Genomic DNA, 109667 nt, shown 5'->3' on the forward strand with positions numbered 1-109667 from the left:
ATACGCAAACCCGGCTGGCTGCCTTAAGTGCGGTCGATGGGCTCTTTCACGACGCGCAGGAGTATCTGGGGGAGATCAATGCGAAACTGTCGGAGATCGCGACCTCGCATCATCTGACAGGCGAATTCCTAAAACTCCTCCACGGCGACATTCTTCGCGCCAACGAATTGGAGCTGGCAAATACCGGCCTGACCGCGCAGCAAAGAGTGCTGTCCGAACAGCTCCACGAAGCGACCAGAAAGCAGCGCGAGCGCGACAGCGCTATCGAGGCCCTGCAGCAGCACGAGGCGAGCCTGGTCGAGGACAAGGAAGCACTTCGCGGCGCGCTGGCGGCGGCAAGGCTGGAACTCGTCGTGGCAGGCAATGCGAGCGCAAAACGCGAAGCCGAGTTCGGCGAGCTTGTCAAAACGCTCTCGGCCAGAGCGGTCGAGGCCAACAGACGCTCGCGCGAGAACGAGATGCTGCGGGAAAAACATGTCAGCCTGTCGATCGACCTCGACAAGGCGCTGAAACGGGAGGCCGAGGCCCGGCACAGGCTGGACGAACTCTCGACTGTCCATGCCAATGACGCCGCGCAGGTTTCGGAACTGCTGGCCGCACTTGGCAAGAGCGAGAAAGAGGAGATGCGGCTGCAGAAATCGCTCGATATGGCGCAGGCAAAGCTATCGGAAATAACGGAAGCGGCCCGCCTCAGGGACGGTGACAGGGAAGCCGAGCTTTCACGCAGTGTCGCGGAGATGACCGGCTTGCGTTCTGAAATCGAGGACCTTCGATCGCGGCTGGAGGCCGCCTCCAACCAGAACAGCGAAGCCGCCAGCGAGATCGCCAGGCTCAAGGCCCAAGCGAGCGACGCGGTGGCCGAAAAGCAAATTGTCGAGCAAAAATTGTCCGCTCTCACGAAGGAGAGCGAAAACGACAAGATGAACCTTTCCGCAATCAGCGCGAATTTTTCGCAGCTTTCCCTGCAGCAGGCTTCCGAACAGATACAGTTCGACGTCCAGAGGCAGGAATGCGAGGATCTGCGAGCCGAAGTCGCGTCGCTTCAAGCCCGGGTCAAGGAACTGTTACCCTATGAGCGGCTCCACAAGGTCACCAACGCCAGACCGCGTGAAGACGGCGTGGTCGAGATCACCGCCGCGGTGGCGGAGAAGGCCCGCGCCAGCAGGCGGCGCCTCCGCCTGCGCGCTGCATCCTAGCTCAGGCGCGGCTGTCTGAAGGTCGACTGGTGCGAAGCGAACATCCATCGATGGGAGCGATCGTTGGGGCTGGCCCCCCTGCGTCAGGCTGCAATAGTGGACGCCGGTGAGGCTGAGGGGGCTGAGCATGCGGCTATTCACAAACAGGAATCACCTCCGGTGGAGGATGTTGGCCTTCATCGCCCTCATTACGCTTTCGCCGAAAGCGGCGTCGGCCGACACCATTACACCCGACAGGATCGCCGCGGCCATTGCGAAGCTCGAATTGCTGGCCGAAGGCGTCGTCGCGGATGGTAGCGTACCTGGTCTCGCCATCGGTGTCGTGCATGGCGACGAGGTGATCTTCCTCAAGGGATTCGGACATCGCGAGGCCGGTAAGCCGGAGGCCGTCGACGCCGACACGGTCTTCCAGATCGCCTCGCTCTCCAAGCCGGTCTCCGCCACCGTCGTGGCGGCGCTGGTCAGCGACGGGATCGCTTCGTGGGATTCCAAGATCGCCGACCTCGATCCGGCTTTCCGGCTCGCCCAGCCCTATCCGACCAGCGAACTCACGGTCCGCGACCTGTTTGCGCACCGCAGCGGGCTTCCCGGCACCGCCGGCGACGACCTCGAGGACATCGGCTATGACCGCGCGGAGATCCTGCGCCGGCTGCGGTTCGTGTTGCCGTCATCGAGCTTTCGTGCCGGCTATTCCTACAGCAATTTCGGACTGACCGAGGGTGCCGTCGCGGCCGCGAAGCCGACGGGCAAATCATGGGAAGAGGTCGCCGAAGAGAAGCTCTACCGTCCGCTTGGAATGGCCTCGACCAGCTCCCGTCATTCGGACTTCATCAAGCACGCCAACCGCGCCGAGCTTCACGCCAAAATCGATGGCGCCTGGACCGCGAAAGTCCAGCGCTATCCGGATGCGCAGGCGCCAGCAGGCGGCGTCAGTTCCACCGCACGCGACCTCTCGCAATGGATGCGCCTTGTGCTCGGCAACGGGGTCTATGCCGGCAAGAGACTCATTGCCGCCGATGCGCTGGACCAGACACATATTCCCTTGACGGCTCGCGGCAAGAATCCCGTCTCCGGAGGCGAGGCCTTCTACGGCCTCGGCTGGAATATCGAATTCGGCCGGCACGGGCCGATCTGGGGTCACGCGGGCGCCTTCAGCGCCGGCGCACGCAGCCTGGTGATGCTCTTCCCCGAGGAGAAGCTTGGCATCGTCGTCGTCGCCAACGCCTTTCCGACAGGCGTGCCGGAGGGGCTGTCCGACAGCTTCGCCGATCTCGTTTTCGACGGAACGCTGGGGAAGGATAAGGTAAAGGCATGGAATAATATCTATGCGAGCATGTTCGGCCCGGTGATTGCGGCGGCCAAGGCCACCTATGCCGCGCCGCCCTCTCCAGCAAGTCCCGTCGAGCCGGCCAGGGCCTATGCAGGCCGTTACTTCAACGACTTCTTCGGCGAAGCTATTGTATCGGGCGAAGGAGACACTCTTGTCCTCAAGGTCGGGCCTGCCGGTGCGCGGTCCTATTCCCTGAAGCATTTCGACCGCGAGCTCTTCGTGACCTTCCCTGATGCCGAGATGCCGGACAGGCCCTCGGCCGTCAGCTTTGCGGTCGGCCCCGACGGCAAGGCGTCGGCCATGACCGTCGAATTTCTCGACGACAATCATCTCGGCACGCTGCGGCGCGTGGGAGATTAGAGCAATTCCAGGAAAGTGCGGAGCGGCTTTCCGTCCATAATTGCGTAAAAACAGATATTTGGAGCGGGTCAGCGACTATCAAAAGCTGAACCGCTTTAGGTCAAAATTCAATCAGCTGGCTGCCGCCAACAGCCGAGATGGTCAAAAAGCAGTCAAGCTTATTATGGTAGGAATCGCCGATAGCGGATTCGACAAATCATGCAAAGACCGACTAACGAGACCAGTCGGCTTTCGTCCCAAATTGGAGACCAGCAGGTGGCCTGGGTGCAGAATTGGGTCTGGCTAGTTAATTGGAACCCGCTGATCGATGAACTCGGTCACATGGCTGGCGAGGCCCTTGATGTCGGATTGCGTAGGATTCTCGAAGACGAGCTCAAAGAAACCGATACAGATGCATCTCCACAGCGATGGGCATCGTGCCATTTCGATGGTCCCCGACCGATTGCCGCTTTGTTCGGAATTGATCAAGGAACAGACATTTTACTCGTTCGGATCGAGGTGCCAGACAACCTTTCTGTACGCGCCGAGACAACACTTGATCTGATGAAGTCATACGCGTTTGTGGCGCCTGACTGATCGTCCGCAATGGGTCGAACCTGGTCGTTGAGTGTTTGGCTCGTTCTCAACTCAAAGACGCCGGGCCGTACTGAAGCAATTTGAAGCAATCGCCGCTGCCCGATGTCGCCTTCGTCAGGAAGGGTTTCGACCGGTCGAGCCATTCCTGGTGCGATCTGGCATCGGCTTCGATTTCATTGGCCGGTGCAAGCTTGACGAAGCCGCGCCCGTTGCTGAAAAGCCAGCACGCGCGGCCGAGAAACCGCCTGCTGCGCTGGCGCAGCAGATCGGCATCATAAAAGACGTCGAGCACCTCCCGCTTGATCTTCCGCTCCTTTTCGGGATTGGCGATCGCAACCTCGATCGGCTCGCCGCCGATCGCATCCTGCAGGTCCTTGTAATCCAGGGCGATCTGGGTAGTGGCATATTTGATGTCGCTCTCGTCCCGGACGATGTTGAACCATAGCATTGGGTTGAGCTCGTTGACGACGAACGATGCTTCGAAATCGCGTGACAGATTGAGAATATCGAACCCCTGAACATCGACGTCGCGCTCGACCAGAAGGATCTGCGAAACCTGCTTGGCGAGCGCCGTTCCGTGGGCGCTGACGGCGGCATTGTTTCCGCCGTGTTCCGGACTGACATAGGCGCCGCCATCATCCAGCAGCGCGTCGAATTCGCCGAGGGCCTCCACGACAGCGCTGCCGCGGGCAACACGCGCCGCCAGTTTGGCGAGAACCTGCTGGAGCTCCGTTTCGCGTTTGCGCTGGTCCTGATAATTCTGCTGAAAAAAGAAGATGAACAGGGACACGCCAATCCCGATCAGGATCACGCCCAGCTGCGAAAAGATATTGCGATAATATTCCAGCAGCTTTTCACGATGGCGTACGTCGTCACGCACACTGTGCGCCACGCGAAGATTGACGATCAGCGAAACGACCAGGAGCCCGGCACCGACCAGGATCAGGCCACCGATCAGCAGGTAGCCATGTCGTGAGTTGAAGTCCATTCCTTTGCCGCGCTCCCGAAACCCCAGACAGCGCAGACTAATACCATTCCGCCTCAACACCTACGATCATCCCCACCATTCGGCCACTGTTCTTACAGCCAGGACTATGCTCGCCATCCGCCTCGTTTCGTGGCGGTCTTCTCGCAGCCGGATTCAGGCCGCGTGCTTGGAACCAATGACGGGCGAGACTGTTCAGCTATGACTTTGATACGACGCCGACGTGCCCGGCCGGCTGGGCATGCGGCGATCTTGAGGAGTTCTCATCATGAAGATTTCGTCCAGATTTCGTTCAGTCGCAGTTGCCGTCATCGCTGCGGCGGCAGTTAGCTTTGCCAGCGTCGCGCATGCCGACAGCGGTACGATCCGCTTCGCCGTCTACAAGGCGGCCTTTTTCATCGGCGGCTCCGGAGGCGAGGGCACACTGACCTTCCATGGTCGCCGATATCCCATCTCGGTCGGCGGCATCTCGGGCGGCCTCGCCTTCGGCGCCTCCAAGACCTATTTCAAAGGTACCGTGCGCCACATACGCCGCGCCCGGGATGTGACGGGGGTGTACGGTGCAGCGGGCGGTGGCGGCGCGCTCGGCAAAGGAGCCCAGGTGATCGTCATGACCAATGACAAGGGTGCCCAACTCGAACTCACGGGCAGGCAGGTAGGCCTGCAAGTCAATGCCGATCTCAGCGGTATGAGCATCTCGCTGAAATAAGGACAGTCACTGCATTCGTTATTCCTTGGATGGGCCGGATTTGGCCGCTCCAAACCGCAGCCCATCCATCAGCAGCGACACCAATCGGCGCGAGCGGTCGCGCCAGTCCTTGGTGTCCGGGGCCGAATAGATGCCGCCCAGCGCATGCAGCACGTCGGAGGCATCGACATCGCCGCGGATCGAGCCGTCGGCGACCGCGGCATCGATCAGCCGCCGCAAGGCGAGCGTCACCCTGCCGGAAACGTCGGAGAACAGGGTTGAGTTGGTCGTGAGCAGGATGCGCAGGCTTGTCGACAGCCCGCGCTTGGTGGCGATGTAGTCGACGAAGCGCTGCATCCATTGTTCGAGCGCCATGTCGGGCGCATGATCGCGGGCGAGTTCGTCGGCCGCCTGGCACAGTCCTTCCACTTCGCGCCGATAAACCACCTCGACCAGGTGCTCGCGGGTTGGGAAATGCCGGTAGAGCGTGCCGATGCCGACGCCGGCCTGGCGCGCAATCTCCTCCAGCGAGGCATCGACGCCTTGCGCGGCAAAGGCTTTTGCCGCGACCTCGACCAGCGCATCGCGGTTGCGCTGCGCGTCGGCGCGCAGCGGTTTTGCAACGGCGGCTTCGGTTTTGTCTCCAGAAATGACGGGCGGCTCCGCGGCCAATTTTTTCTCCAGTGTTGATCCGAAGCATAACCGGACAGGCAGGCCCCGTTTCAAGAACGCAGACGCTTCCACCTTCGTTACGTCTCCGACAAATATAATCGCAAGTAAATATAATCACAGGATCGAGTCTGGGCCGGCGTTCTGGCAGGCGGAGGCATCTTGCCCTCCTCCGGTGCACGGCCGGTGGATGACGTCCGGTGGATGACGACGGAGGATATTTCCTCGCGGCCGGCACTCGTCATCTGTTCGGCCGATGCCGTGGGGCAAAAATGAGCCCACGTTGAGCACGATCCCCTCAGGATCATTGGACTGTCCTGCCCCTACAGACAGTTCAGAGAGCACCACCGGCTTGGGCCGGTGGTGCTTTTTTGTCTCCAGGCATGACGGCCGGCTGCCCTGCCAATTTCCTCCAATTTTGATCATTTTCGATCCTGGGCTTGAACAGGGCGGAGCAGGCCCTTAGGTAATAAGCGGAGGCGCCTCCGATTGTGGAGCGCCTTTCTCATGTAATCACGGGATCGGGTATGTCACGTCTTTCGACCTCGCAAGCCGCAGCCTTCCCGGAGCTCGCGCCAAGTCGAACCGACCCCCCTCTGCCCTGCCGGGCATCTCCCCCGCAAGGGGGGAGATTAGCTCACCTAGCCATAAGCTGATCTTGCCGCTCGCTGGCCGGGCACCAGATTATCCCCTCCCGCGTCAAGCAACTGGAGCCAGACGCCCCATGACAAGCAAAACCCGAACTCCAATCCAACTTCGAATCAACGGACATCGACATGAGCTGGAGGTCGAACCGCGCGTTACCCTGCTCGACGCCTTGCGCGACCATCTCGGCCTGACCGGCACCAAGAAGGGCTGCGACCAGGGCCAGTGCGGCGCCTGCACCGTTCATATCGACGGCCAACGCGTGCTGGCCTGCCTGACGCTTGCCACTCAGGCTGAAAGCAGGGACATCACCACCATCGAAGGGCTTGCCGGGGAGGATGGCACGCTGCATGCGGTGCAGGCCGCCTTCCTCGAACAGGATGCCTTCCAGTGCGGCTATTGCACGCCGGGCCAGATCATGTCGGCGGTCGCCTGCATTCGCGAAGGCCATGCCGGCTCGGATGAGGAGATCCGCGAATACATGGCCGGCAATCTCTGCCGCTGCGGCGCCTATCCGCATATCGTCGCCGCCGTGCGCCAGGCGGCCGTGGAGGCCGCGTCATGAGGGACTTTTCGTATCTCCGCGCCGGCTCCGTCGATGCAGCCCGTGAGGCAGCAGCACTTCCCGGCGCCATGCTTCTGGCCGGCGGCACGACGCTTGTCGATCTCGCGAAATGCGGCGTTGCCGAACCCGAGACCGTGGTCGACATCACCCATCTCAAGGGACTGGACACGATTGCCGTTGATGACCGGGGCGCCACGATCGGCGCGCTGGCCAGGATGAGCCGCGTCGCCGACCATGCCGATATCAAGAGTCGGTTCCCCGCAGTCTCGGAAGCATTGTGGCAGGCGGCGTCGGCTCAGCTGCGCAACATGGCGACGATCGGCGGCAATCTGATGCAGCGTACGCGCTGCCCCTATTTCCGCGATCCGGCGAATTTCCCCGCTTGCAACAAGCGCTCGCCCGGCAGCGGCTGCTCGGCGATCGGCGGCGTCACCCGCGGCCATGCCGTGCTCGGCACCAGCGAGGCCTGTATCGCCACCTATCCCGGCGACCTGGCGGTTGCACTCGTCGCCTTCGACGCGATCGTCCATCTCGGCGACCGTCAGGTCGCCGTCGATGATTTTTTCCTGTTGCCTGGCAGCACGCCCGAAAGGGAACATGCGATCGAGCCCGGCGAGATGATCACCGCGATCAGCATTCCCGTTTCGGCCGCCGCCCGCGGCTCGACCTATCTCAAGGTCCGCGACCGCCAGTCCTATGAATTCGCCGCGGCAAGTGCTGCGGTCGGCATTGAATTCGAGGCCGACGGAAGGACAATTCGCGATCTGCGCGTCGCGCTTGGCGGCGTTGCCACCAAGCCATGGCGCGCCCTTGCCGTCGAAGAGGCGCTGAAAGGCAAAGTGCTCGAGCCGGAGGTCGTCAGGCAAGCCAGCCTGCTCGCCGTCGAGGGCGCCGTCGACCATGGCGCCAACCACTACAAGATCGAACTGGCGCCACGCGTCGTCGCCCGCGCCATCCTCAAAATGGGAGAAACGGCATGACCGTTCACGAGTTGAGAACAAGACCCGGCGATGCCAAACGCGGCGACGCTTCGGACGGTGCCGTCCTCGCCGATCAGGTCGGCGGCCGGCTGTCGCGCGTCGACGGCCCGGCCAAGATCACCGGTGCCGCCAAATACGCCGTCGAGCAGCAGCTCGAGGGGCTTACCCATGCGGTGCTGGTCGAGAGCACCATTGCCGCCGGCCGGGTGCGTTCGATCGACACGACCGCGGCCAAGGCGTCGCCCGGCGTGCTGCTGGTGCTGACGCCCGACAACATCCTGCCGCTGAGAACCGCAACGGACTGGCTGGGCACGCCGCCGCCGGACGTCGCCTATTGCCCGCTGGCGCGCGACATCACCTTCAGCGGCCAGCATGTCGCGGCGGTGGTGGCAGAGAGTTTCGAGCAGGCGGTCGCCGCCGCGACGCTGGTCAAGATCGCCTATGACGAGGCGCCGGCGATCGTCGACCTCAGCGATCCAAAGGCCGGCGACGGCATCCCGGTCGATGCGATGACCAAGGAATGGGGCGAGGCGGAGACAGCGTTCGCCTCGGCTCCGGTCAGGATCTGCAACGCCTACAACACGCCGCGCGAATACCAGGCGCCGATGGAGCCGCATGGCCTGATCGCAAAGTGGCAGGGCGACCAGCTGACGGTCTGGGAGCCGAGCCAATGGCTCGACGGCATGGCGCGGACCTATGCCGAATGGTTCGGCGTGCCGTTCGAGAATGTACGACTGGTCTCGCCCTATATTGGCGGCGGCTTCGGCTCCAAGGCGTTTGCCTATGGCTACGGCGCTGTAGCGGCAGTCGCCGCGAAAATGCTGGGACGGCCGGTGAAGCTGGCGGTCACCAGGCCGCAGACCTTCACCGCCTATGGCGGACGGGCGGCGACGCGCCAGACCGTGGCGCTCGGCGCCAACGCTGAGGGTCAGATCCAGTCGATCGTGCATCGCGGCGTCAACGAGACCTCGGTCGACGGCATGTGGGTCGAGCCGCTCGGCTCGGTCACCTCGGTCATGTACGCGACGCCGAATTTCTCGTCGCGGCAGAACGTCGTGCGAGTCAACACGGTGGTGCCGGGGGCATTGCGCGCGCCGGGCGAGAACCCGAGCGCCTTCGGCATCGAAAGCGCCATCGACGAGCTCGCCTATGAGGTCGGTATCGACCCGCTGGAAATCCGTCTCAGGAACTATGCCGAGCAGGATCCGCATGCGAAGAAGCCGTGGTCGACACGGCAGCTGCGTGAGGCCTTCGCGGCCGGCGCCGCAGCCTTTGGCTGGTCGAAGCGGAACCCCCGGCCGCGTTCGATGCGCGACGGCAACCAGTTGATCGGCTGGGGTGTCGCGGCAGGCACGTACCCGGTGCGGCGCGCCTATGGCGAGGCGGTCGTGCGCATTCTCGCCGACGGCTCGGTCGAGGTCGAAAGCTCATCGATCGACATGGGGCAGGGCACCTACACGATCCTGGCGCAGACCGCCGCCGAGGTGGTGGGCGTGCCGGCGGAAAGCGTCGTCGTCAAGCTTGGCGATTCCCGCTATGCCCGTGCCGGCGTCACCGGCGGTTCGCGGCTGGCCGGGGTGATGACCGGCGCCGTCCACAAGGCGGCGAGTGCCGCGCTCGACCAACTGATCGGGCTCGCCATCAGCGATCCGGCTTCGCCGTTCCATGCGCTGCAGGCCAACACGCTCGTCGTCGCCAATGGCCGCATCGCTTCACCGCGCGGCAACGGCCCTGAAGTTTCCATCGCCGAACTGCTCAGCAGCGTCGGGCGCGAGCATATCGAGGCGAAGGGCGACACCATGCCGGCCAATTCGACGGTCGAGGACCGCTACAAGAACTACACCACCATAGCCATGGCGCTGCCGCACACCGAGGGCGACTATTCCCGCCACAGCTGGTGCGCGCATTTCATCGAAGTCCGCGTCGACGAGGACTTTGGCACGGTTCGCGTCTCCCGCGTGGTGTCGGCGCTGGATTCGGGCCGGCTCTACAATCCCAAGCTCGCCGAAAGCCAGTGGAAGGGCGGCATCATCATGGGCATCGGCCAGGCGCTGCTCGAGGAAGGCATCGTCGACCGCCGCCACGGCCGCATCGTCAACAACAACCTCGCCGACTATCTCATCGCCACCAATGCAGACATTCCCGACATCGAGGTGATCTCGGTCGGTATTCCCGATCCGCATTCCTCGGTGCTGGGCGGCAAGGGGGTCGGCGAGCTGGGCATCGTCGGCGTGGCGCCGGCGATCGCCAACGCGGTATTCCACGCCACCGGGAAACGGGTGCGGGATCTGCCGATCACGCTGGAGAAGCTGATTTAGGCGGAGGCGGTAGAACTGCCAATCCCCTCTCGTGGGGGAGATGCCCGGCAGGGCAGAGGGGGGCGTGAAGGATCGCCGGCGTTCAGTTCAACTTGATGAGCTGAGAACCTCACGTCGGTGCGCGAACTGCTATTGCCTGATAGGCTGGAGGGAGAGCGCCCCCCTCTGTCCTGCCGGACATCTCCCCCACGAGGGGGGAGATCGGCAGCTTCAACGCCGCTCCTTTTTCAGGCTCACCACGACAGACTGAACGCGAGCTTGCCGAAATGCCGGCCGCCGGCCGCCATGTGGGCGTAGGCCTCGGTCGCCTGGTGCTGGCCGTAGACCGTGTCGATGACCGGATCGATACGGGCGGCGCCGATTGCGCGCGCCGCGTCGCGCAGGTCGGATACTGAACCGGTGTTGTTGCCCACAACCTTGAGTGCCTTGATGATGATCGGCAGCAGGTTCGTGGTGGCCTCGGCGCCGGTGACGAAGCCGATGGCGAACACCGTGCCGCCGGGCGCCGCGGCATTGATAGAGCGGGCGAAGGTCGCCGCGCCGCCGGTTTCGACGATCAGGTCGGCGCCGAGCCCGTCGGTCAATTCGAGCACCTTGGCGTCCCAGTCCGTTGTTTCGCGGTAGTTGATGAGGTGATCGGCACCCAAAGCCTTGGCGCGGGCCAGCTTTTCGTCCGACGACGAGGTGATGATGACCGTGGCGCCGGCTGCCTTGGCCAGCTGCAGGGTCAGGATCGAGACACCGCCGGTACCGAGCAGGACGACGACCGACCCCGGCCCGGCATCGGCGGCGCGAAGCGCATTCCACGCGGTGGTGCCGGCGATCGGCAGCGTCGCTGCCGCTTCGAAGGACAGATGCGCCGGCATCGGCACGACGGCATTGGCCGGCAGCGCGACATATTCGGCGAGCGAGCCGGGCAGCGTCAGCCCGCGCATCTCTCTGGTCTCATAAGGCCGCGGACGGCCGCCGATCCAGCGCGGTTTTGCATGGGCGATGACGCGGTCGTTGATGGCGAGCCTCGACACGCCCTCGCCAATGCCGACGATCTCGCCGGCGCCGTCGACGACGGGAATGAGCGGAAAGCTCGGACCTGGATAGTTGCCGCTCGCTATCGCGACATCGACAAAATTGAGGCTTGCGGCGCGCAGGCGGATCAGCACTTCGCCGCGCTGCGGTTCAGGCGTGGGAACGGTGGCCGCGCGAAACGCGTCCAGTCTCGGGGCAGTCAGTTCGATCGCTTTCATGTCTCACTCCGGTTGATGGCCGATTGACGGGCCGGGATTGAGTGAAACTAGCTGCTGCGCTATTGGTATATAATCCTTGGCTTTTACATTTGAGCTCTGCGCCTGATGCAGCAATCGCACGAACCGGCAGCATTGGTCGAAATGGCCGCCTTCGCGGCAATCGCCGAAGCACGCTCCTTCACCAAGGCGGCTGCTCGCATCGGCCGCGACGCGACGATCCTGTCGCGGCGCCTTGCCTCGCTGGAAGAGCGGTTGGGCGTGCGCCTGCTGCACCGGACGACACGAAGCGTGTCGCTGACCGAGGCGGGTTCGGAATTTCTCGTCCGCGTCCGCACCATCCTGGCTGCGGTCGACGAGGCCGAGGCTGTCGCGTCGGCGCATGCCGGCGGCGGGCCGCGCGGCGTGCTGCGGCTGGCGCTGCCCGGCTCGTTCGGGCGCATGTGGATCGGCCCGCTGCTGCCCCAGTTTCTCGCCGAATTTCCCGACGTTCGTATCGAGGCCGAGTTCTCCAACCGCTTCGTCGATCTCGTCGCCGAGAATTTCGATGTCGCCGTCCGTCTCGGCGCACTGGAGGATTCGCGGCTGGTGGCGCGCAAGGTCGCGACACGGCGGCGGCTGCTGTGCGCCGCGCCGTCCTACCTCGCCCGCCTGGGCACGCCGACTGCGCCGGAGGCGCTGCTGGAACACAGCTGCCTGGGCTTCTCGGGTTTCCAGACCTTTCCGGCCTGGGAGATGACCGACAGTTCGGGCCGGCGCGTCAGTATCGAGGTCTCCGGGCCGCTGGTCACCGACGACGCCGAGGTGCTGGTCGAAGCCGCCGTGCAAGGCGTCGGACTGATGATGAGCACGGATTGGCTGGTCGGACGCGAACTCGCCGACGGCCGGCTGGTGCCAGTGCTGGAGGACTGGACACTCGCCGATGAAGGCGCGGTCTATGTCGTCATGCCTTCGGCCAAGGGGCAAGCCGCCAAGACACGTGCCTTCGCCGACTGGATCGGCAAACGCTTTGCGCCGGTCCCGCCGTGGCGGAGGTGAGGGTGCTGATCTCCCCCCTCGAGGGGGAGATGTCGCCGAAGGCGACAGAGGGGGTCGCGGCGCGTGGAGCGTCAGCGCCATCTCTCGTGGAGGAAGGCGTCGGCGATCTATGTGAGACGACCCCCTCTGGCCGCTTCGCGGCCATCTCCCCCTCGAGGGGGGAGATTACGCGCTCAGCCGCCTCCGCCTCCACCACCCTGCTTAATGAAATGACCGAGCAGATCCATCGGCACCGGAAACACGACCGTCGACGAGCGCTCACCGGCGATGTCATGGAGAGCCTCGAAATAGCGTAGCTGCATGGCCTGCGGTGCTTCGGCCAGCATCTTGCCGGCCTCGACGAGCTTTGCCGCCGCCTGCTGTTCGCCGTCGGCATTGATCACTTTCGCACGCCGCAGCCGTTCCGCCTCGGCCTGCTTGGCGATGGCGCGGACCATGTTCTCGTTGAGGTCGACATGCTTGATCTCGACATCGGAGACCTTGATGCCCCAGGCATCGGTGCGCTGGTCGAGAATCTCCTGGATATCGCTGTTGAGCTTGTCACGTTCGGCCAGCATTTCATCGAGCTCATGCTTGCCGAGCACCGAGCGCAACGTGGTCTGTGCCAGCTGGTTGGTGGCGGTCATGAAGTCTTCAACCTGGATCACCGCCCGCTCGGCGTCGACGATACGAAAATACAGCACCGCGTTGACCTTCACCGAGACGTTGTCGCGCGAGATCACGTCCTGCGGCGGGACGTCCTGGACCACCACTCGCAGGTCGACCTTCACCATCTGCTGCACGAAGGGGATGAGGATGATAAGGCCGGGGCCCTTGACCCCGGTGAAGCGGCCGAGCGTGAAGACCACGCCGCGCTCATATTCCCGCAGGATGCGAATGGCCGCGGATAGGAACATGACCACGACGAGCGCTGCTGCCAGATAGGCCACATAACCGATGATCATTGCCTTGCTCCATCGCTTCTCACATTGCGGCGCCGTATCGTCAGCACAAGATCCCTGACATCGGCCACCTCGACGCTGTCGCCCACTGCAAGCGGTTCGTCGGCTTTTGCCCGCCAGCGCTCGCCCCGGGCGAGCACGTGGCCCTCGCTGCCCTGCCAGTCGAGGACCTCCGCCGGCAGCCCCTGCATGGCCTGTGCGCCAACACGCGGAACGTTCTTGCGGGCCGCCCACAGATAGCTGCCGGTCAGCAGCGCCAGGCCGAGCGTCAGGACGGCGGCGGTGCCGATAACGGCCCACGACATCTCGAAGCCGGGCCCCTCGATCCTGAGCAGCATGGCTGCGCCCAGCAGAAACGCAGCCACGCCTCCCAGCCCAAGGACCACAGTCGGGTTCAAGGCTTCGACGACCAGGAAGATGATGCCAAGCAGCATCAAGGCAAGGCCGGCATAGCTGATCGGCAGGAGATTGAGCGCATAGAGGCCGAGCAGAAGGCAAATCGTGCCGATCACGCCGGGCGCGACCGCGCCCGGGCTCGTGAATTCGAAGACGAGGCCATAGACGCCGACCAGCATCAGGATGACGGCGATGTTTGGGTCCGTGATGACGGCGAGAAGCTGGATGAGCCAGCCTGGCTCGAGCGTTTCGACCGGCAGCCCTTTCGTCGCCAATGCCTCTTTCTTGCCGGCGATCTCGACGGTCCGGCCGTCGGCCAGTTGAAGCAGTTCGGTGGTGTCGCGGGCGACGAAATCGATGACATGCTGCTGCAGCGCCGCGCCGGCCGACAGGCTGGCCGCCTCGCGCACGGCCTTTTCTCCCCATTCGGCATTGCGCCCGCGCAATTCAGCCAGGCTGCGGATCAGGGCAACGGCATCGTTCGTCGCCTTGGCGATCATCGCATCGCCCGCGGGTGCGTTCTTCTTGTCCTTGTCCGCCTCGGGGCCATCGTTCTTGCCGCCGGGAAACGATGGCAGCGGCCCGCCCATCTCGATCGGCGTTGCCGCGCCCAGATTGGTGCCGGGCGCCATCGCCGCCAGATGGGTGGCGTAGAGGATGTAGGTTCCGGCGCTCGCTGCGTGCCCGCCGGCGGGTGCGACATAGCCGATGACGGGAACCGGCGAGGCGAGAATGCCGGCGATCATCTCGCGCATGCTGGTGACCAGCCCGCCGGGCGTGTCCATCTGCAGGATGAGAGCCTGGGCATTTCGGTCCGCGGCCACCGCCAGCGCTTCCTCGAGCTGCCTGGCACTCGCCGGACCGATGGCGCCGTCTATCTCGACGCGCAGCACAATTTTCTCCCGGCCGTCCGCCTCTCCGGTTGCGGAAGAGGGACAAACGGCCGCAACAGCCACGAAAGCCGCGGCAAGCAGGACCGCACGCGCGAGTTTCACGCTCAAAGCTCCACATCTAGGAATATGGGCTGGATTTTGCCGAAATCCATGACGCGGCGCGCGGCGGGTGACGCATCGCACGGTCCTGCTGAATGTCGGCCTGCTCAGCGGCGGCTACGGCACCGAGGAGCTCCGCCAATCGGGCGCGTTTCGCGTCTATGAAGATTCCGACGACATGCCGACGATGTCGGCGGCCGCACATGAAGGCGACCGGCGGGCTGTCGCCGTCATTCGATCACACCTATGTTTTGCGCATTGGAGCCATCTCTGGCGGGCTTCTATTGCGCGGCGTCCTCCTGGATTGTCTGTTCCTGGATTCGGGCGGGTGCCCCGAGACACTGATCGTAGCCGATGGTGCAATTATTCAGACATTCGTTGCGCCCCTGGATGGATTTGACGCTGTTGTAGTCGATCGGCACAGCCTGGCATTTCTTCTGGCACGCCTGGTCCTTCTCGGCGCAATTCGTGCCGTGGCCCTTAGGGTACTTCTTCGTGGTCGCTTCAGCGTTCAATGGCAAGACGGCCAGCAGCGCCAGCAGCGTCGGTATCAGTCGGAGCATACGCATGGATCCTCCCTTGCGCGTTAGACCTCTGCACTTGGAGGCAATGTTAGCGCGCCACTTCCGTTGGCCGCATCACCCGTGCGGGGGATGGATGGCAGCGGGGCCGCCGCTGCCCAGGCAATTTCCCCGTGATCGGTTCTGATCGTCATCGCTCCGGCCGGCAGCCGATCACAAAACGCGACGACGTTCAGGCAATCATATCGCGCGCTGGGCACGATCAGGCCGTCATAATCGAGGAAATGCGCGGCCTCGCCGATGTCTTGCGCCCTCGGATATTCGGCGTGCTTTTCCTGATACGAAAGCTGCCCGTAGCGCGCGGTGTCGAGGCCAAGGGTCTGCAAGGCTGCCAGGTCGAGCAGTCTGAGCGTCCGGTCCAAAGCAAGATCGATCTCGAAGAGATTGTATCTGACGCGCGAAGGGATCACTGGCTGCCCCCGCGTCAGGTGGAATCTCATCTCGCTCAAGGCACCTTCGCGCTCTTGCGAGGTGTAGAGCACGTCGAACGTCCCATCGTCCCAACGGCCGCCGGAGTTCGAGCACTGGATCGGGCTGCGGCCCTGGCGCACCACACGCCAAACCGTTCCGGAGTATTCGACCGGAACTATTGCCTCGATAGCGTCGATGAGCCGGCTATCGCGTCGTTTCCGCCCGGCGATCGCCAACTAGAGAAAGACCTCGTTCTCAAGCCGATCGATGACTTTGAGCACGTCGAGAGCACGGTCGTCGTGAATGAGATCGATTGCTCTTTCGCCGTTCAACTGCGGGTGGCGAGCGTAAAGCCAGGTGCGGATATCGCTTGGCTCGTAGAATTCCTGCAGTCGGCCGACGATATAGTGCAGGTCCGATAGAATGAGCTCGCTGCGCGGCTGAGGCTTGATGTCGCCGGCCTTCCACCTCGAAACCGTGGCCTTGGACACGTCGGTGATATTTGCAATATCGGTTCCCTTGAGACCGCCAAACGTGCCCAATTCGTCCAGGAACCTGGGAACCGCCCGCAACGCCGTGCTCATGCTTTTCTCTCCGGCTGCCGAGCCACTTCGCGCATGGGTGTCAGCCTGACACTTTGACTGCATCGGCGCATTTCGGTTTCACAAATGGAAAATATGAAACGGAGGTGCAAATGTCAATTGCCGCTTCGGTTCGAGGGGCCTCCAGTGCCTGGTCGCTCAGGCCTGAAGCAGCGCCAGCTCTTCCGCGCTCAGATGGCGTGCCTTGCCTTTGGCAAGGTCGCCGAGCCGCAGATATCCGATCGCGATCCGCACCAGGCGCAGCACCTCGATATCGTGGGCGCCGAGCAGCCGGCGGATATGGCGGTTGCGGCCCTCGTCGAGCACGATTTCCAGCCAGGCGGTGCTGGTGCCGCCGCGCAGCAGCTCGATCGAGCGGGCCGCCAGCAATTCGCCGTCGACGGTCGCCCCGGCGCGCAACCGCGCCAGCATGGCCATGGGCTCGATTTCGCCGAAGTCCATGACGCCTCGCGGCGATGAAGCAGTGCACATTCCTGCCGGCCGCGCATCCTTGCGCTTCCACTCGATCGAAAATCAATCGCCTGAATTGGTACAGCGCCCTAGGGTCGCCGGTAATGCCACGGGACAATTTGTTTTGTATAGTCCTTGATGCCACGTGGCTGACGATGGTTCGATGACTTGGGAGGGGAAGATCATGCGAAGCGGATTGGCGAAATTCGTCGTGGCGGGTTGCGTCGCCGCTCAGGTCGTCCTGCAAGCGGCGCAGCCGGCGTTTGCCGCGCCGTGCGGCTGGACGGCGAAACTGGAGGAAGAGGAGGGCGGCAAAGTGCTGATGGCGTCGGTCTGCGGCGGATCGAATGGCGGCGCCCAGCTGACGCTGGCCTGTTTCGGCAAGCCGACGCTGAGCTATGATTTGGGCGACAGCGGTCCGCAACTGGAACCCGGCATCGCTTCGTTCGCGTTCAAGGCCGGCGGCAAGGCGGTGACCAAGACGCTTCAACTCGAAGAAATGTACAACACCTTCACCGTGGAATTGAGCAGCACCGACCCGCTGTTGGCCCTGCTGCGCTCCAAGGGCGAGGTCACGGTCGCCTCGGGCAAATATGGCGAGAACAGCTTTCCGCTTGCCGGCTCATCCGCCGCCATCGGCAAGGTGCTGGCCCAGTGCGGCAAAGCCAAGGCTTCTTCCGACAATGACAACTGATGAACCCCTTACATTTCAATTTGAATCGCGCGAGACGTTGGTTGCGAAGATAGAGCGTGATCCCGCTAACCTCGATCCCTGGACAGGGCTTGTCGAACTGGAGGCCGAGGAAAGCAGCCTGGACACCGCGGTGTCGGTTCTCTTGCGGGCAATTGATGCTGTATCCGACAGGGAACAGCTTTGGCGATTTGTCGACAATTTTGTCTGGTTTTGCGGAGTTGCCGAAGGGCCGACTATGGCTTTGAGCGAAGCGAGCGTCCATGCCTTCTACGAGCGGTGGAAAATCGATACGCACCGTAGCGCGCAGACGAGCCTTTTCTTCGCTCAGCAGTTCAAGAAGCTCAATCTCCCTGACTTATGTGCCGAGAACGTTACGCGCGCAGAGGGCGAGGTGCACACCGGGCGGGACTATATCCTGCTTGCCTTGTTCCTGCGCGACAAAATGGAAACGCCGCAGCTGGCTTTGGCCGCCTTGCAACGGGGAATAGCCGCGCACCCGCGCAACGCGATCATCTGGGATTGCGTTGCCGACACACACCGCCTTGGGAACTCGGCGTGGGAGATCGCGGAATCCACCTATCAGTCATTCAAGCAATGCCGCCTCGATGCAACCACAGAAGATGCCTGCGTCGCCTGGGCATCGTTTGGGCTAATGCTCGATGAAATCGGCAACTATTTGTCGGCTGAAAAGGCCTATCGCCGGGCAATAGAAATCGATCCACGCTACCGCTGGGCGACAGGGAAGTTGTCGGGCCTGCTCCGTCGCCGGTTCGCCCGCTACCATGAAGCTGAGAAACTTGCGCTGCGGTGCGTTGAAATCGATCCGGAGCACGCATGGTCGTGGTTCAATCTCGGCTTTGTTTATCATCATCATCTGGCCCGTTTCGCCGACGCCAAAAAGGCGTATCAGCGCGCGATCAAACTCAAGCCGGACTATGTTAAGGTGTGGGAGAATCTGGCCGCTCTGATGGCGTTCGAAACAGACGCGCCCATAGAGGCTCAAAAGGCGTTCGACAAGGTGTTCGGACTCTCGGGTGTTTCAGCTTGGACCTATAATCAATACGGTATTTTTCTTCGCGAATTGACAGACCGGTACGACGAGTCAGAAAAGGCCTTGCTGCACGCAATTGAAATGGAGCCAGCAGACTGGTGCCATCGGTTGGCGTTGGCGGTTCTGTATGAGAAGCGCTTGCTGCGGTTCGAGGAGGCTCGCAAATTTCTGCTCGAAGCAAAGGAGTGTGGCGCTCCGATTGACAATATCGATTATCGCTTGGCCTTGATTGCACAACGCCGTCGCCCTCTGAAGGTAGTCAAGTAAAGGAACGGCCGTGAAACGTTTGGTGTGGTCGATTTTTGCCATCCTATTTTCGACATGGGCTCACGCCCATGTTCCACCAACAGGCTCGGCTTATGCGAAGGATTTGTTCGCCAAGTTGGATGAACTTTTGCAGCAGCGCCGGATTGAAGGCAAATTGCCAAATCTTGAAGATCCAACGGACCGGGATCTACTGCACAAGATTTGGGACGGCGGGGCTTTGATAGGTTCGCCGCCATACGATGAGGGCGACCTGGTAGCACTGTCTTTCGTAATGGACAGAAGTCGGTCGCTACTCGCGCTCTATAGCCAAAATAGCTCATTGCCTCTGCAGGATGAAGCTACGCAGACATTCGCGCTTTTGATTCGGGCTGCTGCCGCTTCGCAGATAGCTTTCAATGATTTCCTAGCGCACCAACCTAACGCTGCCGAAATGTTGCGCCCCAACGGAGCCAAAGCTCGAGGAGGCATAGAGAAAATGTTTCGTGGCGCCTCGATTTTTCTGGCTGACCCGGCTCTGAAGGAGGGAAACAAGATAGTTCTTGTTGAATCGCTGAGAGCAGATGGTCCCTATCTCGCGCAGAGCATCTCTCCAGACCATCGCCAGGCCCTGATCGATTTGTTTGTCCCGTTGGTTGGCCAGCTTCCCATGCCTGCCCAAGAATCGCTCAAGATTTTTATGCAGGAAATCAACGCCGCCGGCTGCGATCTGTGGTGTGCTGACGGAATGTAATACCGATAGACATTGATATCGGTCGAACCCGTGTGAGCGGTCGGTCAGGAATATCCGTCAGGAGTCGAAAGCGACTCTTGTCCGCCCGCGCTGCTTGCTGCGTCACGTGGGCTTCGACTGGCAGCTGCCTGACTATCGAGTCGCCGCCAGCCGGCTAGGCCTGAAGCATCGCCAGCTCTTCCGCGCTCAGATGGCGTGCCTTGCCTTTGGCAAGCTCCCCGAGCTGCAATTGGCCGATCGCCACCCGCACCAGGCGCAGCACCTCGACATCGTGGGCGGCGAGCAGCCGGCGGATATGGCGGTTGCGGCCCTCGTCGAGCACGATCTCCAGCCAGGCGGTGCTGGTGCCGCCGCGCAGCAATTCGATCGAGCGGGCCGTCAGCAATTCGCCGTCGACTGTCGCGCCGGCGCGCAACCGCGCCAGCATGGCCTCGTCGGGCAGCGCGCCGATCTGCACGTGATAGGTCTTGGCGACATGCGAGGCGGGATCGAGCAGGCGCTGCGCGAAGCGCGTGTCGTTAGTGATCAACAGCAGGCCTTCGCTGGCCTTGTCGAGGCGGCCGACCGGCGAGACGAAAGGCAGGTCGAGCCCTGCCAGGCAATCATAGACGGTGCCGCGGTCCTGCGGGTCGTCGCGAGTGGTGACCAGCCCGCGCGGCTTGTTGAGCATCAGATAGACCTTGCGCTCGGCGGCGACGCGGCGGCCGTCGACCTCGATGCGGTCGCGGCCGGGATCGACGCGCATCGAGCCGTTGCGCACGATCTTGCCGGCAACCCGCACGCGCCCCTCGGCAACCAGAAGCTCGGCCTGCTTGCGCGAGCACAGGCCAAGCTTCGACAGCGCGCGACAGAGGCTGACGCCGGGAGGCTGGGCCCCGGGGGCAGGGCGTTGCCGGGCAATGTTCGGTCGCGGCGACATGATGTTGCCTGTGGATTCTTGTATACGAGCATCCCACTATAGCCGGCCGCCGGCTATGTCCACGGAAGGGAACTGCATATCGTTTGCGTCGTGCGCAGCGGCTGCGAGGACTTGCATGAAAACAGCCATTCGCCTTTGCCTGCTGCTCGCCTTCCTGCCGACATCGCCGGCGCATGCCGGCTGGCAGGCGGTCGAGAAGGTCGAGACCTATGCCATCTCAGGGCAATCCGGGCCGGAGCTCTACGCCTCGATCGGCGGGCGCGGGCCGCTGCTCGGCGAACGCCGCGTCATCGCGCATACCAATTTCAAGCTGACCTGGGTGAGGGACTACCAGCCGCAAGGCGACGCCTGCGTGCTGGTGTCGGCGCAGCCGAAGCTGATCATCACCTACACCTTACCGAGGCCGGCCGCGCGGCTGCCGGGCGCAATCCAGAAGAACTGGGAGATTTTCGCAGCCGGCCTTGCCGCCCACGAGAAGGTGCACGGCGCCAGCATCGTCGACATGGTGCACAAGATCGAGGCGGCCACCATCGGCCTGACCGTCGCCGATGACCGTGGCTGCAGCAAGATCAGGATCGAAGTGACGAGACGGCTCGCCGGAATCTCGCAGGCACAACGGCAGGCGAGCCGCGATTTCGACCGGGTCGAATTCGGCCCGGGCGGCAAGTTGCGGCAGCTTGTGTTCACGCTGATGATCGGCGGATGATGCTGCAGGGCTGCGGGGGCGGCGCAGGGTACCACCTTTGCGGCCCTCACGCCTGCTCGGTCGGATAGAGCGTCAGGATGTTGACGTTGACCCGTGGCGGCTGGCTCACCGCATAAAGGATGGCGGCGGCGATGTCCTCGCTTTCCAGCTGCTCCATGTCGCCCAGCCTTTGCTCGACCGCCTGGCGCACATCGGCGCGCATATTCTGGGTGAACTCGGTCTTGACGGCGCCGGGCTCGATGCAGGTGACGCGGATGCCATCTTTGCCGATCTCGCGACGCAGCGATTCCGCCATCGCGCTCACCGCGTGCTTGGTGCCGGAATAGACCACCGAAGGGTGGATGTAACGGCCGGTGCCGGACGAGACCACGACGATGTGGCCGGCGCCTTGCCGCTGCATCGACGGCAGTGCTGCATGGATCGGATAAAGCAGGCCCAGGATGTTGACGTCGACCATCCGGCGGTATTCTTCCGGCGTCGTGTTGCGGAACGGCGCGGCGACGCCGACGCCGGCAACCGCAAGCAGCATGTCGAGCCGGCCGTACTCCTGCTGGACCCGCTCGACCATCGCCGTGGCTTGCGTTTCGTCGGTGACGTCGACGGCAATCGGCAGTGCCGCGCTGCCGGTTTCACGGATCCGCCTCGCCAGGTCGTCCAGGCGCTCGGCGCGCCGCGCGGCAATCACCAGCGTGGCGCCCTCGGCCGCCAGCGCCAAGGCGGTGGCCTCGCCGATGCCGGAAGAGGCGCCCGTCACCAAGGCGATCTTGCCGCTCAGTTTTCCTGCGTGCATGTTTTCTCTCCTGACGCTTTGGACACGCCGTGAAGCTAGGGCGCAGGCTTTCTGGAACAATGCTGATCGAAAACCGAATCCACTGTTAGGTTTTGGCCCCAGCAAGCCCACGTCTGCGCACGAACGGGCCTTGACGCGACCGGAGCTGTTGCGTCTTGATACCGGGGCTGCGGGACTTCACATGAAAACAGCTGATCGACTACGTCTGCGGGTGGCTTGTTTGCATGCGACGCGCTTGCATGCACTCTCGCGACCGAGCGCAAGATGAAGGTCCTCGTCGTTTATTGCCATCCCTGCACCGACAGCTTCAACGGCGCCGTGCGCGACACGGTGCTGGAGACGCTTGCCGAAAGCGGCCATCAGGTCCACCTGCTCGACCTTTATGCGACCGGCTTCGATCCAGTCATGCGCACGCGGGAATGGCGCGGTTACCACGACAAGGCGGCGAACCTGCAACCGGTGCACGAACATGCGCAGGAGCTGCTCTGGGCGGAGGCGGTCGTCTTCATCTATCCGACCTGGTGGTATGGCCTTCCGGCGATGCTGAAAGGCTGGCTGGAGCGTGTGCTGGTGCCGGGCTTCGCTTTCGAGATGCCGACGGAACGACGCGGCCCGCGGCCCAAATTGCGGCACATACGCCGGGTGATGGCAATGACCACATGTGGCGCCACGCCGCTGATGTCGTGGATCATGGGACAGCCCGGCCGGCGGACCCTGCTGCGCGGCTTCCGCTCCGTCTGCCATCCGCTGTGCCGGACCAAATTCCTGGCGCTCTACCGGATGGACAGCGTCTCGGCCGCCGGACGCCAGGCGCATCTGCAGCGGGTCAGAAAAGCGGTTGCCGGCCTTGGTCGCGCTGATGCGGTCGCCGCCACAGTGCTTGGCTGATTTGGACCAGGCGAGCCGCCGCTGTCTCCGCCGAATGTCGCGGGCGGGCGTCGGTTTGGCAAAGGTCAAAAAAATCAAGTCTCACCTTGACCCAAGAATGGTTGCAGTGTTGGGTTGCAAAGATCAAGGCCTTCTTGATCAAGCGCACTGCGATGCAAATAAACGACATGATCCGTGAGCCGATGATTCGAAAATGGCATAGGTCTTTTTGTCGGTCGCTGCTGCGTGGGCTCGTGGTCTTGTTTGCCCTGAGCGGCCCAGCTTTGGCTGCCAGCAGCGATTGTGTCGGGGACGACGAGGCCGACACGGCTCGGCGAATTGCCGCTTGTACACTCATGATAGAGGATGTGACGGAGCCCGCCAGCAGCCGTTTGACGGCCTATTTCAAGCGCGGCGTCGCCTGGGCGAGGCAGAATGATTATGATCGCGCCATTGCCGATTTCGATAAGGCGATCAGCCTCGATCCGGAAGATGCCAGTGCTTATTACTACCGAGGCATCACCTGGGCACTCAAGAGCGACGCTGATCGCGCTATCGCCGATTTCGACCAGGCGATCAGCCTCGACCCGAAGAGCGATGCATACCGCATCCGAGGCTCTGCCTGGCTCGACAAAGGCGACAACGACCGAGCTATTGTCGACTACGATCAGGCCATCAGCCTCGAGCCCCGGAATGCCGGAGCTTATGGCGACCGGGGCCTGGCCTGGGCACGCAAGGGCGACAACGACCGCGCTATCGCCGATTTCGGCCAAGCGATCAGCCTCGATCCCCGCGATGGCCGAACTTATAACAACCGAGGTCTCGTGTGGAAAAGGAAGCGGGACTACGACCGTGCCATCGCCGATTATGACCAGGCGATCAGCCTCGATCCGAAGGAAGCCAGCGCCTACGACAATCGGGGCATGGCCTGGCTACTCAAGGGCGACTATGACCATGCCATTTCCGATTTCGGACAGGCGATCAGCCTCGATCCGAATGTCGCCGGAGTCCATCATCATCGAGGCATGGCCTGGTCACTCAGAGGCGATTCTGATTACGCCATTGCCGACTACGATCAGGAAATCAGCCTCAATCCGAAGAACGCCCGTGCCTACCTCGATAGAGGCCTGACTTGGACAATCAAAGGCGATTACAATCGTGCGATCGCCGACTACGACCAAGCGATAAGCCTCGACCCGAAAGACGCCAGTGCCTATGGCAATCGAAGCCGGGCCTGGAAATATAAGGGCGACTACGACCGCGCCATCGCCGACGCCGACCAGGCGATCAGTCTCGATCCGGAACGCGCCAGTGCCTTCTACAACAGAGGCAACGTTTGGGCTGACAAAGGCGACTATGACCGCGCCATCGCCGACTTTGACCAGGCGATCGGCCTCGATTCGAAAGACCCCAATGCTTACGACGATCGAGGTACGGCTTGGGCACACAAAGGCGATGACGACCGCGCGATTGCCGACTTCGATCAGGCAATCCTGCTCGACCCGAAACACGCCAGTGCCTACAGGAAGCGCGGCTGGATATGGGACAAGAATGGCGAATACGACCGCGCCCTCGAGGACTATGGCAAAGCAATTGGGCTCGATCCGAAATATGCCCATGCTTATCTCAGCAGAGGTCTCGTCTGGTCAATAAAAGGCGAATACGTACGTGCAACGGCAGATTACGACCAGGCAATCAGCCTCGATCCGACGATTGTCTACGCCTATTTGGGCCGGGGTATCGTCCATTTCTACTCCGGTGCGATGGAGAAAGCCCAAGCCGATTTCGCGCAAGCCGCCACAGTCAAACCAGAGGATGCGTATGTTGCGATCTGGCTCGATTTTGCCGAGCGTCGCAATGGCGCAGCAGGGCATTTGCAGGAAGCGACCAAGAAGCTCGACATGACGCGATGGCCGGCGCCGGCTGTTCGAATGCTGCTTGGCGAGCAGACTCTCGCCGCGACAATTGCAGAAGCCGACGACCCTGATGCGATAAAGAAACGCGGAAACCTGTGCGAGACAAATATGTTCAGCGCCGAGCTGAGCCGACTGCAGGGGCACAGCGATGAAGCTTTGCGGCTCTATCGGCTCGCCGCCAGCGATTGCCCCAAAAACTCCTACGAATTTGTTGCCGCCAACGCAGCCCTGCGCGAGCTGTCGCCTTAGCTGCCGCCGCTACGGACTTCCCCGCCTTCGGTGAGATTTCGTTGCTCAACACAGTCTTCGCGCGTTGACTCTATTCCCCATTTCTGGAAATCTGGAAACATGGATAAGACGCTCGCCCTTTCGGCACTTGCCGCGCTCGGCCAGGAGACCCGGCTGGACGTTTTTCGCCTTTTGGTGCGGGCCGGCGCCGAGGGCGTGGCTGCGGGCGAGATCGCCTCACGGCTCGCCGCGTTCCCGAATACGATGTCGGCCCATCTCAAGATCCTGTCGCATGCCGGCCTGGTGCGGACCGAACGAGAGGGCCGCAGCGTGCGCTACTTCGCCGACATGACCAGGTTTCGCGATCTGCTGGCCTACCTCATGGAGGATTGCTGCAATGGCGCGCCGGAACTTTGCCAGCCTGTCATCCAGGCTGTGACCTGCAACTGCTAGCCAGATGAGCTCCGGCAATCTTCCCCGCCGCCTTGTTGCCGAAGCCCTCGGCACGGCTCTGCTGGTCGCCACCGTGGTCGGTTCCGGCATCATGGCTGACAGGCTGAGCAATGATGTCGCCGTCTCCCTGCTCGGCAACACCTTGCCGACCGGGGCGATCCTGGTCGCGCTCATCACGATATTCGGGCCGATATCCGGAGCGCACTTCAACCCGGCGGTGACGCTGGTATTCGCGCTTCGACGCGAGATCGAAACGAACGCAGCGCTGGCTTACGTCGCCGCTCAGATTGCCGGCGGCATCGCTGGAACGTTGCTCGCGCATGCGATGTTCGAACTGCCGATCCTGCAAGTGTCGGCGACGGTGCGGACCGGAAGCGGGCAATGGATTGCGGAGCTGGTCGCCGCCTTCGGGCTGGTCTTCACCATCCTCGCCGGCCTGCGTTCCCGTCCGGATTCGATCCCCTGGCTGGTCGGGCTCTATATCACCGCCGCCTACTGGTTCACCGCATCGACATCCTTCGCCAATCCGGCCGTCGCCATCGCCCGTGCGTTCTCCAACACTTTTGCCGGCATCCGCCCCGCCGATCTGCCGGGCTTCATCGGCGCCGAACTTTTGGGCGCGTTGCTCGCCATGGCATTGGCAGGGTGGCTGCTCGCCCAACCGAAACCAGCCGGACAGATGAAAGCTGCGCAATGACCATCACCATCTATCACAACCCCGATTGCGGCACCTCGCGCAACACGCTGGCCATGATCAGGCAGTCCGGCGAGGAGCCTGAGGTGGTCGAATATCTGAAAAATCCGCCGTCGCGCGAAAAGCTCGTCGAGCTGATCGCAGCGATGGGCATGACGCCGCGCCAATTGCTGCGCGAAAAGGGCACGCCCTATGCCGACCTTGGCCTGGGCGAGCCGCAGTGGAGCGACGACGAGATCCTCGATTTCATGCTGGCGCATCCGATCCTGATCAACCGGCCGATCGTGGTGACGCCGCTCGGCACCATGCTCGCCCGACCCTCCGAAGCCGTGCTCGATATCCTGCCCAATCCGGATATCGGCCCGTTCACCAAGGAGGACGGCGAGGTCGTCATCGACGCCAGCGGCAAGCGCGTCGGGTAGATATCGTCTTATTTCGATCTTTGTCGAAATTCTCTTGACGTGCAGCGATTTTGGAAATAGCTTATTTCCATGAAACTCGAAAAAGCAGCCTCGCAACTTGAAGCCCTCGGCAGCCCGACGCGGTTGCAGCTCTATCGGACGCTGGTGCGGGCGGGCGATGAGGGGCTGCCGGTCGGGCGTATCCAGGACAGATTGGGCATCGCTGCCTCGACGCTGTCGCATCACCTCAAGCGGCTGGTCGACACCGGCCTGGTGACACAGGAGCGCCAGGCGACGACGCTGATCTGCCGGGCCAACTATCCCGCCATGAACGGGCTCATCGGATACCTCGCAGACGAATGCTGCGCCGACGCCACCTGTGCGCCGGCATCGGCGGAAGCGGCCGCCAAAACGGCGGCATGATTTTTTTGCCATTATAATTCGAAATTACCGGAAGGATGGAAGACATGGAGATGATCGAAAAACTCCCCGTTGCGGTGATCGGCGCCGGGCCGGTCGGTCTGGCGGCAGCGGTCCACCTGATCGCGCGGGGCATTCCTGTCAAAGTCTACGAAGCCGGCAATGCGGTTGCATCCAATCTCAGGGATTGGGGCCATGTCCGTGTGTTCACGCCCTGGCGCTATTGCGTCGATCAGGCGACCAGAAACCTGCTCGAGGCGCATGGCTGGCGGATGCCTGAGCCCGAGGCATTCCCAACCGCAAACGACCTCGTCGCGGATTATCTCGAGCCGCTGGCAAAGCTTCCGCAATTGTCGCCGTCGATCGAAACCGGCGCCCGGGTCGTCGGCATTTCGCGCTGGGGCGCCGACAAGGTCTCGAGCAAGGGACGCGAGAACCGGCCGTTCATGCTGGCGGTCGAGACTGCCGATGGTACAAGACGCGACAGCGCACGTGCCGTCATCGATGCTTCGGGAACCTGGCAGATGCCGAACCCGCTCGGCGCCGGCGGAATTCCTGCAGAAGGCGAGGCCGAATTTGCCGACCGCATCGCCTACGGCATCCCCGATATTCTCGGCCGCGACCGCAGCCTTTATGCGGGGAAGACGACGCTGGTCGCCGGCTCCGGCCATTCTGCCGCCAATGCGGTGCTGGATCTCGCCAGCCTGGCAAATGTGGAGGCCGGCACCGCTTTCATCTGGACAACGCGCGGCACCGACCTGGTGCGCATCTACGGTGGCGGTGATGCCGACCAATTGCCGGCACGCGGCGAACTCGGCGCCGAAGTGCGCGAACTCGCCGAGAGCGGCGGCGTCAGACTGGTGACGGGCTTTGCGGCTGTTTCGATCCGCGATGCCAACGGCCGGCTGGTCGTCGAAGGCCAGACCAGGGACGGTTTGCAGGCGCTGGGTCCGGTCGACCGCATCATCGCCGCGACCGGACAGCGCCCCGATCTGTCGCTGACCCGCGAGCTTCGGCTCGAGCTCGATCCGTGGCTGGAAAGCGTCAAGGCACTGGGACCGCTCATCGATCCCAACGAGCATTCCTGCGGCGACGTGCCGCCGCACGGCCACCGTGAGATCAGTCATCCAGAGCAAGGGTTCTATACGGTCGGCATCAAGAGCTATGGCCGGGCGCCGACCTTCCTGCTGCTGACCGGGTATGAGCAGGTCCGCTCGGTCGCGGCGGCGATCGCCGGCGACATGGTTGCGGCCGACAATGTCCAACTCGTGCTGCCGGAGACCGGCGTCTGCACCGTGCCGCGGATCGGCGTGGCCGACAAGGGGTGCTGCGGCGGTCCGGCGCCGGCAGCGGTGGATGCGTGCTGTGTCGCCGACGCCAAGGCGAAGGCGGTCGGCAAAGGCGGCTGTGGCTGCAGCGTCGCGGCATGAGTCTTTCGCCGCCTTCGCCGGCCATCCTGCGCAGCCTCGGCGCGATCATCACCGCGCTTGGCCTGACGCAGATCATGGCGTGGGGTTCTTCCTACTATCTTCCCGCGGTCATCGCGCCGGCAGTCTCCTCCGATACCGGCTGGCCGCTGGCATGGGTTGTCGGCGGCCTGTCCCTCGGCTTGCTCACGGCAGGATTGATCTCTCCGCGCGTCGGGTCATCGATCGAGCGGCATGGCGGCCGCAACGTTCTGGCGTTCAGCGCCGGATGCATCGGGCTCGGCCAGATCGGGCTGGCTCTTGCCCCTAATCTTGCGGCCTATATCGCTGCCTGGCTGGTCATCGGCCTGGGCATGGGGGCGGGGCTCTACGATGCCGCTTTCGCAACGCTTGGCCGCCACTATGGCCACGGCGCGCGCTCCGCCATCACCATGCTGACGCTGTTCGGCGGCCTTGCGAGCACCATCTGCTGGCCGATCTCAGCCTTGCTGCTGGGGGAGGTCGGCTGGCGCGGCACCTGCCTGGTCTACGCCGCCTTTCAGCTGGCAATTGCGCTTCCGCTCTATCTGGTGATCCTGCCCCGGGAGGCGCCGCAACCGGCAGTCAAACCGGGAGTGAAGGAGGCGGCACCCATTCTCGACAACGAAGCCGATGCGTCGATCATGATCGTTCTGGCCGCGACCCTGACACTCGCCGCGGTGATCTCGTCGACACTATCGGTGCATCTGCTCACAATCCTGCAAGGCAGCGGCATGGCGCTTGCCGCAGCCGTCGGGCTCGGCGTGCTGGTTGGCCCGTCCCAGGTGGCGGCCCGCGCGATCGAGATGATGATCGCGCGCTACCACCATCCGATTTTCACCAAGTTTGCCTCGGTTACGTTTGTGGCGATCGGCGTTTCAGCGCTCTGGGCCGGCATGCCAATCATCCCGCTGGCGCTGGGCTTCTATGGCGCGGGCATCGGCCTCGAATCCATCGCGCGGGGGACGTTGCCGCTCGCGCTGTTCGGCTCGAACGGCTATGCGAAGCTGATGGGCCGCCTCGCCATGCCGAGCCTGGTCGCCCAGGCGGCGGCACCCTCGGCCGGAGCATTGCTGCTGGAGCGCTTCGGCCCGCACGGGACGTTGGCCGCGCTTTCCGGCCTGGCGCTGGCCAACGTCATCCTCGCATGCGGCTTGGGCTGGCGGATGCTCCGCCGGCGGCAATCGCAGGTTCAAACCCGATAGGATTTTGACCTGCGTTCAGCGCCTTCAACTGGAGAGCGGGAGATCTTCCAAGGGATCGACAAGGAAAGACGCGGCGATCAGATCGTCCGCATCGAGGCGCAGTGAGCCTTTGGCGCCGCCCATAATGGCCGCAACCTTTTGAAATGTCTTGATCTCATGCTCGGTAATCTGGGCACTTTGCATTCTGGATTTGAGGTCAGCGACGCGCAGCCCCAAACTGTGGGACATTCCGATTTTTCGGTTCGACATGGTAAGATGCTCCTCCCCGGCCCATGTTTGTTTTGCCACCCGCCCTATTCGTATTTCCTCCGCCTGCCTAAATATGAGGCATCGCGATACAGCGCCCGAACGCCCGATGCAAGGGAAGGTTCCGGCGCGCAGAGGTCACGAAATAATAATACGAAGGAAGTACGGCCGATGGTCCGGCCGGAGGTAGGACTTAGGTACGACGCCCCGCCGGACAGAGGGCTCCGGTGCCTTATCGGCTGGCGAGGACCATGCGGTTGCCTTCGCTGTCGCGAAACTCCGCCACCGTTCGCCCCGGCTGCCACGGCGCCTCATGCGCTTCGGTGATGATCTCGACGCCGCCCGCTTTCATGGCCGCGATCATTGCCCCGACATTTTCGTCGACCAGCACCAATACCGGCTCCGCGCCGGGTGCGTCGTCGGCGCGCCTGACAAAATGCAGGTTCGTCACGGCATGCGGAAATGCCAGCTCGATCCAGCGCCAGCCGCCATCACCCATCTTCTGGTCGGCCATGACCTGGCAGGCGAGATGCCTGGTGTAGAACGCCTTGGCGCGGTCCTGCTCGAACACCGGAAGCTCGGCAAACTGGATATGCATGATCGTCTCTCCTGCTTGATGGCTGCCGCGCAGCCGCCCACGCGGGAAAGACGATGCGGGCAACCGAAAAGATTCTTCGGCAAGGAGAATCTTTTCAGCGCAGCCGGTCGTCCTTCGTTCATACCAACCAGTCAGGAGACGACGATGAACTACGCGCTCATTCGATACGGTGTGAACCAAGCCGACCTGGAAGATAACCGCGCGCTGGTCGAAAAAGTGTTCGAAGCGCTGGGCGAGGCGGCACCGCCGACGGTGCGTTATCTCGTGCTCGAGCTGGACGACGGCTCGTTCGTCCACATCGTCGGCCAGGACGGCGATTCGTCGGCGCTGACCGGGCTTGCGGCCTTCAAGGCGTTTACGGAAAACCACGCCGAGCGCCGTTCGACCCCGGCATTGCGATCGCCTGTCAAAGTCATCGGCAATTACCGTATGCTGGCGGATCAGAAAGCCGGGTAGCGCCTGCCATGCCGCTCGCGCAGAAATGGGACGCTACGCCGAAAATGAACAGGGCGACTTTGGAGGTGATGCTCGTCGGGTTGCGGCCAAGGCTGCATCGCTACTGCGCGCGTATGGCCGGCTCGGTGATCGACGGCGAGGACATCGTCCAGGAGGTCCTGATCAAGGCGCTGCAGGCGATCGACGGGGGTGCGATCGTCGAACGTCCCGAGCAATGGCTGTTTCGCATCGCCCACAATGCCGCGCAGGATCATCTGCGGCGGCGCAATCGGGAAAGGTCGCGCATGACCGAGGCCGACATGAGCGTCATCGAAGATCCCTCCGGCAGCGCCGACAGCCGGCTCGCCGCCCAGACCGGCCTGCGCTCCTTCATGCAGCTTTCGGTGCCGCAGCGCAGCGCTGTGATTCTGGTCGACGTGCTCGGCCTCAGCCTGCATGAGACCTGCGAGGTGACCGGCACGACGCTCGCCGCCACCAAGGCCGCGCTGCATCGCGGGCGGGCGCAGCTCAAGCTGCTGGCGCTGCAGCCCGAGCAGGCGCTGGCGCCGAGGCTCGACGCCGATGACGAGCGCCGGCTGCGGCGCTATGTCGACCTGTTCAACGCGCGCGACTTCGACGCCGTGCGGGCACTGATCGCCGAGGACGTCCGGCTCGACGTCGTCAACCGCGTCCGCCTGCGCGGCAAGGCCGAGGTTTCGACCTATTTCGGCAATTACGACCGTATCAGCGACTGGACATTGTCGCTCGGCGTGGTCGACGGCAGGCCGGCGATCCTGATCCGCGACCCGCAGGCGGCCGACGGCGCCGTGCGCGGCTTCATGCTGGTCGAATGGCGGGACGATCAGGTCATCCAGATCCGCGACTTCCGCTATGCGCCCTGGTGCCTGGTCGACGCGGAGATCAGGGCCGTGGAGGGGTGAGGAGAGCGCTGGAAATGGTGCGAAATGGCGATCAGGCAGCCTCCTCCTGTTTGACCCAAACGCAATTGCCACATGGCAGCAAGTTCTTAGAGCGGTTCCGGTTCTCTTGGAACCGGTAACTCGCTCTAACTATCTGTTTTGCCGCATTTATGCGGACGCCAAATGAACTCCATTTGGCGGCAAAATCCTCTAGCCGATACGCACGCGGCGCGTCACCTGGCCATTGCTTTCCCAGTATGTGTGTTTCTTGGCAATCAAGGGATCGTCCATCGCCGGTTGAATTTGTCCTGTGGTGCTGACCGCGCGCGAGGTCACCGTGTGTTCTCCAGGAGAGGGATTTGCCCAAGCCAGGGACCATATTTTCCAGGCGTGTTCGGCCTCCTCACTGTGGTCAATGGTCGCTGGTGTCCAAGGCCCTTGATCGATTTGCACTTCGACCCGGTCGATCGGCGCCCCCCAGGCTGCCCCAACGATGCGGTAATCTGAATCTTTCCGGGTAACCTTCGCAGGCGCGGACTTTATCAGCGCTCGCCCGACTGACGTCTCGGCCCATACGGTCTCGCCGTTGTGGTCCTCCTCCCGGATGGTGACATAGTCACGGGCCATCAGAAGGCTCATGAACCGCGTATCGCGAACCTCGATGCGCTTTAGCCACTTGACGTTGGCGATCCCGTACCAGCCTGGCGCAATGAGCCGTACCGGGAAGCCATTGGGCGCCGGCAAGGCGGCCCCGTTCATTTCATAGCAGAGGAGATTGTCGGGGTTCATCGCGTCGGCGAGCGACATGCTACGAGCGAAGTTCTGCTGCATCTTGACGTCGCGTATCGGGACCTCGCCTGTATCGGTACCGAAAAAGACGACCTCGATGCCCTTCTCCATAACGCCGGCTTCCTCGAGGATCGGGGCGAGCGGCGTCCCTGCCCAGCGAGCATTGCCGATGCCCCCGGTGAAAAAGGGGAACCCGTGGTTGCCCGAGCATTCCACTGTGAAAACGACCTCCTGCCGCGGTCGCGCCCTGATGTCGGCGAGCGTTAACTCCAGGGGCTTCTTAACCAGGCCTCCGATCTCCATCGACCATGTCTTCTCGTCGATCGTTGGTCGGTTGAAATGGGAGATGCTGAAGAACTTGTCGTTTGGCGTTATCCAGCTATCCAAATCCTCCCAGACAAGCTGCTTCTGGATACCCGCCGGATCGGGATTTTCGGTCGGCTGATCCAGCCATGGAATAACTTCCTCGTTCGGCCGTGTTGGAAAAGCGTAAGCCCGGCGCGAGGTATAGAGAGCAGCAATTGCGGCAAGAGCCGCGCTTCCTTGAACAAGAAGTTCTCTGCGCTGAAAATCAGGCATGTTGTTTACCTCCCAGTTGATCCGGAACGGGCTGCAACGTGCCTTAGGCCGTAGCCTGATCACGGATAGGCGACACAATGTGAGGTCTGCCCACCCGGAAGTATCCGGGTAGGTCAGATAATCACCGACGCAAGTCAAGCATGTGAAGCGTTGCACGAAACGCTAGCTCGCGTTTCGCATGCTAAGAGTGCGCCTTTGAGAAGGAACTGTCCACAACTTGGGCGGGACATGATGATGATTGCAGCATTCCATGCCGATTTCCGGTCCTGCCAAATTCGTTGCTGCTCGGATCGCTGCCGACCGCCCGCTTCTGGGTCATTTCCGGACCTTCGTGGGTTCTCGTCGAACCGGTGTTTCCTGCCGGCCCGTGGGTTGGCCGTGCGGCCGGCACCGCCCTGATCGCTTGGGGCGGCGCAACGCTTTTGGTCTGACGACCAGGGCTGCCTCGAATGTCGCATTTGCAGGTGGAGGGCGGGCCCGGGCGGCACATCAGAACCAATCTGCATAACGAGGTGGCCAGCAACCAGGCCGCCTGGCTTGGGCGCGGCAGATCATTCACACGTGAACCATTCGCCAACCGAGCGGGGACACCCTAATTGGTGGTGACTTGCGTCACCGCCACGCCGGTTATCCTGCCGTTCCCGGCTGTGTAGGTGAGCGTCTGCGTGACCGTGGCGTCCTTCTGGTCGGGAGACGAAGCAGGATAAGAGGCGGCGAAGCCGAAATGGCCGTAACGATCGAGCTTGGCGGCGCCAAATTTCGCGGCCACGTCGCTCAGCGGCGCTCCGACGCCGGGTGTATCGAGTTCAATAGCTGTCAGGCTGGCAGGCGCGCTGGCGCATCCTTCCGGCACCTTGCCTTCCGGGTTCGGCTGCAGGGCGACGGACAGGACACCGTGGTCGGAGCCGCCCATCTCGCCGGATACGAACCAGAAGATCGACGGCGATCCGCCGGCGTCGGGGCCGGCATAGCAAAGCCAGTGGCGTGAATCTCCGGCGTCACCTTCATCGTGCATCGCTCCGCCGAAGGCTTTTTCGACATCGGCAAGCGTGGTTTCCTCAAGCTTTATCTCCAGCGGCCCAGCCTTGACCTGTTTGAATAGCGGGCTGGCCAGCGGCGAGTTGATATCGCCCAGGGATGGAATCGCCCGGTCCGGGTTGAGCGGCTTGGCCAGCGTCGTTGCATTGGTCACCAGTCCGGCAACGATGAGTGCGAAATATCCGGCGTTCTGTCCCATGCCGATCTCCTGTCGTTCGAAATGAAGGTGCGGAAGGATTTGCGGGCGGGTGCTACCCTGTCTGGCTGATGCCCAAACCGGTGCACGACCAACTGGACCGAAGATAAATTCACAAGTCCGCAGCCTTCAACGTCATTCCGCCGACTTGGCAACCAAAGTGTAATCGAGGCTCACAATTCCTTTTCGGCCAGCTCGCGAAAGGCGTCGGGAACCGACCGCTGTAGCCCGAGCGCGACCGAGGCGTAGCCCACCGCCTCCCAGCCGAAGCGGTCGCGGATCTTGTCGACGGCGCGATCCGCGGTCCAGCGCGCCGCGCCCTTGCTGGTGCCGGGGCGGCGGCGGTCGTCGTCGAGCCCGAGCGGCAGTTCCAGTTGCAGGCCGGCATGCTGCTCCAGATGCGATACGGCGATCGCCAGCAGCGAGATTGTCTTTTCGTGCGGATGGTCGATGAGCACCTTGCGCACCAGCGCCTCGGCGATCTCGGCCAGCATGGCGGTTGCCGAAATCGGCTGGTCGAGCGTGATCGAGCGCGTCACCGAGCGCAAATCGGCAAAGCGGACGCGAACCGTCACCGTGCGGCCGGGCCGGGATTTCGCCCGCAATCTTGTGGCGACCCTGTCGGCCAGATGCAGCAAAGCGGGCACGAAGACCTGCTCCTCGGCCGGTTTTCGGCCAAGCGCCGACTGCGCACCCGCCGAGCGCGCCCGGCGCTGCGTCTCGAGCTTGCGCGGATCGCGGTTCCACGCCAGCGCGTTGAGTTTCTCTCCCGCCGCCGGCCCGAGCAGGCGCTCAAGCGCCCCACCATTGGTCTTCGCCAGCTCGCCGATGGTGTTGACGCCGATGCCGGCCAGCCGCTGCCTGGTGACCGGGCCGACGCCCCACATCAGCTCGACCGGCAGGTGGTGCAGGAACTCCAGCTCGTGGCGCGGATCGACCACCACCAGCCCGTCCGGTTTTGCGACCTGTGAGGCGATCTTGGCCAGATGCTTGGTGCGGGCTACGCCGACCGAGATCGGCAGGCCAAGCTCGGTCCGCACGCGGCGGCGGATCTTGCCGGCGATCTCGGCCGGCGAGCCGAACAAATGGGTGCAGCCGGCGACGTCGGCAAAGGCCTCGTCGATCGAAATCCGCTCGACCACCGGCGTGAAATCGCCGAGCACCTTGATTGCCGCATCGCCCAGCCGCTGATAGTCCTTGAAATGGCCGCCGACGAAGATGAGTTGCGGGCAGAGTTCCCGCGCGCGCCGTCCCGGCATACCGCCGCGCACGCCGAACGCCTTGGCTTCATAGGATGCGGCAAGCACTACCCCGCCGCCGACGGCAATCGGCTTGCCGCGCAAGGCCGGGTCGAGCAACTGTTCGACCGAGGCATAGAAGGCATCCAGATCCGCGTGGAGGATGTTGGCTTCCATCCGGCCCGTTCGCCCGCGGCGGTTCGAACGCCGCATTGTCTCGAGTTGTGATGAGAACATAAAGAGAACATTGTCGGTGGATTGTCAAGCAGCGCGGAGGCTGCCGCAGATGACGAGCGCACGGCAATGTTCAGCCGCGCAGCCGATCGCGAGCCTGCATCAGCGCGAATCCCAACAGGTTCTCGCCGCGCCACAGCAGCGGGTTCACTGCCCTCTCGTCATCCGCCGCAAGGCCGATACCCCACACCCGGTCGACAGGGCTCGCCTCGACCAGCACCCGGTCATGCGTCGACAACAGATATTCGCGCAGCGCCGCGTTCTGACGGAACTTCTGAAAGCTCCCTTCAGTCACGATGCGATATTTGTCTGCATCCCATTTGGTGCCATCGAAGCCGCTCACCTGGCGGCCAAGCTGCTTTGCCTGCTTGGGGCTCGCCGCCCTGAGGATTTGTGTTGCCGTCGGAGCATCACCGAACAGTCGTGCCTTCTCGGCCATCATCCAGTGTTCGGCAGTCGGATAGCTCAGGCCATCGACGGTAAAGGGCGCATGCCACCACTGGCTGAAGCACGACGTGGTTATGCGGCCGTCCTTAGACGGCTGATGGCCCCAGAAGAACAGGAACTTCTGCCGGGGCTTTGCGCGAAAGGTTTTCTCAAGCCAGGTTCGGTCGTAAATCATGGGCGGATGGAGCAGGGCGAACGGCCGGCTTGTCAATGCTCCATCCAGAGTGGATAGCGAAGATGAGCGGTCGGCGCTGAATGCGATGAAATGCTGATCTACAGCGCCATCTTGTAGCCGAGATGACTGGCGGTGAAGCCGAGGCGCTCGTAAAAAGCGTGCGCCTCCCATCGACCTTTGTCCGTGGTGAGCTGGACGAAGCTGCAATTGCGCGAACGGCATGTTTCAATCGCCCATTCGATCATCAACTTGCCGACGCCGCGAGAGCGCCATTGCCAGGCGACGCGAACGCCTTCGATCTGGCCGCGCCAGGCGCCTTTTCTCGAAATGCCTGGAAGGAAGCTGAGCTGCAGCGTTCCGACCACTTGCCCGGCGTTGACGGCGACGGCCAGCAACTGGTTGGGATCGGTATCGATTGCGCTAAAGGCATCGAGATAGGATGGCGCAAGCGGCGTGGACGGGTCTTCCCGGTCTGCGCCGAGCACATCGTCGGCAAGCATTGCAACGATCGCCGGCAGGTCGGGCGCCTGCGCGCGACGGAATTCGATCTCGCTCATCGCGCGGAGACATACGGCGCGGTGTCAGCGATCGCAATATCCGTTTTGACTTGCAAGGGAGGCCCGCGCGCCTTCAGGTGGCCTCGAGCGCCCAGAGGCGGTGGCCGTAGCGGCGGAAGAAGCGGGCGAAGAGGCGCTGCTGCCTGGCGCGGGCGAGGTCGGCGGCGCGCCTTTCCTGCCGCCAGCGCGGCATGTTGCGGAACATCGACAGGAAGCGGGCGGCATCCTCGAGGGCCTCCTCGGCTGACTGCGCCGGGCGGATCGCCGCCAGGAACAAAGCGCGGCTCGGCTTCATCCGGTCGATCGCCGCCTTGCGCTGGCGATGGCCCTGGCGCGCCGTGCGGATGCCGTCCTGGCGGATGGCCGCGAAAGCGGCAAGCATGGCCGGGCTGTCGCCGGCATAACCGCAGGCCTGGGCGAACTGGGCGAGGTCCATCGTCACTCCCTTGCTTGCCGGCGGACGGAGCGGCCGCGGTTCTGTTGCTCGCGCCGATTCCAGCCTGCACGAGATAAAAGCATAACTCAAATAATCGAACAAGTGAAACTTTCACGTTGATGTAAGCGGAACCGACTCGACTCCGCTCCAAAAACCGATAATGTTGCGAACAAAGCAGGAACGATGATGGGGATGACCATGGCATTGGCAGGCAAGGAAGCGACGATCGCCGATGTTGTCTCGATTGCCGTCGAATGCATCGACTGCGGCCGCAACAGGTGGTGGAAGCCGGCCGAGCTCAAGCGGCATGGGGTGATGCCGGAGACACCGCTGGCCGCACTTTCGGGGCGCCTGATCTGCAAGACCTGCCGGGCCGACGGCCTGCCGGGCGCCGCCGTCTCGATCCAGGCCGCCTTCATCGACGACCGGCAACGGACCCGCGCCGAGGCGCGCCTGCTCAACGGTCGAGAGCTGCAGTCGAGGCGGGCTTGAGGGGGCGGGCGTGCTGCTCTTCCCTTCTCCCCTTGTGGGAGAAGGTGGCCGAGCGAAGCTCGGTCGGATGAGGGGTGTTGGACGGATCGCTACCTTGATGGCGTAAGTGCTTAAAAACCGCTTCTACATTTCCTCCGCCGCGTTCCTTCCAGCACCCCTCATCCGGCTCGGCGCTGTGCGCCGATCCACCTTCTCCCACAAGGGGAGAAGGCAACAAGCGCCCCGTCAATACCCCAGCAGTTCCTTGAGCGGGATGACGCGGAAGACGTTCCTGATGGCGTAGCGGTTGAAGGACAGCGTCTTGGGCGGGTTGTACTGTTCGACGATCAGCTCGGCGGCGGTGCGCTTGACCAGCTTCTTGATGAAGGCCTTGCCGTTTTGCTCGTTCTCCTCGGGCAGGGTCTCGATCACCACATGGTCGCCGGGCAACGCTTCGCGGCCGCCGCAATAGATCATCTCGCCGGGCTCGTAGCGCGGCACCATCGAATCGCTCAGCACGTGCAGCGCAAACACATTGCGCAGATGCCGGATCCCCGGCGGCCGCTGGACATAGCCGGCCGGCTGGCCGTTGAAGGTGAAGTCGCCATCGTCGCCGCCGACGGCGGTGCCGAGAAGCTGGATGTCCATCGGCCCGGCGGGCAGGGGGCCGGGATCGGTGACGATCTCGGCATCGGCGACCGGTCCGGCATCTTCGAGGAAAACGACCTCGCCCTTGCCGAGTGCCACCGGGTCGACGCGCAGGAAAGCGGCGGTCTTCAAAAGGTTCTCGGTCTTGGGCAGGTTGCGCCCGGTTTCCCAATTGCCGACGGCAGCGACGTCGGTGTCGTTGTGCTCGGCAATGTGGCGCATCACCAGGCCGCGCTGCTTGCGCGCCCGGCGGATCGCCGCTCCGACCTTGATCGACAGTGCAGTTTTCGCCATGGCTCCATCTGAGGCATAAGAATCGGTTTCGTCTATGCAAGAATCACTTGCATAATTGATTGAGTTATGCTCTTATACGGTCATGCACAAGTCGCTTCACCAGCTTTCGGTCCTCGAATCCGCCCTTCAGCGCGCCGGCAGCGCTCGCCTGGAGGCGGTACCACAACCGGTCGCCAAGGCCATGCATGTGCCAAACCTTTCCCTTCGTCGCGGCTGTCCTCCTCCCCGGCCGGGACGATGCCCGAGGCTCGCGCCTCGGATCCGGCAGCGCAAGCGGCCGGAACGGCCGGAGCCGTTCCCCTCACGGCTCCGGCCACGAATTACCTGCCGGCCGGCAATGCGGATGCCGCGGTTTCCTGCACCCGCACCGAAGACGGCACGGTCATCGCCTTCGACGAGCGGACGGGCAGTGTCCGGCGCAACAAGGCAGGCGGCCGAGATGAAGCTCGATCGCAGCAGACCACGCGAAGGCTGACCGGCTTTCGAGCCTGAGGCCGGCGAAGCCGGCGCCGCACACAACCATTTTTGCAGGAAATGAAACATCATGGCCGCCCGCTATTCCGCCTCGGAACTGGAACAAATCGAGAACTGGCTGATGAGCGGCCTGTCGGCCGCGAAGATCGCCACCCGGTTGACCGCGCTGCGCGGCCGCCCGGCCTCGCGCGCGGCCATCATCGGCATCGTCCACCGCACCGCCCGTTTGCGCACCATCGGCCTTGCCAGATCCAAGGGCTGGTGTGGCCGACGCTCTGGCGGCCGGCTCGGAAATTCGGCGCCTGAGCCATCAAGCACTGCTGATCAAGCGGAGTCGGCTCCGAAGGCCGAGCCACGCTGCCGCCCGGCAAGGCTGTCGGCCAGGCTGGCGCCGCCGGCCTGGCAGCCGGGTCCGACTCGGATCACCGGGACCGATGGCGCGCCGCTCGAAATGCCGGCGCCGCGCCCGATCGCCGCCGGCGGTCGCCAGCCGCATTTCGTTGCCATGCGCTTCATCGATTGCCTGTTCGAGCGCTGCCGCGCGCCGCTCGACACGACGCCGCAGGAGGATGCGGAAAACGACGCCCCCGGCAGCCGCCCCGGTTTGGACATGCTGTGCTGCGGGCTGCGCACAAAGCCTTCGAAAAGCTACTGCGCCTATCACGCTGCGCGCTTCCTGCGCACGCTGCCGGCCGAAGCGATTTGAGCCCGCTGCAATGAGGCTGGAAGTTCGCCAGAGCCCGACGACCAAAACCCAGGAGGACCGAGCCGATGAGCACCAAAACCGCCCAAAAGGCCACAGCCAGGCCACCGCGATTGCCGAAAGGCGAGGCCGAGCAGGTGCGCATCCGCAAGGAGATCGGCCATGATTTCGCACTGAAGGACGACCGGTTCGGCCGCAAGCGGCTGGCGAAGGGGACGCAGGAGGGAGCGCGCCTCTATGAGGTCTCCAATGACGGCCACACAGCGACCGGCGGCATCGTGCGGGTGCGCAACGTCGACCCGCTGAGCGGCCTCACCTCGCTGTCGCGCCAGCAGCGCGAGGCGGGCATGCGCTACCGCCAGGATTTCCGCAACTCGTCCGAGGCAACCGCCAAGCCGATGGCTTGGGCCGAGCGCGTCGACGGCGGCCGTACCGGCAGCGGCGTCGCCGAACACATCCTGTCCGCCGGCCGCGACCATGCCGAGGCAACCAGGGCGCTTGTCCATTGGGAGATCGCCGGCATCGTGCAAAAGGTCTGCTGTGCCGACGCAACGGTCAAGAGCCTGGCCGAACAGGCCGGCGAGCCGCGCGACGTGGTGGTGAAACTACTCAAGATCGGGCTCGACATATTGGCCGTGCATTACGGCATGATGCTGATGCGCAAGCCGAGGTGAGAAGCCCCGCCGATCCGGCCGGCAATACCGGCCGGATCGATCCGTCAACGACGGCAGACACGGATTCTTTCGATAATCCGGTGGTGATGACGCCAGTGCTTGATGACTTCGGTGTGGCAGCGCCGGTGGTGGTACCGGTAGCGCGGCCTGTAGTCCTCGTCGTAGACATCATAGCGGTAACGGGGGACGTACTCATCGTCGTAATCGGAATATCGATGGTGGCGATAATAATAGTCGTCGTCATAGCCGTTGCCGATGCCGATCGTGACGCTGCCGCCGGCATTCGCCGGGCCGATCACGGAAGCCGCCGAGGCGATGGCGATCACCGAGGCAAGCAGGAGCTTCTTCATAGCTACCTCCTTCTTTAACGTCCCTCTAATAGAAAAACCCCCGAGGGGCAGCCTCGTTCCATAGATTGGCAAGATGTAAGGAACGGACGGGCCCGAAGTTTAGCGCCTGCTGGCGCGAAAACGCCGCTGGCTGCGCCGGGGTCGGATCGTCGACGCAGCGTGGCCGCTCCTCTCATCAAACAGCGGCAATCGCGTCAGTCCCGTCTTTTGCCGACGTCTGCCTACAGAACATGGCCCAATTCCAGCAAAACGAACGCGGTCGCACCCAGCACAGCGAGGGCGTAGGCCGCATAAAGAACAAGCAGCATTACCTCAAAGTCCCGGACGAAGCTTGTGGCAATCCTGGTCTCCTTAGGCTCCGCTTTCTCGATGCGGTCGGTTTCCAGTTGCTCCGTTGCCACAACGAGGCAGACAATCCTGTCGTTGTCGGCCGCCTGTAATATCCGTTCCGTCAAATCGACTGCAATCACTGGATCATCGGCCAACTGATCTCGCGATAGCCGGCTTTCAGTGACGGTCTGGATTTCACGCTTTCTCACGCACGCATAATTGCGTCGACTAAATTAGGTTCCACTAAAATAGATAGATTGCCTCGACCCGATCACGACGTGGTGAGGCGTGAGCCCAGCTGGGCGGTGAACTCCGCCTGAGGCCGCCATTTGCCGACCGTCGAGGCGAATCTCGATCGGCGCATCCTCCGATCAAAGGGCGCGGGCTTCTTTATAGGCTGCTACGGTGCGCCATTGCTGGTAGGTCGCAATGCCAAAGCCGCCAAACTCTCATATCGCGAACGCAGCGCCGACGTCTTCAGTGCCGACCGGTTACGACGAAGATCGCATGCTTACTTATATCCGGCTGCTCGACGCGTCGGCTGAAGGGACCGATTGGCGTGAGGTCGCCCGCATCGTTCTGCACATTGATCCGGAGCAGGAGCCGGAGAGGGCTTTCCGGGCGTGGGCGACACATCTGGCGCGTGCACGATGGATGACCAGGAAGCGGAACGAGTTGCGCCAATTGCATGATGAGTGGTGGGGATGAGCACTATCTAAGCGGAACTGCCGTCTCGGTCTGGCCGTTGAGGGAGGAGGCCAACATGGAAAAGCGCCCAATGACTTCTTGGCGAGCTTTCGAGCTGTGCTGCCTTCTTGCAGTTCCGCTGTCGCTTATCCTTACGGTTTTCCTGGCGGGTCTTATCCTTAGCTGACCCCCGCATGGTTGCTTGCCGAGGGCTGGGTCGTGATCCGACAAGATCCGGAACCGTTACTTTACGGCCGCCGCCATCACATCCGAAAACAGCGCCCGCTCCACTGCCGGTTCCAGCGTTTCGGCGAAGGGCGTCGCCAAGTGGTGGCGGTCGCGGAAGGCTAGTTTGCCGTCGATGAAGACATGGCAGGTGGTCTGGTCGCAAAAGCGGTCGGTCATGTCGATGTAAGCAGCGTTCGGTGTCGAGCGCACGATATCGCGCTCGATGGTGGCGATGTCGTCGTTTGCCGCCATGATCCTCGGCGTGTCGCATGTCGCGGGCGTCTGGCCCCGCCACAGCGCCCGCGCCACGCATTTGTCGGCGTAGCTTGCATTGTAGGGAACGTCCCTGATGACCGCGACCTTGATGCCGGCCTGGCTGAAGGCTTGAAGCGTCCAGCTGAGGCCGGTCCGCCACTGCGCTTGCCAATCGGCGTGCTTCAACTCCTCGGGCGATTCTTTCATCACATTTCCGATCGAGAACTCCGAGATCACCACCAGTTGCGGGTGGAGCGCGATGATGTCCTTGACCGACTGCTCGCGCCATTGATCGCATTCGGTGTAGTCGCGCTTCAGCCGCCAGTTCCAGGTCGTCACCCGCGAAGCCCGGCAGGAGGATTTGAGAAAGGTGACGACGCGAAAATTGTTCTTCTCGGCCGCCTTGATCAGCGGCGTCGACCAATGGTCGGCATGCGAGTCGCCGAACAGCACGACCGAGCGCTGGGCATCCTTGCGGCCGAACATGCAGGGCTTCGGCTTGACGGTCTCGAAATCGAGCACGCAGCCGCCATTGGTCGCGCGCACGGTGGAGAGCTGGGCGGCGCTGTCGGCGATGACGTGCTGTTCGGGGCTGAGATTGTGCTCGGCAAAGCGCGCATTGCCATAGGCCGCGACCACGCCGGCGCCGGTCAGCGCGACGGCGGGCACCAGCGCCCGCGCTGCTCCGGCCATCAGCCAGCCGTTGCGGCGGATCGGGTTCTCGATGAAATGATAGGTGAACATCGATAGAAGCAGCGTCAGCGCCGCGCAGGCAAGGCGGTCCAGGATGGACAGGCTGGGAACCACCATCGCCGCATAGACGATGACCGGCCAGTGCCAGAGATAGAGCGAATAGGACAGCCGGCCCAACCATTGCATGGGCGGCAGCGCCAGCACGGCGCTCGCCAGATTGCGGCCGCCGCTGCCGCTGAGCAGCAGCAGCACGGTGCCGGCAACAGGCGCCAGCGCATTCACCCCGGGAAACGGCGAGTCTTCGTCCAGCATCAGATAGGCCCAGGCGATCAGTGCCAGACCGAGGCATGCCTGGAGCGTGGCCAGCAGCGGCCGGTCGCGCCAGATCTTTGCCGGCGCCATGGTCGCGAGGCCGCCGGCGGCGAATTCCCAGGCCCTGAGCGGCGAGAAATAGAACGCCCAGGGCTGCGACACTTCCGTCAGCCAGGCGCAGGCGGCGAAGGAGGCCGCGCCGGCGACGCCGATGACGATTATAGCGGCGCGCTTGCCGGGACGCAGCCAAGCGGCGGCGAGAAGCAGCGCCGGCCATGCCAAATAGAACTGTTCCTCGACCGAGAGCGACCAGAAGTGGATGAACGGGTTGTTGGTGGCGTCGGCGGCGAAATAGTCGAACGACCAGCGGATCAGCCAAAGGTTGATCATGTAGGCGGAGGCGAACATGGCGCCTTTCGAATAAAGCGCCTGTTCCTCCGGCGACAGGATGAAGTAACCCGTGAACAGCGTGGCGAGGATGACGAACAGTGCCGCCGGCAACAGGCGCCGGGCGCGCCGGGCGTAGAAGCGCCAGAGGTTCAGCCGCCCGGTCTCGGTGATTTCCGTAACCAGGTGACGGGTGATCAGATAGCCGGAGATGACGAAGAAGATGTCGACGCCGGCAAAGCCGCCGGGCAGGCCGGACAGACCAAAATGGAAGGCGATGACACCCGCCACCGCCAGCGCGCGCAGCCCTTCGATGTCAGGCCGAAATGATGCCGACACAATCACCTCATGCAAGGAATGCCCACCTCGCAGAGGCTCGACCCGATGCGACGATATTGCAATGCAACAAATCTAACGCAGTGCAACATAGGGGGAGGGCGCGGCTCCTCCAGTTCCTCGCGTGGGCGATTCACTCACATGAGCGATTCGAGAGCGACTGATATGGAAGCGAAGCGAAGGGTGCCGAGGCGATCACGCCTTTTTCAAAAACTCGGTCTTCAGCACCAGGCCCTTCACCTGCCTGGTGCTGCATTCGATCTCGCCGGGATTGCCGGTGAGGCGAATATTCTTCACCAGCGTGCCGCGCTTGATCGTCTCCGACGTGCCTTTGACCTTGAGATCCTTGATCAGGGTCACGGAGTCGCCCTCGTGCAGCGCCGTGCCATTGCTGTCTCTTATGATCGCGTCGGTCATGGCAGGTCTTTCGTGGGACTCCGGTGCGGAGGTGGTTGGCTCATTACCCGGCCTATCCCACGGTTGGCGGCGAGGTCAAGCGTGCCGGGGGCAGCGTGCCGGTAACCAAGCGTGCCGACCGCTAATGCCAGGCGGACGGCCGACCGGAAAACCCGGATTGTGAGCAGACTGGGACCCCCTGGGCGGTAGTGGCATTGCCGCTTCGCGACATGCGCTCCGGCCAAGCCATGCCAATGGCGCCACGGCAATCGAAGTCGTGGCCTTTTACGCGGATATTCCGGCACGAGTTCAAATAGATGAGCGCCCGCCCGTGCGGACAGGAAGGTCGCAGTGACAGACCTGCCCGCCCTTTCGCTTGGTGCGTTATTTCAATTGGCAACGATCACTTGTTGGCGCCACCGAGCTGGTTGGCCATCTTGCAGAAGTCGGCATGCATCGTGGCAATGCCTGCGTCGCTGCATTCCTTCAACATCATGGCTCGGTCGCTCGTGGACATGGCCATCCATGCCGCCTTGAATTCGGCTTCCGACTTCATGGTCTTCATGCCGGCGTCGGTGAAGAAGGGGTTCATTTTCTGCGGATCGTCGAGCGCCGAAGTGCCAGTGGCACCGGCGGCAAGCGCTGCGCCGGTCATCATCGAAAGCGCCATCGCGCCCATGCAAAGCGTCTTGATGTTCATGATCATTCCTCCTGAGCTGCTGCTTTGAGGTTGTCCATCAGCGATCTACGAAGGAACGGTGTTTTGACCCAAAAGTTCCACGTTCTGGCGCAGACATGGAACAGGATTGCCCGTGACGTCATTAATGCAAAAAATTCTACCATGACTGAATTTGCCGCGCTGCCGACCAGGGCAATCGGCGTCCAGCTGGGTGAGACGCTGCGAAGTTGCACGCCGGCTCAATATGCCCGATCATGGCGACGGCGGGGCGGAGGTATCAAGTGGCGGCAAATCGTCGAAACGACGCGCACCTGTCGGAGCCCCGGCGGGCGGGCATTGTTTCCGCGGCCAGGGCGCTTCCGCGCACATCGTTGCCCAGCGTAGCGTCGGTCGTGACGGCCGTCGCGGCGCTCTATTTCGGGCGCGAGGTCTTTCTGCCGATCGCAATCGCGCTGCTGCTTACCTTTGCGCTCGTGCCCATGGTGTCGGCACTCAAGCGAGCCGGCATTCCGCGTCTTCCTGCCGTGATCGCCAGTGTGCTCGGCGCATTCACGGTGCTGGCTCTGTTCTCCTTCATCGTCGCCACGCAGGTCAGTGAACTGGCGCAGAACATTCCGCTTTACCAGGCGAATATCCTGACCAAGGTCCGGTCGCTCAAGGAAACCGGCGTCGGCGGCGGCATCGTTTCCAGATTGAGCCGGGTGATCGAACGCGTCGGCCAGGAGCTCGACAGACCCGAGCCCGCACAACCCGCCGCCGATCAGCCTCCGCGGGAACCGATCCCGGTCGAAATCGTCGCGCGCGAACGACCGCTCGAGGTTCTCCAGAATCTGATCGGCCCGCTGCTGAGCCCGCTGGCATCGGCCGGACTGATCGTCGTGGTCGTCATATTCATGCTGCTGGAGCGGGAGGACCTGCGCGATCGTTTCATACGCCTCGTCGGCTACGGCGATCTGCACCGAACCACCGAGGCGCTGCAGGATGCCGGCAAGCGCGTCGGCCGCTATCTGCTCATGCAACTGGTCGTGAACATCGTCTATGCCGTCCCAATTGCAATCGGACTTTGGCTGCTGGGCATACCCAATCCATTGCTGTGGGGCTTGCTGGCGCTGGCGCTGCGCTTCGTTCCCTATATCGGCCCGGTCATAGCGACGCTGTTGCCTCTGTTCCTGGCGCTGGCCGTGGCGCCCGGCTGGTCGCTCGTGCTCTGGACTGCAGGGCTTTTCGTCGTGGTGGAACTGATCACCGGCAACGTGATCGAACCTTGGCTCTACGGCTCGCGCACCGGGCTGTCGCCATTGGCCATCATCGTTGCGGCGATCTTCTGGACCTGGCTTTGGGGGCCATTGGGCCTGGTTTTGTCGACGCCGCTCACGGTCTGCCTCGTCGTGCTCGGCCGCCATGTGCCGCAGTTCGAATTCCTCGACGTTCTGTTCGGCAACGAACCCGTGCTCGAACCGCACGCCCGGCTTTACCAGCGGCTGTTGGCCGGCGATCCCGAGGAAGCGACGGACCATGCCGAGGAGATGCTGGAGGAAGAATATCTGGTCGAGTTCTACGACAAGGTCGCGATTCCCGCACTTCTGCTCGGCGAGCAGGACCGGGTGCGCGGTGTGTTGAGCGATGAGCAAAGACAGCAGGTCGCGGGCAGCGCGCTGACGATGGTGGCGAACCTCGACGACAGCGCGCAGGAGGAGGCGGAAGCGGACGACACGGCCGCGGCCGAGGACCACGGCTCACGCGAGGACAAGCACGTTCAGGGGGAGGTTCAGGGCGAGGAAGACACCGAACTGCCGGATGGCACGGGCATGTCGGTGCTGTGCGCCGGAGGGCGCGGCGAACTCGACGACGCGGCTGCCGCCATGCTGGCGCAGGTGCTCGAAGTCCAGGGCGCTACGGTGTTGAGAGCGAGCTTCGCCGAGATGGAACCGGGGAGCATTCGCCGCCTTGAGCTCGACGCCGTCGATACTGTCGTCGTCGGATTTTTGAACCGGGATTCCGTCAAGCACGGGCGGTTCCTGGTCCGTCGGCTGAAACGCGCCAAACCAAGGTTGCGAGTGGGCATCGTGTTGTGGTCGGAAGCCGACAGCGACAACCAGGAGGCAGATGCCAGATTGGCCAACGAGATCAACGCCGATTTCGTCGCACATGGCATGGTAGGCGCGGTGCTCGGTGCGTTGTCCAGCGCTGCGCCGGTGGCGCTGAAGACCACCGCCAAACGCCGCATGCGCCGCCTGACGCCGGCGCGCAAGAAAGAGCCGCTCGCCGCGGCAAAATGAGCGCGGCGAAGACTGCGGCAGGTCGGGTTATTACCGCTTTCGCGAAAGTGGTAACAACGAAACGGATCAGGTTATCTTCGCAAGGTCGCGCTGAACCGTCCGCCGCGGCAAACGGCGCCAACCTTCATACAGTCCAGAAATAGCGCACCGTATGGAAGAAGACCGGGGCGGCGAAGACCAGGCTGTCGGCACGGTCCATCATGCCGCCATGGCCTTCGATCAGATGGCCCCAGTCCTTGACGCCTTGATCGCGCTTGATGGCGGAGGCGACCAGCCCGCCAAGGAAGCCCATCAGGCAGGCGATGAAGGCGACGCCGGCTGCCTGCAGCGGCGAGAACGGCGTCAGGAACGACAGCAGCGCGCCGAGCAGGCTCGATGCCGCCAGCCCGCCGACCAGCCCCTCCCAAGTCTTCGACGGCGAGACCGTCGGCGCCAGGAGATGCCGGCCGAACAGCTTGCCGAAAATATATTGCAGCACGTCGCTGCCTTGCACGGTGATGATCAGGAAAGCGATCAGCAACAGGTTGCGGCCTTCGAAGCCTGGCACCTCGAGCGTCAGCAGCGCCGGCACGTGGCTGACGCAGTAGACCGAAATCATGACCGCCCATTGCTGCGCCGAGACGCGCTCGAGAAAGCGTTCGGTGTCGCCGTGCAGCGCGGTGATCGCCGGCATCAGCAGGAAGCAGTAGACCGGGATGAAGATGGTGAACAGGCCGTACCAGGCGGTCCACACCAACCAGTACTGGAACGGGATGACGATGCCGAACATGCCGAGCAGCACCCAGTGGTCGCTGCGGCGGCTGTGCGTCAGCGTCACGAATTCGCGCAACGCGGCGAACGAAATCAGCGCGAACAGGATGGTCATGCCGGGGCGGCCGAAGAAGAAGGCGACGGTGATCGCCACCACCATCACCCACCAGGCATTGATGCGCTGGGTGAGATTGACCAGCGTCGGCGACAACGGCTTTGGCGCGCGCCATGACAAGACGCCGGCGACGACGCTGGCGCTGATCAGCACCGCCAGCAGGCCGACAATCAGAATGAGGGTTTCGTGCATCATCGGCAGCATTTTGCCTTGGTCCTCAATCGTCTCGCTGCGGCCGGGGGTTCAGCGCCAGCAGCGTTTCGCGGGCGCGGTCGAGAAAGGCGCGGCGTTCCTCACCCGGTTGAATGGCGATCGGCGCGCCGAAGACGACACGGCAAAGCAGCGGCACCGGCACGAATTGCCCCTTGGGCAGCACCCGCGACATGTTCTCGATCCAGCACGGGATGAGCTCGACATCGGGCCGCGCCATCGACAGATTGTAGAGGCCGGAGCGGAACGGCAGCAGCGGTTCGTCGGTCATGTTGCGCGTGCCTTCGGGAAACAGGATCAGCGAATGGCCCTGGTCGAGCACCGACAGCATGATCGAGATCGGGTGCTGCGTTTCATCCGTCCACTGCCGGTGGATCAGCACGGAAGACAGCATGTCCTCGGCAATGAAACGGCGCAGCCGCGTCTTGCTCCAATAATCGGCGGCCGCCACCGCATGGGTACGGGCGCGCTCCTTCTCGCTGAGGCAGGCCGACAGCAGGATGAAATCGCCGTGGCTGGCATGGTTGGCGAAGTAGATGCGCTGCCGGTCCGATGGCTGGCTGCCGTTCCAGATCGGCCGCACTCCGGTGACCACCCAGGCCAGCGCCGACAGGCCGACCGAGGTCACCGTCTGCAGCAGGGTATAGGTGCTGACGCGAAGCTTTGTCATGGACGGGCTCAAAAGAATGCCGCGACGACCGAGGCCGCCGCGAACAGGCTGAAGGCGATACGCTGCTTGGCGAGCAGACGGCGCGTGCCGGCCATCCGCTGGTCGAGCGAGCGGCCAGCGGCCGCCGTGGGTTTCAGCCGCATGCGCGCCAGCACGTCGTCGATCGCCGCACCACCGCCTGCCTCGCTGGCGTGGCTGGCCATCAGCCGGAACAGCAGCGCGTCGAACAAAAGCAGGGCCGAGAGAATAATTGTGGCTATGGCACCCGCGGCGGCGATCAGCCAGGCCGCCGCGGACAGCGACGATGTTTGCGGCGCAGCCGCCAGGCCGATGACCGGCGCCGCCAGCAAGGCAGCAGCAATCAACAGCAGCGGCCACGCAACCTGCACCATCAGTCCGGCGGCGAACGTCTCGGCCTTGTCTCGAAAGGCGGTCATGTCGGCGCGTCCATGCCAAGATGCACAGGCCGGCCGGCAGCGGCGAGCTGGCCTCGCGCCTGATCCGGCGTGGCGGCCCGGCCGCTGGCGACCAGCCATTCGGCGACGACGGCGGCGCTGCGCTGGAAGCCGAGCGCACAGCAGACCAGCACCGTGCCCTTGCTCTGCGCCGTCTCGATCGCCGCCACCGCTTGCGCACGCGCCTCGCGAGACGGCGGCAAAAGGTCGACCATGGGCAGGCTCAACCAGCGGATCGAGGCGCCGCGCGGCCTTTCCAATTCGCCGGCAAGGTCGATCACCGTGCCGAAGGCGTCGGCCTCGGCGGCGGTCGGAAAACGGCCAAGGGAAACACCGTCGGCAATGACGATCTGCGCCGGAAGCTTTCGCGTCCATGCCCACACATTGACCTTGGCGGCAACCCGGTAGGGCCACAGCAGAAGACGGCTGGCCAGCGACACGCGGCCATCGGCTGTTTTCTGGAACACCTTGGCGCCGGCGCCGGCATAGGCGAAAGCGACTATGGCCAGCGCCAGTGCCGGCCACAACAGGATGAGCCACAGCGCCGAGACCAATGCGCCGGCAGCGGCGCCGGCCAGCGCAAGGCTTGCGCCGAGCGCATAGAACAGCGCCAGAAGCCGCGCCTTCGGATCAGTGCTCAGGCGGAAGCCGGCGAACGGCAGCTCGCCGTCGCGCGAAAACAGCCACAGCGCGAAAAGGCCGAGCAGCGCGCCGGTCGGAATGTCGATGAAATGGTGCTGCCACGTCGTCAGCACCGAGGCGCCGATCAGGAAACACCAGGCATGCCAGGCGACGCCGGCGATGCCGGTCAATCTGTGACGCCAATGGTCCCAGATGATGACCAGCAGCGCAATATGCAGCGACGGCGCCTGGTTGAAGGGTTTGTCGAAGCCGCCGAGCACGGCGAACATGAAGCCGGGCGGGCCGCTCGTCTGCGGGCGCACGAACGTCGCAGTCAGCGGGAACAGGATGAAGCAGGCGACGGCGACGATCTGCGCCGTCAGATAGCGGCCGGCAAGGCGGTCGACGCCGCTCTTCGAATTGTTCAACAGCAACGACAAGCCATAGAACAGGTTGATCGACCAGTAGGGCACGATCGTCCAGGCAAGGAACGGGATGCCATGCTCCCAGCCGAAGACGATGCTGCCGATATCGTCGCGCCGCGACGCCAGCCAATTGGCGAAGCCGTAGGTGGCGTAGAAGAACGGCGCCAGAAATGACAGCCACAATGCGGCGCGCAGGACTATCCCGGGATACGGCTCGCGCGGCAAGGCCGGAAGGGCAGGGGCATCGCGAGGAACGGCAGAAGCAGGCAAGTCCATGTTCAGACGCGCCGCGCGACCGAAACGGTGAAGATGCCCCACTGGTCGATGCGCTGGTCGAGTTTCTCGAAACCGGCGGCCGCCACCAGCTGGTCCATCTCGGCCTGCGTGCGGCGGCGCATCACCCAGGCCTGGCCGCCGCGGTGCGAGGTCAGGCTGCGCGCGATCATCTCGAGCTGCGGATGCCAAGGCTGGTTGGTGTAGACGAGCAGGCTTCCGGGCTGCATGGCGCTGGCCAGTCCACCGAGCGAGCGGGCGATCATGGCATTGTCGGAAAACAATTCGTAGAGCCCCGAGACGATGGCGAGATCCGGCGCCGGGTCGAGCCCGGCCAGCATCGTGGCGTCGAAGGCGTCACCTTGATGGAACGAGACGGTCGCCGGCAGCTGGCGCTCGGCGATCAGCTTGCGGCCGTGCGAGACGTTGAGCTCGGAGAAATCCTGCAGCCGTACGCTTGCCGGCGGCGCGGCGCATTTCTGCACGGCATCGAGCACATAGCGGCCATGGCCGGCGGCGATATCGACGATATGGACCGGCCGGCCGGCGGCCTTGAGCGAGGCGGCGGCGCTGCCGATCAGCTCTTCCAGATGCAGCTTGCGCTGGCGGATGCCGCGCCAGCCGATGGCATCGAGAAAGGTGCGGTCGATCATGCGGCCGATGGGGCTGATGCCGCGCGCCTCGTTCTCGTAGACATAGTCGAGCGTCGAGCCGGAATCGAAGCCGGTGGCGATCCCCGTCTTCATGCCGGACGACAGCCAGGCGCCCATGCGGATCGAGGCGCGGCTGATTGCCCAGTAGAGACCTTTGGGCGACAGCAGCGGCAGCGGCGAGGCCAGTCGGTCGGCCTCGTCGCGTGTGTAGCCGGCACGGTCGGCCCCGGTCAGGTCGACCGGCTTTTCCGGCGCTGTGAACTGCCTTTCGAGGAAAGGCCTGATCAGGTCGAGTGCCTTGTGGCGGTCGCGCTCGCCCAGCGTGTCGTGGAAGAAGCCGGGCAGCACGTGCCGCTCCTTGGCCGGGCTCGCCAGATTGACGAAAAACTCGTGCTGCGGTCCATGGCGCACCACCCAGTCGCTGCCGGAGATCAGAAGCTGTGTCGGCACGGTGATCGCGCGGGCGTCGGCGACGATGCGCGCGGCATGGTCGTAGAGCTCGACCAGGATGTTGGAGGCGATCGGCCGGGTGATCAGCGGGTCGGCGTCGAAGGAGGCGATGCGCTCGGGGTCATGCGTCAGGAATTTCGCCTTGACGTAGGAATTGACGAAGAAGCGGCCCTTCAGCTTCTGCCACAACGCAATGCCTTGCTTCGCGAAGGGCACGTAGAGCTTGACCGAGAAGGCCGGCGAGGCCAGCACCAGGGCGCGAATGTCGGGCGCGTAATCGTGCACCCAGGCGGCGGCAAGCACGGCGCCGAAGGATTGCGCGATCAGCGCGATGTCGGGCCGGGCAAAGCCGTCGCTGCCAATCTCGCGCACAAAACAATCGATGTCGCGCACCAGCGCGGCAAACGACGGCGCATAGCCGCGTTCGCCGGCGGAGCGGCCATTGCCGCGCGCGTCCGAGGCATAGAAGGCGTGGTCGGGCATCTCGAGCTCGTCGACCAGATGCGCCATGCGGCCGCCATGCTCGTGGCCGCGATGGAACAGCAGGATGGCGCCCTTGCGGTTTTCCGACAGAGCCGGCCAATAGCGATAGAAGATCTCGGTGCCGTCATGGCTCTTGAAGCTGCGCTCCTGCGCCACCCGCTCGATATTGGCTGAAGCCACTGCCGCAACCGTCTGTTGGTGAAGCATGTTGTTCTCCCTGGCGAGACCGGAATTCAGCTGCCGCTCCCGTTAAGGCCGCTGTGTATCCGGTTGATGGCGGTCGCCAGCGAGAGTGTAGCCATGGCCGGAAACACGAGCGGCGTGAGCGCCGGGACCCACAGGCCGGACGCGATAAGCACGGCGAGGATGCCGAGCGCCAGCGCCCGGTCGCTTTTGCCGAACGGGCCGGCATAGTTGCGCCCGGTTCCTGCGGCGATGCCGAGCACGCCGGCGAACTCCGTGATCATAGCCGCGATCGCAAATGCAACGACGCCCCAGGCAGGAAAAATGACGGCAAAGGCCAGGATCAAAGCGAGATCGGAGACAACATCGCAGAGCTCGTTGAGATACATGCCGAGCTTCGAGGCCTGGCCATGTTCCCTCGCGAGCATACCGTCGATCGCATTCAGCGCCATTCGCGTAAACAGCACGAGCGGCATCAGCAGAAAGACCACGCGGTGGCCGGCAAGGGCTGCCACCACAAGGCCGGTGGCGAGCGAGAGGGCAGCGGCCAGCAACGTGATCTGGTTGGCGGTGACGCCGGCTCTGGCCAGTCCGTCGGCAAGCGGCCGCAACCTGGCCTGGAAGGCCGGTTTCAGCGCATAAAGCGTCGGCATGTGCGAACCCCCCGGCCGCGGTGCAAAGTGATCTTGGCGAGGATGGTCAATTGGCGCGCAAGGCGCAAGGGCGGCGCCCATCACTTTCCGCAAACTTGCCGGACGGCTATGTCCTCGCTTTGACCGTGTCGCCCGGGAACAGGGCGGGCAAACTTTGTTCGGCCGCCGCCCAGGCGCGACTATGGTAACGCCGCAGGATGAGAATGCATGCGGCGAAGACCAGCAGCCCGCAAATCACGCCGGGCGTCATGCCCCCGCCAAACGCAGACTTTACAACGATGCCGGTGAAGACGCCGGCAATGGCGCCATTGATCGTGCCCACCATCCCCGCGGTGGTCATGAAATATTGCAGCGGCGAGGGTCTGAGACCTTTGTCGACCAGCACCGCCGAGGGGTCGTCATGCGTGGAATTGACGAGGTATCTTTGCAGGACGGGCGCCAGTTCGACGAAATAGTGGCGGATCCTGGCCATGCCGCGGGCATGCACCATGTCCTCGATGGCAACCTGCACCGCGCGCACGAAGGTGACCAGTCCGATGAAGAAAAGGCAAGGCAGCAAGATCAGGCTGAACAACACGAACGGCCTGCCCATCTCCGTGACCTGCGCGACGAAGGACAAGGCAATCGTTGCGCTCGAGACCGAGGTCAGGAACAGATCGGCTCTCTGGTTCGCTTCCTGAATGGTCGCGGCGCGAGCGTTTTGCAGGACGAAATGCTCGGTCGTCAGGCACTGCAGGGCGTGCTGCGCCTGGTCAGGCGGAACCGGAGCGTCGGGAGAACGGGTCATCGACATTTGCCCGCTTCTGCCCGCCGGAACCGGCAGGCAGAGGGGGTGTCGTCCTACGAGCCGTCAGGACTTGCCGTCGCCGCCGCTGATGGCGATACGCTTGGCCTTGGCCTGGGCGCGCTCCGTCTTGGGCAGCGTCACGCTGAGCACACCGTTCCGGAACGCGGCGTTCACCTTGTCTTCGTCGACTTCGTAGCCGAGCGGGATACGCCGCTCGAAACGGCCATAGAAGCGTTCGGAGAACTGCCTGTCCTTGTCCTCGGTCTCTTCGCGCTTCTCGCCGCGCAGCGTCAGCACGCCGTCATCGAGCAGCAGCTCGACATCTTTCGCGTCCATGCCGGGGATCTCGGCGGTGACGCGGATCTCCTTTTCGCCATCGGCGATGTCGATACTGGGCCAGCTGGCGCTGGCCGCGGAGAGGCCACCGAGCGACGGCAGCCGCGTGTCGAAGCCGCGGAACGCCTCGTCGAACAGGCGGTTCATTTCGCGATGCAGCGTCAGGAAGGGATCGCGATCGGCGTCACGGAACAGGCTGGGGCCTGATTGTTCTCCCGGCCCCAGGGAATGAGATCACGAATAGCCATTGCATAGTCTCCTTTCTCGACTGGTGCATTCAGGCAGCCTGCTCGACCTGCGCGACCTTCGGCCCGGTCTTCGGCGAGGCGACATCGGTCGCGATGGCGATGCGCCGAGGCTTCATCTCCTCGGGCACCTCACGTACCAGATCGATGCTGAGCAGGCCGTTGTCGAGCGAGGCGCCTGCGACCTTGACGTGATCGGCAAGCTCGAAACGGCGGGTAAAGGGCCGTGTGGCGAGGCCATGATGCAGATACTCCGCGTTGTCCGGCTCCTTGTGCTGGCCGGAGACAATCAGGAGGTTGGGTTCATGGGTGATTTCGAGGTCGTCCTCGGAAAACCCGGCTACGGCGATAGTGATGCGGTAGTTGTTCTCGCCGCTGCGCGCGATGTCATAGGGCGGCCAGGCGTCGAAAGCCTGCGGCGCATTTTCCAGCAGGTTGAAGACGCGGTCGAAGCCGATGCTCGACCGATAGAGCGGGGAAAAGTCGAATGCGGTTCTCATAGCTACATCCTCCATCGAGCAACATAGATACGAGGAGCGCCAAAGAGCTGGCGCTCCCTGGCTTCGCCGGCCCCATTTCGGCGACCGGTGCCTTCGATCTGGTTATTGTCCGCCGCAAGTCAAGACCCGGTGGCTTTCGCTTTGCCGGTTTTTCGGGCCGGTTTTCGGTCGGCTCGGCGAGGCTGCCAATCCCCCTTTTTGCGGCGAGATGTCCGGCAGGAGATTGCCTGTTTGGTTTCAATCGCCAACGCTGACTTCCCCGGCCGGTTATTGTCTGCAGCAGGTCAAGACCCAGATTTCTTGTGTTGCCGGGCCCGTTCCCGGCACTCGCAGATGGAGCTGACCATGACACGCGACGAGATCATTTCTGTGCTGGGCCCGGTCGACGAAGCCGTGATCGCCGACATTGCGGCGACGGACGGGACGGTCCAGGAATTGCGCGAGGCCCTGGCCTGGATCGCCGCCGACGAGGCGTTGGTGAACGAGGGCCGACCGCTGCCGACGGCAAGAGTAGCGACGCTGATCGAACTGCTGCAAGGGCCCGACGAGGAGGAATAACCGGCTGTTGCCGCGATGCTCTTGAACCGCGCAGAGAGACGAACCATGTCCTTCAGCGGCGCCGGCCGGCCGCCGGTGCCTGCCAGCATAACGTTGCTTGCTCAAACAAGAAGACGATCAGAAAACAAGGAGGAAGTGATGGACGACGTCCGCTTTGCCGAGCCAATCACGTTGAAATTCCAATCCAGCGAGCGCAAGGTCGCCAGCAGTTGGGAAGCTATCGAATGCATGCGCCAGCAGTGGCCGGACCGTGCACGCGGCCGGAGTTGGCGCGCCGCCTATCGGACCTGCCGCGACGCGCTCGACGGCTGGCGCACCGCGCGTGATGCGCGCAAGGCCTTCGTCAGGGCGGCGCGCAAGGCTGGATTGCTCGCATCGGCCCGCAAGCCTGTCGACCACGCCGGCTAGCCCGGACCCCTCCGACATTGTGAGACCCAAAACAAGTGGGGGAGAGTTAGCTACCTCTCTCCCCCGCTTCGGAGACTTTGTCCGCTGTCTAGCGGCTGATCGGGTTGCTCCTCAGTGGACGGTAATAATGCCGTTTACGGCCCGCCATTCGGAGGGCTGGATCAGGTGATGATGGGCGACGCGCACCGAATGCAGCGGGCCTTCGATCTCGCGCTCCCAGAAATCGAGGAAATGCTTCAGCGTCGGGAAATCAGGGGCGATATCGTATTCCTGCCAGATATAGAGCTGAAGCAGGCTTCGATGGTCGGGCAGACGGTAGTGGATCTCCGCCGTGGTGAGGCCAAACCCTTGCATCTGGAGCTGAAAGTCCCTGCTGGTCATGCAATCCTTCCTTTCCCAATGAACCTCGGTCTGCAAAACGCCTCGCCTTCCACATAGGTTCCAGCCGCCGCAAGCGGCTCAGGAGACGGACAGATTTGGAAATCCGGCCGGGTCATCGCGCCGGAAACGGCGAATGTGCGAACAATTACAGCGTATTGGCACTCTCAGGCGTCGAGTGCTAAAATTTTTGCATTATCCTCTTGAAAGCTGAAAAAAGCGCGACTAGTTCGTATGCGCGCGATGCCTGATGAAGGGGTCGCGCACCCCGTGCCGGGCCGATATTGCCGGTCCGGTCAGGAGGATGTTCGAAAATCTGTTTGTCCCGAGAGGAGAACGACATGGCGTTCCGTCCATTGCATGACCGCATCCTAGTCCGCCGCATCGAGGTCGACGAAAAGACAGCGGGCGGCATCATCATCCCCGACACCGCCAAGGAGAAGCCGCAGGAGGGCGAGGTCATTGCCGCCGGCCCCGGCGCGCGCGACGACAGCGGCCAGTTGCAGCCGCTCGACGTCAAGGTCGGCGACCGCATTTTGTTCGGCAAATGGTCCGGCACCGAGATCAAACTCAATGGCGAGGATCTGCTCATCATGAAAGAGAGCGACGTGCTGGGCGTGATCGAAGCCACGGGCGAAATGAAGAAGGCTGCCTGAGCGGGGCCTGAACAAGCATTCCAGTCAACGAAAAGCTGCCTATCGAGGAGTGTTCCAATGGCTGCCAAAGATGTGAAATTTCATACCGAAGCCCGCGAGAAGATGTTGCGCGGCGTCGATATCCTTGCCAATGCGGTGAAGGTGACGCTCGGTCCCAAGGGCCGCAACGTTGTCTTGGACAAATCGTTCGGCGCGCCGCGCATCACCAAGGACGGCGTGACGGTGGCGAAAGAGATCGAGCTTGAGGACAAGTTCGAGAACATGGGCGCGCAGATGGTGCGCGAGGTCGCCTCGAAGACCAGCGATACCGCCGGCGACGGCACCACGACCGCGACGATTCTTGCTCAGGCCATCGTCAGGGAAGGGGCCAAGGCCGTCGCTGCCGGCATGAACCCGATGGACCTGAAACGCGGCATCGACAAGGCGGTCGACGCCGTCGTCGCCGACCTGAAATCCAATGCCCGCAAGGTGACCAGGAACGACGAAATCGCCCAGGTCGGCGCCGTCTCTGCCAATGGCGATGCCGAGATCGGCCGCTTCCTCGCCGAGGCGATGGAAAGGGTTGGCAATGAGGGCGTCATCACTGTCGAAGAAGCCAAGACCGCCGAGACCGAGTTGGAAGTGGTCGAAGGCATGCAGTTCGACCGTGGCTATCTCTCGCCTTATTTCATCACCAACCAGGACAAGATGCGCGTCGAACTCGAAGAACCCTATGTGCTGATCCACGAGAAGAAGCTCTCCAACCTCCAGGCCATGCTTCCCGTGCTCGAAGCCGCCGTGCAATCCGGCAAGCCGCTGCTGATCATTGCCGAGGACGTCGAAGGCGAGGCGCTGGCGACGCTTGTCGTCAACAAGCTGCGCGGTGGCCTGAAGGTTGCAGCTGTCAAGGCGCCGGGTTTTGGTGACCGCCGCAAGGCCATGCTCGAAGACATTGCCATCCTGACCGGCGGCACGGCGATCTCGGAAGACCTCGGCATCAAGCTCGAGAACGTCACACTGGAGATGCTCGGCCGCGCCAAGAAGGTGCTGATCGAGAAGGAAAACACCACCATCGTCGACGGCGCCGGCCGCAAGGATGAAATCCAGGCGCGCGTCAGCCAGATCAAGGCGCAGGTCGAGGAAACCACCTCCGACTACGACCGCGAGAAGCTGCAGGAGCGGTTGGCCAAGCTCGCAGGCGGTGTCGCCGTCATCCGTGTCGGCGGCTCGACCGAAATCGAGGTCAAGGAGCGCAAGGATCGCGTCGACGATGCAATGCACGCCACACGCGCGGCGGTCGAGGAAGGTATCCTGCCCGGCGGTGGCGTGGCGCTGCTGAGGGCGGCGAAGGCGCTCGACAATATCGAGGTCGACAATCCGGACCAGAAGACCGGCGTCGAGATCGTGCGTCGCGCGATCGAGGCCCCGGTGCGCCAGATCGCCGAAAATGCCGGCGCCGAAGGTTCGATCATCGTCGGCAAGCTGCGCGAGACGGCCGATTTCGGCTATGGCTGGAACGCGCAGACCAACGAGTTCGGCGACCTCTACAGTCAAGGCGTCATCGACCCGGCCAAGGTCGTACGCACTGCCCTGCAGGGTGCCGCCTCTGTTGCCGGCCTGCTGGTGACGACCGAGGCGATGGTGGCCGAGAAGCCGAAGAAGGAAACGCCCATGCCTCCGATGCCCGGCGGTGGCGGCATGGACTTCTAAGGCTAGGCTTCCAAAGCGCGACTTCGAAACGGCAGATGGACCGTGTCCGCCTTCGTCGCCCTCGCCCGCCGCAACGACCTGCTTGCGCCGCAGACGAGCGGGATGGTTGCCGGCGAGAGCGTTGCTGGCGCGACGGTTGCCGACTGGGCAACGCGCGCACAGCGCGTCAACGCCGGTCTGAGCGGTCGGAGAAGTCGCCAATCTCCCCCTTGAGGGAGAGATGTCGCCGAAGGCGACAGAGAGGGTCGGTACGTCCTGGCGCGACGCCCTGTGGGACGAAAGAGAAGGTTGGCGCTTCACGCGAGGCGCCCCCCTCTGTCCTGCCGGACATCTCCCCCTCAAGGGGGGAGATTACGCGCTCAGCCGCTTTCGCTTGCTAAGCCCGTGGTAGCAGCCGGCGCATGATCAGCGAGGCGTGGCCGCCCACGCCGTGTGCAGCCGGCCGGCGCTCGACGACCTCGAAGCCGTGCTTGCGATAGAAGGCGATTGCGCGGTCGTTGCCCTCGATCACTTCCAGGGCGATGCTGGGAATACCCGCATGCGCGGCAAGAACGGCATGCAGCAGGTCGGCGGCAAGGCCGGTGCCGTACTCGCTTTTGTCTATATGGAGCCGCTCGAGCATGACCTCGCCTTTGTCGTCCATCGCGGCCATCGCATAACCGGCGAGCGAGCCGTCAGCCCGCTCGGCGACGAAGGACATCTTGCTGTCGTCCCTGAGCTCGGCCGCCAGCCGCTCCGGCGCGTGCCTCTCATCCGACAGCCGTGCCGTGGTCTCGGCACCCAGGATCGGCGAATAGGTGTGTCGCCAGGACCCTCCAAGCAGCCGCGACACCGCCGGAACGTCCTGTTCGGTCATGGTTCTTATCTGGGTCATTGGCACCTCGCCTCAGAAACCTGCCCCTTTTGAGCGGAGATGTCCGGCAAGACAGAGAGGTGCTGTCCCGCCGACCCTGCACGGCTGAGTTCAGCGCACATCCGCGCCGGCTACCATGACTATGTGCTGGCAGACATTATCGATATCGCGAATGACGTCGTCGTTCCAGAACCGCAGGATAGTCCAGCCCAGCGCTTCAAGCCGTGCGCTTCTGGTAGCGTCCCATATTGAGGCATCGGCCCGGGCATGCTGGGAGCCATCCAGTTCGACAATCAGCTTTTTGTCCGGGCGGGCAAAATCGACAATATGGCCTGCAATTGGCATCTGCCGCCGAAATGCCAGCCCCATGAGTCGATGCGCCCTGACCTCATTCCAGAGCTTCAGCTCGGCATCCGTCATGGCCTTGCGCATCTTGCGCGCATTGCCGCGGCTACGGGGAGGTACGGGATAGTGATTCACTACTTCTATTCCTCAGCGCGAAACTTGCCCATCTTCTCTATGCTGCGCTTGAACACCTCCCTCTGTCCTGCCGGACATCTCCCCCTCAAGGGGGGAGATTGGCAGCTTCGCCGAAAGTTCTCCCTTCTTTAGAGATTGGCGAAAGCTAGAGCGACGTCCAATCTCCCCCCTTGAGGGGGAGATGTCCGGCAGGACAGAGGGGGGTGCTGGCCCGCCGACCTGGATAGGTATGGCACCTGTATCACCGCCTCACCCGCGATTTCAGCCAGCGATCGAAGGCCACCGCGAGGATGAGGATCAGGCCGATGACGATGCTTTGCGTGTAGGACGAGACGTTGTTGAACTGCAGCCCGTTCTGCAGCACGCCGATCAGCCCTGCACCGACCACCGTGCCGCCGACGCTGCCGATGCCGCCGAACAGCGAGGTGCCGCCGATGACGACCGCCGAGATCACCGTCAGCTCGTAGCCGATGCCGGCGACGGCTTCGGAGGAGTTGAGCCGCGCCGACAAAACGAAGGCGGCAAGGCCGGCGAAGAAGCCGACGATGATGTAGACCGAGATCAGGATGCGGTCGACACGCAGGCCGGAGAGCCGTGCCGCCTCGGCATTGCCGCCGACGGCATAGACCGCGCGGCCGTAACGTGTGTAGCGCAGCACGATATGGCAAAGGATCGCGGCAATCGCGAAGATGATCGCCGGCACCGGCACCGGGCCGATCAGGCCGGTACCGAACCAGCGCATCGAGGCGTCGAAGCCGGAGATCGGGCCGCCATTGGAAATCGTCAAGGTCAGGCCGCGAAACACGGTGAGGCCGCCGAGCGTGACGACGAAGGGCGGCACTTTCAGCCTGGTGATGGCAAAACCCTGGACGCCGCCGGCCATGGCGCCGACGACGACGGCGGCGAGAAGGGCGGCGAACCAGCCGTAGCCTTGCGTGCCAGACGTCGACAGCGACAGCGTGTTGGCGGTGCCGCCTTTGGCCACCACCGCCGCGACCATGCCGCAGAAGGCGAGCAGCGAGCCGACCGACAGATCGATACCGGCCGTCAGGATGACGAAGGTCATGCCGAGCGCGATCAGCCCGGTGATCGAGATCTGGCGCATGATGTTGAACAGGTTGATCGGGTCGATGAAGCTCGGCTTCAGCACGGTGAAGACGACAATCAGCAACGCCAGGAACATCAGCGGGCCGAAGCTCATCAGCAGGCGCGCAAGATTGACGCCGCCGCGCTGGCTTCGTTCGGTCGTGCTGGTCATTGCGTTGCTTCCTGCTTCTGGTCGAGCGCCATCAGTTCCATCAGTTTCTCCTCGGTCGCCTCGATGCCGGGCATCTCGCCGGTAATGCGCCCGCGCCGCATGGTGACGATCCTGTCCGACACCGCAAGCACTTCGGGCAGCTCGGACGAGATCATCATGATGGCGATGCCGCGTGCCGCGAGCTCTACCAGGATCTGGTGCACCTCCGCCTTGGCGCCGACATCGACACCACGCGTCGGTTCATCGACGATCAGCACCTTGGGATCGCGTGCCAGCCAGCGGGCAAGGATGACCTTCTGCTGGTTGCCACCGGACAGTCCCTCGATCGCCTGCTCGGGCGAGGCCATGCGGATCGACAGCGTCTTCCTGTAGTTCGCCAACGCCTCGCGCTCTCGCCGCTCGGCCATGAAGCCGACATTGGAGTAGCGGTCGAGCGCGGCGATCGAGAAATTGGTGAGGATGGCGAGTGCTGCGAAGATTGCCTGGTGCTTGCGGTCTTCCGGAACCAGCCCGATGCCGAGCTCGATGGCGTCGGCGGGTGAGGCGGGCGCGATCGGCTTGCCGTCGAGCATGATGGTGCCGGCTGCAATGCGGTCGGCGCCGAAGAGGGCGCGGGCGAGCTCGGTGCGGCCGGAGCCGACGAGCCCGGCGACGCCGAGGATTTCGCCCGCCTTGAGGTCGAGATCGACGCCTTCGAGCACGATGGCGTGCGGCGCCTGCGGATCGCGCACCGTGCGCAGGCCGCGCACCGAGAGCCGGACGTCGCCGGCGACATCGCGCTGCGTCGGCCTGGCATAGAGCTCGGAAGCGGCACGGCCGACCATCTTCTCGATGATCTTCGGCAACCTGATCGGCCCGCCTTCGCGGTCGAGATGGCCGGCCAGCCTGCCGTCGCGCAGCACCGTCATGCGGTCGCAGATCGCCGATGCCTCCTCTAGCCGGTGGGTGACGAACATGATGGCGACGCCATCCTTGCGCAGCCGGTCCATGATCGACATCAGCCTGTGCACTTCGGTTTCGGTCAGCGCCGAGGTCGGCTCGTCCATGATGATCAAGCGGCTCTTCAGCGATAGCGCGCGGGCGATCTCGACCAGCTGCTGCTCGGCCACCGACAATGCGGAAACCGGCGTCGCCGGGTCGAGGTCGAGACCGACGCGGGCGATGATCGCGCGCGAATCTTGCTCCATTCGCCGCCAACTCACCAGCCCGAACCGGCCGAGCGGCGCGCGGCCGATGAAAATATTCTCCGCCACGGTCAGCGTGGGGATCAGGCTCAGTTCCTGGTAGATGGTGACGATGCCGTGGCGCTTGGCATCCTGCGGATTGTGCGGATTGAATTCGACACCGTCGAAGACGATGCGACCACTGGACGGCGGCATCACGCCGGACAGGATCTTGAGCAGCGTCGATTTGCCGGCGCCGTTCTCGCCGAGCAGGCCGAGTATCTCGCCGGGGCGGACTTCGAGCGAAACGTCGTTCAGCGCGGTGACGCCGGCAAAGCGCTTGGTCACGCCCTCGACGGTGAGCAGGGCGGGAGAGGGCGCGATGGCGGCTGCCTTGGGCAAAGTTTGCTCCTCGATCATTCGGTTGTCACGCAAGGCTGGCGGGGCAGCGCCCCCCTCTGGCCTGCCGGCCATCTCCCCTCAAGTGGGGAGATTGGCAGCTTCATTGGCTTCGCCTCTTCTGCAAGATCGAAAACTAGCGAAAGCCGACGTGACATCCAATCTCCCCCCTTGAGGGGGAGATGGCCGGCAGGCCAGAGGGGGGCTGTCCCGTCGGCTTCGCCTACTTCGTCTCGCCCAGCCTCTCCGCCTTGTCGAGATTGTCCTTGCCGATGACGATCGGCGTCAAAAGCACCAGCTTTTCCTTTGGCTCGGTCTTGTCCCTGGCGTAAGCGACCGCGATCTGCACGGCGGTGCGCGATTGTTCGCCGGGGAATTGCTCGACCGTGCCGGCCAGTTTGCCGTCGCGCACGGCGACCAGCGCTTCGGGAAGCGCGTCGAAGCCATAGATTTTGACGTCGGTGAAGTTGCGCGCCGCGCAGGCTTCAACCGCGCCAAGCGCCATGTCGTCGTTGGCGCAGATGATCGCGTCGGGCTTGCCGTTGGCGGCAAGGCCGGCCTCGGTGACGGACAGCGCCTCGGCGCGGGCGAAGTTGGCGGTCTGCTCGAAGATGATCTGGTACTTGTCCTTCATGGGATCGAGGACGTTGTGCACACCCTTGTTACGGTCGATCGCCGGGCCGGCGCCGGGCTGACCCTGCAGATGGAAGATCTTGGCGCCGTTCGGGAACGCCGCCACCATGGCCTGTGCTTCGGCCTCGCCGCCCTTGACATTGTCGGCGCCGACATGGGCGAGGATGCCTTCGACGCCTTCGACGCGGCGGTCGATGGTGACGACGGGAACGCCGGCCTTGACCGCTTCCTCGATGGCTGGGGCCAGCGCGTTGACGTCGAGCGGCGAGATGACGATGGCGTTGACCTTCTGCACCAGTGCCGCTTCGATATCGGCGGTCTGCTTGGGCGCCGAATTCTGGCCGTCGCTCTCGACCAGGTTGACGCCTTGCGCCTGGGCCTCAGCTTTGATCTGGTTCAGCATGTGCACGAAGAATGGAAAGCCGAGGCTCGGCACCGAACCAAGGATGGTCAGCTTGTCCTGCGCAAAAGCCAGTCGCGGAGCGGCTAGCGCCAAGGCGCCCATCGCCGCCGACGACAGCAGGAATTCACGTCTGTTGATCAATTTAGTCTCCTCCCAGATGAGCGCATGACCCCGAAACCGGAATGGGTTTTCCGGAAGGTTCCTTGCGTCGATTCAAAAATGGAGTGTCCTTTGAGCGCCCAACTCGCTTTGAAGGGACGCACGGCGCTCCAGCCGGTCCACCGCGACGTTCTCCTCCGCTCGGTGCCTGCCGGCGGATGCTAGCCAAGGCCGGAGCTTTGCGCAAGAACGGGGGCAGGCAAGACCTACCGATCGATCATCACCATGGTGCGCTCGCCGTAGCGCGGCCCGGCGACCTTTCCCGGCGCCAGCGCGTCGTCGAGCACTTGCATCTCGGCTGGGTCGAGCCTGATCGAAGCCGCGGCGACGTTCTCCTCGAGGTATTTTCTGCGCTTGGTGCCGGGGATCGGGACGATGTCGATGCCGAAGTCGCTCCCCTTGTGGAGCAGCCAGGCCAGCGCGATCTGACCTGGCTTGACGGGCTTCGCCGCGGCGATGTCGAGTACCGTGGCCGCCGCCCGCATGTTGGCGTCATAGTTGGCGCCCTGGTAGCGCGGATCGCCGCGCCGGTAATCGCCCTCCGGATAGTCTTCGGCGCGCCTGACATCGCCGGTGAGAAAACCGCGGCCGAGCGGCGAGAACGGCACCAGGCCGATGCCGAGCTCTTTCAGCAGCGTAATGATTTCCGGCTCCAGATTGCGCTCCCACAGCGAATATTCGCTCTGCACGGCCGACACCGGATGCACGGCATGCGCCCGGCGGATATTGGCGGCGCCGGCTTCAGAGAGGCCGAAGAAGCGGACCTTGCCCTGAGCGATCAGCTCGCCGACAGCGCCCGCCACATCCTCGATCGGCACCGCCGGATCGACGCGGTGCTGATAGAGGAGGTCGACGTGGTCGGTGGCGAGCCTCCTCAGCGAACCTTCCAAAGCCTCGCGGATATGTTCGGGCCGGCTGTCGCGCTCGGTGCCGACTTGCTTGCCGTTTTCAATGCGGAAGCCGAATTTCGTCGCGATCGTCACCTCATCGCGCCGGCCCTTCAGCGCGCGGCCGAGCAGTTCCTCGTTGGTGAACGGCCCGTACACTTCCGCGGTGTCGAGGAAGGTGCAGCCGAGTTCGATGGCGCGGTGCAGCGTGGCGGTCGATTCCGCCTCGTCGGCCGGGCCGTAGGACTGGCTCATGCCCATGCAGCCGAGACCGATTGCCGAGACTTGCAGCCCCTGGCTGCCGAGTTTGCGCATCGTCACTGTCATGTGAAGCTCTCCGGATCAGCATCGCGTTCCAAGCCGCCAGGGCAATATAGCGCACCGGCTCGATTTCCACAGAGCGGGAGGCGCCACCGCGCGAGGGCTCAGTGCGGCCGCCAAATTGACAGCCGAGCCGCTCTCGGCCATCCTTAAGGCACGCCGCCTTGCGGCTTGTGCGTGAGTAACCAGCATGGCCAGTTCCGTCGCCAGTCAGAAATCCAAGCGCGCCGCGGTGCGGAACGCGCTCGACCGCCACAAGGTGTACATCACTGCGCAGCGTTTTTCGGCCGGCAGCTACAGCGCGCGCGTGCTGGTCGACGGCGAGGCCTATTGGGTCGACGAATTCCGGCTCAGCCAGCTGCAGCAGGGCCTGTCGCCGGCCGAACTCGAATTGACGCCGGCCACCGACGATTGAGCGGCGTGACCTGCCATCCTTCGTCATCCCAGGGCGGAGCAGGAGCTAAGCGACGTCGCGGAGACCCTGGGATCCATGCCGTGACATTGGAGCGCCGCTGCGATGGGATTTTGATGCCGCGCTCGTTGCTTTTGCCCACCACCCGCGCCTAGTCCATGCCAGCTCCTTCGAAGCTCAAGGCTTATCGCGCCAAGCGCGAGTTCACGAGGACGCCGGAACCAGCCGGCGGTCTGGTTGCCGGTGAGGGCAATCGTTTCGTTGTCCACAAGCATCACGCCACCGCCGACCACTACGATCTGCGCCTGCAGGTCGGCGACGTGCTGAAGAGCTGGGCGGTGCCGCGCGGCCCGTCGCTCAACCCCGCCGACAAACGGCTGGCGGTCGAGACCGAGGACCATCCGCTCGAGTATATCGACTTCGAAGGTGTCATTCCCGAGGGCGAATATGGCGGCGGGCCGATGATCGTCTGGGACACCGGCGTCTGGGCGCCGATGGACGATGTCGAGAAGAGCCTGCGCACCGGCTCCTTCAAGTTCCGCCTCGCCGGCGAAAAGCTGAATGGCGGCTGGATGCTGACGCGGCTGAAGCCCAAGCCCGGCGACGATGAGGGCAAGAAGAACTGGCTGCTGTTCAAGGAGCGCGATCTCGCCGCCGACGCCAAGCTCGACATACTGGAAGCCCGGCCGGAAAGCGTCAAATCCGGACGCCGCATCGAGGAGCTGGTGGCAACGCCGAAGCCTGCCGCCAAACCTGCCAGGCCGGTGGTGCTGAAACCCGGCGCTTTGCCGGGCGCCGTCAAGGCGCCGCCGCCTTCCCGGATCGAGCCGCAGCTGACCACGCAGGTTCCGAAGCCGCCGGGCGGCGATGACCCAGCGGCCCGAACGCGCGAAGCCTGGCTGCACGAGATCAAGTTCGACGGCTACCGCACCATGGCGCATGTTTCCGATGGGAAGGTCAGGCTGATCACCCGCGCCGGCCTCGACTGGACGAAGCGCTATGGCGACCTTCCGCTTGCCTTCGCCAGGCTGCCGTGCCGCGAGGCGATCATCGACGGCGAGGTCGTCGCGCTCGACGCCAAGGGCATCAGCCGCTTTGCCCTTTTGCAGGATGCGCTGGCCGAAGGCGCCGGCAACAAGCTCCACTTCTATGCCTTCGACCTTCTCTATCTCGACGGCTGGGACCTGAGGCAAGTGCCGCTCCGCCGGCGCAAGACGCTGCTTTCGCAGCTGCTGTCCGGTCTCGGCGCCAACTCCGCCATCCAGTACAGCGATCACGCCGAGGGCGACGGCCAGGCGCTTTATGACCAGGCATCGGAAATGGGGCTGGAGGGCGTCGTCTCGAAACGTGCTACGGCGGTCTACCAGAGCGGCCGCACCAAGACCTGGACCAAGACCAAGGCGCTTCAGACCGGCGATTTCGTTATCGCCGGCTACACAGTCTCCGATGCGGCCGAGGGGCTGGCCGCACTCGGCCTCGGCGAATTCGAGGATGGCGAATTGCACTATCGCGGCAAGGTCGGCACCGGCTTCGACGCCGCCACCGCCGGCGAGTTGCTGGCGCGGCTGGAGCCGTTGCGCGCCGGGGCATCCGCGCCCGAAGGGGTTCCCCGCGAAATCATGCGCGAGATGAACTGGGTGCGGCCGCTGCTTTCGGCGCATATCCACTACGCCAACCGGACCACCGACAATGCGCTGCGCCATGCCGTGTTCCGCGGCCTGCGCGACGTCGGCCTGTCGACGCCGGTTTCGGCCAAGCGCAAGCGGCTGATCGCCGAGGCCGACCTCGCCACCATCTGGGTGACCAACCCGACGCGACGGCTGTTCGGCAAGACCGGCCCGACCAAGCTCGACATTGCCGTCTATTACGCGCTGGTCGGCGATTTCATGCTGCCGCACATTCTCGGCCGGCCGGTGTCGCTGGTGCGCTGCCCGACCGGCAGGCCGCAGGACTGTTTCTTCCAGCGCCACGCCTTCACCGGCATGCCGTCCTCTGTGGCGACTTTCGAAGCGACCAATTCGGAGGGCGAGACCAAATCCTATCTCTCGGTGGAAGACGCCAAGGGCTATCTGGCGCTGGCGCAGTTCGGTGTCGTCGAGTTCCACACCTGGGGCACCCATCGCACGCGGCTCGACAAGCCGGACCTGATCGTTTTCGACCTCGACCCGGGCGAGGGGATCGCCTGGCGCGAGGTGGTTGAGGCGGCGGTGCACATTAAGGGCGAGCTGGAAGCGCTAGGGCTGGTGCCGTTCGCCAAGACGTCCGGCGGCCACGGCATCCACATATCAGTGCCGGTGACGCAAAAGCAGAACTGGAAGAAATTGCACCAGGCGACCAGCGCCATCTCGACGCATCTTGCCGCCACCGCGCCCGACACTTTCACCACCACCATGGGCAAGGATAACCGCAAGCGGCGTATCTTCATCGATTATCACCGCAATGCGCGCGGCCACACTTCTGCGGCTCCCTATTCGCTGCGCGCCCGCACCAATTTGCCGGCCTCGACGCCGGTGAGCTGGAGCGATCTGGAATCCATCGACGCTCCGCAGGATCTGAATTATTCGTCGCTGCCGGGCCTGCTGGCGACGTCAGGCGATCCCTGGGCCGACATGGAAGATTTCGCCAGGGATTTGCCGCCGGTTGGACCTGAGGCTGGCTGACTGTTGATTCATGTTTCGGGAAACAGCCTCGGGAACAGCGTGTCCAAGGCCTTGGCGGGAAAGCGCAGGGATACCGGCCCTTTGGGCGTCTCGGATTCTAGCAGCCCAAGCGAAATGACATCATTGAAAACCCGCCGCGCGGTCCGCTCGGGCAGTCCGGTAATGCGCGAGATTTCGCCTCGCTCGAATTCGCCGCGTATCAGCGCCTCTTCCAGCAGACGGCTGGCTTCCGGCTTCAACTCGCTGCTTGTAGCGTAGGCGCGAAGACGCTTTGCCAGCGTGGCGAGATCAAAAAGGCCGGACATGAAGGTCACTTGGTCAACACAGACGCGCAGGAACCACAGGGTGAAATCCGCTAGCGCGCGCTGTGAGAGATTGCCTCTGCCGTCGAGATCGCCCTGGCGCGGCATGTCGGCATGATCCATCATGGTCTTGTAGTCTTTGCGACTCTTCAGCCCTCGCGCCAGTCCACGTGAAATCGACCACAATCCATGAGCGGCGATACCTGCCTCATGTGCCATCGCATGGCTCATCAAGCGGCTGACGCGCCCGTTGCCGTCGGGAAATGGATGGATGAAATTGAAGCGATGATGCGCAGCAGGAATGGCGAGTATCCGGCCTGCCTTGCCGAGCTTTGCGAAGCCGTAGCGCGTTTCGAAATAGCACATGAAATCGTCGACGCGGACGCTGGATGGCGGTTGATGCCTGCCGACCGCAACATCGTGCTCAAGTTTCGATCGCCATTCCCCGGGCACCATGAGAAATTCGCGCCCTGCACCCTTGACACGCAGCATGAGTTCCTCGGCATCCCGATAGAATTCCTGATGCAGCCACAGGATGAAGGCGCGGGAAGCCGGATCAGGTAATCGGCCCCGCGCAGCCATCCGGTCGATCTCGGCCTGGAGCCTGACGTGAGTGGCGGCTTCAAGTTGCAGGTTCCGCCGTTCCTCATCCTTGTCGAAATTTCCTGCCAGCGCGCGCTCGATGTCGCGCGGACGCGTGTCATGGCCCTCTATGAGGTTGCTGTAATAGGTATTCATGATGCGCACGAGATCGGCGAGGTTGGCAGCTGTACGGGGATGAAGGCTGCCGCCCAACGTAGCGGACGCCGCCGACAATTCCGCCAGGGCATCCGAGATTTCCTCGGATACTTCCTCCAGACGGGCCGGTTCGATCCGCTGTACGCTTTCTTCCATGGTACGGCTGCCTCCAATTTTTGGCCGATCTTCAGAATTAATAAGTACATAATCATAAATAGTTTTTTTCTAGATTAATAGAAAAATTGGCCGATCATTTGGCCGATTGTCTGCCAGCCGGCCGGCGATCGGTCATGGCCGATCGCAAACGGCGTTATCAGATTGAAACTCCAGCATCAAAGCGGGTCGAGGCACAGGTTTGGCCGATCTTTTGGCCGCTGCACAGAGCCGTCCGGTAGAATGGTGACGGCGGTGCGCCGGTCCGATCTGCAATCCATCGACGCTCCGGAAAATTTGAATTATTCTTCGCCACGGATCCCTTGCCTGCAGGCGGCTCTCAGCGGAGGAAGATTTCGCTAGGGATTTGCCGGTATTGTAAGGGGCAATGTAGGATTTCGGCAGCCCCGTTCGTCCTCCGGACGAATGAACGCTGCGAACAGTTCGACAGCACAAGGCCGCGTAGGAGTATTTCATGGCGCCCAGGGCAAGTTGGAAAGGTTACCTCAAGCTCAGTCTGGTCAGCTGTCCGGTCCGGCTCTATCCGGCGACCAGCGCCAGCGAGCGCATCAGCTTCAACCAGCTGCACAACAAGACGCACAACCGCATCAACATGAAGCCGGTCGACCCCGAACTCGGGCTGGTCGAGCGTTCGGACCTGGTCAAGGGCTACGAATACGAGGACAAGCAGTACATCATCATCGAGGACTCCGATCTCGATGCGGTACGCATCGAATCCAATCATACGATGAACATAGAGGCCTTTGTCGACGAGCATTCGGTCGACGTCATCTATCAGGACGCGCCCTATTACCTGGCGCCGGACGGCGCAATGGCCGAGGAGACCTTCGCCGTGCTGCGCGAAGCGATGCGCAAATCCGGCAAGCTGGCGATCGCCCGCCTGGTGCTGTCCAGCCGCGAGCGCGTGGTGACGATCGGCGCGCGCGAGAACGGCATGTTCGTCTGCACCTTGAGGAATCCGAACGAAGTGCGTGGCACGGCTGAGTATTTCGGCAATATCCCGGCCGGAACCCCCGATCCCGAAATGCTGCAATTGGCCGAGGCGCTGATCAAGCAGAAGGAAACCACCTTCGATCCGAAGAATTACGAGGACCGCTACGAGATCGCGCTGATGGCGATGATCCGCGAGAAGCTGAAGGGCCATAAGCCGATCATCGCGGCGGCGCCTGAGCGCGGCAATGTCATCAATCTCATGGATGCGCTGAAGGCGAGCCTGTCGCAATCGGCCAAGCCGCCGGCCAAGTCCAAGAGCAAGGCCGATGAAACGGCCAAGCCCGCGGCGAAATCCGCCAAGGCCGGCGCCGCCGCGGCCAAGGAAAACCCGCTCAAGGCGAACCTTCTCAAAGCCGTCGGCAAGAGCAAGGCGTGACGGCTCTCGCCGGCACGGTCTTCGGCATCGTCGGCGCGCTGGCCGCCTTTCCGCTCAGGTTGGCGGCGCGCGAGGTCGAGCGCCAGCACGGCGAGTTGCGGCGCGGCGTCACTCGGCGCACCACACATGTCGTGTTGGGCCGCATGTTGCTCGCCAGGGCCGATGATGCCGAGATTGAGCGCCGCGTCGTCACCGAGCGCGCGGCCGGGCGCAAGCTGGTCAGCGAGAACGGCTTCCTGCGCCTGCTCGGCCTGATGAAAGCGCCGGAGGCTTCGGCGCTGTCGCGGCAGTCGCTGATCGACCAGTCGCGGCTGACCGGCGAGGATCTCGACCTTTTGTCGCTGTTCGATGCCTTCGAGCATGATTGCGAACCGTATTCCTTTCGCGACCTGATCCTCGCCCGCAAATATGCCGGGCTGGTTGCCGGCGGCGCCTCATGGGGGGCGATTGCGCGCTCGGTGCACCGGTCGGGCCCGGTCGCCTCGCTCACCGCCAAGTCGCTCGCCGTCGGCTCACAGCATGGGCGGGCCGATGCGATCTATCTCGAGGGCGGCCAGAGCGAACTCGACGGCCAGCTGCTGTTCGATCTGGGAACGCAGGATGACGACACGCTGGAAGAGCTGTTCGCCGATGCCGAGGCGGCGGAAGGGGCTGAAGACCACGAGCAGGCGGCGGCGCTCTACCGGCGCTGCCTGGCCATCGACCCAAGCGATGCCATCGCCGCTTTCAACCGCGCCAACTGCCTGCGCGCCGCCGGCCACGCGGCCGAGGCGGCGCACGACTATGCCCGCGCGATAAAGCTCGATCCCGGCTTCGTCGAGGCCTGGTTCAATCTCGCCGGGCTGATGAGCGAAGAGGGGCGGGTGGCGTCGGCGCGACGGCATTTGCTCAAGGCGATCGCACTCGATCCCAATTATGCCGACGCGGTATTCAACCTTGCGAGGCTGGAGTTCGACGCCGGCAATCTCGCCGAGGCGCGGCGTCGCTGGGTGCGCTACCTCGAACTCGATCCCAACTCCGAATGGGCGCGCACGGCCGCCAAGGGGATACAGTTCGTGGATTTGCAGCTGGCGCGGATGTCGGCGGGGTGAGGTAGTAGCGCCTCCTTCTCCCCTTGTTGTGGGAGAAGGTGGATCGGCGCGCAGCGCCGAGACGGTTGAGGGGTGTTGGAAGAAATGAGGCGTCGGCGTTCCCTGGAACACCCCTCATCCGACCGAGCTTCGCTCGGCCACCTTCTCCCACAAGGGGAGAAGGGGTCACCAGCGTTGGAGTCCCCATGACAACCTTCCTCTTCGACGGCCCCGACACCGCCCCAATCACCATCTTGCTCGCCCATGGCGCAGGCGCTCCTATGGACTCCCCCTCGCTGACAGCCACGGCAAAAGCGCTGGCCGAGGCCGGCTTCCGCGTTGCGCGCTTTGAATTCCACTACATGGCGGCTCGCCGCTACGGCCACCGCAAGCCGCCGCCGCGCGCCGAGACGGTTAACCCGCAATACGTCAAGGCGATCGCCGACCTCCGGGCGAAGGGCGTGAAGGGTCCGCTGATCATCGGTGGCAAGTCGATGGGCGGACGCGTCGCTTCGATGATCGCCGACGAGATGTTTTCAAAGGGCGAGATCTCGGGCCTGCTTTGCCTTGGCTATCCCTTCCATCCGCCGGGCAAACCGACGCAGCTTCGGACAAAGCACCTCGCCGATCTCAAGATGCCGACAGTGATCTTCCAAGGCACGCGCGACGAGTTCGGGACCAAAGACGAGGTCGCGACCTATGCTCTGTCCGACGCAATCGAGATTTTCTGGCTGGAAGACGGCGACCATGATCTGAAGCCGCGCAAAAACATCTCCGGCTTCTCCACCGCCGATCATCTGAAGACGCTCGCTGATGCGGTGAAGGCGTGGACCGAACGCATCGTGCGCTGAAGCAGGCCGATGAAGATCGCCACCTTCAACGTCAACAACATCAACAGCCGGCTGCCGAACCTGCTCGCATGGCTGGCCGCCGCCAAACCCGACATCGCCTGCCTGCAGGAGCTCAAGACCAGGCAGACGCAGTTTCCGCGCACTGCGCTGGCGGCCGCCGGCTACGGCGCGGTTTGGGTCGGGCAGCCGACCTGGAACGGCGTCGCCATACTCGCGCGTGGCTCAGAACCCGTTCTGACCCGCGAGGCGCTGCCCGGCGACGACAGCGACCAGCAGGCGCGCTACATCGAGGCAGCGGTCAACGGCATCGTCGTCGCCTGCCTCTACGCGCCGAACGGCAATCCGCAGCCCGGCCCGAAATTCCAGTACAAGCTGGCCTGGCACGAAAGGCTGGAGGCGCATGCGGCGCAGTTGCTCGACACCGGCCTGCCGGTGGTACTGGCCGGCGACTACAACATCGTGCCCGAGCCGCGCGACATCTACCCGACCCGCTCCTATGACGACAACGCGCTGGTCCAGCCGGAAAGCCGCGCATCGTTCCAGCGGCTGCTCGACCAGGGCTGGCTTGACGCGCTGCGCAAGAAGCACCCGAACGAGACGCTCTACACATTCTGGGACTACCGCCGCAACCGCTGGCCGCGCGATGCCGGCCTGCGGCTCGATCATATCTTGCTCAGCAAGAAGCTGTCGCGCCGGCTGGTAGCGGCGGGCATCGACCGCGACGTGCGCGGCGAGACCGGCGCCAGCGACCACGCGCCGGTCTGGGTGGAATTGAAGTGAGGGGGACATTGGCCGTCATTGGCGCTTTCGTCAGGTTGGTCGCGCTGCTTCGCGGGCGAACGCCTCGGCTTGCCGGCAACCCTCGACGATCTCGAAGGCCATCTGATGGTCGGCTTCCGCTCGTCGCGGACCGGCGAGGTCATGCCGCTCGAATTCACCGTCGGCGGCGCGTTGAGTTATGTCAGCCTGCCCAACCGGGTGACGGTCAACGGCTCCGACACGATGGCGGAGCTGGCGCGTCTCGGCTTCGGCCTGGTGCAGGCGCCGCACTACCGCTTCGCCGGTGATTTCGCACGCGGCACGCTTGTCGAAGTGCTGCCGGATTACCCGCCGTCGCCGACACCGCTGTCGGCGCTCTATCCGCAGAACCGCCAGCTGGCGCCACGGGTACGCGTGTTCATCGACTGCGTGACCGGGATTTTTGGCGAGGATGGGACATCGGGCCAGGTGTGATCGTCCGGGCCGCCGGCTACTTTGCGAAGGGCGATCGGACGAGATAAACATCGCGCTTGGGTTTAGTGACAAGCGCACCGCCGGCACCTATGCCGTGATGGGCGGGATTGGGTGAGGACAAAAGCTGCGCTCTCCCCGCGTTCATCATCCTCGGGCCGGCAAACTGTAGGAGTTCACCGACATCGTTGCGCTGATCGAAGCGAGGGAAACCGAAAAGCCGATGGTCGCGGAAGGTACAAAAACGGACCGCCTCACCTTCACGATGGAAAATTCGGACAGTTAGCCGACAACTCGGCCCATGCTCGATCCAATTCGAGTTTCGATTGGGTCTTTTCAATGCTTTTCGCGGTAGCGTTGTCGATGAAGTTGCTTTCGACCCGCATGACTCGAAAATTTCCACCTGACGGCCGCTGATAGAGAACAATATAGCCGCAGTAACGATCGATGTTTTCAAATTTCGCCGCTATGTCGACTGCGGCATAAACGCCAGGAAAGGCAGCGTTCGCCGGGTCCTTCAACCACGTGAATTTGAGTAGCCGGCGCTCGCGCACAGCGCCGGCCTGAGAATGAAAATGTTTACTTTGCTCCACGAAGGCGTTCGATGGGATCGAAGCTTTGGCGGTATCAGTTTTCATTTCGTATGCCCGCCCATATTCTTGGTTATCGAGCGAAAGGAAATAGTGACCAACCGTTTCCGTTGCATCTCGAACCGCGTCCTCCGAGGGCGTCCACTCTTGCGATTGTGCGGGTAGGATCGCGACCAACACCGAAGTCACGATCGCAAGGAAAGCTACGGCTGCATGTGTCATGGTAATTTCTTCGCAGGAGCTTGCCACGAATGCAATCCGGTCACGGCCGATAGCCAGAATTTCGAACTGACCCACATCCCAATGGCGCGCTATGTTAGCGCTGCTGCAAGCGGATTGTCACATATCTCGAACTCCAGCCACTTGCGGTTGCCCGTGCGCGCCATCGCGGCCCTGATCCTTGATCAGCTCCGCCCTCGTGCTATAAAAAACCATGTCAGGGACCAGCCCCGCGGCCGCTGCGCCGCTCATCGTGATTGACCTTCAGACCGGCATGTTCGACGGTGTCGCCGAACCGCCGATCCATGATGCCGACGGCATGGTTGCCCGCACCCGCGCGCTGATCGAATGGGCACGGCGCAGCGGGCGCAAGATCGCCTTCATCAGGCATGACGGCCCGCAGGGCGATCCTCTGGCGCCGGGTGGGCCCGGCTGGTCGGTGTGGCCGGCGCTCGGCCAGGCCGAGGACGAGCCGACTTTCGCCAAGCGTGTCGGCGATGCGTTCAGCAATGCCGCCCTTGCAGAATGGGTGGCCGGGCAGGGCGCCGGCGAGGTCGTTCTGATCGGCGCGCAGACCGATTTCTGCGTGGCGGCCACGGTGAAGGGCGCCTTTGCAGCGGGCCTGGGCGTCACCGTGGTTTCCGACGCCCACAGCACGCTCGACGCCGCCAGCGAGACCGCCGCGGAGATCATCGCCCGACACAATGCGGCATTTGCCGCCGCCGGGGTCAAACTGGCGACGACAAAAGCCCTGACCGATAGCTGATCCGCCGGCTCATCCCTACGCCGTCAAAGCCTGATCCAGCCGGGAAGCAACTGGCGGGTTCAGACAATTTGGCGCGGGGCGCCTCACTACTGCGGGCTTCCGCCGGCGCGGCCTATCGCGTATTGGCGCGGGAACGCTCCTTTGGCCTTTCCCGGAAAACCATGATTCGTCTCGAAAGCATCAGCAAGCAGAACGGCCGTCAGATTGTCTTCATCGAAGCCTCCGCCGCCTTGCAGAAGGGCGAGAAGGTCGGGCTGGTCGGCCCCAACGGCGCCGGCAAGACGACGCTGTTTCGCATGATCAACGGCGAGGAGCAGCCCGACGAGGGCCAGGTCTCCGTCGATCGCGGCGTCACCATCGGCTATTTCAGCCAGGATGTCGGCGACATGGAGGGCCGCAGTGCGGTGGCCGAAGTGATGGACGGCGCCGGGCCGGTCAGCGAAGTGGCGGCCGAGATGCGCGAGCTCGAGCACGCCATGGGCGACCCTGACCAAGCCGACCAGATGGACGAGATCATCGCCCGCTACGGCGAGGCGCAGCACCGCTTCGAGGAGCTCGACGGCTACGCGCTGGACGGGCGCGCCCGCGAGGTGCTGGACGGCCTTGGCTTCAGCCAGGAGATGATGGACGGCGACGTCGGCAAGCTGTCCGGCGGCTGGAAAATGCGCGTGGCACTGGCCAGGATCCTTCTGATGCGGCCCGATGCCATGCTGCTCGACGAGCCGAGCAACCATCTCGACCTCGAAAGCCTGATCTGGCTGGAGCAGTTCCTGAAGAACTATGACGGCGCGCTGCTGATGACTTCGCATGACCGCGAGTTCATGAACCGCATTGTCAACAAGGTGGTCGAGATCGACGGCGGTTCGCTGACCGCCTACTCCGGCAACTACGAATTCTACCAGCAGCAGCGGGCGATTGCCGACCGGCAGCAGCAGGCGCAGTTCGAGCGCCAGCAGGCGATGCTGGCCAAGGAGATCGCCTTCATCGAGCGCTTCAAGGCACGTGCCTCGCATGCCGCCCAGGTGCAGAGCCGGGTGAAGAAGCTGGACAAGATCGACCGGGTCGAGCCGCCCAAGCGCCGCCAGAAGGTATCGTTCGACTTCCAGCCGGCGCCGCGCTGCGGCGAGGACGTGGTGACGCTGAAGAACGTGCACAAGGGCTATGGCAGCCGCTCGATCTACGAGGGATTGGATTTTCAGGTGCGCCGCCGCGAGCGCTGGTGCATCATGGGCGTCAATGGTGTGGGCAAGTCGACGCTGCTGAAGCTGGTCGCTGGCGCTTCCGAGCCGGACAATGGCACGGTGGCGCGCGGGCCCAGCGTCAAGATGGGCTATTTCGCCCAGCACGCCATGGAAGTGCTGGAGGGCGAGCGCACCGTGTTCCAGACGCTGGAAGACGCATTTCCGCAGGCCGGCCAGGCGCCGCTCAGGGCGCTGGCCGGCTGCTTCGGCTTTTCCGGCGACGAGATCGACAAGAAATGCCGCGTGCTGTCGGGCGGCGAGAAGGCGCGGCTGGTGATGGCGCTGATGCTGTTCGATCCGCCCAATTTGCTGGTGCTGGACGAGCCGACCAACCACCTCGACATCGCCACCAAGGAGATGCTGATCACGGCACTGTCGCAGTACGAGGGAACCATGCTGTTCGTCTCGCACGACCGCCATTTCCTGGCGGCGCTGTCGAACCGGGTGCTGGAACTGACGCCCGAGGGGATCCACACCTATGGCGGCGGCTATACCGAATATGTCGAGCGCACCGGGCAGGAGGCGCCGGGGTTGCGGAGCTGAGGCCGGCTCTGCCGCTCACGGTCACGTAGACGCTCGATTCCGGAAGCCAAGCACGAGGTGCTCAGCCATGTATCGCAATTTCGCGCAGCGGATCGCCGCCGTCGATGAACAGCCGGCCTTGCGCGGTCAACGCCGCCTTGAGCCGTCGCAGGGCAATTTTTCCTGCTTCGGGATGACGCCCGTCCAGCGCGCCGACGCGCACCGCAACGGCAATGTCGAAGTGCTTCTCATCGGCTTCCAACTCGAAATCCTCGATGGCGACCTGGCGAAGGCTCAGCCGGCCTGCCGCAATCTCGGCGCGCGAGGCGGCCCCGGCCTGCGCGATGGCCTTGGCCGAGCGGTCGATCGCCAGCACGTGCCCACCGCCGATCCGGCGCGCGATCTCGCGCGCTGCAGCACCCGGTCCGCAGCCGATCTCCAGCACTCGCATGCCCTGCCGCAAGGGCAGCGCATTGACGATCTCCAAAAGCCTTGGCGACAAGTCGTTCGCCATACGCTCTTCTCCAGCTTTTTCGCAATCCGAGATTAGCGACCGCGGCCGGCGACGGGAAGGCCGACAGACGCGGGCATCGCCGATGTGTTCAGCTGGTATGTTCAGTTGGGTGCTGCTTGAGCAGGGGCATGATCGACATCGAAGAGGTCGATCCGGTCTCGACCGCGGGCGACCGGGCGGGCCCGAGCGGCCCGGCGTCGTTGACCTGAGGGGTAGGGAGGGAACTGGCGCCGAGCCTAACCGGTTGGGGGGTAGATCACCGGCCGTTTATGTGTATACGCTCAAGCTAATATAAGAGCAAGCTAATGTTTTGCGTCAGCGATGTTGGACGATTGTTCTGATCAATGGCCGGTTGTGGCTTCCTGCCGCGCCCTCCAACCCGGCCAAACACCGCTTATTGCCTTCAAGTCCTGGCTCCAATGCTGTACCCCGGCCCGAAATTCAAGGAGCCTGCGATGACCTCACATCCCGACATCCCCGACGCCAGCATGGCGCTCGATGCGGCCGGCGTGGCAGCCGATGACCGGCGCGCTCGCGAGGCGGATGCCGCATGGCGGGACGATGTTCGCGAGGGCGTGCGGCATGTAGGCGATCTGGATTCGCTGCCGCTGTCGCCAGCCGAGCGGGCGGCGGCCGAAGCCGCGGCCACGCGCCACAAGGTTCGCATTCCCAAGGCCTATCTAGACCTGATCGACTGGAACGACCCCGCCGATCCGATACGGCTTCAGGTCATCCCGTCGCCCGACGAACTGGCAGAGCAGGAGGGCGAACTCGACGATCCGATCGCCGACCACGCCTTCAGTCCCGTGCCTAGATTGACGCATCGACATGCCGACCGGGTTCTGTTGTTCCCGACCTATCAATGCGCGGTCTATTGCCGGTTCTGCTTTCGCAAGGAGCAGCTGACGTCGATCGGCCGCGGTTATACGCGCGAAGCTCTCGACGAAGCCTTCGCCTATATCGCGGTCCATCCGGAAATCCGCGAGGTGATCCTGACCGGCGGCGACCCGCTATCGCTGCCGGATAGGGCGCTGGCGGAAACCCGCGCCCGTGTCGAGGCGATCCAGCATGTGCGGCTGTTGCGCATCCACACTCGCGTACCCGTCGCGCTGCCGTCGCGCGTCACCGGCGGGTTGATTCAAGCCTTGCAGGGCCGGCTGATGGTCACTGTCGTCACCCATTTCAACCATCCACGCGAAATCACGGAGGCGACCGAGCGGGCCTGCCGCACGTTGCGGCAGGGCGGCTTCGTGCTGCTGAACCAGAGCGTTCTGCTGAAAGGCGTGAACGATACGGTCGAGGTGCTGGAAGAGCTGTGCCGCGAGCTGATGTATCGCCTTGGCGTCAAACCCTATTATCTGCACCACGGCGATCTCGTGCGCGGCATGGCGCACCGGCGCACCACGATCGCCGAGGGCCAGGCGCTGGTCAGCGCCTTGCGTGCGCGCCTGTCGGGCATCTGCAATCCCGTCTACGTGCTGGACCTGCCGGACGGCGGAGGGAAAGTCCCGCTCGGCCCGTCCCATCTTGAGGCACGGGAAGGGGAGACGTGGCGAATACGTGGGCTTGATGGGGCGGTGAGGGGTTATGGAGAGCTGGTTGGGGAGGGAGGGACGCGCAGCCGCCGTCCAAGCCAGCCCACCTTGGTGACCTGACATGCAGCCCTTGATCACGGAAGCATGCGTTAACTGCTGTTCTATTTGGTGCTTGCGCAATTGCTGAAATAGTGAAAACGTTGGTCCGGGGTAATGGGTTAGGGGAGTTCGTCCCGGCTATAGCGAGTTTCGGGGCGGCGCAGAAAAGTCATGAACTTTCCACAGTTCCTGGTGGGGCTGACCACCACATCGTCCATCGTGGCGATCTCGACTTACCTTGCGACGGGTTCAATCTGGAAGACGCTGGCCTGGACGATCTTGACCTTGATCGTCATGCAGGTTGGATATTTCCTATTCGTCGTCCGGTTGATCTACGGATCCGGGGCGAAAAGCGCGGAGGCAAAGCCGCGGCGTCTGAGGGCTGTGCCGCCGAACCGTCGAGGTCGCGTTCAGCTTATGTAGTAATGTCCCATATAGATATCATGGTCTAGACAGGACATGTTCGGTTCTGGGAATGTGCATTGGACGTTCCGCTAGTTTAGTCAACTAATATATATCGCCCAACTCATATCGTCGTTTTTGGGCTAGTGGGAAAACCTGCCTGCTGTTTGTACGACAGTGCCTAAGGCCACATTTTACAACCGGCTGGCAAGCTCCCTTTTGTTGATGCCAGCTTAAATCCGGCTGGTGTTTTCGATGGGCCGTTGAGGCTATAAAGCCGTTCAACCGGGCGGCATCGAGATGCATTTCGGCCGGTCGAGAGGGTTGTGGTGATCGACGGAACGCCGAATGTGATCTTGCTGATCGGTAGCGCCCCCGATGTCGTGCGCTGCGCCGCCTGACCCAAGCAGGCCTTCGGCAAGATCGTCGCCATCAACAACGCCTGGCGCGTGCGCCCCGACTGGGATTTCCTCGTCCATGCCGGCGATTTCCCGGCGGAGCGGATGCCGCAAGGCGGTCCCCTGCAGCAGGCGCAGATCTTCAGCGCCTCGCATTACGTGCCGGCGCAAAACAGCTTTGGCGGCTTCGTCTATGCCGGCGGCACCATGTCGATGACGGCGGCCTACTGGACGATCCACAGTCAGAAGCCGGACGTGCTGGCATTCCTTGGCTGCGACATGATCTACGACCAGCCCGGCAACACGCATTTTTACGGCGTCGGCCGCGCCGATCCGCTGCGCAACGACGTCACCCTGCGCAACCTCGAGGCGAAGTCGGCCCGCCTGCTCATCCATGCGCTTCGGCGCGGCTGCCTGTGCGTCAACCTATCCGACCTGCCGCGCAGCCGGCTGGTCTTCCCGCGGCTGACGCTCGATGAACTCGGCGCGCTTTCTCCCTCGCGAATATCGGAAATGAAGGCGCAGATGCTTGCCGGCCTGCGGCTCGATCAGGCGGAGGAGGCCGACAGGATCGAGAAGGAACTCGGCTATCTCTTCGAGGACGGCATGTACTGGAAGCACCTCGACAAACTCGACGAGAAATTCCTGGCCAACATCGACCGGCTGTGGATGGCGGCGGTGAAGGCGAGCTTGAGCAGTCGGCCGAAGCTGCCGATCTCCCCTACAAGGCGGGAGATCGGCGCGTCATCCGCTTAGCTTTTGGCCGCCGCGAGCTTGTCTTGCGTCTTGGTCTCGAAATCGCTGGCGTCATGGCGCTCGTGCAGCTGCCTCGAAGGCTCGCCGAAGGTGCGGTTGACCATGCGGCCGCGCTTGACCGCCGGCCGCGCGTCGATGGCGTCGGCCCAGCGCTGCACGTTCTTGTACTGCTCCACCTGCAGGAACTCGCCGGAATCGTCATACATACGGCCCTTGGCCAGCCCGCCATACCAGGGCCACACCGCAATGTCGGCAATCGTATAGTCGCTGCCGCCTAAATACTCGCTTTCGGCGAGGCGTCGGTCGAGCACATCCATCTGCCGCTTGGTTTCCATGGCGAAGCGGTCGATGGCATATTCGATCTTCGTCGGCGCATAGGCGTAGAAATGGCCGAATCCGCCACCGAGATAGGGCGCCGAGCCCATCTGCCAGAACAGCCATGACAGGGTCTCGGCGCGAGCCGGCTGCTCCGTCGGCAGGAATTCGCCGAATTTTTCGGCGAGGTAGAGCAGGATCGAGCCGGATTCGAAGATGCGGACCGGCTTTTTCCCACTGCGATCCATCATGGCCGGGATCTTCGAGTTGGGGTTGACCTCGACGAAGCCGCTGCCGAACTGGTCGCCGTCGTTGATCCTGATAAGCCAGGCGTCGTATTCGGCGCCGCTGTGGCCGAGCGCCAGAAGTTCCTCCAGCATGATCGTCACCTTGACGCCGTTCGGTGTCGCCAGCGAATAAAGCTGCAGCGGATGCTTGCCGACCGGCAGTTTCTTGTCATGCGTCGGGCCGGCGGTCGGCCGGTTGATGCTGGCGAAAGCGCCGCCATTTGCCTTGTTCCAGGTCCAGACTTTTGGCGGCGTGTATTGGTCCGTTGCGTAGTCGTTCATTTGGGAGGCCTTTGGAAGGGTTGGGTTGGGAGGATATCAGATGTCAACGTGGGTGATGGCGGAGGAACTTTGCATAGGGCAGCTTGGGATAGCCGTAGGTACAGATAGGGCTGCCGGCGCTGATGCAAAACCCCGGCGCGAACGGCGCGGCGCCGGTCCACGCCAAAGCCGGCGCCACCTCTTGCGCCTGATCACCTGCGCCATACCTATAGCCCATATCAGCCTGCGAACATTGCCAGGAACCAAAGCATGAATATCGAACCCCTTTTGCGATCCATCGTGGCCGTCCGCGCCACCGTGCCAGAGGACGCCTTCACGGCAAATACACTTGGCACCCGCCGCGAGGGCAGTGGCGTGGTCATCCGCGGCGACGGGCTGGTACTCACCATCGGCTATCTCATCACTGAGGCCGAGGAGGTCTGGCTGGCCGACCAGGACGGGCGCGTGGTTCCCGCCCATGCGCTCGCCTACGACCAGGAGTCGGGCTTCGGCCTGGTGCAGGCGCTGGCGCCGCTCGGGCTGCCCGCCATTGCGCTCGGCGATGCCTCCAGGGCCAAGATCGGCGATCCCGTCGTGCTCGCCGACGGCGTCGGCCGCTCCGTGCGGGCGCGGATCGTCACCAAGCAGGAATTCGCCGGCTATTGGGAATATCTGCTCGACGAGGCGATCTTCACGGCGCCGGCTCACCCCTCATGGGGCGGCGCCGGCCTCATCGGCGCGGATGGCAGGCTGCTCGGCATCGGTTCGCTGCGCCTGCAGATGAGCCGCAACGGCGAGGTCGCCGACATCAACATGGTGGTGCCGATCGATCTTCTGCCGCCCATCCTCGACGATCTGCTGACGCGCGGGCAGGTCGCCAGGCCGCCGCGGCCGTGGCTCGGCGCCTTCTCGGCCGAGAGCGACGGCAAGGTCGTGGTGATGAGCGTCGCCGAGGGCGGTCCGGCCGCCCAGGCGGGCCTTCGCCAAGGCGATGTCATCTCGGATGTCCGCGACACGGCGGTCGATGGGCTTGCCGATTTTTATCGCAAGCTTTGGAAGAGCGGCCCGGCCGGTGCCGAGATCCCGCTCCGGGTGCTGCGCGATGGCCGCGAAACCTGGCTGCGCGTCAAGTCCGCCGATCGCAACAGCCTGCTGTGGAAGCCGCCGCTGCAGTGAGGCAACCGAAACCTCTCACTCTCCGCAAGCGCTGAAGCCAGTGCCCGGGGTCCACTCCGCGAATGGGATGACCTTGCCTTCGACCGATACGGTCGCTTGCCTGGTGGTGCCGTCCGCCAGCTTCTTGCTGCTGTTGCCCTTGCCGGTCAGCACATTGTAGTCGCAGGCGCCGGCAACATTGTCGTCCATGTAGTCCCAATACTCGTAGGCGAAACCGGCGACGACGAACGTGCCGTTGCGCCAGGCGAGCGTCAGCGTCTTGTTGGTCCGCTCGCTGCCGATCTCCATCGCCGGAATATAGAGCTTGATCGAACCGTTGGGGAGCGCAGTGAGTTCGGGCTCGGTGTCGGATGTGGCGGGGCCCGGCCGGTCGTAATCCTTCCATTCCCCGTCAATCTGATCATGCACGATCCCGGCAGGTTTTAGAAAATCGCCATCGCGATCTTTGAGGAAAAAATACAGGTCCATGGGAGAGCCGGGCTCGGTCTCGACGATCATCGCCAGATCGGCGGCGCCGTCGCCGTTCCAGTCGCCGGTCGCCGCCGTGATGATCTTCTGGGTCTCGATCGGCTCCGCCAGGGCGGCGGCCGGCAGCAGCAGGACCAGACCGAATATTGTCGATCGCATGTAAAATCCTCTTAGCCTGGGCAGGCCTGAGACGCACGCGCTTCTCAGGAGGCCCGGCTCTGCCGCGTCTCGGAACGGCTCGTCTCGTTGAGCAGCCGGCAGAGCGAAACCGCTTCACGACGGCTCAGGCCGATCAGCGCGATTTCCGAAAATTGCGCCGGCAGATCGTGAACGATGTCCCACACCATCCAACGGCCGTTCGGCTCCATGACACATTCGTAGCGCAATAATTGTTCCTGCATCCGACCCCCGGCTTTGCTCACCGGACTGGTACAGCGTCGAGGTAAATGAGTTGTTGCGCCGCGCGAGTATTCCGCGGCTGTCAAAACCAGGCGTTGAATCCCCACAGGGGCGAACCCGACAGGTCACGGCTGACGGTGCCGATACTCTCGACAAGGCGGCAGGGCAGGGACGCTTCCGGCGTGAACGGCGGCCGCCGCCAGAATTGGATCAGGCGTTGCGGCTCGCCATATGCGCGTCGAGCTTCCTCCTCGAGGGGCCGTAACGCTTGATGATGGTCGCGGCCTCGCTTTGCGGTATGCCGTATTTGCGGGCAAAGGCAGCGACCTCGTAAGGCTCTTCGCCTGAGACCAGTTTGCGATCCTGCTTGGTCTTGGATTTGTCGTCGGCCATGGCGTCCTCCATCACATCTGGTCGTTATAGGGCTCCTTGGTCCGGCCGACCATCCTGGCCAGTTCGGCGAAGGACGGTACGCCGGTTTCACCCTGGGCATTGTTGGCCGCCTGCAGCAGCCTGAGCGGAAAGCAGACGGCGTCGCGGTTGGATGGCGACATGTCTTCATAGAGACGCTCGTCGCTGGTCATCGCCGCCTCGGCCCGGCGCAACGCCATGTCGACCTCGTCGACCGACAGCAGGCCCTTGTGGACCAGCGCGTTGTTGACGGCCGCGATCGCCATCATCAATCCTTCGAGCTGGAGATTGGCGACGTTCATCGTCTTGCGTCCTTGCCGGGCTTCTTGGCGGTGGCCTTGCCGTCTGGCCGGATCGCTGCGCGCGGCGGGTTCTGGCCCTCCGAATGCCGGGTCCTGTCGTCGAAATCGTCAGCCGGCCTGGTCAATCCCATGCCGCCGGGAGGTGGCTTGTTGCCGGCCGCATCCTGCGAAAATTCGTCGGCCGCGTCGGGGCTCGTCTTTGCCGGATATTTCCTCGCGCCGGTCTCGTAGCGGTTCTGGTCGTCGGCCATGTCCTGTGCTCCGGTTGCAATGAGCAGATAACTTTCATTCGGCGGCAGCGGTTCCGTGGCGAAATCGACCTTGCCGGTGCGCAAGCCTTCGCAATCTGTCGGGTTTCGTGCATTCTTGTGCATGCCAACGATGCTTCGCTCCGACGCGCCGGCACAATGCTGCTCCTACTGCGGCGGGCGCGACCACAATTACGAGGATTGCCCAAAGCGCAAAAGCGATGCCGAACGGCAGAAGGACACGCCAGGCAACGCCTACCAGCCTGGCGCTGCGGCTGGAGGGGAAATCCGCCAGCCGGCCTGAACCACCCCGCCGGTCCGGCCGGCTGGCGCGAAGGTCCTTCCATGTCCAGAGGATTGCAATGCCGCCACTATTGTGGGCAAAAGCAGCACGGGCAATCAGGTTGGGGTGGGGTGATGACCGAAACGCAAGGCAATTCAAGCCGTCCGCAGGGCAAGCCGGGGATGGCATCGGGGTCGATCGGTTCCGGCCTGATCGCACTCGTCATCGTGGCGCTCGGCGTCTTTGCGCTACTGGGGTCCTGGTACACGATCGACCAGGGCGACCGCGGCGTGCTCTTGACCAACGGAGCGCTAAGTTCGGTCGTTGATCCCGGACTGCATTTCAAGCTGCCGTGGTTACAGCGTGTCGAGAAGATCAGCCTGCGCCAGCAGGTGCTCAAATGGGGCTGCGAGAACCAGAACGATTGCAGCGGCCTGCCCGCCATGCAAGCCTATTCGCGCGACCAGCAGCCGGCCGACATGCGCGTCACCGTCAACTTCCACGTGCCGGCCGCCGAAGTCAGCAACGTCTACACCAATTATGGATCGATCGAGGCACTGGCCGACCGTGTCATTGCCAGGAAAGCACCGCAGGAGATCAAGACGGTGTTCGGCCAGTACGACGCGGTGTCGGTTATCCAGAACCGGGCGAAGTTCAACAAGGACGTCGCCGAGGCCATCGCGGCGGTAACCGACGGCCCGGTGATGATCGACAGCGTGCAGGTCGAGAACATCGATTTCTCCGACGCCTACGAGCAGGCGGTCGAAGCCAGGATGACGGCGCAGGTCGAGGTGCAGAAGCAGGAACAGAACCTGCAGCAGGAAAAGATCAAGGCCGATATCGCGGTCACCCAGGCCAAGGGCCGCGCCGACAGCGTCAAGGCCGAAGCCGAGGCCAGCGCCTACAAGACCAGGGTCGAAGGCGATGCGACCGCGGGCGCCATCAAGGCTCGCGCCGCCGCAATCGCCAACAATCCGCTGCTGGTCGAACTGACCAAGGCGGAGAGATGGAACGGCGAATTGCCGAAGTCGATGATCCCGGGCTCGACCGTACCGTTCCTCGAACTCAGCACGCCTGCCGCAGCATCGAACTGAGGCACGGCGCAAACCAGATCAGGACGGCGGCGCGATAGCCGTCCTGGTGCGGTTACGGCTGAAGCACGGCGCCTCGGGCGATTGCCTGCGTTTGACTTAGAAAAGCTGTCAGCAGCTCCATTCCCGCCGGCCAGTCGCCGAGCCCGCTGTCGCCATTGATATGGCCAAGCGGTCCGGCGATATGGAGATCGCTGCCCCATCGCTCGGATTTCGCCCTGGCATAGTCCAGCGAGCCGTAGGGATCGTTGGCGCTGGCGACAATCAGCGACGGAAAGCGAAGCCGTTGTTGCGGTGCGTCGGCGAAGGTCCGGGCGGAGGAGGGGAAGGCCGGCGACGCAGGGTCCGGAACCGCGACCAGCAACGCGCCGCCGATAGAGCGGGGGGAGATCCGCTGCCAGTGTACGACGAGCAGACAGCCGAGGCTGTGGGCGACGAGCACCGGCGGTGTCCTTGCCTGGCATACAGCGGTTTCCAGCGCAGCCACCCAGTCGTCGAGGTCCGGCACGTCCCAACTCGCCGGGTTGAACCGCCGCATCGCCGGGTTTGCCTGCTGCCAACGTGTCTGCCAGTGGGCTTTGCCCGATCCGCCGATGCCCGGCACAATGATGAAGTCGGTCATGCGAAGCCCTTCTTTCCTGATGCAGCGCGTGCAATTCTAGGTCTTCTCCCAGGTGGCGGAATGCGAGATCATCGGAAAGCAGCGACGAAATCCGATGGATTAAAGGGCGATCATGCGGAACGGCGATTATCGGCCAAGGCTCGATCCCACCGATCTGGCGATCATTGAGATCATGCAAGAGGATGGCCGCATCGGCATCTCCGAGCTTGGCCGCCGCGTCGGACTGTCCCAGCCGGCCACCTCGGAACGGGTGAAGCGGCTGGAGGAGCGCGGCGTCATCACCGGTTACAAGGCGGTGATCAATTCGGCAGCGCTCGGGCTCGGCACCATGGCGGTCATCCGCCTGCGCACCACGCATGAGCATATCCAGGCCTGCCTGAAGAAGTTCGCCCAATTGCCGGAGGTGGTCGAGGTGCTGCGGGTGACCGGCGAGGATTGTTTTCTGGTCAAGGTCGTGGTCCCGTCACCGCCCGATCTTGAAAGCATAGTCGACAGCATCGGCCACTACGGCACGGTGACGACAAATGTGGTTCTGCGCGCCGAGCAACCGAAGCGGCTGGGACGCGAATTGATGACCAGGGCCTGACCGGTCTATCGCTTGGTCTGCGTATGCCCGACGGCATTGGCGAACGAGATGCCGCCCTTGATCTCGCGCATCGCCATCGAGGTGATCGTGCGCCGCACGCCGGGCAGCCGGCTGAGCTCCTCGCGCAGCATCCTGTCGAGCGCCATCATGTCGACGGTGACGATCTGCAGGAGATAGTCGGCCTCGCCAGTCGTGGCGTGGCAGCGGCGGATCAGCGGATGCTTTTTGACCGCCGCCTCGAAGGCGTCCGACAGTTCGAAATCGATCGACACCTGGATGAAGGCTTCGATGCCGAAGCCGAGCTTGGCCGGGTCGATCCGGGTCGAGTAGCCGCGGATGACGCCGGCGTCCTCCAGCGCCTTGACCCGCTTCCAGCACGGCGTCTTGCTCAAGCCGACCTCATCGGCGAGCGCGGCAAAGGAGATGCGGGCCTCGCGTTCGAGCGCAGCTATGATCTTCCGGTCGACCGCATCCAGCATCATTCGTTCTTCCAATCTGCTTCAGCGGCAATTTTCGTCCTTCGTTTCCCGCCACTCGAATAACAGAAAGGGACAATGTTCGGCAAGAAAGCGATTAGACTCGGGCTGGGATCCAACAAACGCCTGCGGCCCAACGGCCGCGGCAAGGAGCATGGCCATGGACAAGCAGGATTACTACGCCCGCATCGAAACGCCTGAGATGCGCGACTATGGCGTCTACCTCAAATGCGACAGGCTGCTTGCCTGCCAGAAGCCGCTGGCCGAGATGGTGAATGCCGACGAGCTGCAGTTCCAGATCGTTCATCAGGTCGAGGAGCTGTGGATGAAGCTCATCGCCTATACGCTGGTCGATGTCGTCGATTTCCTGGAAAAGCAGGACACGCATCGCATCGTCACGCTGATGGGGCGCGTGCATCGGCTGATGCGGCTGATGACGGCGCAGCTCGACCTGCTCGAAACCATGTCGCCCAAGGAGTACCAGCAGATCCGGCTGCAGCTCGGCAATGGCAGCGGCCAGGAATCGCCGGGTTTCAAGCAGCTGCTGCGCCTGCCGCCCGATCTGTGGCGGGCCTTCAAGGCGTCGTACCTCGACGACCGCGGCCTTTCGGTCGAGGATGTCTACGATACCGGCTACGATCACGGCGACAGCTATGTCGTTGCCGAAGCGCTGATCGAGTTCGACGAGCTGTTCCAGAAATTCCGCGCCAACCACCTCTATCTCATCCACCGCACGATCGGCCTCGGCGCGAAATCGCTGAAGGGCCGGCCGGTCGAATTGCTGGAAGCCGGCGCCCGCCACCGCTTCTTCCCGGAACTCTGGGACATACGCTGGGCGATGACCGACCGCTGGGGCAGCCAGTATGGAACGGTACGGGAGCCGATCAGCAAGCCGGGGGTCAAGGTGGGGTAGTACAACCTTCCTTCTCCCCTTGTGGGAGAAGGTGGATCGGCGCGCAGCGCCGAGACGGATGAGGAGTGTTGGACGGAGTGCCGCCGGCGCCAAGCTGGAGCACCCCTCATCCGTCGCCTTCGGCGACACCTTCTCCCACAAGGGGAGAAGGGAAGGCGCCACTTTGGTGCCGCGCTTGTATCCTGCAGGTTTTTCGGGGGATGATGTCGGGCTTGCGGCTGGTGGTGCGTCCTTGGGGCACAACCATCGTAACTCTTGGGAGGACATCATGACCTTGGAAACCGCTCAATCATCCGTTCAGTCGCCGTGGCAGACCGCGGCAATCCTTATCGCCCGCCTGATCTTCGCCGCCGTCTTCCTGATGGCCGTGATTTTCAAATTCATCGATATCGGCGCCACCGCCGGCTATATCGCGGCGGCCGGGTTTCCGTTCCCGCTGTTCCTGGCCTGGTGCGCAGCCCTGCTCGAGGTCGTCCTCGTTCTATGCTTCCTGACCGGCGCCTTCTTCTCATGGGCAGCACTCGTCGCCGGCGCCTATGTGCTGTTCCTCGGCTTTGCCTTCCACGGGCCGTCGCACTGGGCCGGCAACCAGGCGGAGTTCGGCTTCTTCGTCGATCACTTCACTTTCCTGGCCGGGCTGCTGTTTGCCGCCGTGCACGGGCCGGGCAGGGTCCTGGCGCTGAGGCTTGGCAGGGGGTGATCCCCAATCTCGGAGGCGGCGTTCTCGTAAAGGCGCTCAGAAGGGTGGCTGCGACAATGGCGGTCGGGTCTATGACCGCGACCAGGGCCAGATCGGCAGCACGATCCGCACCAGCATCGTCGTGACGATCGAGAGCGGCCGGGTACCGTCATTCCGGCCATCCGCAGGTCGCGCGCAATAAAAGCGACAGCTAAAGTACGAGCGTTCGAGGTTTATGCTTTTTGTAGATGCGCCTGCATTCCCTCTGTACTTCCAACTTTCGGCGGGCTAAGCAAGACACGGGTCTTGAGGGGGAATTCATGAACATCGCCACGCGTTTTGCTGCCGCCATGATCGGCACGTCTCTGCTTGCCGGCTGCACTACCTTGACCGAAGGCGAATTCAACACGATGCATACCACGCTTGAAGGCAGCCCTGTCACCAAGCGCGTGGCGATCAATGAATGCATTGCACGCGAGAGATCCACGCCGCTCAACGAAAGAAAGACTTACGCAGCAATCATGAATGTCAGTGTCGCAAAATACGACAGCGCCTTTTGTAACCGGCTCTTTAATGCCGTTGCAAATGGCAGGCTGACTTACGCGGACTACCGCAGGCTTTCCTCGCCGGGGGCCGACAGCAGCAAGTTGATCAAGATCCTGCAGGGCCGCTAGCAGGCGCCGCCAGCAGTCTTGCCGCCCCGGCGCGGCAAAGCTGGTATCGCCGCGTCAGCTCCGATCGCGGTGTCACATCTGGTCGTTGTAAGGTTCCTTGATCTGACCGACCATGCGCGCCAGTTTCGAAAAGGACGGCATGTCCGTCTCCGGCTGACATTGATTGGCCAACTCCAGCAGTCGGATCGGGAAGTTGACGGCGTCGCGGCTCGACGCCGACATGCCTTCGGACCTTTCCTCGTTGGTCTCGCTGGCTTCGGCCTTGCGCAAGGCGATGTCTATCTCCTCGACGGAGAGCACGCCTTTGCGGACCAGGACCTGATTGATCGATGCGATGGCCATCAGCAGGCCTTCGAGTTGCAGATTGGCGACGTTCATGGCTTTTGCTCCCATTGGCTAGGGTTCAAACGCGCCAGCGCGTGTTGCGATCCAGTGTGGGACAGCGGGGCAGTCTACGACCGGTCGGGTGGCGATGGCTCTGCAGGGTTCTTGGCCAGGCGAGCATCGATGTCGCTCAGCTTCTGCGCAATGATCTCGAGAGCCGCGACTGACCCGCGCTGAACGCGCACCAGTTTCATGACGAAATATCCGAACACCCCGAGCATCAGAACCATCGGGAGCCAGCTGATAATAATGCCGAGCAGAGAGCTCGAACCGTCTTCCATGTCGACACCTTGATTCCACGTCCTCAACCAACGCGTGCAGCAAAGCATTGAATTGACTATGCAACAAGCGGTTCTGGGCAAAATTTCTATTGCCGGTCGAAGGAACGAGGCCGAATTCAAAATGGTCCGCGCGGCGCCACCAAAGCGAGCAGGCGAGGGGTATTCTCACATTTTTTCGCGTCTCAGGTGAATTTTGTTCTTGCTTTGTGCCGGCAGCTATGCTACTAATTTGGGTATGGTGCCAATTGGCTCCAACGACCCGCCCGCCGAGGCGGGTTTTTTGTTTCAGGCCGGTTTGGAGACGATCACGGCGAGCGAGGCGAGTTTTCCGTCACTCAGGCTTCGAATGTAGTTGCGGCGGCGCTGCAGGAATTCCGCGCCCATGACGACTTCATTTGCCTGCTGCTGCGCCGGCGAGGGCACGACGCCGGAATTGGCCCTCTTCAGCGCCAGCTCAACATGTTCGCCGGTTTCGTCGACGATTTCGTCGATGCGAAATCCGGCATCGACAAACAGGGTTTTCAATTTTTCCCGATCGGCGAGGTGGCTGGTCGCCGCAGAAACCGCCCAGGGCATGGGATAGTAGGGCTCGCCGCCGGCGAGCACGGCTTCGGTCCAGATCAGCCTGCCTCGCGGTTTCAGCACGCGCCAGGCCTCGTCGATGACCGCGGCCTTGTTCTCGATGTTCATGCCGACATAGAAGCAGATCGCCGCATCGAAGGTGCTGTCGCCAAAAGGCAGTTTCGTTGCGTCGGCCTGATGGAAGCGAATCTTGTCTGCCAGTCCGCTGAGTGCGGTCAGTCGGCTCGACGCGGCGACAAAGGCTGGTGTCAGGTCGATGCCGTCGACCTGGCAGCCATAGGTCGAGGCCAGAAACCTTGCCGGCCCGCCAATGCCACTGCCGATATCCAGGATCCGATCTGTCGGCGAAGGAGCAAGACGGGCCGCATGCTCCCGCGTGGCGATCAGTTCGCGGCCATGGAGCTGATCGAATGGATAGAGTTGCGCGGCCGCGAGTTTTCCGGCCGGGTCGGCGTCCGGGATCGCGGCCAATATGCGATCGACGATGCCGTCGCTGCCGTAGTGACTGGTGACATTGCCCATGACGCGTTCCCCTCAAGCGCAACCACCATCCCATCAACGCAAGTCTCACGCAATGCCCGCCTTTTTCGCCCCTCCTTCCAGCCGTTCACCGACGAGGGTGCGAGGTCGTCAGTGCATTTTCTTCCACCGCGCCACATTTTGTTCTTGCTTTGTGCCGGCAGCTATGCTACTAATTTGCGTATGGTGCTAATTGGCTCCAACGACCCGCCCGCCGAGGCGGGTTTTTCATTCAGGCCTCTTTTCGATCGAACGTTGCTTGTGTTGCCGGCTGTGAAGTCGGCGGGACGGCGCCCGGGACAGTACCCCCCTCTGGCCTGCCGGCCATCTCCCCCTCACGTGGGGAGATTGGCGGTTTCGGCGCTGCGCTCTTCCTGCAACGCTGGAGATTGGCGAAAGCCGGCGCGAAAGCCGATCTCCCCCCAAGTGGGGAGATGTCCGGCAGGACAGAGAGGGGCGCGAAGGAATGCAGCCTAGCGGTCTTCTTGGAACGTTAATCGGGAGGCGGACAAGGCGAGGCGCTGAACGGAATTCGCATTTTTCTGCCGCCGTGCCACATTTTGTTCTTGCTTTGTGCCGGCAGCTATGCTACTAATTTGGGTATGGTGCCAATTGGCTCCAACGACCCGCCCGCCGAGGCGGGTTTTTCATTTCGGGCTCCTGTTCGACCGAATGTTGCGTGTGCTGCCGAGGCATGTCGGCGCGAATGAACGCGACCGACTATCCCGGTCCGCAACCACCTATCGTCCATAGATTTCCCAACGCGCCCGTGCGCCCATTTCAGAGAACACCCCATGTCCAACCGTTACGCCACGATCATCACCGACGATGACGGCCGCGAGGTCGTCAGCGCTATTGGCGAGTTCGCCGGCGCCGCACCCTATGCACGCCATGGCCGCTTCGAGCAGGTGGCCGCCGGCGTGCGGATCGGCATGGTGCGCGGCGGTAGCGTCGATGCGGTCGGCGGCTTCGGCTTCCCGTCGGGAGCACTCGACGGCAACGCGGTGGCAATTCTCAGGGCAAGGCTGAATGCCTTGCCCGACGCCGCTGCGATGAGGCCCGGCACGACGACTGATGCGAAACCGGCAAGCCAGCCGCGGAAGCCGAAGTCGGCACGCGCCGGCAAGAAGGCCAGGCCGCGCAAGCGCATCGTGCGGCCAGGCAACAAGAAGCCGATGTCCCCCGGGACAGCGGAGTAGGGCATGGCCAAGGCTCCTTCCGCCGGCGATCCGCAGCCGCACGATCAAGCACCCGGCAAGCTCGGCCGAACCAGGCGGCCGAAGAAGACGCTGGCCGACGGCTTTCTCGAAGCGATCCGCGCCGATTTTCGCGCCCATGGCGCCGGCGTCATCGCCGAGGTGCGCGTCGAAAAGCCCGATCAGTATCTGAAGCTCGTGCTGTCGGTGCTGCCCAAGGATCTTAATGTCAACATCAACAATCTGGATGCATTGAGCGATGACGAAATCAGGCAGCGCATCCGCGGCCTCGAAGCCGTCCTTAGGCCGTTCCTCGAGAAGCCGGGCTTCGCAAAAGGCCTCGCAGACCCGGGCGGCAAGGACAGAATATCTCAGCCTGCTGGCGGAGCTGGACCGCAGGCGCCGCACTAACCAGCTTGCCGCCTATCGGCCCTATCCCAGGCAGGCCGAGTTCCATGCAGCCGGCGCGACCAATCGCGAGCGCCTGTTCATGGCCGGCAACCAGCTCGGCAAGACCAGGGCCGGCGGCGCCGAATGGGCGATGCACCTCACCGGCCGCTATCCAGATTGGTGGCAAGGCAAGGTTTTCGACTGTCCGGTTCGGATGTGGGCGGCCGGCGTCACCGGCGAAAGCACGCGCGACAACCCGCAGCGCATCCTGATCGGCCCGCCGCAGCAGCAGGCGGCCTGGGGCACCGGCATGATCCCGGCCGACGCCATCGTCAGCACGATGGCGGGGCGGGCGCCGGGCGCGCTCGACAGCGTCGTGGTGCGCTGGGGCGGCGGCGGCGATGCCCAGGCCGACGAATCGGTGCTGTCGTTCAAAAGCTACGAGAAGGGTCGCGAGAAATGGCAGGGCGAGACGCTGCACGGCGTCTGGTTCGACGAGGAGCCGCCGCTCGACATCTATTCCGAAGGGCTGACCCGTACCAACGCCACCGGCGGCATCACCATCGTCACCTTCACGCCGTTGCTCGGCATGAGCGATGTGGTGCTGCTGTTCTTGTCGGCTGAGCAGGTCGAGTTCATTGGTGAAAGGGGAAGCAATCGGCTGAATAAGCCAGCCCGGCGCAATCATTATCCCAGCTGACTGTGGCGCACGGAATAAGTGTGGAGCACTTCTCTTGCAGCAAAATTGTAGTTATTTGGACGGAGGATGAGAGCCGTAACGGAGGGGTGGGCAGTGGGAAATCACTATCGGTCGCTAGTCGTGATCGGTGCAATAATGCTTTCAGGATGCGTAGTGACTGAGAGCCGGTTCAACACAATCAACGCTGGAATACAAAGAAGTCCAGCTTTCAAAAAGGATTTTATGACTCAGTGTGCGGTGGGATTGGGGGCAAAGCCACTAGCTTACCGCAAACAATGGGCTAGAATAATAAACACAAGTGTTGAAGCGTTGCCAGAGGTGTACTGCAAACGCTGGACTGATGCGGCGATGAGCGGACGAATGACGTATGCGGATTACAAAAATGGATTGTCGCGACCTACCTACGAAAGTAAGTTGATCAAGATACTTCAGGGCCATTAGCCGGCCCGCCTGTGTTCGTCGCGCGCCGTCCCGGTTTTGCTCCAGCAAGGTATCTCGCATGAGCCGCCACGTCCCCTTCATGACCAGCGCGGTTGCCAAGCCATGATCCGGAACTAGACTGGCTACATTGGGCGGGAGATCACAACTATGAATAGACGAATGGTGTTGATCGGCGGCCTTTCGTCAATTGTCGTATCACCAGAAGGCAACGTCGGCATGTCAGCAACTTTTCCTCCCGTTCCGAAATGGCGGCCATCGTTTTCGCAGCCCATCGATCGCATCGAGGAGCGCTTTGGCTACTACTTCAACCAGGAGCGTGACTTTGCCATCCTTGAAAACGGCACCTGTGTGCTGACGGAGGCTGGTCTTTCCGATGGCGCTGCATCCTTGGCAGCCATCCAGACGCTTGCCGAGATCTACAACTACCACCCGGACATGAAACCGTCCGATATGGACGATGGCAATTTGTTGGTCAGTTACAATCATCCTGCCTTCAACGTCGTGCTGACCGACATTGCCAAGGCGCATTGGCCAGAGATCGAGGCTCGCCACCAGGACGGACTGACGACCGACGAGGTGTTGTTCACGCCGCTCGGGCAGAACGTATTCGATGATTTTGGCAAAAAGGCGCTGCTAGGCCGGTGCTACATGTTCATGGATGCACAGGCGCCGAAAGTCATGCGCATCAAACGTCGGGCGATCTGATCCCGACTTTTCGACCGGCTCCGTGGCAGGTGTTCCGAGCGATGCAAACGGAGCTGCGAGGCGGGGCGTTGGAGCGCGCACCTGCCACCACGATTCACTGCCGCGAGGGTGAGAACAATGACCCGTCACGTCACCTTCATGACCATCGACGATGCCGAACATTATACGCCGCAGCAGCGCGCCGAGATCATTGCCGCCTATCCGGCGCATGAGCGCGAGGCGCGGGCCAAGGGCATTCCGGTGCTCGGCTCCGGCCGCATCTTTCCGGTGGGCGAGGAGCTGATCGCCTGCGAGCCGTTCCCGCTGCCGCGCTACTGGCCAAGGCTCGGCGCGCTCGATTTCGGCTGGGACCATCCCTCGGCGGCGGTCGAGCTTGCCTGGGATACGGAGGCCGATGTCGTCTATGTCACGAAAGCCTGCCGCGCTTCGCAGCAGACGCCCGCCATGCAGGCGCTGACGCTGAAACCGTGGGGCGAATGGCTGCCATGGGCATGGCCGCGCGACGGCCGCCGCGAGACGCTGGAAGGTGCCGGCACCGCCCTTGCCAGGCAATATTCGGCACGTGGGCTGAACATGCTCGCCAGCCATGCTCAGTTCGCCGACGGTTCCGTATCGGTCGAGGCCGGGCTGATGGACATGCTGGACCGCATGCAATCAGGCCGCTTCAAGGTGTTCTCGACGCTTTTGCCCTGGTTCGAGGAATTCCGGCTCTACCACCGCAGGGACGGCCAGGTGGTGAAGCTGCGCGACGATTTGATGGCGGCGACACGCTACGGCGTGATGATGCTGAGGGAGGCGGCAGTCGACCCGGCGGTGTTCAAGGCCGCGCGGCGAAAGGCCGGGCAGGCCGATCCGCTGGGGGCGTTTCGGTGAGGAAAATCGGGGAGGGAGGCAATGCGCTCCGGCTCCGATTGGAAAACTGTAGTGAACGTCCGTGGACGTGGTGTAGCATCGAATGATCCCGCTCAAGGGACGCATCGGCGTGGCCTCACGGGGGCATTCGCCGATAGGGGAGGATCAGATGCAAAACGGAATTTCTCCAGACCACATACTGCAAATTGGCTTTGGGTTCTGGCCAGCCAAGACATTGTTGAGCGCCGTGGAACTGGGACTCTTCTCGCTGCTTGCGGACGGCCCCAAAACGGGCCTCGAACTGCAAGGCGCGATGGGGCTGCATCCGCGCGCAACGTATGATTTTCTCGACACCCTCGTCGCGCTCGGATTGCTGCAGAGGGACGGCGCCGGCGAAACCGGCAAATACGGCAATACGCCATCGACCGCGCTGTTCCTGGTCAAGCGGAGCCCCCAATACATCGGTGGAATCCTTGAGATGGCGAACGCACGACTGTATCGGTTCTGGGGCGATCTCACACCGGCATTGCAAACCGGAAAGCCTCAAAACGAGATCAAGGAGACAGGCAAGTCGATGTTCGGCGAGCTCTATGCGGACCCGGCGCGCCTGGAGCAGTTCATGGACGCGATGAGCGGCATCTCCATGGGCAATTTCACGGCGTTTGCCGAGAAATTCGACTTTTCCAAATATAAGACGCTGGCCGATATAGGCGGCGCAACCGGGCAGCTTTCGGCCATCGTCGCGGCGCGGCATCCGCACATGCAATGCCGGACGTGCGATCTCGCCGATGTGCAGCCGATCGCCGAACGGCGCTTGAGGGAGCGCAATCTCGGCGGCCGGGTCATCGCCGAGACGATCGACTTCTTCGCGGACGAATTCCCCAAGGCGGACATCATCACGATGGGAATGATCCTTCACGACTGGAATCTCGAGAACAAGAAAATGCTGATCGCCAAGGCCTATCGTGCATTGCCGACCGGCGGCGCGTTGGTCGCCATCGAGAACATCATCGACGATGAACGCAGGCAAAACGGCTTCGGTCTCATGATGTCGCTGAACATGCTGATCGAATTTGGCGAGGCGTTTGACTTCACCGGCGCCCAGTTCACCGAGTGGTGCAAAGAGGCAGGGTTTAGTCGCTGCGAGATTATTCCGTTGGCGGGACCTGCAAGCGCAGCAGTGGCTTACAAATAGAGGCTTGGCACCCAGTTCGCTGGCTCGGTCGAGGCCGGGCTGATTGAAATGCTGGACCGCATGCAAGGTCGACCGCCGCCTTCTAGCGCCGCAGTGGACGGTAAGGTTCGCCGAGCATGACAATCCGCATCATCCCCGCCACGCTGCGCGACCTCTCCTATATCGCCGCCAATCTGCGGCCCGAAGACCGGGCCGAGATCGACTGCCAGTTCGACGAGTGGTCGCCGGCGCTGCTGGCGCTCACGGCGCTGCAGGGGTTTGCCTATGTCGCCGAGCTTGACGGCAATCCGGAGGCCGGCTTCGGCGCTGCCGAGCAGCGCAGCGGGCTGTGGATCGCCTGGAGCTGGGGCACGCGCCGCATGAGGCGCTGCGTGCCTGGCATTACGGAATTCTTTCATGCCGTGCTCGGGCCTGAAGTTGCGGCGCGCGGCGCCTGGCGTGTCGAGGCCCGCGCCTTGGCGGCCAATCAACTGGCGCTGCGCTGGCTTGTCCGGCTGGGCGCGACGCAACGCTGCCGCCTGCCGGGCTATGGCCGGAACGGCGAGGATTTTCTGCTCTACGACTGGACAAGAGCCTCTCACTTTGGAGAAAACCATGTGCCTTTTTCAAAAGCCGCCGGCGCTGAAGCCGTTGCCGCCGACACCGACCATTGCCGATAAGGACGTGCAGGCGCGCGAAGCCGCCTTGCGGGCCCAGCTTGCGGCCAATGATGGCACCGCCGGAACCGTGAAGACCGATTTGTCGCCCAGTGAGCTCACCGGCCAGCGCCGCGTGCTGCTGGGGGTGTGACATTGGCGCCATGAGAAGAGTGTTCCGCAACCGCGTGCTGGCGTGGTGGTACTGGCGCCGGCACGCGCGGTTGGGGAAGAAGAGAGGCGGGATGAGGGCTCTTCCTTCTCCCCTTGTGGGAGAAGGTGGATCGGTGCGGCAGCGCCGAGCCGGATGAGGGGTGCTGGAAGGAATGAGGCGAAAAAACCTTTAGCGATTTGAAGAGCTTACCTCTGCAAAATAGCGATCGGTCCAACACCCCTCATCCGACCGAGCTTCGCTCGGCCACCTTCTCCCACAAGGGGAGAAGGTCAAGGCAGCTTCCGCGTTTTCCGTAACAACCCTGCGCAAATCGTGTTCCTTCGGCACGGTTGACATTCCTCCCTCAGCCGCCATGCTGCATTGCAACATGGCAATCGAGGAGTTCGGCATGACAGAAGCCCGGTCATCGCGCATCGAGTGCCTGGACGGGCTTCGGGCGCTTGCCGCGATCTGGGTGCTCATCGGGCACTGCCTGCTGTTGACCGGCTGGCAGATTCCTATCCTCGGCGAACCGGACCTCGGCGTCGATCTCTTCATCATGCTGTCCGGCTTCCTGATGGTGTTCCACTACCAGCTGCGCCAGGACAAGGAGCCCTGGCAAAGGCCGGAAACCTGGCTGAAATTCTGGACCCGCCGCTATTTCAGGATAGCGCCGCTGTTCTACGTCATGCTGTTCGCTGCCCTGGCGCTCGGCCCCTATCTCTACGGGTCGCGAATGATCATCGACGAGTTCCTGCTGCGGTCGCCGCAGGCGCCCGAGCGTTATCTCGACAGCGGCTTGAAAAACATCGGCGCCCATCTGCTGTTCCTGTTCGGCCTGGTGCCGAATTTCGCCTATCGCACGCCGCTGCCCGACTGGAGCCTCGGGCTGGAGATGCAGTTCTACGCACTGTTTCCGGCCATCATGCTGCTGGTGCGCAGGCTTGACTGGCTATGGGCGGCCATCCTGACCGCGGCGATCGGCAGCGCGATGGTGTTCTTGATGGGGCAGTTGTCGGTGCATTTTCCGATGCCGTCGTTCCTGCCGTTGAAGATGCAGATTTTCCTGTGCGGGATGCTGCTGGCGGGCGTCGTCCATCAAAGGCAGAAGCGGCCCTTCGTGCATCTGGCACTGGCCATGCTGCTGGCGGCGCTGCCCTTCGGCGGCGGCTATGGGCTGGGTAAGCTGTTGATGCGCGAAGTGCTCGTCCTGGGGTTCTTTGCCCTGGTTCTCTACCGCATGCTGCCGGGAATGGCGGGTATCGTGGCCAGAAAGATCGCCATGATGCTCGCCAACAGGTTCTTTCATTTGATGGGTGAGCTTTCCTTCAGCATCTATTTGATCCATCTGCTGGTTCTCCAGCCGGTGGCGGCTCTGGTCATCACCCAGTTCGGCCACGAGCTGTCGGCGCCGCTGCGCTTCGCGATCGTTGTTGTCGTCGTCTTGCCGGTGGTGTGCCTGCTGTCCTGGATCACCTATACGCTGATCGAAGTACCCGGCCAGAAGATGGGACGCTTCGTGGTGCAGCGCTTTGGGCGCAAAGCCGCGCTGGAGACGACGCCGGCGGAATAAGGCGCTTCCAATCTCCCCCCTTGAGGGGGAGATGTCGCCGAAGGCGACAGAGGGGGTCGCCGATCCACGCGAGACGACCCCCCTCTGTCCTGCCGGACGTCTCCCCCACGAGGGGGGAGATCGGCGGTTTCGGCGCGCCCGCCATTTCTTTTTCCCATTGAGTTCATCAAGCGAGGCTGACCATGAGCGATTCCCGTGCTCGCGATATTCTGTCGCGACAGGCTGAACTGGAGAGCGAGCGCAGCCAGTATGAGCATGTCTGGGAGGCGGTGTCCGAATTCTGCGATCCCGACGCGCCCGATATGTGGAGTGGCCGCCGCCAGGCCGGCGTCGATTCGCAGGCTGAGCGGCAGGAGCGGCGCGGTGCGCGCGTCTACGCCAACACCATAAACTCGGCCGCCAACCGGCTGGCCGCGGGGCTGGAAAGCCTGATCATTCCGCAGTCGGAGAAATGGCATGGGTTGTCGACCGCAGCCATCAACGACGAGGAGACCGACGAGGAAAAGGAATGGGCGGAAGCGCTGCGCGACTTCCTGTTCTCGCTGCGCTATTCCGCCAATTCCAATTTCGTGCCGGCAACGCAGGCCTGCCTGCGCAATGTCGTGCGCTATGGCCCGGCCTATCTCTATGCCGAGGAAGGTTTTGGCGGCACGCTGATCCGCTATGCTTCGATCCCGGTGGTCGAGGGCTATCTCTCGCGCAACCGCTGGGGCCAGGTCGATATTTTCCACCGCCGCTACGAGCGCACGGCAAGACAGGCGGCGCAACTGCTCGGCTACGACAGACTGCCGGCGCGGATCAAAATCCTGGTCGACGACCCCGCCAAATGCGAGACAAAAATCTCGCTGATCCAGTGCATCCAGCCGCGCGACGAGCGCAAGATGTACAGTCTGAGCGGCTCCTACCAGTATCTCGACACGGCCTTCGCGTCCTATCATGTGATCGAGGACGAGGAGGCGATCGTGAGGGAAAGCGGGTTTCGCTCGTTCCCGGTGTCGTGCTTCAACTGGCGCCGCTACGAGGGCGATCCCTACGGCATCTCGCCGACCATCGAGGCACTGACGACGGTGCGCGAAGAGAACGCCGTGCGGCGCTCCGGCCTTCGCGCGCTGCAGCAGATCACCGATCCGGCGACCGCCTCCAAGGCCAGGCTCGACTATGTGCCGGTGCTCAATCCCGGCGAGAACTATCCCGGCCTCATCGACGATGCCGGCCGGCCGCTGATCGCGCCGATCGCCACCGGCCAGAACCCGACCTATGCGTTCAATTATGCCGACAGCCGGGCCGAGGAGATCCGCGACATGATGTTCGTCAACCTGTTCCAGACGCTGGTGCAGAACCCGCAGATGACGGCGACCGAAGCCTTGATCCGGCAGGAGGAGAAGGGCGCGCTGCTCGGGCCGTCCGGTTCGATCATCCAGGCCGGCTTTGCCAGCAATCTCGACCGCGAGCTGGGTATTCTGGAAGACAAGGGACTTTACGAGGAAGACAGCCGCTTCCTGCCACCCGCGAGCCTCGCCGGCAAGGCGCTGCGGCCGACCTTCACCGGTCCGCTCGACGTGCTGCGCCGCTCGGCCGAGGCGCGCGACACCATCCAGGTGGTCACCACAGCCATGCAGATGGCGCAGTTCGACCCCGGCGTGATGGACAATATCGACGGCGACGAGGCGCTGAAGATCGTGCAGGGCGCCGGCCGCAGCCCGCAGCGCATTTTTCGCCGCCAGGACGAGGTGGCCGGCATCCGCGATGCCAGAGCCAAGGCTCAAGCTGAACAGGCCGGCATGGCGGCGATGGCTGCCGCCGGCAAGGTCGCCAGGGATGCCGTGCCGGCGGCAGTGCAGGCGCGCGACGGCGGCCTGCTCGACGGGCTCGGCGGACTGATGCCGCAGGCTGCGCAAGATGCTTCGGGCGGGCAGGGCGCATGAGCGGCAAACGCTTCGCCCATTCCAGCCAGGCCGGCGGCCCGGCCAAGGCGCGGGATGCCCTGGCCAAGGCCTATCTCAGGGTGTTCTCGGGCCAGGACGGCGAAATGGTGCTGGCCGATCTGACGGCGGCAACCGGCTATTACCGCCGCCCATCCTACAGCGAGTGGCTGGCCAAGACCAAAACGCCGAACGGCTTCGAGCTGCACAGCGCGCTGAGCAATGCGCGGGCCGAAGTGGTGCAGCACATTATGGGGTTCCTGACGCTGGACGAGGCGCAGCTGGCGGCGCTGGAGAAGGCGGCGAGGGCGGAGGGGAGGTAGGATAAGGTCCGAAAGGCGCGAGGCGCCCCCCTCTGGCCTGCCGGCCATCTCCCCCTCCAGGGGGGAGATCAGCAGCTTCGCCCTAGCCGCCAATCCTGCAACGTTGGTGATTGGCGGAAGCAGACAAGATACCCAATCTCCCCCCTTGAGGGGGAGATGGCCGGCAGGCCAGAGGGGGGTGCTGTCCCGCCGGCCTTGTCGTGATTTGCAGCCCGCGCCGGCTCAATAGTCGCCGTTGTAGTACCGGTCGTCGCAGGGGGCGGTGTAGATGCGGCCGCTGGTGCGATCCTGATAGCGGCAAAGCTGTTCGCTGCGCGGCTGGGGCGTGGTGGCGTTGCCGACGACGGCGCCCAGCAAGGCGCCGGCTCCGGCACCGATGACCGTGCTCTTGGTGTTGCCGCCGATCGCCTGGCCGGCAAGCGCGCCGGCGCCGGCGCCGAGCAGCGCACCGGTGCTGGTTCTCTGCTGTGCTTCGGTCTGCGCGCAGCCTGCCAGCGCGGCGGTTACGAACATGGCGGCAATGGCTCTGGACATGGTCATCGTCTGATACTCCCTTGAAGTCTATGAACTAATTCGCAGGCTGATTTTGCCAAGTACGGTCGCATTTGCGGCGGAACATAGGCACCGTGCCTCACGAAATAAGACATGGTTGTTTTTGTCTGACGGCCTGATCCGCAAAGAAAAGTAACCGAACAAGACCCAAAGAGCTTCATCTCCAGTCGACCTTCGAGAGCGCTACGCTGCCTCGATCTGCATTACCTTTTTCGCCGCAGCGGCCAGAAATCCGGATCGGCTGTAGCCGTGGCGCTCCGCATATCGGTCAATCTGATCGAGGACATCTTCCGGAATGGTGACATTGACACGCACGACCTTCGCAGCTTCAGCTTTCAAGGGAACCAGGATGGCGACACCGCTCAGATTGTCCTTGTCCGACATCACTTCCTCCAGGGACGACGGTTCGGGAATGGCCTCGCCATCCTCGACCAGCCCCTCGACATGAAAGGCCAGTGCTTCCCCGGCCATGGCACGGGCATCATCCAGGTTGACGCCGGCTGTCACCAGGCCCGGAAAATCGGGAAAGGAGACGCCGAAGTCGCTGTCCGCTTGCTTGTGGATCAATCCGATATAGTTCCGCATTTCTCTACCTCAGCTTCACGCCGGATTGTTTTTCAATACTCTTGAGAGTGCCGATCGGGATGTCGCGCTTGGGATGCGGAACTGTCACCCGGCCCGGCTTGGATTTGTGCTTGAACTGGGCGTGACTTCCTTTTCGAGCCACTTCGTACCAGCCATCCGCCAACAGCCTGTGAATGACAGCGGCGCTCTTCATGTTGTGTATAGATACACATAACTGATCCAAATGTCCATGAGCTTTTGCCGCTGTTGCGTGCGGCGGCCCAGCCGACCCCGTTTTCAATCCCGCAAGAATGGAGATACCAAATGACCCGAGGTCTTGCCCGGACGCTTTCGCGTGCCGCCGCCAGAGAAGCCGGCCTTGCCCCACCCAGGGCAGGGCTGATAGCCAGGACGACCGGACAGGGCGGCGCCTACCGCACCGTCTTCTCCTTCAATGCCATGCCGGTGCCGGTCACCGATGCGCAGGGCTTTGCCAGCCAGAAGCTCTTCGACTTTCTCGATGGCAAGGTGCGGATCAAGGGCGGCACGGCAAGATTGCAGTTCGCCGTGCTGACGCCACGCGCCTCGACCATCAACGACAATGTCGCGCTGACCTGGTCGCTCGGCTCGGCGGCAGCATCGAGCGCGGCGCTCGCCGGCACCATGGTCAATGTGCTGGGCGCGACCGGCCGTACGCTGGATGGCGCGGGTGCCGCGCCGTCGAGCGCATCGATTGCCGATGTTGCCGCAGCCTTGACGCTCGACGGCACCGTGACGCCGGTCGACCTCTATCTCAACCTGGCGTTTGCCACCGGCACCGATATCGACGCCGACGGCACGCTGGCGGTGTCGGGCACCATCACGCTGCTCTGGGAGAACTGGGGCGATAATGGGTAGGCGCTAATCTCCCCCCTTGAGGGGGAGATGTTGCCGAAGGCGACAGAGGGGGTCGGTTCGACCGGGCGCGACGCCCGGCGACAGATGAGGTCAGCGCTCCACGCGCGGCTACCCCCTCTGGCCTGCCGGCCATCTCCCCCTCGAGGGGGGAGATACCAAGCTTCGCCGCCAGTGCTCTCATCACCGGCCTTTAATTCTGTAACAAAAGGAATCTTCTCATGACAGATCTGGCAGACGCCGGGTCCGTGGTGGCGGCGCCACCGGCGGGCAACCTTGCACGGCCACCGGCCAACGGGGACAGCGGGTCCGCCCCGCCTGCGGCCACAAGCTGGTTTGACGGTCTCTCCGAAGGCAACCGCAAGCTTGCTGAAACCAAGGGCTGGACCAAGCCTGACAGCCTCGATCGGGTTTTCAACTCCTATGCGGAGCTGGAGCGGCAGCAGGGCGAGAGCCTGCGCGTTCCGGCAGCCGATGCAGCCGCGGAAGACTGGGACAGGTTCCACGCCCGGCTGCCCGAGGCGATGCGTCCGCTGACCTCGCCCGACAAGGTCGAGTACAGGCGCCCCGACGGGCTTCCCGAAAACTTCGCGTATTCGGACGAGCTCGCCAATGCGTCCAAGGCCTGGGCAGTCGAGGCAGGTGCTACCCCGAAGGTCGCACAGGCCTATCACGACCGCTTCGTCGGCTACATGGCCGAGCAGGCCAAGGCACAGCAAATCGCTGTTGCCCGCTCGGTCGAGACGACCCACGACGACCTCGTCAGGGATTGGGGACCGACCGGCAGCGATGGCTTTCGCCAGAAGCTCGAGGTCGCCAACCGGGCGATGAAAAAGCTCGGACTGGTCAATGCCTACAAGGCGAAGGGCATCCTTCTGCCGGACGGTGCCTTGACCGACCCGCAGATCGCCAAGGCGGTCCACGCCATCGGCGAGGCGATGTTCCGCGAAGACACGATCGACGGCAATGCTGCCTTGAGCGGAGGCAATCCCTTCAAGCGCAATGCCGCCGGCGAGCGCAACCTGACTGGCATCTCAGCCCTGGTCAAAAGCGACCCCGCCCGCGCCCGGCGGCTGGCACGCGAGACCGGCGAAAATCCCGACCTGTGGATGCCCAACAATCCTCTTTAACCCAAACCTGAAGGAAGACAAAAATGGCAGACGCCTATACCCGTATCGCGGACGCGATCGTTCCGTCCGTCTATGCGCAATACTCGTTCGAGGAGCACGTCCAGTCGCTGGAGATTTACCAGGCCGGGATCCTGTTTTCCGAACCGTCGATCGCCTCGAAGCTCAGCCTGGGCGGACGTTCCGTCGACATGCCCGGCTGGAAGGACCTCGGCAACGATCCGTCCGAGCCGGTCAATGACGACCCGGCCGACTCGATCGAAATGAAGAAGATCGGCGCGCGCCGCGAAGTCGCGGCCCGCAATGTGCGTGCGCATGCCTGGGGCATCCCGGATCTGACCTCGATCCTTGCCGGCGACGATCCGCAGAAGCTTATCGTGCGTCGCCAGACCGACTACTGGCAGCGCGCCAACAAGCTGACGCTGCTGGGCATACTGAAAGGCGTGCTGGCCGACAACATCGCCAATGACGGCAGTGACCTGGTGCGCGTCACCGGCGCCTCCATCGTCGACACCGACATCATCGAGGCCGCTTATCTGATGGGCGACCGCGCCGACAAGTTCAAGACGATCTGGATGCACTCGAAACAGATGAAGGCACTGAAACTCGCCGACCTCATCGACTATGTGCCGTCGTCCGAGCAGGGCGGGCCGCTGATCCCCTATTACATGGGGCTCAGGGCCGTCGTCGACGACGACATTCCGGTTGCCGGCGGCGTCTACACGGCGTTCATGTTCAAGGACAAGGCGATCCTGTGGAACGAGCTGCCGGTCAACACCGAAGGCGGCCCGCTCGAGTTCGACCGCAAGCCGCGGCAGGGCCATGGCGGCGGCGTCACCGAAATGGTCGGCCGCCGGCATTTCGTGCCGCATGTGCCGGGCACCCGCTTCCTCGATGCGTCCTCGGCCGGCGAATTTGCCACCGATGCGGAACTGGCGCTGGCGGCAAACTGGGACCGCACGGCGTCGAGCGTCAAGCACATGACGTTCATCGCGTTGAAGACGACGGAGGCCTGATCGGGCTGGAAGGGGGCAGGAGTGAAGAACTCCCGCCCCTTCGGGACGCCAGGTCGGCCGATGTGGCGAACCCCAAGTTCACCCACTGCGCTGCACCAGAGTGCGACTTTTGGCGTTCACCACATTATTCGTGTTGCCCTTCGGTCAATCGACGGCACCAAACAGTTACAAGAAAGGGCGATGCTGCCTTGTCTTGGTAAGGGAGGTCACCATGAACATGAAGTACAAAACAGTTCAGGAAGTGCTCCGAAAAGCGGGCATTGTCATGAGTAAGAAGGGGGAAGTTCATCGCATAAACTTCTTCAGTGGCCTGGAAGACACCGCCTACTACACGCCAAGTCTTCAGGATGCCCTGGACAGGGGCTTGGCTTTGGCGGGAGGTGCCGGAAGGGTGAAAGCAAGTGTCTTTGCCAAGTCAGCTGAAACAGGGATCTCGACCAGCGCACGCATCGGCTGACACAATTCATGCAAGACATCGCCGCGATGCGCGGCGGTGTCGTGAACCGCAATAGCCGAAGCATTGCTTCCTTGCTTCGAACGGAAAAGAGACGGATCACGCAGCGCCTGCAACCCGTGTCCTGACGGGCGGTTGGCGTTGTGACGCTCGATGCACGAGACGTGCAACGTTCTGCCCAAGCCACAAATCACAAAAAATCCCCAGCCGCTTCGAAGCGGCTTTTTGCCGTGGAGGCACCATGCCCCGTTTTCTCCGACCAACCATACAGACAGAGGCCTGAGCCATGGCCATCACCCCGCTCGACATCGCCAACATGGCGCTCGCCGTGCTCGACGAGGCGCCGATCGAAAGCCTCGACCAGGACGCCAAGGCGGCACGCCTGCTCAATCTGCATTTCGACCTGACCCGCGAGGCCGAATTGACCAAGCACGCCTTTGTCTTCGCCATCCTGGCGGCCTCGGTCGCCGGCTTCGACACCGGCAGCGGCGCTGGCACGCTGAACTTCGCCTATGAGCTTCCCGCCGATTGCCTGCGGCCCTTGCCGCTGACAGGGAATGGCGAGCCGGATGGCGTTCCGCTCTCATGGCGGCAGGAGGCCGGGCTGATCTATTCGGATCAGGCCGGACCGCGCGTCATCCGCTATGTCGCCAATCTGACCGATCCCAACGACTGGGACGCGCTGTTCAGCGAAGTGCTGATGGCGGCGCTCGCCATCAAGATCGCCCATCCGTTGACCCACAAGGCCAGCATGATCGACGTCGCCCGTAGCGCCTATGACAGGGCGCTGGACGCCGCCTATTCAGCCAATGCCATCCAGCGCGGCGGCAGATTTTCGACGACGTCCTGGGCTTTCCAGCGCGGCGACAGCCGGGGCGTCGGCCGATGACCACGCTCTATCCGGTCCAGGATGCTTTCATCCGCGGCGAGATTTCTCCCCGCTTGCATGCTCGCGCCTCGCTCGACCTTTACCGGGCGGCGCTGTCGAAATGCACGAACTTCGTCACGCTGCCGCATGGCGGCATCAGGAAACGCGGTGGCACGTATTTTTGCGCGCAGGTGAAGGCTCCGTCAAAGGCGACACGGCTGATCCCGTTCATCTTCTCGGCCGATCAGGCCTATGCGCTCGAATTCGGCGATCTCTACATCCGCGTCTATGCCTATGGCGCGCGCGTCGGCACGGTCGAAGTCGTTTCGCCTTATCCCGAGGCCGATCTGTTCGACCTGCAATTCGTCCAGTCGGCAGACCAGATGTGGATCACCCACAAGGATCATCCGGTCAAAGTGCTGACGCGCACTGCGCACACGACCTGGACGCTGGCCGATTTCGTCTTTCTCGACGGCCCTTACGACAAGATCAACACCACGGCCACGACGCTAACGCCGGCCGCAACCGGCAACGCCATGCCGGTCATGGTCGCGAATACGCTGCCAAGCGGCACGGTCAGCAACAGCAACGGCTCATCCGACGTGTGGCAGGTGTTCGATGGCGACAAGCAGAAGGGGGAGAACATAGCGGGCTTTCCGAGCGGGTATCTGCGCTACCAGTTCGGCGGCGGGGCCAAGACGGTCGACGCCTACTGGATTACCGCCACGAATGATCACTCAGACACTGCATCGCCGACCCAGTGGCAATTCCAGGCCTCGCACAACGGCACCGACTGGACGACGCTCGACAGCCGGGACGGAGAGACCGGCTGGTCCAAGTCGGAAACCCGCTTCTTCGACGGCTTCAACAACACGGTTGCCTACGAATATTATCAGCTGCTGTTTTCAGGTGGCGGCAGCGACGGAACCGCTATCGCCGAACTGGCCCTGCACGAATACGCGCCGTCGCAAACGCCGTTCGATCTTTCAGCCTCCTCGATCGTCGGCATCAACGACGGCATCGGCTTCCAGACCAGCGATATCGGCCGCGCCATTCGTCTGCTTGGCGCGGATGGCTTCTGGCGCTGGGCCAAGATCGTTGCCCGGACCAGCACCACGGTGGTCACGGTCCAGTTGTACGGGCATGCTCTGCCCGATCTCAGCCCGATCATCCGCTGGCGTCTCGGCACGTTCGTGCCCGGCAAGTACGTCCAGAGCGGTTCGCTTTACGAGGAGCGCCTGGCGTTCAGCCGAAAATTCTCGGTCTATGCCTCGCAAACCGGCGATTTCGACAACTTCGCCACCGGTGAGAAAGACACCGACGCGCTGGAATTCGTGCAGGCAGGTGGCGGCCAGGCCAATGACATTACGTGGGTGGCGGAATCGGACGGCGCGCTGATCATCGGAACGCTTG

General features: G+C 63.2%; 122 protein-coding genes and 5 pseudogenes (2 of these 127 only partly in view). 69 read left to right on the forward strand and 58 right to left on the reverse strand.

Annotation, left to right across the window (positions count from 1 at the left end; translation table 11 throughout):
* The 3 genes from NKI17_RS13260 to NKI17_RS13270 form a co-directional block, all read left to right on the forward strand.
* Positions 1-1196: the 3' portion of a coiled-coil domain-containing protein gene (locus NKI17_RS13260; RefSeq protein ID WP_352587111.1), read on the forward strand. 238 nt of this gene lie to the left of the window's left edge; only the last 1196 of its 1434 coding nucleotides appear in the window; its start codon lies beyond the left edge, outside the window; the stop codon is at positions 1194-1196.
* Between the two features lie 127 nt (positions 1197-1323).
* Positions 1324-2886, forward strand: a complete 1563-nt coding sequence (locus NKI17_RS13265; RefSeq protein WP_352755597.1) for a serine hydrolase — start codon at positions 1324-1326, stop codon at positions 2884-2886.
* 255 nt (positions 2887-3141) lie between these two features.
* Positions 3142-3462 carry a hypothetical protein gene (locus NKI17_RS13270; RefSeq protein WP_352569150.1) on the forward strand — a complete coding sequence of 107 codons (321 nt, stop codon included), beginning with the start codon at positions 3142-3144 and terminating at the stop codon, positions 3460-3462.
* Between the two features lie 46 nt (positions 3463-3508).
* On the opposite strand, the gene NKI17_RS13275 is transcribed toward NKI17_RS13270, so the two are convergent.
* Positions 3509-4450 (reverse strand): hypothetical protein, encoded by a 942-nt coding sequence (locus NKI17_RS13275; protein ID WP_352569151.1) that lies wholly within the window; start codon positions 4448-4450, stop codon positions 3509-3511.
* 265 nt (positions 4451-4715) lie between these two features.
* Here NKI17_RS13275 and NKI17_RS13280 point away from each other — a divergent pair, with 265 nt between their 5' ends.
* Positions 4716-5156, forward strand: a complete 441-nt coding sequence (locus tag NKI17_RS13280; RefSeq protein WP_352451439.1) for a lipid-binding SYLF domain-containing protein — start codon at positions 4716-4718, stop codon at positions 5154-5156.
* 18 nt (positions 5157-5174) lie between these two features.
* On the opposite strand, the gene NKI17_RS13285 is transcribed toward NKI17_RS13280, so the two are convergent.
* Positions 5175-5807, reverse strand: coding sequence for a TetR/AcrR family transcriptional regulator (locus NKI17_RS13285; protein WP_023677324.1), 633 nt, complete (start codon positions 5805-5807; stop codon positions 5175-5177).
* 721 nt (positions 5808-6528) lie between these two features.
* Here NKI17_RS13285 and NKI17_RS13290 point away from each other — a divergent pair.
* The 3 genes from NKI17_RS13290 to NKI17_RS13300 are packed head-to-tail and all read left to right on the forward strand — an operon-like array spanning position 6529 to position 10312.
* Positions 6529-7014, forward strand: coding sequence for a (2Fe-2S)-binding protein (locus NKI17_RS13290; RefSeq protein ID WP_031211962.1), 486 nt, complete (start codon positions 6529-6531; stop codon positions 7012-7014).
* Complete coding sequence (locus NKI17_RS13295; RefSeq protein WP_352569152.1) at positions 7011-7994, forward strand: FAD binding domain-containing protein; 984 nt, start codon at positions 7011-7013, stop codon at positions 7992-7994. The genes NKI17_RS13290 and NKI17_RS13295 overlap by 4 nt, the downstream gene beginning before the upstream one ends.
* Positions 7991-10312 carry a xanthine dehydrogenase family protein molybdopterin-binding subunit gene (locus NKI17_RS13300; protein ID WP_352827472.1) on the forward strand — a complete coding sequence of 774 codons (2322 nt, stop codon included), beginning with the start codon at positions 7991-7993 and terminating at the stop codon, positions 10310-10312. Before NKI17_RS13295 ends, NKI17_RS13300 begins: the two co-directional genes overlap by 4 nt.
* A gap of 233 nt (positions 10313-10545) precedes the next feature.
* Here the strand turns inward: NKI17_RS13300 and NKI17_RS13305 are convergent, their stop codons facing one another.
* Positions 10546-11556, reverse strand: a complete 1011-nt coding sequence (locus tag NKI17_RS13305; RefSeq protein WP_352636049.1) for a zinc-dependent alcohol dehydrogenase family protein — start codon at positions 11554-11556, stop codon at positions 10546-10548.
* Positions 11557-11661: 105 nt separating this feature from the next.
* Here NKI17_RS13305 and NKI17_RS13310 point away from each other — a divergent pair, with 105 nt between their 5' ends.
* Complete coding sequence (locus NKI17_RS13310; RefSeq protein ID WP_352645489.1) at positions 11662-12591, forward strand: LysR family transcriptional regulator; 930 nt, start codon at positions 11662-11664, stop codon at positions 12589-12591.
* Positions 12592-12764: 173 nt separating this feature from the next.
* Here the strand turns inward: NKI17_RS13310 and NKI17_RS13315 are convergent, their stop codons facing one another.
* The gene (locus NKI17_RS13315) at positions 12765-13535 is read right to left on the reverse strand and encodes a slipin family protein (RefSeq protein ID WP_023680344.1); all 771 of its coding nucleotides are present in this window, start codon (positions 13533-13535) and stop codon (positions 12765-12767) included.
* A complete protein-coding gene (locus tag NKI17_RS13320) occupies positions 13532-14923 on the reverse strand; it encodes an NfeD family protein (RefSeq protein WP_352906092.1) in 1392 nt (463 codons plus the stop codon). Before NKI17_RS13320 ends, NKI17_RS13315 begins: the two co-directional genes overlap by 4 nt.
* A gap of 88 nt (positions 14924-15011) precedes the next feature.
* Here NKI17_RS13320 and NKI17_RS13325 point away from each other — a divergent pair.
* Positions 15012-15101: pseudogene (locus tag NKI17_RS13325) on the forward strand (HAD family hydrolase); the annotation flags it as partial.
* 100 nt (positions 15102-15201) lie between these two features.
* Here the strand turns inward: NKI17_RS13325 and NKI17_RS13330 are convergent.
* The 4 genes and pseudogenes from NKI17_RS13330 to NKI17_RS13345 form a co-directional block, all read right to left on the reverse strand.
* Positions 15202-15483, reverse strand: coding sequence for a hypothetical protein (locus NKI17_RS13330; RefSeq protein ID WP_352579469.1), 282 nt, complete (start codon positions 15481-15483; stop codon positions 15202-15204).
* Positions 15484-15506: 23 nt separating this feature from the next.
* A complete protein-coding gene (locus NKI17_RS13335; protein WP_352906174.1) occupies positions 15507-16055 on the reverse strand; it encodes an RES family NAD+ phosphorylase in 549 nt (182 codons plus the stop codon).
* A 93-nt stretch (positions 16056-16148) separates the two neighbouring features.
* A complete protein-coding gene (locus NKI17_RS13340) occupies positions 16149-16496 on the reverse strand; it encodes an antitoxin Xre/MbcA/ParS toxin-binding domain-containing protein (RefSeq protein ID WP_023680350.1) in 348 nt (115 codons plus the stop codon).
* Between the two features lie 156 nt (positions 16497-16652).
* A pseudogene (locus NKI17_RS13345) lies at positions 16653-16928 on the reverse strand (pseudouridine synthase domain-containing protein); the annotation flags it as partial.
* A 220-nt stretch (positions 16929-17148) separates the two neighbouring features.
* Between NKI17_RS13345 and NKI17_RS13350 the strand changes: the two are divergent.
* Genes NKI17_RS13350 through NKI17_RS13360 form a run of 3 tightly spaced genes read left to right on the forward strand, consistent with a single transcriptional unit; the run spans position 17149 to position 19706 of the window.
* On the forward strand, positions 17149-17658 hold the full coding sequence (locus NKI17_RS13350) for a hypothetical protein (RefSeq protein ID WP_245274855.1): 510 nt from the start codon (positions 17149-17151) through the stop codon (positions 17656-17658).
* A complete protein-coding gene (locus NKI17_RS13355) occupies positions 17648-18976 on the forward strand; it encodes a tetratricopeptide repeat protein (RefSeq protein WP_023680353.1) in 1329 nt (442 codons plus the stop codon). Before NKI17_RS13350 ends, NKI17_RS13355 begins: the two co-directional genes overlap by 11 nt.
* Positions 18977-18986: 10 nt before the next feature.
* The gene (locus NKI17_RS13360) at positions 18987-19706 is read left to right on the forward strand and encodes a hypothetical protein (protein WP_156937484.1); all 720 of its coding nucleotides are present in this window, start codon (positions 18987-18989) and stop codon (positions 19704-19706) included.
* A 154-nt stretch (positions 19707-19860) separates the two neighbouring features.
* Here NKI17_RS13360 and NKI17_RS13365 read toward each other — a convergent pair whose 3' ends face one another.
* On the reverse strand, positions 19861-20625 hold the full coding sequence (locus tag NKI17_RS13365; protein WP_352906094.1) for a pseudouridine synthase: 765 nt from the start codon (positions 20623-20625) through the stop codon (positions 19861-19863).
* A gap of 115 nt (positions 20626-20740) precedes the next feature.
* Here NKI17_RS13365 and NKI17_RS13370 point away from each other — a divergent pair, with 115 nt between their 5' ends.
* On the forward strand, positions 20741-21331 hold the full coding sequence (locus tag NKI17_RS13370; RefSeq protein ID WP_352906096.1) for a DUF922 domain-containing Zn-dependent protease: 591 nt from the start codon (positions 20741-20743) through the stop codon (positions 21329-21331).
* A 46-nt stretch (positions 21332-21377) separates the two neighbouring features.
* Here NKI17_RS13370 and NKI17_RS13375 read toward each other — a convergent pair whose 3' ends face one another.
* Positions 21378-22121: an SDR family oxidoreductase gene (locus NKI17_RS13375; protein ID WP_352569160.1), complete on the reverse strand. Its 744-nt coding sequence runs from the start codon at positions 22119-22121 to the stop codon at positions 21378-21380.
* A 264-nt stretch (positions 22122-22385) separates the two neighbouring features.
* On the opposite strand from NKI17_RS13375, the gene NKI17_RS13380 reads away from it, so the two are divergent.
* The 8 genes from NKI17_RS13380 (at position 22386) to NKI17_RS13415 (ending at position 29750) form a co-directional block, all read left to right on the forward strand.
* The gene (locus tag NKI17_RS13380; RefSeq protein WP_352906098.1) at positions 22386-23009 is read left to right on the forward strand and encodes an NAD(P)H-dependent oxidoreductase; all 624 of its coding nucleotides are present in this window, start codon (positions 22386-22388) and stop codon (positions 23007-23009) included.
* Positions 23010-23143: 134 nt separating this feature from the next.
* Complete coding sequence (locus tag NKI17_RS13385) at positions 23144-25153, forward strand: tetratricopeptide repeat protein (RefSeq protein ID WP_352906099.1); 2010 nt, start codon at positions 23144-23146, stop codon at positions 25151-25153.
* Between the two features lie 99 nt (positions 25154-25252).
* Positions 25253-25585: an ArsR/SmtB family transcription factor gene (locus tag NKI17_RS13390; RefSeq protein ID WP_352457336.1), complete on the forward strand. Its 333-nt coding sequence runs from the start codon at positions 25253-25255 to the stop codon at positions 25583-25585.
* Positions 25586-25589: 4 nt separating this feature from the next.
* The gene (locus NKI17_RS13395) at positions 25590-26282 is read left to right on the forward strand and encodes an aquaporin (RefSeq protein ID WP_352906101.1); all 693 of its coding nucleotides are present in this window, start codon (positions 25590-25592) and stop codon (positions 26280-26282) included.
* Positions 26279-26701, forward strand: coding sequence for an arsenate reductase (glutaredoxin) (arsC, locus tag NKI17_RS13400; RefSeq protein ID WP_352906103.1), 423 nt, complete (start codon positions 26279-26281; stop codon positions 26699-26701). Before NKI17_RS13395 ends, arsC begins: the two co-directional genes overlap by 4 nt.
* Positions 26702-26770: 69 nt before the next feature.
* Positions 26771-27103 (forward strand): ArsR/SmtB family transcription factor, encoded by a 333-nt coding sequence (locus tag NKI17_RS13405; protein WP_352490030.1) that lies wholly within the window; start codon positions 26771-26773, stop codon positions 27101-27103.
* A gap of 50 nt (positions 27104-27153) precedes the next feature.
* Positions 27154-28530, forward strand: a complete 1377-nt coding sequence (locus NKI17_RS13410; protein WP_502894500.1) for an FAD-dependent oxidoreductase — start codon at positions 27154-27156, stop codon at positions 28528-28530.
* Positions 28527-29750: an MFS transporter gene (locus NKI17_RS13415; RefSeq protein ID WP_352906107.1), complete on the forward strand. Its 1224-nt coding sequence runs from the start codon at positions 28527-28529 to the stop codon at positions 29748-29750. The genes NKI17_RS13410 and NKI17_RS13415 overlap by 4 nt, the downstream gene beginning before the upstream one ends.
* 24 nt (positions 29751-29774) lie before the next feature.
* Here NKI17_RS13415 and NKI17_RS13420 read toward each other — a convergent pair whose 3' ends face one another.
* Together NKI17_RS13420 and NKI17_RS13425 are read right to left on the reverse strand one after the other, a co-directional pair.
* Positions 29775-29999 carry a hypothetical protein gene (locus NKI17_RS13420; RefSeq protein WP_031213090.1) on the reverse strand — a complete coding sequence of 75 codons (225 nt, stop codon included), beginning with the start codon at positions 29997-29999 and terminating at the stop codon, positions 29775-29777.
* Between the two features lie 229 nt (positions 30000-30228).
* Entirely contained in the window at positions 30229-30594 is a 366-nt protein-coding gene (locus tag NKI17_RS13425; protein WP_023680367.1) for a VOC family protein, read from the reverse strand.
* Between the two features lie 144 nt (positions 30595-30738).
* On the opposite strand from NKI17_RS13425, the gene NKI17_RS13430 reads away from it, so the two are divergent.
* A complete protein-coding gene (locus tag NKI17_RS13430; RefSeq protein WP_352457329.1) occupies positions 30739-31050 on the forward strand; it encodes a hypothetical protein in 312 nt (103 codons plus the stop codon).
* Between the two features lie 44 nt (positions 31051-31094).
* Positions 31095-31970: a sigma-70 family RNA polymerase sigma factor gene (locus NKI17_RS13435; protein ID WP_352906110.1), complete on the forward strand. Its 876-nt coding sequence runs from the start codon at positions 31095-31097 to the stop codon at positions 31968-31970.
* A 189-nt stretch (positions 31971-32159) separates the two neighbouring features.
* Here NKI17_RS13435 and NKI17_RS13440 read toward each other — a convergent pair whose 3' ends face one another.
* The 6 genes from NKI17_RS13440 to NKI17_RS13465 all read right to left on the reverse strand — a co-directional run bounded on the left by NKI17_RS13440 (position 32160) and on the right by NKI17_RS13465 (position 37638).
* Positions 32160-33317 (reverse strand): sulfite oxidase, encoded by a 1158-nt coding sequence (locus NKI17_RS13440; RefSeq protein ID WP_352457327.1) that lies wholly within the window; start codon positions 33315-33317, stop codon positions 32160-32162.
* Between the two features lie 592 nt (positions 33318-33909).
* Positions 33910-34554 carry a hypothetical protein gene (locus NKI17_RS13445; protein ID WP_352906112.1) on the reverse strand — a complete coding sequence of 215 codons (645 nt, stop codon included), beginning with the start codon at positions 34552-34554 and terminating at the stop codon, positions 33910-33912.
* A gap of 170 nt (positions 34555-34724) precedes the next feature.
* Positions 34725-35966, reverse strand: a complete 1242-nt coding sequence (gene dinB, locus NKI17_RS13450) for a DNA polymerase IV (protein WP_352638082.1) — start codon at positions 35964-35966, stop codon at positions 34725-34727.
* A 130-nt stretch (positions 35967-36096) separates the two neighbouring features.
* Positions 36097-36816, reverse strand: coding sequence for a riboflavin biosynthesis intermediates N-glycosidase (gene ybiA / locus NKI17_RS13455; RefSeq protein ID WP_352638083.1), 720 nt, complete (start codon positions 36814-36816; stop codon positions 36097-36099).
* A complete protein-coding gene (locus tag NKI17_RS13460) occupies positions 36744-37202 on the reverse strand; it encodes a GNAT family N-acetyltransferase (RefSeq protein WP_352638084.1) in 459 nt (152 codons plus the stop codon). Before NKI17_RS13460 ends, ybiA begins: the two co-directional genes overlap by 73 nt.
* Before the next feature lie 73 nt (positions 37203-37275).
* Positions 37276-37638, reverse strand: coding sequence for a hypothetical protein (locus tag NKI17_RS13465; RefSeq protein WP_352906115.1), 363 nt, complete (start codon positions 37636-37638; stop codon positions 37276-37278).
* Positions 37639-37830: 192 nt separating this feature from the next.
* On the opposite strand from NKI17_RS13465, the gene NKI17_RS13470 reads away from it, so the two are divergent.
* Positions 37831-38130, forward strand: coding sequence for a hypothetical protein (locus NKI17_RS13470; protein WP_352906117.1), 300 nt, complete (start codon positions 37831-37833; stop codon positions 38128-38130).
* A gap of 225 nt (positions 38131-38355) precedes the next feature.
* On the opposite strand, the gene NKI17_RS13475 is transcribed toward NKI17_RS13470, so the two are convergent.
* Complete coding sequence (locus tag NKI17_RS13475; RefSeq protein ID WP_352906119.1) at positions 38356-39051, reverse strand: XRE family transcriptional regulator; 696 nt, start codon at positions 39049-39051, stop codon at positions 38356-38358.
* A gap of 237 nt (positions 39052-39288) precedes the next feature.
* Here NKI17_RS13475 and NKI17_RS13480 point away from each other — a divergent pair, with 237 nt between their 5' ends.
* The 3 genes from NKI17_RS13480 (at position 39289) to NKI17_RS13490 (ending at position 40902) form a co-directional block, all read left to right on the forward strand.
* Positions 39289-39543: a hypothetical protein gene (locus NKI17_RS13480; RefSeq protein WP_352906121.1), complete on the forward strand. Its 255-nt coding sequence runs from the start codon at positions 39289-39291 to the stop codon at positions 39541-39543.
* 52 nt (positions 39544-39595) lie between these two features.
* Positions 39596-40231 (forward strand): high mobility group family protein, encoded by a 636-nt coding sequence (locus NKI17_RS13485; protein WP_352906123.1) that lies wholly within the window; start codon positions 39596-39598, stop codon positions 40229-40231.
* Between the two features lie 65 nt (positions 40232-40296).
* A complete protein-coding gene (locus tag NKI17_RS13490) occupies positions 40297-40902 on the forward strand; it encodes a DUF6456 domain-containing protein (protein ID WP_352690824.1) in 606 nt (201 codons plus the stop codon).
* 44 nt (positions 40903-40946) lie between these two features.
* Here the strand turns inward: NKI17_RS13490 and NKI17_RS13495 are convergent, their stop codons facing one another.
* The gene (locus NKI17_RS13495) at positions 40947-41252 is read right to left on the reverse strand and encodes a hypothetical protein (protein WP_023675656.1); all 306 of its coding nucleotides are present in this window, start codon (positions 41250-41252) and stop codon (positions 40947-40949) included.
* 221 nt (positions 41253-41473) lie between these two features.
* Complete coding sequence (locus tag NKI17_RS13500) at positions 41474-41737, reverse strand: hypothetical protein (RefSeq protein ID WP_245274650.1); 264 nt, start codon at positions 41735-41737, stop codon at positions 41474-41476.
* A gap of 274 nt (positions 41738-42011) precedes the next feature.
* Between NKI17_RS13500 and NKI17_RS13505 the strand changes: the two genes are divergently transcribed.
* Positions 42012-42290, forward strand: a complete 279-nt coding sequence (locus NKI17_RS13505) for a hypothetical protein (protein WP_352453505.1) — start codon at positions 42012-42014, stop codon at positions 42288-42290.
* Positions 42291-42512: 222 nt separating this feature from the next.
* On the opposite strand, the gene NKI17_RS13510 is transcribed toward NKI17_RS13505, so the two are convergent.
* The 3 genes from NKI17_RS13510 to NKI17_RS13520 form a co-directional block, all read right to left on the reverse strand.
* Entirely contained in the window at positions 42513-44483 is a 1971-nt protein-coding gene (locus NKI17_RS13510; protein WP_352569179.1) for an acyltransferase family protein, read from the reverse strand.
* A 192-nt stretch (positions 44484-44675) separates the two neighbouring features.
* Positions 44676-44897 (reverse strand): alkylphosphonate utilization protein, encoded by a 222-nt coding sequence (locus tag NKI17_RS13515; RefSeq protein ID WP_023675660.1) that lies wholly within the window; start codon positions 44895-44897, stop codon positions 44676-44678.
* 382 nt (positions 44898-45279) lie between these two features.
* Positions 45280-45576: a hypothetical protein gene (locus NKI17_RS13520; protein WP_023675661.1), complete on the reverse strand. Its 297-nt coding sequence runs from the start codon at positions 45574-45576 to the stop codon at positions 45280-45282.
* 260 nt (positions 45577-45836) lie between these two features.
* Between NKI17_RS13520 and NKI17_RS13525 the strand changes: the two genes are divergently transcribed.
* A complete protein-coding gene (locus NKI17_RS13525; protein WP_023675662.1) occupies positions 45837-47834 on the forward strand; it encodes an AI-2E family transporter in 1998 nt (665 codons plus the stop codon).
* Between the two features lie 124 nt (positions 47835-47958).
* Here the strand turns inward: NKI17_RS13525 and NKI17_RS13530 are convergent, their stop codons facing one another.
* The 9 genes and pseudogenes from NKI17_RS13530 to NKI17_RS13570 form a co-directional block, all read right to left on the reverse strand.
* The gene (locus tag NKI17_RS13530) at positions 47959-48894 is read right to left on the reverse strand and encodes a phosphatidate cytidylyltransferase (RefSeq protein WP_023675663.1); all 936 of its coding nucleotides are present in this window, start codon (positions 48892-48894) and stop codon (positions 47959-47961) included.
* A gap of 22 nt (positions 48895-48916) precedes the next feature.
* On the reverse strand, positions 48917-49579 hold the full coding sequence (locus tag NKI17_RS13535) for a lysophospholipid acyltransferase family protein (RefSeq protein WP_031211476.1): 663 nt from the start codon (positions 49577-49579) through the stop codon (positions 48917-48919).
* 8 nt (positions 49580-49587) lie between these two features.
* Positions 49588-50016: a hypothetical protein gene (locus tag NKI17_RS13540; protein ID WP_352587012.1), complete on the reverse strand. Its 429-nt coding sequence runs from the start codon at positions 50014-50016 to the stop codon at positions 49588-49590.
* Complete coding sequence (locus NKI17_RS13545; protein WP_352906126.1) at positions 50013-51356, reverse strand: phosphatase PAP2/dual specificity phosphatase family protein; 1344 nt, start codon at positions 51354-51356, stop codon at positions 50013-50015. The genes NKI17_RS13540 and NKI17_RS13545 overlap by 4 nt, the downstream gene beginning before the upstream one ends.
* Before the next feature lie 2 nt (positions 51357-51358).
* Positions 51359-53146: a bifunctional alpha/beta hydrolase/class I SAM-dependent methyltransferase gene (locus tag NKI17_RS13550; RefSeq protein WP_352569183.1), complete on the reverse strand. Its 1788-nt coding sequence runs from the start codon at positions 53144-53146 to the stop codon at positions 51359-51361.
* Positions 53147-53172: 26 nt separating this feature from the next.
* Positions 53173-53775, reverse strand: coding sequence for a CDP-alcohol phosphatidyltransferase family protein (locus NKI17_RS13555; protein ID WP_352569184.1), 603 nt, complete (start codon positions 53773-53775; stop codon positions 53173-53175).
* Positions 53776-53881: 106 nt separating this feature from the next.
* Positions 53882-54562 carry a hypothetical protein gene (locus tag NKI17_RS13560; RefSeq protein WP_352457308.1) on the reverse strand — a complete coding sequence of 227 codons (681 nt, stop codon included), beginning with the start codon at positions 54560-54562 and terminating at the stop codon, positions 53882-53884.
* A 63-nt stretch (positions 54563-54625) separates the two neighbouring features.
* Positions 54626-55146, reverse strand: a pseudogene (locus NKI17_RS13565) (Hsp20/alpha crystallin family protein).
* A 29-nt stretch (positions 55147-55175) separates the two neighbouring features.
* Entirely contained in the window at positions 55176-55643 is a 468-nt protein-coding gene (locus NKI17_RS13570) for an Hsp20 family protein (RefSeq protein WP_352569185.1), read from the reverse strand.
* Between the two features lie 345 nt (positions 55644-55988).
* Between NKI17_RS13570 and NKI17_RS13575 the strand changes: the two genes are divergently transcribed.
* Both NKI17_RS13575 and NKI17_RS13580 read left to right on the forward strand, forming a co-directional pair.
* Positions 55989-56201 (forward strand): hypothetical protein, encoded by a 213-nt coding sequence (locus NKI17_RS13575; protein WP_245274651.1) that lies wholly within the window; start codon positions 55989-55991, stop codon positions 56199-56201.
* A 138-nt stretch (positions 56202-56339) separates the two neighbouring features.
* A complete protein-coding gene (locus NKI17_RS13580; RefSeq protein WP_352569186.1) occupies positions 56340-56609 on the forward strand; it encodes a DUF982 domain-containing protein in 270 nt (89 codons plus the stop codon).
* Positions 56610-56720: 111 nt separating this feature from the next.
* On the opposite strand, the gene NKI17_RS13585 is transcribed toward NKI17_RS13580, so the two are convergent.
* Positions 56721-56990, reverse strand: a complete 270-nt coding sequence (locus NKI17_RS13585; RefSeq protein ID WP_023718102.1) for an usg protein — start codon at positions 56988-56990, stop codon at positions 56721-56723.
* A gap of 338 nt (positions 56991-57328) precedes the next feature.
* Here NKI17_RS13585 and NKI17_RS13590 point away from each other — a divergent pair, with 338 nt between their 5' ends.
* Together NKI17_RS13590 and groL are read left to right on the forward strand one after the other, a co-directional pair.
* On the forward strand, positions 57329-57643 hold the full coding sequence (locus NKI17_RS13590; protein WP_352457303.1) for a co-chaperone GroES: 315 nt from the start codon (positions 57329-57331) through the stop codon (positions 57641-57643).
* Positions 57644-57700: 57 nt separating this feature from the next.
* Complete coding sequence (gene groL, locus NKI17_RS13595) at positions 57701-59332, forward strand: chaperonin GroEL (protein ID WP_352569187.1); 1632 nt, start codon at positions 57701-57703, stop codon at positions 59330-59332.
* A gap of 376 nt (positions 59333-59708) precedes the next feature.
* On the opposite strand, the gene NKI17_RS13600 is transcribed toward groL, so the two are convergent.
* The 6 genes from NKI17_RS13600 to NKI17_RS13625 all read right to left on the reverse strand — a co-directional run bounded on the left by NKI17_RS13600 (position 59709) and on the right by NKI17_RS13625 (position 65894).
* Complete coding sequence (locus NKI17_RS13600) at positions 59709-60206, reverse strand: GNAT family N-acetyltransferase (RefSeq protein ID WP_352906129.1); 498 nt, start codon at positions 60204-60206, stop codon at positions 59709-59711.
* Between the two features lie 90 nt (positions 60207-60296).
* A complete protein-coding gene (locus tag NKI17_RS13605) occupies positions 60297-60665 on the reverse strand; it encodes an endonuclease domain-containing protein (protein WP_352906131.1) in 369 nt (122 codons plus the stop codon).
* Positions 60666-60906: 241 nt separating this feature from the next.
* Positions 60907-61923, reverse strand: a complete 1017-nt coding sequence (locus NKI17_RS13610) for an ABC transporter permease (RefSeq protein ID WP_352571364.1) — start codon at positions 61921-61923, stop codon at positions 60907-60909.
* Entirely contained in the window at positions 61920-63488 is a 1569-nt protein-coding gene (locus NKI17_RS13615) for a sugar ABC transporter ATP-binding protein (protein WP_502894493.1), read from the reverse strand. Before NKI17_RS13615 ends, NKI17_RS13610 begins: the two co-directional genes overlap by 4 nt.
* Before the next feature lie 220 nt (positions 63489-63708).
* Complete coding sequence (locus NKI17_RS13620; RefSeq protein ID WP_023675680.1) at positions 63709-64659, reverse strand: substrate-binding domain-containing protein; 951 nt, start codon at positions 64657-64659, stop codon at positions 63709-63711.
* 227 nt (positions 64660-64886) lie between these two features.
* Positions 64887-65894, reverse strand: a complete 1008-nt coding sequence (locus NKI17_RS13625) for an aldo/keto reductase (RefSeq protein WP_352724580.1) — start codon at positions 65892-65894, stop codon at positions 64887-64889.
* Positions 65895-66078: 184 nt separating this feature from the next.
* Here NKI17_RS13625 and NKI17_RS13630 point away from each other — a divergent pair, with 184 nt between their 5' ends.
* Together NKI17_RS13630 and ligD are read left to right on the forward strand one after the other, a co-directional pair.
* Entirely contained in the window at positions 66079-66303 is a 225-nt protein-coding gene (locus NKI17_RS13630) for a hypothetical protein (protein WP_023675682.1), read from the forward strand.
* Between the two features lie 155 nt (positions 66304-66458).
* Complete coding sequence (gene ligD / locus NKI17_RS13635) at positions 66459-68960, forward strand: DNA ligase D (RefSeq protein WP_352906135.1); 2502 nt, start codon at positions 66459-66461, stop codon at positions 68958-68960.
* 8 nt (positions 68961-68968) lie between these two features.
* Here the strand turns inward: ligD and NKI17_RS13640 are convergent, their stop codons facing one another.
* On the reverse strand, positions 68969-70156 hold the full coding sequence (locus NKI17_RS13640; RefSeq protein ID WP_352571360.1) for a Fic family protein: 1188 nt from the start codon (positions 70154-70156) through the stop codon (positions 68969-68971).
* 472 nt (positions 70157-70628) lie between these two features.
* On the opposite strand from NKI17_RS13640, the gene ku reads away from it, so the two are divergent.
* From ku to NKI17_RS13665, 5 genes and pseudogenes are all read left to right on the forward strand, one after another.
* Entirely contained in the window at positions 70629-71543 is a 915-nt protein-coding gene (gene ku / locus NKI17_RS13645) for a non-homologous end joining protein Ku (RefSeq protein ID WP_023675684.1), read from the forward strand.
* On the forward strand, positions 71540-72634 hold the full coding sequence (locus NKI17_RS13650) for a tetratricopeptide repeat protein (protein ID WP_352571359.1): 1095 nt from the start codon (positions 71540-71542) through the stop codon (positions 72632-72634). Before ku ends, NKI17_RS13650 begins: the two co-directional genes overlap by 4 nt.
* Before the next feature lie 185 nt (positions 72635-72819).
* Complete coding sequence (locus NKI17_RS13655; RefSeq protein ID WP_352906136.1) at positions 72820-73464, forward strand: alpha/beta hydrolase family protein; 645 nt, start codon at positions 72820-72822, stop codon at positions 73462-73464.
* A 9-nt stretch (positions 73465-73473) separates the two neighbouring features.
* Positions 73474-74244 (forward strand): exodeoxyribonuclease III, encoded by a 771-nt coding sequence (locus tag NKI17_RS13660; RefSeq protein WP_352906138.1) that lies wholly within the window; start codon positions 73474-73476, stop codon positions 74242-74244.
* A gap of 57 nt (positions 74245-74301) precedes the next feature.
* A pseudogene (locus tag NKI17_RS13665) lies at positions 74302-74697 on the forward strand (LysR substrate-binding domain-containing protein); the annotation flags it as partial.
* Between the two features lie 257 nt (positions 74698-74954).
* On the opposite strand, the gene NKI17_RS13670 reads toward NKI17_RS13665, so the two are convergent.
* Complete coding sequence (locus tag NKI17_RS13670) at positions 74955-75506, reverse strand: DUF4019 domain-containing protein (RefSeq protein WP_352906140.1); 552 nt, start codon at positions 75504-75506, stop codon at positions 74955-74957.
* Between the two features lie 211 nt (positions 75507-75717).
* On the opposite strand from NKI17_RS13670, the gene NKI17_RS13675 reads away from it, so the two are divergent.
* On the forward strand, positions 75718-76269 hold the full coding sequence (locus NKI17_RS13675; protein WP_352638114.1) for an isochorismatase family protein: 552 nt from the start codon (positions 75718-75720) through the stop codon (positions 76267-76269).
* 161 nt (positions 76270-76430) lie between these two features.
* Positions 76431-78053 carry an ABC-F family ATP-binding cassette domain-containing protein gene (locus NKI17_RS13680; RefSeq protein ID WP_352906143.1) on the forward strand — a complete coding sequence of 541 codons (1623 nt, stop codon included), beginning with the start codon at positions 76431-76433 and terminating at the stop codon, positions 78051-78053.
* 61 nt (positions 78054-78114) lie between these two features.
* On the opposite strand, the gene NKI17_RS13685 is transcribed toward NKI17_RS13680, so the two are convergent.
* A complete protein-coding gene (locus tag NKI17_RS13685) occupies positions 78115-78546 on the reverse strand; it encodes an SAM-dependent methyltransferase (protein WP_352453694.1) in 432 nt (143 codons plus the stop codon).
* Between the two features lie 488 nt (positions 78547-79034).
* On the opposite strand from NKI17_RS13685, the gene NKI17_RS13690 reads away from it, so the two are divergent.
* The 3 genes from NKI17_RS13690 (at position 79035) to NKI17_RS13700 (ending at position 81736) form a co-directional block, all read left to right on the forward strand.
* Positions 79035-80201, forward strand: coding sequence for a KamA family radical SAM protein (locus NKI17_RS13690; RefSeq protein WP_502894501.1), 1167 nt, complete (start codon positions 79035-79037; stop codon positions 80199-80201).
* A 150-nt stretch (positions 80202-80351) separates the two neighbouring features.
* Positions 80352-80603, forward strand: coding sequence for an exopolysaccharide production repressor protein (locus tag NKI17_RS13695; protein ID WP_023675695.1), 252 nt, complete (start codon positions 80352-80354; stop codon positions 80601-80603).
* Between the two features lie 428 nt (positions 80604-81031).
* Positions 81032-81736 (forward strand): hypothetical protein, encoded by a 705-nt coding sequence (locus NKI17_RS13700; RefSeq protein WP_352638117.1) that lies wholly within the window; start codon positions 81032-81034, stop codon positions 81734-81736.
* On the opposite strand, the gene yghU is transcribed toward NKI17_RS13700, so the two are convergent.
* The gene (yghU, locus tag NKI17_RS13705) at positions 81733-82620 is read right to left on the reverse strand and encodes a glutathione-dependent disulfide-bond oxidoreductase (RefSeq protein WP_352638119.1); all 888 of its coding nucleotides are present in this window, start codon (positions 82618-82620) and stop codon (positions 81733-81735) included. The two genes, NKI17_RS13700 and yghU, sit on opposite strands and share 4 nt — an antisense overlap.
* Before the next feature lie 249 nt (positions 82621-82869).
* On the opposite strand from yghU, the gene NKI17_RS13710 reads away from it, so the two are divergent.
* Positions 82870-83775, forward strand: a complete 906-nt coding sequence (locus NKI17_RS13710) for a S1C family serine protease (RefSeq protein WP_023675699.1) — start codon at positions 82870-82872, stop codon at positions 83773-83775.
* A gap of 15 nt (positions 83776-83790) precedes the next feature.
* Here the strand turns inward: NKI17_RS13710 and NKI17_RS13715 are convergent, their stop codons facing one another.
* From NKI17_RS13715 to NKI17_RS13735, 5 genes are all read right to left on the reverse strand, one after another.
* Complete coding sequence (locus NKI17_RS13715) at positions 83791-84402, reverse strand: hypothetical protein (protein ID WP_352906144.1); 612 nt, start codon at positions 84400-84402, stop codon at positions 83791-83793.
* A 44-nt stretch (positions 84403-84446) separates the two neighbouring features.
* On the reverse strand, positions 84447-84629 hold the full coding sequence (locus NKI17_RS13720) for a hypothetical protein (protein WP_245274654.1): 183 nt from the start codon (positions 84627-84629) through the stop codon (positions 84447-84449).
* Between the two features lie 223 nt (positions 84630-84852).
* Positions 84853-85035 carry a DUF3606 domain-containing protein gene (locus tag NKI17_RS13725; RefSeq protein WP_023675702.1) on the reverse strand — a complete coding sequence of 61 codons (183 nt, stop codon included), beginning with the start codon at positions 85033-85035 and terminating at the stop codon, positions 84853-84855.
* An 11-nt stretch (positions 85036-85046) separates the two neighbouring features.
* Positions 85047-85355 carry a hypothetical protein gene (locus tag NKI17_RS13730; RefSeq protein WP_023675703.1) on the reverse strand — a complete coding sequence of 103 codons (309 nt, stop codon included), beginning with the start codon at positions 85353-85355 and terminating at the stop codon, positions 85047-85049.
* Positions 85352-85729, reverse strand: coding sequence for a hypothetical protein (locus NKI17_RS13735; RefSeq protein ID WP_352906146.1), 378 nt, complete (start codon positions 85727-85729; stop codon positions 85352-85354). The genes NKI17_RS13730 and NKI17_RS13735 overlap by 4 nt, the downstream gene beginning before the upstream one ends.
* On the opposite strand from NKI17_RS13735, the gene NKI17_RS13740 reads away from it, so the two are divergent.
* Positions 85728-85907, forward strand: a complete 180-nt coding sequence (locus NKI17_RS13740) for a hypothetical protein (protein WP_352906147.1) — start codon at positions 85728-85730, stop codon at positions 85905-85907. The two genes, NKI17_RS13735 and NKI17_RS13740, sit on opposite strands and share 2 nt — an antisense overlap.
* 113 nt (positions 85908-86020) lie before the next feature.
* A complete protein-coding gene (locus NKI17_RS13745) occupies positions 86021-86980 on the forward strand; it encodes a prohibitin family protein (RefSeq protein ID WP_352906149.1) in 960 nt (319 codons plus the stop codon).
* A 52-nt stretch (positions 86981-87032) separates the two neighbouring features.
* On the opposite strand, the gene NKI17_RS13750 is transcribed toward NKI17_RS13745, so the two are convergent.
* Positions 87033-87599: an RBBP9/YdeN family alpha/beta hydrolase gene (locus tag NKI17_RS13750; protein ID WP_352797870.1), complete on the reverse strand. Its 567-nt coding sequence runs from the start codon at positions 87597-87599 to the stop codon at positions 87033-87035.
* 112 nt (positions 87600-87711) lie between these two features.
* On the opposite strand from NKI17_RS13750, the gene NKI17_RS13755 reads away from it, so the two are divergent.
* Positions 87712-88185 (forward strand): Lrp/AsnC family transcriptional regulator, encoded by a 474-nt coding sequence (locus NKI17_RS13755; RefSeq protein ID WP_352453704.1) that lies wholly within the window; start codon positions 87712-87714, stop codon positions 88183-88185.
* A 5-nt stretch (positions 88186-88190) separates the two neighbouring features.
* On the opposite strand, the gene NKI17_RS13760 is transcribed toward NKI17_RS13755, so the two are convergent.
* The gene (locus NKI17_RS13760) at positions 88191-88667 is read right to left on the reverse strand and encodes an Lrp/AsnC family transcriptional regulator (RefSeq protein WP_352645413.1); all 477 of its coding nucleotides are present in this window, start codon (positions 88665-88667) and stop codon (positions 88191-88193) included.
* Between the two features lie 154 nt (positions 88668-88821).
* Between NKI17_RS13760 and NKI17_RS13765 the strand changes: the two genes are divergently transcribed.
* From NKI17_RS13765 to NKI17_RS13775, 3 genes are all read left to right on the forward strand, one after another.
* Positions 88822-89574: a tryptophan 2,3-dioxygenase family protein gene (locus tag NKI17_RS13765; protein WP_352472085.1), complete on the forward strand. Its 753-nt coding sequence runs from the start codon at positions 88822-88824 to the stop codon at positions 89572-89574.
* A gap of 268 nt (positions 89575-89842) precedes the next feature.
* Positions 89843-90274, forward strand: coding sequence for a DoxX family protein (locus NKI17_RS13770; RefSeq protein WP_352594206.1), 432 nt, complete (start codon positions 89843-89845; stop codon positions 90272-90274).
* Positions 90275-90573: 299 nt separating this feature from the next.
* Entirely contained in the window at positions 90574-90927 is a 354-nt protein-coding gene (locus NKI17_RS13775) for a hypothetical protein (RefSeq protein ID WP_352465355.1), read from the forward strand.
* Between the two features lie 72 nt (positions 90928-90999).
* On the opposite strand, the gene NKI17_RS13780 is transcribed toward NKI17_RS13775, so the two are convergent.
* The 3 genes from NKI17_RS13780 to NKI17_RS13790 all read right to left on the reverse strand — a co-directional run bounded on the left by NKI17_RS13780 (position 91000) and on the right by NKI17_RS13790 (position 92696).
* Positions 91000-91305 carry a hypothetical protein gene (locus NKI17_RS13780; protein WP_023675713.1) on the reverse strand — a complete coding sequence of 102 codons (306 nt, stop codon included), beginning with the start codon at positions 91303-91305 and terminating at the stop codon, positions 91000-91002.
* A 74-nt stretch (positions 91306-91379) separates the two neighbouring features.
* The gene (locus tag NKI17_RS13785; protein WP_352594205.1) at positions 91380-91592 is read right to left on the reverse strand and encodes a hypothetical protein; all 213 of its coding nucleotides are present in this window, start codon (positions 91590-91592) and stop codon (positions 91380-91382) included.
* Between the two features lie 285 nt (positions 91593-91877).
* Positions 91878-92696, reverse strand: coding sequence for a class I SAM-dependent methyltransferase (locus tag NKI17_RS13790; RefSeq protein ID WP_352645411.1), 819 nt, complete (start codon positions 92694-92696; stop codon positions 91878-91880).
* Positions 92697-93487: 791 nt separating this feature from the next.
* On the opposite strand from NKI17_RS13790, the gene NKI17_RS13795 reads away from it, so the two are divergent.
* The 11 genes and pseudogenes from NKI17_RS13795 (at position 93488) to NKI17_RS13845 (ending at position 102779) form a co-directional block, all read left to right on the forward strand.
* On the forward strand, positions 93488-93892 hold the full coding sequence (locus NKI17_RS13795) for a hypothetical protein (protein WP_352645409.1): 405 nt from the start codon (positions 93488-93490) through the stop codon (positions 93890-93892).
* Positions 93893-93895: 3 nt separating this feature from the next.
* Positions 93896-94300: a hypothetical protein gene (locus NKI17_RS13800; RefSeq protein ID WP_352645407.1), complete on the forward strand. Its 405-nt coding sequence runs from the start codon at positions 93896-93898 to the stop codon at positions 94298-94300.
* Positions 94278-94895: pseudogene (locus NKI17_RS13805) on the forward strand (terminase large subunit domain-containing protein); the annotation flags it as partial. The gene NKI17_RS13800 and the pseudogene NKI17_RS13805, both read left to right, overlap by 23 nt.
* 684 nt (positions 94896-95579) lie before the next feature.
* Entirely contained in the window at positions 95580-96125 is a 546-nt protein-coding gene (locus tag NKI17_RS13810) for a hypothetical protein (protein WP_352571339.1), read from the forward strand.
* Positions 96126-96242: 117 nt separating this feature from the next.
* A complete protein-coding gene (locus NKI17_RS13815) occupies positions 96243-96998 on the forward strand; it encodes a phage terminase large subunit family protein (protein WP_352906152.1) in 756 nt (251 codons plus the stop codon).
* Between the two features lie 82 nt (positions 96999-97080).
* Positions 97081-98172, forward strand: a complete 1092-nt coding sequence (locus NKI17_RS13820) for a methyltransferase (protein ID WP_352724583.1) — start codon at positions 97081-97083, stop codon at positions 98170-98172.
* 116 nt (positions 98173-98288) lie between these two features.
* On the forward strand, positions 98289-98831 hold the full coding sequence (locus NKI17_RS13825) for a hypothetical protein (protein ID WP_352906153.1): 543 nt from the start codon (positions 98289-98291) through the stop codon (positions 98829-98831).
* A gap of 4 nt (positions 98832-98835) precedes the next feature.
* Complete coding sequence (locus tag NKI17_RS13830) at positions 98836-98961, forward strand: hypothetical protein (RefSeq protein WP_352906155.1); 126 nt, start codon at positions 98836-98838, stop codon at positions 98959-98961.
* A gap of 409 nt (positions 98962-99370) precedes the next feature.
* Positions 99371-100534: an acyltransferase family protein gene (locus NKI17_RS13835; protein ID WP_352906157.1), complete on the forward strand. Its 1164-nt coding sequence runs from the start codon at positions 99371-99373 to the stop codon at positions 100532-100534.
* 182 nt (positions 100535-100716) lie between these two features.
* The gene (locus NKI17_RS13840; RefSeq protein WP_352906159.1) at positions 100717-102459 is read left to right on the forward strand and encodes a portal protein; all 1743 of its coding nucleotides are present in this window, start codon (positions 100717-100719) and stop codon (positions 102457-102459) included.
* On the forward strand, positions 102456-102779 hold the full coding sequence (locus NKI17_RS13845) for a Bbp19 family protein (protein WP_352906161.1): 324 nt from the start codon (positions 102456-102458) through the stop codon (positions 102777-102779). The genes NKI17_RS13840 and NKI17_RS13845 overlap by 4 nt, the downstream gene beginning before the upstream one ends.
* A gap of 222 nt (positions 102780-103001) precedes the next feature.
* On the opposite strand, the gene NKI17_RS13850 is transcribed toward NKI17_RS13845, so the two are convergent.
* The 3 genes from NKI17_RS13850 to NKI17_RS13860 form a co-directional block, all read right to left on the reverse strand.
* Entirely contained in the window at positions 103002-103319 is a 318-nt protein-coding gene (locus NKI17_RS13850; RefSeq protein ID WP_292654509.1) for a YMGG-like glycine zipper-containing protein, read from the reverse strand.
* A 195-nt stretch (positions 103320-103514) separates the two neighbouring features.
* Positions 103515-103916, reverse strand: coding sequence for a type II toxin-antitoxin system HicB family antitoxin (locus tag NKI17_RS13855; protein ID WP_352541138.1), 402 nt, complete (start codon positions 103914-103916; stop codon positions 103515-103517).
* Positions 103917-103920: 4 nt separating this feature from the next.
* A complete protein-coding gene (locus tag NKI17_RS13860) occupies positions 103921-104109 on the reverse strand; it encodes a type II toxin-antitoxin system HicA family toxin (protein ID WP_352906162.1) in 189 nt (62 codons plus the stop codon).
* Between the two features lie 110 nt (positions 104110-104219).
* On the opposite strand from NKI17_RS13860, the gene NKI17_RS13865 reads away from it, so the two are divergent.
* The 6 genes from NKI17_RS13865 to NKI17_RS13890 form a co-directional block, all read left to right on the forward strand.
* Positions 104220-104792, forward strand: coding sequence for a hypothetical protein (locus tag NKI17_RS13865; protein ID WP_352906164.1), 573 nt, complete (start codon positions 104220-104222; stop codon positions 104790-104792).
* Between the two features lie 218 nt (positions 104793-105010).
* The gene (locus NKI17_RS13870) at positions 105011-105919 is read left to right on the forward strand and encodes a hypothetical protein (protein ID WP_352906165.1); all 909 of its coding nucleotides are present in this window, start codon (positions 105011-105013) and stop codon (positions 105917-105919) included.
* 23 nt (positions 105920-105942) lie between these two features.
* Positions 105943-106932: a Coat protein gene (locus NKI17_RS13875; RefSeq protein WP_352906166.1), complete on the forward strand. Its 990-nt coding sequence runs from the start codon at positions 105943-105945 to the stop codon at positions 106930-106932.
* Between the two features lie 211 nt (positions 106933-107143).
* A complete protein-coding gene (locus tag NKI17_RS13880) occupies positions 107144-107389 on the forward strand; it encodes a hypothetical protein (RefSeq protein WP_352906167.1) in 246 nt (81 codons plus the stop codon).
* 283 nt (positions 107390-107672) lie between these two features.
* Complete coding sequence (locus NKI17_RS13885) at positions 107673-108275, forward strand: phage connector family protein (protein ID WP_352906169.1); 603 nt, start codon at positions 107673-107675, stop codon at positions 108273-108275.
* Positions 108272-109667: the 5' portion of a phage tail protein gene (locus NKI17_RS13890; RefSeq protein ID WP_352906171.1), read on the forward strand. Its footprint extends 1058 nt past the window's final position; only the first 1396 of its 2454 coding nucleotides appear in the window; it begins with the start codon at positions 108272-108274; the stop codon falls past the right edge of the window. Before NKI17_RS13885 ends, NKI17_RS13890 begins: the two co-directional genes overlap by 4 nt.

It is taken from the genome of Mesorhizobium sp. M0816, from assembly GCF_040320005.1.
Classification (GTDB): domain Bacteria; phylum Pseudomonadota; class Alphaproteobacteria; order Rhizobiales; family Rhizobiaceae; genus Mesorhizobium.

Coding starts and splice junctions, on each gene's coding strand:
- NKI17_RS13265 (WP_352755597.1), top strand. CDS start 1,324: ATGCGGCTATTCACAAACAGGAATCACCTCCGGTGGAGGATGTTGGCC.
- NKI17_RS13275 (WP_352569151.1), bottom strand. CDS start 4,450: ATGGACTTCAACTCACGACATGGCTACCTGCTGATCGGTGGCCTGATC.
- NKI17_RS13280 (WP_352451439.1), top strand. CDS start 4,716: ATGAAGATTTCGTCCAGATTTCGTTCAGTCGCAGTTGCCGTCATCGCT.
- NKI17_RS13290 (WP_031211962.1), top strand. CDS start 6,529: ATGACAAGCAAAACCCGAACTCCAATCCAACTTCGAATCAACGGACAT.
- NKI17_RS13295 (WP_352569152.1), top strand. CDS start 7,011: ATGAGGGACTTTTCGTATCTCCGCGCCGGCTCCGTCGATGCAGCCCGT.
- NKI17_RS13300 (WP_352827472.1), top strand. CDS start 7,991: ATGACCGTTCACGAGTTGAGAACAAGACCCGGCGATGCCAAACGCGGC.
- NKI17_RS13305 (WP_352636049.1), bottom strand. CDS start 11,556: ATGAAAGCGATCGAACTGACTGCCCCGAGACTGGACGCGTTTCGCGCG.
- NKI17_RS13310 (WP_352645489.1), top strand. CDS start 11,662: ATGCAGCAATCGCACGAACCGGCAGCATTGGTCGAAATGGCCGCCTTC.
- NKI17_RS13315 (WP_023680344.1), bottom strand. CDS start 13,535: ATGATCATCGGTTATGTGGCCTATCTGGCAGCAGCGCTCGTCGTGGTC.
- NKI17_RS13330 (WP_352579469.1), bottom strand. CDS start 15,483: ATGCTCCGACTGATACCGACGCTGCTGGCGCTGCTGGCCGTCTTGCCA.
- NKI17_RS13340 (WP_023680350.1), bottom strand. CDS start 16,496: ATGAGCACGGCGTTGCGGGCGGTTCCCAGGTTCCTGGACGAATTGGGC.
- NKI17_RS13350 (WP_245274855.1), top strand. CDS start 17,149: ATGCGAAGCGGATTGGCGAAATTCGTCGTGGCGGGTTGCGTCGCCGCT.
- NKI17_RS13355 (WP_023680353.1), top strand. CDS start 17,648: ATGACAACTGATGAACCCCTTACATTTCAATTTGAATCGCGCGAGACG.
- NKI17_RS13365 (WP_352906094.1), bottom strand. CDS start 20,625: ATGTCGCCGCGACCGAACATTGCCCGGCAACGCCCTGCCCCCGGGGCC.
- NKI17_RS13370 (WP_352906096.1), top strand. CDS start 20,741: ATGAAAACAGCCATTCGCCTTTGCCTGCTGCTCGCCTTCCTGCCGACA.
- NKI17_RS13375 (WP_352569160.1), bottom strand. CDS start 22,121: ATGCACGCAGGAAAACTGAGCGGCAAGATCGCCTTGGTGACGGGCGCC.
- NKI17_RS13380 (WP_352906098.1), top strand. CDS start 22,386: ATGAAGGTCCTCGTCGTTTATTGCCATCCCTGCACCGACAGCTTCAAC.
- NKI17_RS13390 (WP_352457336.1), top strand. CDS start 25,253: ATGGATAAGACGCTCGCCCTTTCGGCACTTGCCGCGCTCGGCCAGGAG.
- NKI17_RS13395 (WP_352906101.1), top strand. CDS start 25,590: ATGAGCTCCGGCAATCTTCCCCGCCGCCTTGTTGCCGAAGCCCTCGGC.
- arsC (WP_352906103.1), top strand. CDS start 26,279: ATGACCATCACCATCTATCACAACCCCGATTGCGGCACCTCGCGCAAC.
- NKI17_RS13405 (WP_352490030.1), top strand. CDS start 26,771: ATGAAACTCGAAAAAGCAGCCTCGCAACTTGAAGCCCTCGGCAGCCCG.
- NKI17_RS13410 (WP_502894500.1), top strand. CDS start 27,154: ATGATCGAAAAACTCCCCGTTGCGGTGATCGGCGCCGGGCCGGTCGGT.
- NKI17_RS13415 (WP_352906107.1), top strand. CDS start 28,527: ATGAGTCTTTCGCCGCCTTCGCCGGCCATCCTGCGCAGCCTCGGCGCG.
- NKI17_RS13420 (WP_031213090.1), bottom strand. CDS start 29,999: ATGTCGAACCGAAAAATCGGAATGTCCCACAGTTTGGGGCTGCGCGTC.
- NKI17_RS13425 (WP_023680367.1), bottom strand. CDS start 30,594: ATGCATATCCAGTTTGCCGAGCTTCCGGTGTTCGAGCAGGACCGCGCC.
- NKI17_RS13430 (WP_352457329.1), top strand. CDS start 30,739: ATGAACTACGCGCTCATTCGATACGGTGTGAACCAAGCCGACCTGGAA.
- NKI17_RS13435 (WP_352906110.1), top strand. CDS start 31,095: ATGAACAGGGCGACTTTGGAGGTGATGCTCGTCGGGTTGCGGCCAAGG.
- NKI17_RS13440 (WP_352457327.1), bottom strand. CDS start 33,317: ATGCCTGATTTTCAGCGCAGAGAACTTCTTGTTCAAGGAAGCGCGGCT.
- NKI17_RS13445 (WP_352906112.1), bottom strand. CDS start 34,554: ATGGGACAGAACGCCGGATATTTCGCACTCATCGTTGCCGGACTGGTG.
- dinB (WP_352638082.1), bottom strand. CDS start 35,966: ATGGAAGCCAACATCCTCCACGCGGATCTGGATGCCTTCTATGCCTCG.
- ybiA (WP_352638083.1), bottom strand. CDS start 36,816: ATGGGAGGCGCACGCTTTTTACGAGCGCCTCGGCTTCACCGCCAGTCA.
- NKI17_RS13460 (WP_352638084.1), bottom strand. CDS start 37,202: ATGAGCGAGATCGAATTCCGTCGCGCGCAGGCGCCCGACCTGCCGGCG.
- NKI17_RS13465 (WP_352906115.1), bottom strand. CDS start 37,638: ATGGACCTCGCCCAGTTCGCCCAGGCCTGCGGTTATGCCGGCGACAGC.
- NKI17_RS13470 (WP_352906117.1), top strand. CDS start 37,831: ATGACCATGGCATTGGCAGGCAAGGAAGCGACGATCGCCGATGTTGTC.
- NKI17_RS13475 (WP_352906119.1), bottom strand. CDS start 39,051: ATGGCGAAAACTGCACTGTCGATCAAGGTCGGAGCGGCGATCCGCCGG.
- NKI17_RS13480 (WP_352906121.1), top strand. CDS start 39,289: ATGCCCGAGGCTCGCGCCTCGGATCCGGCAGCGCAAGCGGCCGGAACG.
- NKI17_RS13485 (WP_352906123.1), top strand. CDS start 39,596: ATGGCCGCCCGCTATTCCGCCTCGGAACTGGAACAAATCGAGAACTGG.
- NKI17_RS13490 (WP_352690824.1), top strand. CDS start 40,297: ATGAGCACCAAAACCGCCCAAAAGGCCACAGCCAGGCCACCGCGATTG.
- NKI17_RS13495 (WP_023675656.1), bottom strand. CDS start 41,252: ATGAAGAAGCTCCTGCTTGCCTCGGTGATCGCCATCGCCTCGGCGGCT.
- NKI17_RS13505 (WP_352453505.1), top strand. CDS start 42,012: ATGCCAAAGCCGCCAAACTCTCATATCGCGAACGCAGCGCCGACGTCT.
- NKI17_RS13515 (WP_023675660.1), bottom strand. CDS start 44,897: ATGACCGACGCGATCATAAGAGACAGCAATGGCACGGCGCTGCACGAG.
- NKI17_RS13520 (WP_023675661.1), bottom strand. CDS start 45,576: ATGAACATCAAGACGCTTTGCATGGGCGCGATGGCGCTTTCGATGATG.
- NKI17_RS13530 (WP_023675663.1), bottom strand. CDS start 48,894: ATGATGCACGAAACCCTCATTCTGATTGTCGGCCTGCTGGCGGTGCTG.
- NKI17_RS13535 (WP_031211476.1), bottom strand. CDS start 49,579: ATGACAAAGCTTCGCGTCAGCACCTATACCCTGCTGCAGACGGTGACC.
- NKI17_RS13540 (WP_352587012.1), bottom strand. CDS start 50,016: ATGACCGCCTTTCGAGACAAGGCCGAGACGTTCGCCGCCGGACTGATG.
- NKI17_RS13545 (WP_352906126.1), bottom strand. CDS start 51,356: ATGGACTTGCCTGCTTCTGCCGTTCCTCGCGATGCCCCTGCCCTTCCG.
- NKI17_RS13550 (WP_352569183.1), bottom strand. CDS start 53,146: ATGCTTCACCAACAGACGGTTGCGGCAGTGGCTTCAGCCAATATCGAG.
- NKI17_RS13555 (WP_352569184.1), bottom strand. CDS start 53,775: ATGCCGACGCTTTATGCGCTGAAACCGGCCTTCCAGGCCAGGTTGCGG.
- NKI17_RS13560 (WP_352457308.1), bottom strand. CDS start 54,562: ATGACCCGTTCTCCCGACGCTCCGGTTCCGCCTGACCAGGCGCAGCAC.
- NKI17_RS13570 (WP_352569185.1), bottom strand. CDS start 55,643: ATGAGAACCGCATTCGACTTTTCCCCGCTCTATCGGTCGAGCATCGGC.
- NKI17_RS13575 (WP_245274651.1), top strand. CDS start 55,989: ATGACACGCGACGAGATCATTTCTGTGCTGGGCCCGGTCGACGAAGCC.
- NKI17_RS13580 (WP_352569186.1), top strand. CDS start 56,340: ATGGACGACGTCCGCTTTGCCGAGCCAATCACGTTGAAATTCCAATCC.
- NKI17_RS13585 (WP_023718102.1), bottom strand. CDS start 56,990: ATGACCAGCAGGGACTTTCAGCTCCAGATGCAAGGGTTTGGCCTCACC.
- NKI17_RS13590 (WP_352457303.1), top strand. CDS start 57,329: ATGGCGTTCCGTCCATTGCATGACCGCATCCTAGTCCGCCGCATCGAG.
- groL (WP_352569187.1), top strand. CDS start 57,701: ATGGCTGCCAAAGATGTGAAATTTCATACCGAAGCCCGCGAGAAGATG.
- NKI17_RS13600 (WP_352906129.1), bottom strand. CDS start 60,206: ATGACCCAGATAAGAACCATGACCGAACAGGACGTTCCGGCGGTGTCG.
- NKI17_RS13610 (WP_352571364.1), bottom strand. CDS start 61,923: ATGACCAGCACGACCGAACGAAGCCAGCGCGGCGGCGTCAATCTTGCG.
- NKI17_RS13625 (WP_352724580.1), bottom strand. CDS start 65,894: ATGACAGTGACGATGCGCAAACTCGGCAGCCAGGGGCTGCAAGTCTCG.
- NKI17_RS13630 (WP_023675682.1), top strand. CDS start 66,079: ATGGCCAGTTCCGTCGCCAGTCAGAAATCCAAGCGCGCCGCGGTGCGG.
- ligD (WP_352906135.1), top strand. CDS start 66,459: ATGCCAGCTCCTTCGAAGCTCAAGGCTTATCGCGCCAAGCGCGAGTTC.
- NKI17_RS13640 (WP_352571360.1), bottom strand. CDS start 70,156: ATGGAAGAAAGCGTACAGCGGATCGAACCGGCCCGTCTGGAGGAAGTA.
- ku (WP_023675684.1), top strand. CDS start 70,629: ATGGCGCCCAGGGCAAGTTGGAAAGGTTACCTCAAGCTCAGTCTGGTC.
- NKI17_RS13655 (WP_352906136.1), top strand. CDS start 72,820: ATGACAACCTTCCTCTTCGACGGCCCCGACACCGCCCCAATCACCATC.
- NKI17_RS13660 (WP_352906138.1), top strand. CDS start 73,474: ATGAAGATCGCCACCTTCAACGTCAACAACATCAACAGCCGGCTGCCG.
- NKI17_RS13670 (WP_352906140.1), bottom strand. CDS start 75,506: ATGACACATGCAGCCGTAGCTTTCCTTGCGATCGTGACTTCGGTGTTG.
- NKI17_RS13675 (WP_352638114.1), top strand. CDS start 75,718: ATGTCAGGGACCAGCCCCGCGGCCGCTGCGCCGCTCATCGTGATTGAC.
- NKI17_RS13680 (WP_352906143.1), top strand. CDS start 76,431: ATGATTCGTCTCGAAAGCATCAGCAAGCAGAACGGCCGTCAGATTGTC.
- NKI17_RS13685 (WP_352453694.1), bottom strand. CDS start 78,546: ATGGCGAACGACTTGTCGCCAAGGCTTTTGGAGATCGTCAATGCGCTG.
- NKI17_RS13690 (WP_502894501.1), top strand. CDS start 79,035: ATGGCGCTCGATGCGGCCGGCGTGGCAGCCGATGACCGGCGCGCTCGC.
- NKI17_RS13695 (WP_023675695.1), top strand. CDS start 80,352: ATGAACTTTCCACAGTTCCTGGTGGGGCTGACCACCACATCGTCCATC.
- yghU (WP_352638119.1), bottom strand. CDS start 82,620: ATGAACGACTACGCAACGGACCAATACACGCCGCCAAAAGTCTGGACC.
- NKI17_RS13710 (WP_023675699.1), top strand. CDS start 82,870: ATGAATATCGAACCCCTTTTGCGATCCATCGTGGCCGTCCGCGCCACC.
- NKI17_RS13715 (WP_352906144.1), bottom strand. CDS start 84,402: ATGCGATCGACAATATTCGGTCTGGTCCTGCTGCTGCCGGCCGCCGCC.
- NKI17_RS13725 (WP_023675702.1), bottom strand. CDS start 85,035: ATGGCCGACGACAAATCCAAGACCAAGCAGGATCGCAAACTGGTCTCA.
- NKI17_RS13730 (WP_023675703.1), bottom strand. CDS start 85,355: ATGAACGTCGCCAATCTCCAGCTCGAAGGATTGATGATGGCGATCGCG.
- NKI17_RS13740 (WP_352906147.1), top strand. CDS start 85,728: ATGCCAACGATGCTTCGCTCCGACGCGCCGGCACAATGCTGCTCCTAC.
- NKI17_RS13735 (WP_352906146.1), bottom strand. CDS start 85,729: ATGCACAAGAATGCACGAAACCCGACAGATTGCGAAGGCTTGCGCACC.
- NKI17_RS13745 (WP_352906149.1), top strand. CDS start 86,021: ATGACCGAAACGCAAGGCAATTCAAGCCGTCCGCAGGGCAAGCCGGGG.
- NKI17_RS13750 (WP_352797870.1), bottom strand. CDS start 87,599: ATGACCGACTTCATCATTGTGCCGGGCATCGGCGGATCGGGCAAAGCC.
- NKI17_RS13755 (WP_352453704.1), top strand. CDS start 87,712: ATGCGGAACGGCGATTATCGGCCAAGGCTCGATCCCACCGATCTGGCG.
- NKI17_RS13760 (WP_352645413.1), bottom strand. CDS start 88,667: ATGATGCTGGATGCGGTCGACCGGAAGATCATAGCTGCGCTCGAACGC.
- NKI17_RS13765 (WP_352472085.1), top strand. CDS start 88,822: ATGGACAAGCAGGATTACTACGCCCGCATCGAAACGCCTGAGATGCGC.
- NKI17_RS13770 (WP_352594206.1), top strand. CDS start 89,843: ATGACCTTGGAAACCGCTCAATCATCCGTTCAGTCGCCGTGGCAGACC.
- NKI17_RS13775 (WP_352465355.1), top strand. CDS start 90,574: ATGAACATCGCCACGCGTTTTGCTGCCGCCATGATCGGCACGTCTCTG.
- NKI17_RS13780 (WP_023675713.1), bottom strand. CDS start 91,305: ATGAACGTCGCCAATCTGCAACTCGAAGGCCTGCTGATGGCCATCGCA.
- NKI17_RS13785 (WP_352594205.1), bottom strand. CDS start 91,592: ATGGAAGACGGTTCGAGCTCTCTGCTCGGCATTATTATCAGCTGGCTC.
- NKI17_RS13790 (WP_352645411.1), bottom strand. CDS start 92,696: ATGGGCAATGTCACCAGTCACTACGGCAGCGACGGCATCGTCGATCGC.
- NKI17_RS13795 (WP_352645409.1), top strand. CDS start 93,488: ATGTCCAACCGTTACGCCACGATCATCACCGACGATGACGGCCGCGAG.
- NKI17_RS13800 (WP_352645407.1), top strand. CDS start 93,896: ATGGCCAAGGCTCCTTCCGCCGGCGATCCGCAGCCGCACGATCAAGCA.
- NKI17_RS13810 (WP_352571339.1), top strand. CDS start 95,580: ATGGTGTTGATCGGCGGCCTTTCGTCAATTGTCGTATCACCAGAAGGC.
- NKI17_RS13815 (WP_352906152.1), top strand. CDS start 96,243: ATGACCCGTCACGTCACCTTCATGACCATCGACGATGCCGAACATTAT.
- NKI17_RS13820 (WP_352724583.1), top strand. CDS start 97,081: ATGATCCCGCTCAAGGGACGCATCGGCGTGGCCTCACGGGGGCATTCG.
- NKI17_RS13825 (WP_352906153.1), top strand. CDS start 98,289: ATGACAATCCGCATCATCCCCGCCACGCTGCGCGACCTCTCCTATATC.
- NKI17_RS13835 (WP_352906157.1), top strand. CDS start 99,371: ATGACAGAAGCCCGGTCATCGCGCATCGAGTGCCTGGACGGGCTTCGG.
- NKI17_RS13840 (WP_352906159.1), top strand. CDS start 100,717: ATGAGCGATTCCCGTGCTCGCGATATTCTGTCGCGACAGGCTGAACTG.
- NKI17_RS13845 (WP_352906161.1), top strand. CDS start 102,456: ATGAGCGGCAAACGCTTCGCCCATTCCAGCCAGGCCGGCGGCCCGGCC.
- NKI17_RS13850 (WP_292654509.1), bottom strand. CDS start 103,319: ATGACCATGTCCAGAGCCATTGCCGCCATGTTCGTAACCGCCGCGCTG.
- NKI17_RS13855 (WP_352541138.1), bottom strand. CDS start 103,916: ATGCGGAACTATATCGGATTGATCCACAAGCAAGCGGACAGCGACTTC.
- NKI17_RS13860 (WP_352906162.1), bottom strand. CDS start 104,109: ATGAAGAGCGCCGCTGTCATTCACAGGCTGTTGGCGGATGGCTGGTAC.
- NKI17_RS13865 (WP_352906164.1), top strand. CDS start 104,220: ATGACCCGAGGTCTTGCCCGGACGCTTTCGCGTGCCGCCGCCAGAGAA.
- NKI17_RS13870 (WP_352906165.1), top strand. CDS start 105,011: ATGACAGATCTGGCAGACGCCGGGTCCGTGGTGGCGGCGCCACCGGCG.
- NKI17_RS13875 (WP_352906166.1), top strand. CDS start 105,943: ATGGCAGACGCCTATACCCGTATCGCGGACGCGATCGTTCCGTCCGTC.
- NKI17_RS13880 (WP_352906167.1), top strand. CDS start 107,144: ATGAACATGAAGTACAAAACAGTTCAGGAAGTGCTCCGAAAAGCGGGC.
- NKI17_RS13885 (WP_352906169.1), top strand. CDS start 107,673: ATGGCCATCACCCCGCTCGACATCGCCAACATGGCGCTCGCCGTGCTC.